This window comes from Pseudomonas sp. GL_091, assembly GCF_057837725.1.
Genome location: NZ_CM174451.1, coordinates 5,177,224 through 5,292,566, shown reverse-complemented (window position 1 = coordinate 5,292,566; position 115,343 = coordinate 5,177,224). Strand labels below are relative to the sequence as shown.

Sequence of the window (115,343 nt, the reverse complement as noted above, 5' to 3'; positions counted from 1 at the left end):
TCGGTATCGATGGCGCCGTCGACGACGACATGGGCAACGTGAATATTCATCGGGCCGAGCTCTCGGGCCATGCTTTGCGCCAGTGCACGAATGCCGTGCTTGGCACCGGCAAATGCGGCAAAGCCGGCGGCACCGCGCAGGCCGGCGGTAGCACCGGTGAACAGGATCGTGCCGCGTTGGCGCTTGGCCATGCGTTTGGCCACTTCCCGGGCGTTGAGAAACCCCGAGAAACAGGCCATTTCCCAGATCTTGAAATACTTGCGGGCGGTTTCTTCGAGAATGCTGCACGGCACGTTGGCACCGATGTTGAACACGAACGCCTCGATGGGGCCGATCTCGCTTTCGATCTGCTCGACCAGTGCCACCACATCGTCTTCCTTGCGAGCGTCGCAGGCAAAACCGTGGGCCTCGCCACCATCGGCCTTGATGGCATCCACCAGTGGCTGGAGCTTGTCCGCACTGCGGCGGGTGACGCAGGCGACAAAACCCTCCCGGGCAAAACGCTTGGCAATGGCGCCGCCCGTGGCATCACCTGCACCGACGACCAGTACGACCTTCTTGTTATTCATGGGTAGATCCTTTTTGGTAAACGATCGTTAACTAAACGAACGTTATGCTATGATTCGACAGACGTCAAGGCGAGCAATCCAGGGGGAAGGACAATGCGTTATTCGGCCAGTCACAAGCTGGAAACCAGGCAACGGCTGCTGGAAAGCAGTGCGGTATCGGCCAAGAAGTCCGGATTTTCAACGGTGGGCGTGGACGGCCTGATGAAAGCGATTGGCTTGAGTGGCGGCGCCTTCTATAGCCACTTCTCATCGAAAGACGAGTTGTTCGCAAGCATTGTCGAGCGTGAGTTGGGGCAAAGTCTGACGCGACTGGGGGAAGGGCAGGACCGTGACAAGCTTGAGCGCTGCTTGAAACAGTACCTGAGTATGTCTCACGTCGAGAATCCGGAGACCGGTTGTGCATTGCCGGCATTAGGGGCGGAAATTGCCCGTTCCGACGTGACTGTCCGCCAACAGGCAGAGCACTGGATTTGTCGGCTTCAGGAACGTTGGGCGTGTGTTCTGCAAAGCGACAGCCTGGCGTGGGCGATTCTGTCGCAATGTATTGGCGCGCTGGTCGTGGCGCGCATGCTGGCTAGCCCGGATATCCAGCGCACTGTGCTGAAGTCCAGCTACGAGGAAATCGGCCGTCAGATCGCAAGTCCGAGAATCTGACGCGACGGCCCTGCCTATTTGCAGATGACAATCATGCTGCGGCTAGTATAACCCGCAGGATTGAGGCCAAACGGATAATCGCCGGGCTCTTCCACGGCATCTCCCGATTTGGCGATGACTTTGTATCCCTTGGGTGCGCAGGAGTTGGCAGCGCTGGCGTAGCACTTGTCCCAGGACGAAGACAGTCCGGAACAGTTGATGTGTAGCCCTTTCTTGCCGTGCTTGATCTGTGTGTCTGATGTCGCCGCGCAGCCCGCAATTGCAAGTACGGCGATCAAAATCAAAATTCGTTTCATTACTGTCCTTATAGCGTCCCCGGATCTTGTGCCCGGGTCTGGCTGCATTCGCTAGACGCGTACCGATATCCCTACCTGAAATTATCCGTGGTATGACTCTGGGTTGCGGGGCTAAACATGGCCTAATTGAGCGGCAAATACCAGACCCGTGTCATCTCCGTTCTCAATCTGCCGTTACTGCTGGTCTGGCGGCAGAGCTCATGGTCATGGTTGCGCCGACGGATGCCAGAATGATGCACATGATTGCCATCCATTGTGACAGCGAGAGGTATTCATGAAGGAATAGCAAGCCAGATAGCGCGCCGAAGGCAGGCTCGATGCTCATCAGTGTGCCGAAGGTTCTGGCCGGCATGCGGGTCAGCGCGACCATCTCCAGGGTGTAGGGGAGGGCAGTGGACAAGATGGCGACGCCGAGGGCCACAGGGATCAATGACGGGGTCAGTAGAGCGGAACCGGCATGGACAATGCCGATGGGGGCTACGAATAGCGCAGCGATCATCACCCCCAGCGCGGCGGTTTGCACGCCATTGTCGGCCCCCGCTTTTTGGCCGAACAAAATGTACAGTGCCCAGCAGACCCCGGCACCCAAGGCATAACCGGTGCCTACCAGATCGATGCCTGCGCTCGCTTCTCCTGTCGGTATCAGTAGCAGTAAGCCGACGGCAGCCAGGGCGATCCACAAAAAGTCGATCGCGCGACGCGAGGCATAGATCGCCACGGCCAGTGGGCCGGTGAACTCAAGAGCCACCGCGATGCCCAGCGGGACGGTTTGCAACGACATATAGAAGAGGAAGTTCATGCCGCCCAGCGCCATCCCGTAGACGATGACGGTGCGCAGGGACCTTGCGGTGAGTTTCGCCCGCCATGGACGCAGTATCAGCATCATGATTACGCTGGCAAAAATCAGTCGTAATGTTGTCGTCCCCTGAGGGCCAACAACCGAGAACATGCTTTTGGCCAGAGAGGCTCCGGACTGGATCGACGCCATGGCTATGAGCAGCAGCCCAACCGAGAACAAGGTAGAGGCTAGGCTGCGAGGCTGGTCATTCATTACGTGGCATCGTCCGAAATATAGGAATCAAGGGTATTTCTATTTGTGTTGGGCAATATACTGCGCATTCCCTGCAGGCGCGTCTATATATAAGCAGTGTTTTTGCACATTTCGGTAGAAACCCAAATCAACGCTTGACGGCAGATTCTGGAAGCCTATAATTCGCCCCACTTCCGGCGCAGTCGAAACGGAAAACTCCTTGGTAAACAAAGAGTTACGCGGTTTTCGGCAGCGGGTTGCTTCAGGTCATCGAAGCCAAAAGGAAGTTGAAAAAGAGGTGTTGACAGCAGCGTGTAACGCTGTAGAATTCTCCTCCCGCTGACGAGAGATCTGAAGCGCAAGTGGTTGAAGTTGAAAAGGAAACTTGGAAAACTTCTGAAAAATACCACTTGACAGCAAATGAGGCTGCTGTAGAATGCGCGCCTCGGTTGAGACGAAAGATCTTAACCAACCGCTCTTTAACAACTGAATCAAGCAATTCGTGTGGGTGCTTGTGGAGTCAGACTGCTAGTCAACAGATTATCAGCATCACAAGTTACTCCGCGAGAAATCAAAGATGTAACCAACGATTGCTGAGCCAAGTTTAGGGTTTTCTCAAAACCCAAAGATGTTTGAACTGAAGAGTTTGATCATGGCTCAGATTGAACGCTGGCGGCAGGCCTAACACATGCAAGTCGAGCGGATGACAGGAGCTTGCTCCTGAATTCAGCGGCGGACGGGTGAGTAATGCCTAGGAATCTGCCTGGTAGTGGGGGACAACGTTTCGAAAGGAACGCTAATACCGCATACGTCCTACGGGAGAAAGCAGGGGACCTTCGGGCCTTGCGCTATCAGATGAGCCTAGGTCGGATTAGCTAGTTGGTGAGGTAATGGCTCACCAAGGCGACGATCCGTAACTGGTCTGAGAGGATGATCAGTCACACTGGAACTGAGACACGGTCCAGACTCCTACGGGAGGCAGCAGTGGGGAATATTGGACAATGGGCGAAAGCCTGATCCAGCCATGCCGCGTGTGTGAAGAAGGTCTTCGGATTGTAAAGCACTTTAAGTTGGGAGGAAGGGCATTAACCTAATACGTTAGTGTTTTGACGTTACCGACAGAATAAGCACCGGCTAACTCTGTGCCAGCAGCCGCGGTAATACAGAGGGTGCAAGCGTTAATCGGAATTACTGGGCGTAAAGCGCGCGTAGGTGGTTCGTTAAGTTGGATGTGAAAGCCCCGGGCTCAACCTGGGAACTGCATTCAAAACTGACAAGCTAGAGTATGGTAGAGGGTGGTGGAATTTCCTGTGTAGCGGTGAAATGCGTAGATATAGGAAGGAACACCAGTGGCGAAGGCGACCACCTGGACTGATACTGACACTGAGGTGCGAAAGCGTGGGGAGCAAACAGGATTAGATACCCTGGTAGTCCACGCCGTAAACGATGTCAACTAGCCGTTGGGAGCCTTGAGCTCTTAGTGGCGCAGCTAACGCATTAAGTTGACCGCCTGGGGAGTACGGCCGCAAGGTTAAAACTCAAATGAATTGACGGGGGCCCGCACAAGCGGTGGAGCATGTGGTTTAATTCGAAGCAACGCGAAGAACCTTACCAGGCCTTGACATCCAATGAACTTTCCAGAGATGGATTGGTGCCTTCGGGAACATTGAGACAGGTGCTGCATGGCTGTCGTCAGCTCGTGTCGTGAGATGTTGGGTTAAGTCCCGTAACGAGCGCAACCCTTGTCCTTAGTTACCAGCACGTCATGGTGGGCACTCTAAGGAGACTGCCGGTGACAAACCGGAGGAAGGTGGGGATGACGTCAAGTCATCATGGCCCTTACGGCCTGGGCTACACACGTGCTACAATGGTCGGTACAGAGGGTTGCCAAGCCGCGAGGTGGAGCTAATCCCACAAAACCGATCGTAGTCCGGATCGCAGTCTGCAACTCGACTGCGTGAAGTCGGAATCGCTAGTAATCGCGAATCAGAATGTCGCGGTGAATACGTTCCCGGGCCTTGTACACACCGCCCGTCACACCATGGGAGTGGGTTGCACCAGAAGTAGCTAGTCTAACCTTCGGGAGGACGGTTACCACGGTGTGATTCATGACTGGGGTGAAGTCGTAACAAGGTAGCCGTAGGGGAACCTGCGGCTGGATCACCTCCTTAATCGACGACTCAGCTGCTCCATAAGTTCCCACACGAATTGCTTGATTCATTGAAGAAGACGATAAGAAGCAGCCTTGGGGTTGTCGCTTAGTTGGTTAGAGCGCACCCCATGCTCTGTGGTTAAGAGCAGGGTGAGGTCGGCCTTAGCAGCTCGAAATTGGGTCTGTAGCTCAGTTGGTTAGAGCGCACCCCTGATAAGGGTGAGGTCGGCAGTTCGAATCTGCCCAGACCCACCAATTTTGTGTGGGAAACGCCTGTAGAAATACGGGGCCATAGCTCAGCTGGGAGAGCGCCTGCCTTGCACGCAGGAGGTCAACGGTTCGATCCCGTTTGGCTCCACCACTACTGCTTCTGATTGTGTAAAGCTTAGAAATGAGCATTCCATCGAGACGATGGTGAATGTTGATTTCTAGTCTTTGACTAGTTCGTTCTTTAAAAATTTGGGTATGTGATAGAAGGATAGACTGAACGTTACTTTCACTGGTAACGGATCAGGCTAAGGTAAAATTTGTGAGTTGCTCTTTATGAGCAAGAATCGAATTTTCGGCGAATGTCGTCTTCATAGTATAACCAGATTGCTTGGGGTTATATGGTCAAGTGAAGAAGCGCATACGGTGGATGCCTTGGCAGTCAGAGGCGATGAAAGACGTGGTAGCCTGCGAAAAGCTTCGGGGAGTCGGCAAACAGACTTTGATCCGGAGATGTCTGAATGGGGGAACCCAGCCATCATAAGATGGTTATCTTGTACTGAATACATAGGTGCAAGAGGCGAACCAGGGGAACTGAAACATCTAAGTACCCTGAGGAAAAGAAATCAACCGAGATTCCCTTAGTAGTGGCGAGCGAACGGGGACTAGCCCTTAAGTGGCTTTGAGATTAGCGGAACGCTCTGGAAAGTGCGGCCATAGTGGGTGATAGCCCTGTACGCGAAAATCTCTTGGTCATGAAATCGAGTAGGACGGAGCACGAGAAACTTTGTCTGAATATGGGGGGACCATCCTCCAAGGCTAAATACTACTGACTGACCGATAGTGAACTAGTACCGTGAGGGAAAGGCGAAAAGAACCCCGGAGAGGGGAGTGAAATAGATCCTGAAACCGTATGCGTACAAGCAGTGGGAGCCCACTTTGTTGGGTGACTGCGTACCTTTTGTATAATGGGTCAGCGACTTATTTTCAGTGGCGAGCTTAACCGAATAGGGGAGGCGTAGCGAAAGCGAGTCTTAATAGGGCGTCTAGTCGCTGGGAATAGACCCGAAACCGGGCGATCTATCCATGGGCAGGTTGAAGGTTGGGTAACACTAACTGGAGGACCGAACCGACTACCGTTGAAAAGTTAGCGGATGACCTGTGGATCGGAGTGAAAGGCTAATCAAGCTCGGAGATAGCTGGTTCTCCTCGAAAGCTATTTAGGTAGCGCCTCATGTATCACTGTAGGGGGTAGAGCACTGTTTCGGCTAGGGGGTCATCCCGACTTACCAAACCGATGCAAACTCCGAATACCTACAAGTGCCGAGCATGGGAGACACACGGCGGGTGCTAACGTCCGTCGTGAAAAGGGAAACAACCCAGACCGTCAGCTAAGGTCCCAAAGTTATGGTTAAGTGGGAAACGATGTGGGAAGGCTTAGACAGCTAGGAGGTTGGCTTAGAAGCAGCCACCCTTTAAAGAAAGCGTAATAGCTCACTAGTCGAGTCGGCCTGCGCGGAAGATGTAACGGGGCTCAAACCATACACCGAAGCTACGGGTATCACCTTCGGGTGATGCGGTAGAGGAGCGTTCTGTAAGCCTGTGAAGGTGAGTTGAGAAGCTTGCTGGAGGTATCAGAAGTGCGAATGCTGACATGAGTAACGACAATGGGTGTGAAAAACACCCACGCCGAAAGACCAAGGTTTCCTGCGCAACGTTAATCGACGCAGGGTTAGTCGGTCCCTAAGGCGAGGCTGAAAAGCGTAGTCGATGGAAAACAGGTTAATATTCCTGTACTTCTGGTTATTGCGATGGAGGGACGGAGAAGGCTAGGCCAGCTTGGCGTTGGTTGTCCAAGTTTAAGGTGGTAGGCTGGAATCTTAGGTAAATCCGGGATTCCAAGGCCGAGAGCTGATGACGAGTGTTCCTTTGGAACACGAAGTGGTTGATGCCATGCTTCCAAGAAAAGCTTCTAAGCTTCAGGTAACCAGGAACCGTACCCCAAACCGACACAGGTGGTTGGGTAGAGAATACCAAGGCGCTTGAGAGAACTCGGGTGAAGGAACTAGGCAAAATGGCACCGTAACTTCGGGAGAAGGTGCGCCGGTGAGGGTGAAGGACTTGCTCCGTAAGCCCACGCCGGTCGAAGATACCAGGCCGCTGCGACTGTTTATTAAAAACACAGCACTCTGCAAACACGAAAGTGGACGTATAGGGTGTGACGCCTGCCCGGTGCCGGAAGGTTAATTGATGGGGTTAGCTAACGCGAAGCTCTTGATCGAAGCCCCGGTAAACGGCGGCCGTAACTATAACGGTCCTAAGGTAGCGAAATTCCTTGTCGGGTAAGTTCCGACCTGCACGAATGGCGTAACGATGGCGGCGCTGTCTCCACCCGAGACTCAGTGAAATTGAAATCGCTGTGAAGATGCAGTGTATCCGCGGCTAGACGGAAAGACCCCGTGAACCTTTACTATAGCTTTGCACTGGACTTTGAATTTGCTTGTGTAGGATAGGTGGGAGGCTTTGAAGCGTGGACGCCAGTTCGCGTGGAGCCAACCTTGAAATACCACCCTGGCAACTTTGAGGTTCTAACTCAGGTCCGTTATCCGGATCGAGGACAGTGTATGGTGGGTAGTTTGACTGGGGCGGTCTCCTCCTAAAGAGTAACGGAGGAGTACGAAGGTGCGCTCAGACCGGTCGGAAATCGGTCGTAGAGTATAAAGGCAAAAGCGCGCTTGACTGCGAGACAGACACGTCGAGCAGGTACGAAAGTAGGTCTTAGTGATCCGGTGGTTCTGTATGGAAGGGCCATCGCTCAACGGATAAAAGGTACTCCGGGGATAACAGGCTGATACCGCCCAAGAGTTCATATCGACGGCGGTGTTTGGCACCTCGATGTCGGCTCATCACATCCTGGGGCTGAAGCCGGTCCCAAGGGTATGGCTGTTCGCCATTTAAAGTGGTACGCGAGCTGGGTTTAGAACGTCGTGAGACAGTTCGGTCCCTATCTGCCGTGGACGTTTGAGATTTGAGAGGGGCTGCTCCTAGTACGAGAGGACCGGAGTGGACGAACCTCTGGTGTTCCGGTTGTCACGCCAGTGGCATTGCCGGGTAGCTATGTTCGGAAAAGATAACCGCTGAAAGCATCTAAGCGGGAAACTTGCCTCAAGATGAGATCTCACTGGGACCTTGAGTCCCCTGAAGGGCCGTCGAAGACTACGACGTTGATAGGTTGGGTGTGTAAGCGCTGTGAGGCGTTGAGCTAACCAATACTAATTGCCCGTGAGGCTTGACCATATAACACCCAAGCAATTTGCTTACTTCGAAAGAGGCATCAGATTGCGGTGTGTGAAGACGAAACGAACCGAAAGTTCGAGATACTCACAAAACACCGAAAGCTGTCACATACCCAATTTGCTGAAGCGAGGCCAACCGGTCACGACTCAGTACCCGAATTTCTTGACGACCATAGAGCGTTGGAACCACCTGATCCCATCCCGAACTCAGCAGTGAAACGATGCATCGCCGATGGTAGTGTGGGGTTTCCCCATGTGAGAGTAGGTCATCGTCAAGATTAAATTCCGAAACCCCTATCTGCGTATGCAGGTAGGGGTTTTGTTTTTGTCCGCCTTGTAGGAGCGAGCTCGCTCCTACAAGGTCAATTGTAAAAAAAATCACACGAACATGACCCAACGGTTTTGCTAAGGTGCAGCTCATTTTTAATGGACTGAGTTTGCGCCCACGGATCGGCATTCTTTTCAAAGAGTTGCTGCACAAGTGCCCGAACCGATACCCATCAAGGACCACGAGAAAGAGACACGCCTGGTCAATAAAAGGCTGATGGCCTGCGGCTTGTTCGTTGCCGCTGTCACCTGTGCGCTGGTAGTGCGCATGTATGTCCTGCAAGTAGTCGAGTTCGACTATCACTCGACCATCTCCGAAAACAACCGCGTCCACGTCCTGCCGATTACGCCTACCCGCGGGTTGATCTATGACCGCAACGGCGTACTTCTCGCAGACAACCGTCCCAGCTACAACCTGACCATCACTCGCGAACGTGCTTCCGATATAAACGAAGAGTTGGACGAGGTAGTCAATCTCCTGCACTTGCCTGCTGAAGACCGTTCGCAGTTCGACAAGGCGATGAAGCAGGCACGTCATCCGTTCGTCCCCGTGACGTTGTTCTATGAGCTGAGCGAAGAGCAAATTGCCGTACTCGCCGTCAACGAGTTCCGCCTGCCGGGCCTTGATGTAGAGCCGCAGTTCGTTCGACACTATCCGTTGGGCGAGCACTTCGCTCATTCGGTCGGCTACGTCGGACGAATCAACGAGAAAGAGTCAAAGGCTCTGGATAACGTCGAGTACCGAGGTACCCAATCCATCGGCAAGACCGGGATCGAAAAATTCTACGAGACGCAACTGCACGGCCATGTCGGTTATGAGGAAGTCGAAACCAATGCCCAGGGCCGCGTGCTGCGAGTGCTCAAGCACACTGACCCGGTGCCCGGCGAAAACATTGTCCTGAGCCTCGACGTCAAGCTTCAGGAGGCCGCCGAACAAGCCCTGGGTGATCGCCGTGGTTCGGTGGTCGCGCTGGATCCGTCGACCGGTGAAGTGCTGGCCATGGTCAGCAACCCGAGTTTCGATCCGAATCTGTTCGTCACCGGTATCAGCTCCAAGGAGTACTCGACGCTACGGGACTCCATCGACCGACCGCTGTTCAACCGTGTGCTGCGCGGTCTCTATGCGCCGGGTTCGACCATCAAGCCGGAAGTGGCAATCGCCGGCCTCGATGCCGGTGTCGTCACGCCACAGACCCGTGTGTTCGACCCCGGTTATTACCAACTGCCGGATTTCGATCACAAGTACCGCAACTGGAACCACAGCGGCGACGGCTGGGTGGATATGGATGCGGCGATCATGCGTTCCAACGACACCTACTTCTATGACCTGGCACACAAGCTTGGTATCGATCGCCTGCACGACTACATGGCCATGTTCGGACTGGGTGAGAAAGTCTCCCTGGACATGAATGAAGAATCCCCCGGCCTGATGCCATCCCAAGCCTGGAAGCGTGCCACCCGTCGCCAGGCCTGGTTCCCGGGCGAGACGGTGATTCTCGGCATCGGCCAGGGCTACATGCAGGTCACGCCGCTGCAGTTGGCCCAGGCCACGGCGCTGATTGCCAACAAAGGCGTGTGGAATCGCCCGCACCTGGCCAAAACCGTGGACGGTGTCGCGCCGGTGGATGAACATCCGATGCCGAACATTCTGCTCAAGGACCCTCGCGACTGGGAGCAGGTCAACCATGGCATGCAGATGGTGATGCACGATGCCCGCGGGATTGCCCGGGCCGCTGCGGCGGGGGCGCAGTACCGTATTGCCGGCAAGAGTGGTACTGCGCAAGTGGTGGCGATCAAGCAGGGCGAACGTTACAACCGGGAGAAAACCCGCGAGCGTAACCGCGACAATGCCTTGTTCGTCGGTTTCGCCCCGGCCGAGCACCCGAAGATTGTGATTTCGGTGATGATCGAAAACGGCGAGGCCGGTGGGCGCGTTGCCGGACCGGTCGTGCGGGAGATCATGGACGCCTGGCTACTCGATCAGGACGGCCACCTCAAGCCGCAGTACGCAGCGCCGAGCAAGGCACCGGGCGATCCTCACGTCTGAACCCGCATGGCTTCACAGCACAGGCTCACGGATGCTGAGCATGTGCTGGAAGCTCTCGAGGAACACCGTTTCGGCCTGGCTCATCTTCTGTTCGCGATTCCACAACAGCTGGATATCGAAATCCACCACCCCGTCTTCCGGCGGCAAGCGCCAGAGCAGACCTTGCTCGACATCCCGGCGCACCAGATGGGTGGGCAAGGCGCCGATGCCATAACCCGCGCAGATCAAGCGGTAAATCTCTTCGAAACTGGTGGAAGAGGCGACGATTTTGCCGGTGAAACCTTGCTGGTCGCGGAACAGCGTCAGGGGTGAAAGATTGCCGCCCAATTGATCGCTGGTGAAGCTGACAAAATTTTCCGCCGCCAGTTGGTCCAGGGCCAGGTTCTCTTGCCCGAACAGCCGGTGACGCTGGCCACAAAAGTAAGCATACGTCTCTCGAAACAATACCCGTTGTTCCAGCCGCGGCTGTGGCAAGCGGCACAGGCCAACGCCGATGGTCGCAGTCTTTTGCAACAGCGAACTGATGATGTTCGAACTGCCCATCACCTCGACTTCCAGCTCGATTTTCGGATGGGTTTCATGGAAATCCGCGAGGAAATCATCGTAATGCCGTGCCTGCACACCGCTGACGGTGAGGATGCGGATCTTGCCCACCACGTCGTCGTGACGGCTCTCCACCACCGTCCCCAGGCGTGAAATGTCCCCATAGATATCCGCCGCTATGCGTAGGACTTCTTCCCCGGTTTCCGTCAGGTCAAATCGTCGCCCGCTGCGGGCAATCAACACGCATTCCAGTTGTTCTTCCAGTCGTTTCAACGCCTGGCTGACGGCCGACTGGGTGATATGCAGTCGCGCTGCGGCGCGGCTCATGCTGCCTTCCTGGCCGATGACCAGATAGGTGCGCAGCAGGTTCCAGTCGAGGCGGTCATTGAGAAAGCGCCGGCCGACCCACGGGTTGGAAATGGAAGGCATAAAACCTCATGCAGTAGCAGTGCTAATAGTAAAGATAAGGATTTGAAAATTGACTAATCCTGGCATGGAAGCGATAAAGCCCACAAGCGCCATAGAGTGCACCGTCATCAGCCTTAACACCTGCCCAAAAACTATAAGTACACAGGGTCCTTGCATGCACACTACTCCCCAACCGCGCCGAGCCGCGGCCGCTGCCTTCATTGGCACGACCATCGAGTTCTACGACTTCTACATCTACGCCACCGCGGCGGCGCTGGTCCTTGGGCAAGTGTTCTTCCCCAGCAGCGACCCGGTCATGAGTACCCTCGCGGCGTTCGGCAGTTTCGCTGTCGGGTTTATTGCGCGGCCGATGGCCGGGATGGTGTTCGGTCATCTGGGCGATCGTCTCGGGCGCAAGAGGATGCTGTTGGTGACCATGGCCTTGATGGGCATCGCCACCGCGGGCATTGGCCTGCTGCCGAGCTATGCCAGCGCCGGCATCTGGGCCCCCGTCGGGCTGATCACGCTGCGTTTGATCCAGGGCATTTCGGTCGGTGGCGAGTGGGGTGGGGCGGTGTTGATGGCCAGCGAACATGCGCCGGCCAAGCGCAAGACGTTCTATGCGTCGTTCGCCCAGCTCGGCAGTCCCGCCGGATTGTTGCTGGCACTGATCGCTTTCCGACTGGTGACGTCCCTTGAGCCTGAGGAGTTCCTCGCCTGGGGTTGGCGCCTGCCGTTCCTCGCCAGCGGCGTGTTGATGATGGTCGGCCTGTTGATCCGCTCCGGCGTTCACGAGTCGCCGGAATTCGCCAAGGCCAGGGACAACAACGAGACCGCCAAATACCCTGTGATGGAGGTGATCCGCACCTGCTGGCGGCAGATCCTGTTCGCCGCTGCTGCCGTGACCATCGGCTCGGCCGGGTTCTTCTTCACCAACACCTTCATGATCACCTATGTCACCCAATACCAGGGCATTGCCCGTTCGACGATTCTCGATTGCCTGTTTCTGGTGACCGTCATCCAGTTGCTCTCGCAACCGCTCTCGGCGCTGATCGCCGAACGTATCGGCGAAGGTCGTTTTCTCAAATGGGTCGCGCTACTGTGCATGGTCACGCCATATCCGATGTTCCTGCTGGTAGGCACGCAGGACATTGTGTTCATGACAGCCGGCATTGCCCTGGCGGTGGTGATTCTCTCGGCGCTGTACGCGGTGATCGCTGGCTACATGACCCAGGCCTTCCCGGTGCACCTGCGCTACTCGGGCATTTCCATCGCCTACCAATTGGCTTGCGCCGTGGCCGGCGGCACCACGCCGCTGATCGGCACCCTGCTGGCCAGCAAGTTTTCCGGACAATGGTTGCCGCTGGCGGTGTTCTTCACCCTGCTCTCGGCCCTGTCCCTGATCGGTGTTTGCGGCCTGGCCCGCCTGCGCGCCAACCCGGTCGTCACCCACGCTGCTAAAGAGGTGTATTCGTGAGTAAACCTGCACACATCGACCCGGTTGAATGGCAAGCCCGTTGCGAACTGGCTGCGCTGTATCGACTGGTCGCACACTTTCGCATGACCGACCTGATCGACACCCACATCACCCTGCGGATTCCGGGGCCTGAGCATCATTTTCTGATCAACCGCTACGGGGTGATCTTCGACCGCATGCGCGCCTCGGACCTGGTGCGCATCGACCAGGATGGGCGGGTGGTCGACCCGGAGTACACAGGCCATCGGGTCAACGCCGCCGGCTTCGTGATTCACTCGGCGATCCACATGGCGCGTCCGGACCTGAACTGTGTGATCCACACCCACACGGCGGCCGGCATGGCGGTCGCGGCGCAGAAGCAGGGCTTGCTGCCGATCACTCAGCACGCGCTGAAGTTCTACGGCAAGCTGGCCTATCACACCTACGAAGGCATCGCGCTGTCGCTGGATGAGCGCGAGCGGTTGATTGCCGACCTCGGCCCGCACCGGGCGATGATTCTGCGCAACCACGGATTGCTGGTGGGTGGTTCGGGCGTGGCCCAGGCGTTCCAGGAAATCCACTTTCTGGAACGCGCCTGCCAGGCCCAGGTGCAGGCGCTGGCCGGTGGTTCGGCATTGCATTACCCGTCGCCGGAAGTGTGCGCGCACACCGCCGAGCAGTTTGACCGTGATGAGCAGGACAACATCATCGACCTGGCCTGGGAGGCCGCCCTGACCCTGATCGAATCCCAGCGCGAGTCCTATCTGTCATGAACACTGTGGTTCTGTTGTCTCGCGACACCTTGCTGCTCAAGCAATTGCAGGCGGCGTTTGCCCGCAGTGCGCCGCAACTCACCACCGTGCTGGCCGATGATCCCCGGGCCGCCAATGCACAGATGGCCGCGTGCTGGTTTCCGTTGCCGGGCAGTCTCGGTGCATTGCCGAACCTGCAGGTGATTCACTCGGTAGCCGCCGGTATCGATCACCTCGATCACGATCCGTCATGCCCGGACCTGCCGATTTGTCGTGTGGTCGACCCAGGCCATCGCCAGGGCATGACCGAGTACGTGCGCTGGGCGGTGATTCACTATCACCGCGGTTTCGATCAGGTGTTGTCGCAACAGCGGGAGCAACGCTGGGAGCGGCCGCTGCAACGGGCGGCGGGGCAGTTCAAGGTCGGTGTGATGGGGCTCGGATCGCTGGGCAGTGCGATTGCTCTGGATCTGCTCGCAGCCGGTTACGACGTGCGCGGCTGGGCACGGCGCGGCAAGGACTTGCCGGGTGTGCGCACCTTCGCCGGGGCTGATGCGTTGCATCCGTTTCTCGACGGCGTCGAGTTACTGATCAACCTGTTGCCCCTCACCAGCGAAACCCGCGGGATTCTCGGACGAGCCACTTTCGAGCAGCTCGCCAACGGCGCGGCACTGGTCAACTGTGGCCGGGGCGGTCATTTGAACATCGATGACCTTGAACAGGCATTGGCGAGCGGGCAATTGCGCGGCGCCTTGCTGGATGTCTTCGAACAGGAACCGCTGCCGGTCGATAGCCGGCTCTGGACAATGCCCGGTGTCACCATCACCCCGCACATGGCTTCAGCGGCCTCCCATGACTGTATTGCCGTGCAGGTGGCGGAGAACTTCCGGCGCCTGGATAGCGGCGAACAGTTATTGAACTGTGCCGACCGATTGCTGGGTTATTAAACGTAACGTCAATCCACCTATAAGTTGTGCCTTGCAAACTCGCCCACCTGGTTGGGCGAGCCATAACAACGACCTTCGCCTCAACCGTTTTACTGCCAGTCAAAACAAGCGGGCCGTCGCGCTCCAACCGTCGAATCCAAAGCCGGCAACCACCATTCGTCAGCAACATGCGTTGATCCATCTTGACAGCTAAGTCGTCTGGGGAAATACTCGCCCCAAGATTCATATAGATGACTAGATAACAAGGTGAATAAAGTCGATGAACTCTCTTTCCAGTGATGCTCGCCTGCCGCTTTACCAACGCCTGCGTGACCACTTGGTTGAACAGATCGCTAACAATCGCTGGCGTCCGGGAGAGGCCATTCCTACGGAGGCCGCGCTTTCAGCGGAGTACCAACTGTCCACTGGCACCGTGCGTAAAGCGGTGGATTCATTGGTCAGTGAGGGCATTCTTGAGCGTCAACAAGGCCGGGGCACTTTCATTCGTCGACCGCAGTTTCAGTCATCGCTGTTTCGCTTCTTTCGTTTTCAAACCGCTGCCGGCGAGCGCCAGGTACCGGAGAGCCGCATTCTGTCCATCGAGCCGGTAGTCGCACCCTCGGCAGTAGCTCAGGCACTGGGGCTGCCCCTCGATTCGCCGGTTATCCGTATCGTTCGTTTGCGTTTGCTGGAGGTTCAGCCTGTGCTCGCAGAAGAAATCTGGTTGCCGCGTAACCGCTTTCAAGCGCTGCTGGAAATTGACCTCAGCCGCAAAGGGCCACTGCTTTATCCGATCTACGAAGAAATCTGCGGTCAGGTCGTCGCCTACGCCGAAGAGACACTCACCGCTGAATCGGTGAATGACGTGCATGCTCGATTGCTGCAGGTACCGGTCAACAGTCCGGTGGTAGTGATTGAGCGACTGGCTCGCGATTACGCCGGTGCACCACTGGAGTGGCGTCGCTCTCGCGGGCATGCGGAACACTTCCGCTACAGCGTGGATATTCGCTGACCCATACCTGTGTAGCGAATCGTTGAGCGGCGAGTAAGTCGCCGCTGGTTTCCTGTTTGATTGCCAAAACTGGCCCTGTAGCGGTGCGGTTCGCTCTCGGCTGCCTTACGTTCCACTTATAAGGATAAGAAACATGTTCAGCTGGTATCGCCAAGTCACTCCTCGGGAGCGCAAAACGTTTTGGGCCTGCTTCGGCGGATGGTCGCTCGACGCATTGGAAGTACAAATGTTCGGCTTGGCGATTCCGGCGTTGATCGCCGCATTCGCTTTGACCAAAGGGGATGCAGGGCTGATCAGTGGAGTCACGCTAGTCACCTCGGCCATCGGCGGCTGGGTAGGGGGGACATTGTCCGACCGCTATGGTCGGGTACGCACACTGCAATGGATGATTTTGTGGTTCTCGTTCTTCACCTTTCTGTCCGCGTTCGTCACTGGATTCCATCAGTTGTTGATTGTCAAAGCACTGCAAGGCTTCGGTATTGGTGGTGAATGGGCCGCCGGCGCGGTACTGATGGCCGAGACGATCAACCCTAAATTTCGTGGCAAGGTGATGGGCACGGTGCAAAGCGCCTGGGCCGTGGGTTGGGGCCTGGCGGTTGGGGTATTTGCGCTGATTTATTCGTTCGTGCCGCAAGACATGGCCTGGCGTGTGATGTTTATCGTTGGTTTGCTGCCGTCGTTCCTGATCATCTGGGTACGGCGCAATGTTGAGGAACCTGACAGTTTCCAGCGCCTGCAAAAAGACAACGCCATCCCGCAAAGTTTCTTCAAGTCCCTGGCCGGCATCTTCCGTCCTGAACTGATCCGCGTGACGCTGTTTGGTGGTCTGTTGGGCTTGGGCGCGCACGGTGGTTACCACGCGGTGATGACCTGGCTGCCGACGTTCCTCAAGACTGAACGTAACCTCTCGGTGCTGAACTCTGGCGGTTACCTCGCGGTGATCATCTTCGCCTTTTGGTGTGGATGCTTGGTCAGTGGATTTTTGATCGACCGCATTGGCCGTCGCAAAAACATCGTGCTGTTCGCGTTGTGCTGTGTCGTCACCGTGCAGTGTTATGTGTTCCTGCCGCTGACCAATACCCAGATGCTGTTCCTGGGCTTCCCGCTCGGCTTTTTCGCGGCAGGCATCCCGGCAAGCCTCGGGGCGCTGTTCAACGAGCTGTACCCAGCGGACGTGCGTGGCGCCGGTGTAGGTTTCTGCTACAACTTTGGCCGAGTGCTCTCTGCGGTCTTCCCGTTCCTGGTCGGTCACATGAGCGACTCCATGTCCTTGGGGTCTGCGATTGGTATCGACGCAGGGATTGCCTATGGCGTGGCCGTGATCGCGGCACTTTGCCTGCCGGAAACCCGTGGTCGTGCCCTCGAAGCCACGAGTGAATCGGTACAAGCCACGGTCAACGGCAACGAAAGCGCGCGGGCCTGATGACTCTTACCTTCGAATGATGAAAGCCATGCCTGATACCTGTTCAACGCCGATCACCGGCATCGATTCCCATGCTCACGTGTTTAGCCGTGAGCTTAACCTGGCCGCTGCTCGACGCTATACCCCGGGCTACGACGCCACGCTTGTGCAGTACCTGAAGCACTTGCAAACCCATGGCCTGAGTCATGGCGTATTGGTGCAGCCGAGCTTTCTCGGTACCGACAACAGCTACCTGCTGGCGGCGTTGCGACAGGCGCCGATGCAGTTACGAGGGGTCGTGGTGCTGGAGCAAGACATAAGCCCGGACGCGTTGAACGACATGGCTCTACTGGGTGTGGTGGGTGTTCGCTTGAACCTGATGGGTAAAGCCTTGCCTGATTTTCGTGACTCGGCCTGGCAAGACTTCTTCGGTCACATCGCTGAACTGGACTGGCATGTTGAGTTGCATCGACAAATGGAAGATTTGCCGGGACTGATTCGTCAATTGATTCCGTTCGGCATCAAGCTGGTCATCGATCACTTCGGCCGCCCGGATGCGCGTTTGGACATTGATCAGCCGGGTTTTTCCGAGTTGCTGGAACTGGGACTGAGCGGGCAGGTATGGATGAAGGTTTCCGGTATCTACCGGCTTGCAGGTACGCCGCAACAGAACTTGAAATTCGCTCGGGCGGCATTACCGCTACTGGTGCAGAGTTTTGGTCTTCGCCGTCTGGTGTGGGGCAGCGATTGGCCACACACCCAGCATGAAGACAGCATTAGTTTCGGTACGGTAGTAGAGCAGTTTCAAGCGTTGGAGTGTTCGACTCGGCTTATGCGGTCGTTGCTAGTGGAAGCGCCTGGAGAGTTATTCGGACTTCATTCTGACTGTGAGCTGTTGATTCCCGTCGATTAAGTAAAGGGCTGTCAAGTTCCACGCACTGGCGAAGTCGTCGAAACCAAAGGCGGCAATCACAAAACGCTGCAGGAATGGAAAGGACAACACGGCTCCCTGTTCGAAAACAACGTGTCACGTGCGTTGGAGTGGATGAAGCCTCATGCGTAGGTGAGGGCTTTTTCTTCCAGCAGTTCCTCATACAAGGACGCCCATTTGCGACCCATTTCGTCCGCGGTGAACAGATTTTGATAGCGGGCCTGCGCCTTCTCGCCCATTTTCGCCGCCAGCACCGGGTTTTCCCAAAGCGTACGCATCGCCTCACGAAACGCCGATGGATTGCTCGGCGGCACCACGAGTCCGGTCTTGTTATGGATGTTGATGTAACTGGTGCCGGTGCCAATCTCACTGGAGATCATCGGTTTGCCATACATCGCGCCTTCCAGCAGCGAAATGCCGAATGCTTCGGAGCGCAGGTGCGATGGGAACACGATGGCGTAGCTCAGTTGCAACAGCGCCACTTTGTCCTCGTCCCCCAGACGCCCGAGGAAGTGAACATTGCGTAAACCCAAGGCAGCCGCCTGGGCATGCAGTTCTACTTCCAGTGGGCCGGCACCGACAATCACCGTCGGGTAATCCAGGTCCTTCAGGGCGTCGAGCAGGATGTGCAAACCTTTGTAGTAGCGCATCACACCGACAAACAGAAAAAACTTGTCGCCGAGTTTTTGTCGCCAGTGGGCCGTTCGATCACTGTCAGGCTGTGGGTAACCTGCCTTGTTCAGTCCATAGGGAATCACTCGGGTCTTGTCCTGAAACTGTTGCAGCACATCACTGGTGTGCAGGTAATTGGGTGATGCTGCGACGATCCGGTCGGCGCTGTGCAGAAAGCGATTCATCAGCGGCCGGTAAAGTTTGAGCAGCTGTTTCTGGCGGATAATGTCCGAGTGGTACGTCACCACGCTGGGTTTGTTCAGGCCGCTGGTGAAATGTACCAGGTCCATGAACGGCCATGGAAAGTGGTAATTGACCACGTCGGCCTCGGCTGCCAGCTCGCGAAACTGTTTGAAGACGCTCCAGGAAAACCCGGTGGAGGCGAACTGAATGTCGAGCCTGGCTCGATGGACTTCATGTTGGGCGATCTGCATCACCGGCGGTGTCGGATCGGCACTGAGTGTCAGCACCTTGCCTTCAACGCCGTGCAGGGCACCGCTTTCGCACAACTGGAAAATCACTTGTTCGATCCCGCCGACCGAGTCAGGCAGGTACGTCTTGAAAAAATGAAGAACTCGCATTCAACCTCCCATTGCCTGGCGGTAAGCGCTGGCCGTGACTTGCGCGCAGCGTTCCCAGGTAAAAAGCCTTGCCTGTAGCAATCCGGCTTCTCGGCATGCCTGCCAATGCACTAGATCTTCGATCAGACGACTCATTGCATCGCGCAAGCCGTCGGTTTCATCCGGTTCAACATAGTTGCCCGCAGAGCCCGCCACTTCGGGCATGGCCGAACGTCTGGTCAGAATGACCGGCGTGCCGCAGGCCATGGCCTCCAGCACCGGCAGGCCAAAACCTTCGTAAAGCGACGGAAAAATCAATGCCCGGGCACCGGCCAACAGCTGCGCAACGTGCTCGTCAGGCAGATAGCCGAGCAAACAGACATGACCGCAGGCCAGGGCCTGGTGCAATTCTTCGCTGAATTGCTCGCGCTGCCAGCCGGCCATACCGACGATCAGCAATGGAAAACGCTGACGGACTGATTCCGGCAATCGGGCATGGGCGCGCAGGGCGAGGGACAGATTCTTGCGCGGTTCCAGGGTACCGACACAGAGGAAGTATTCCCGTGCTTCGACGCCATGGGTCTTGAGTACGGCGTCGATAGCCTCAGGGGACCGCGGGTGAAAACGCGCGGCTACACCCAGCGGTGCGACGACAAATCGCTCGGCCGGTAATCCGAAATGCGCCTGGGCTTCGTCAGCAATGTATTGCGAGACGGTAAGAATCAGGCTTGCCTGTCGCACGCCGTCGGCCACGCGCCGTTCAATTTCTCGCAAGCGCGCCGGTGGCTGCGTTTGCGGATAGTGCAGGTGAGTCAGGTCATGCAGGGTGATGACGGTCGGGCCGTCGAACGACAGCGGCCACAAACTTGGTTCGTGGTAAAGGTCGATGGCTTGCCCGCGGCCTTGATCGAAGCGTTTCTGCTCCAGCCACCGTCGGGCCTGATAGGCCCCCGGAATCTGCCGCAGCAATGGCGTCAGTCGGGAATAACCGGGCATGGCCGCTTCAGGCAGCACAGCACTCCAGCCCCAGCCATGAAACAGCGCCAGTTCAATATCCGGCTCACCTGCCAGGGCGTTCGCCAGTTCGGCAACGTAGTGGCCGATGCCGGTGCGCGGGGCCTGGAGGATGCGGGCGTTAAGGGCAATGCGCATGCTGACTCTCAGGCACCTTCGCATCGCTGTGCAGGTTGCGCTGGATGCGTCCGACCAGTTGCGCACTCGCCTCGCGCCAGCTCAGCCAACGCCAGTTATCCAGGTTGAGGGGGGCGGGAAATGCGCCGCCGCTTTCCATGTCGGTGACCAGGTCGGCCAGGTTCTGCGGGGCGGCGAGGTCGAAATACGCCATGTACTCGCCACCGATTTCGCGGAACACCGGGATGTCGCTGGCCATGGCCGGCAGGCCTCGCTGCATGGCTTCCACCAGCGGCAAACCGAACCCTTCGACGTAGGAGGGGAACACCAGCGATGTCGCGTGGGAATAGGCGTGTTCCAGGCTCTTGTCCGAGAGTGTGTTGAACATGAACAAGCGCTGGTTCAATTGTGGATGCTGGCGGATACGCTCGATCAGCGCCTCGCACTTCCAGCCAATCTTGCCGACGATGCACAACCGGGCTTTGGATCCGGCCGCCCAGGCGCGCTCGAACGCGTCCAGCAGATACGCATGGTTCTTGCGCGGCTCGATGGTGCTGACCATCAGAAACACAGGGTCCGGCGTCTTGAACATCTGCAGCAGCCCCGGGTCGACGGCGGACCGGGCATCGGTCAGGTCGAGTTCGGAGCCGAGGTGAAAGTAGTCGAACCAGCGTTGCTGCACCTGCGTGGAGCCGATCCTGCGGGTCATCTCCTGGCGAACCTGGTCGCGGATGGTGGTCGAGATCGCCACATAACCATCGGCGGTGCGGGCTATCCAGTCGAACCATTCGTTGAACACCTTCACCAATCCTGCGTCGCAGAACTGCGGGTGGGTCAGGGGAATCAGGTCGTAGATGACCGAAATGATGCCGACCCCGTCACGCTTGAGTTGCTCGGCCAGAGGGAAGAAGTTGGCGTGCCAGGACGAATCCAGCAGCACCAGTTGATCGCCGGCGCGATGCTGCAACGGCACGCAGCGCTCGGGAACCTTCTGGCCCTTGAGTGCCCGATCGAGCAGGCGCATCGGCAGGCTCAGGCAGGCGAACGCGGTGAGGCGACAACCGACATAAAGCACCCGGCGGGCGAACTTCGATGTGCTGAAAGGACGGCGCCGCTCCAGTGCGCGATGGCGCAGCCAGTACAGATTGGCGAACTGTTCCAGCTTCACCCGCAGGCTCACCAGGTCCACTTTGACGGTCGGCAAGGGCGCCAGGCTTTTCACCTCGAACAACGCGCCATTGAGCATCACCACCGGAATGCATTCACGCTGGGTGTCTGCGGCCGGCAATTGCTGAATAACATTACGAACGACCCGTTGAATGCCCGAGTTGGCATCCGGGTGTTCGAAGACGTAGGTACATTCCACCAACAGTCTGGTCATCGTGTTTCCCCAATGGATTCCACCCGACTCTCACTGGAACGGGTCACGCTTGTCTGTGCTTCGAGCCAGGAGCAGCCCACGAAGTCTTCCTGGCGATTGTTGATCACGTGGAAGACCAGCCCGTAGTCACGCCATTCGAAATTGCGATCCAGGTGCGAATCCAGCCGCGACAGGCTCAGGGCCACCGAATAATTGCCCTTGCCCAGGCGCATGTCGAAGGCAAAACGGTAGGTGATGCGTTCGCCGGCACTCAGGTCGGTGAGGGCTTTGTCGACCCGGTGGGTATTGATGCCGTACATGGGCTGCCCGAGGCGATCCTTGATCATGAAACCGAGAATCAGCCGTTCGATGTCTTGGCGTACCTCGACCTGCACTTCCAGGACCATCGCCTGACCGACTTCAGCCACCTCCACCGAACGGCCCTTGGGGTCAAGCAGGCGGACACTGAGAATGCCCGCTTCGCCTGTCCCGGAAATGGTTTGCACCTGCCCGTTGGCGAGCATTTCCTGGCGCACCGTCTGGCCCTCGCGCTGGGCGAGCATGGCGTTGTAGTAGTCCATCACTTCTTCGGGCTTGCCGCGCATGGCCATGCGCCCGTTTTCCAGGAGGATGGCGGTGTCGCAGATCGACTGGATCGCCGAGCGGTCATGGGACACGATCAGCAACGTGGTGCCGGCCTTGCGGAAGTTGCGGATGCGATCAAAGCTTTTGTGCTGGAAGTAGGCGTCACCTACGGACAGCGCTTCATCGACGATCAGGATGTCGGGCCGCCTCGCGGTGGCCACGCTGAACGCCAGGCGCATCTGCATGCCGCTGGAATAGGTGCGAACCGGATGGTCGATGGCCTCGCCGATTTCGGCGAAGCTCTCGATCTGCGGCATCAGTGCTTCGATTTCTTCTACCTGCATGCCGAGCAACTGCCCGGCCATGAAGGTGTTCTGCCGACCGGTGAAGTCCGGGTGGAAGCCCATGCCAAGCTCCAGCAGCGCTGCCACGCGACCTTGCAGCCGGATGTCGCCGCAGGTGGGCTGGGTGGTGCCGGTGATCATCTTCAACAGCGTGCTTTTGCCGGCTCCGTTGACCCCGACGATGCCCACGGCTTCGCCCGGCTGAATCTCGAAATCGACCCCTTGCAGCACCCAGTGCAGTTGATGTCGGGTGCGGGAAAACGGTACCAGCCATTCGAACAGCCGGCTCCAGCGATTCGGGTACTGCTTGTAGGCCTTGCCCAGGCCACTGACACGTATATGTCCCATCAGAGCTCGTCCACCATTTCACCGACACGCTGGCGGAACAGCCGCAGCGCCATCCCACAGAACAACAGGCCGATCACCAGCAACGGCACCAGCGAGTTCCAGTCTGGCCATTGGTTGTAGAGAAACAGGTTCTGGTAGCTGTTCATCAGCGCCGTCATCGGGTTCAGCTCGATAAAGCGCTGGATACCCGGCGGCAGGATCGACAACGGATAAACGATCGGCGTCAGCCAGAACCAGAACTGCAGGCAGATGCCGAAAAACTGCCCGACGTCGCGAAAGAACACATTGAGTACGCCCAGAATCATCCCCAGCCCCGCGGCGAAGATCACTTGCAGGACCAGCAACGGCAACAGCGCCAGCAACGCCAAGCCGGGCAGCCGCCCGCTGATCAGCAGGAAACCGAGGAACAACCCCAGGATGATCGCGAAGTTGATCCCGGCATTGAGCAGCACGATGACTGGCAGGCAGATGCGCGGGAAGCTGATTTTCTTCAGCAGGTTGGCGTTTTCCAGGAACATGCTCTGGCTGCGCGTCGTGATCTCGGCGAACAGGCCCCAGGTCAGCAGGCCGGCGCACAGGTAGACGCTGTAGGCCAGCCCGTCATCCACGCCCGGCAAGCGGGCGCGCATGATGGTGGAGAAGATCACTGTGTAGACCAGGATCATCGACAGCGGATTGAGTACGGTCCACAAGGCACCGAACAGCGAGTTGCGATAACGCGCCTGAAACTCCCGTTTGACACTGCCGAAGATGAAACCCCGGTAACTCCACAGCGATTGATAAAGATTGCGCAGCATTCAAACCGTCCTGCCGTATTGATCTTCGAAGCGGACGATGTCGTCCTCTCCCAGGTATTCGCCGCTTTGCACTTCGATGATCACAAGGTCTATCACGCCAGGATTCTCCAGGCGATGCTTGTGACCGGCGGCAATGAAGGTCGACTCGTTCTTGGCCACCAGATGAGTGCCGGTGCCATTGTTGGTGACCTTGGCCATGCCTTCGACCACCACCCAGTGTTCATTGCGATGGTGGTGCATCTGCAGCGACAACTTGGCGCCGGGCTTGACCACGATGCGTTTGATCTTGAAGCGTGGGCCTTCCTCCAGCACGGTGTAGGTGCCCCATGGCCGGCTGACCGTACGGTGCAGGCGATAGGCTTCGTGCTCTTTATCCTTGAGTTGCCTGGCCACCCGGCGCACATCCTGGGCGCGGTCGGCGTGGGCCACCAGCACCGCGTCGGCGGTGTCGACGATGATCAGGTTATCCACACCCACGGTCGCGACCAGACGGTTTTCGCTCTGGACGAAATTGTTGTGGCTGTCGATGAAAATCGACTCGCCAACGGCGCGGTTGTTTTGTGCATCCGCCGGTACCAGCGCGGCCACCGCCCCCCAGGAGCCGATGTCGCTCCAGTCGAAACGGGCCGGCACGACGACCACCTTGTCGGAGCGTTCCATCAACGCGTAGTCGATGGAAATATCCATGATTTCGCCAAACAGGGCCGGCGACAGTTCCTGTTGCAGGCTCCCCGCGTTTTCCACCGCAGCGCTAGCGGCCATGCAGGTCTGCGTCTGCTCCAGCAGGGCGGGAGCATGGATTTGCAGTTCGGCCAGCAGGCTGGCGACCGAGAAGCAGAACATCCCGGAGTTCCACAGGAAGTTGCCGCTTTCCAGGTAATGAGTCGCGGTTTGCAGGTCGGGTTTTTCGACGAAGCGCCGCACGCTCGCCGCGCCTTTATCGTCCAGCGATGTGCCGGCTTCAATGTAGCCAAAACCGGTTTCCGGAGCGGTCGGCACGACACCGAAGGTCACCAGGTGACCGCGCCTGGCCAATGTCACGGCATGCTCGACAGCGTCCTTCAGTGCGTCGACATTGACGATCAGGTGGTCGGCGGGCATGACCAGCATGATCGCGTCGTCACCATGCAGGGCCTGCAGGGAGAGGGCGGCGGCGGCAATGGCCGGTGCCGTATTGCGCCCCGTCGGCTCCAGCAGGAAGTGCCCGCGATGACGGCCCAGGTGCGCGTCCCGAAAGTGATCCTTGCTCTGGAAGTAGTACTCGCGGTTGGTCACCGTGACGATATCGCCCCAGCCGTCGAGCAGGTCCGCGGCACGCCGATAGGTCTTGCCCAGCAGCGACTGGCCGTCAGGCAAGGCCATGAACTGTTTGGGATGGCCTTCACGCGACACCGGCCACAACCTGGTCCCGGCACCGCCGGAAAGAATCACGGGAATCAGCATGGCCTACTCCTTGGCGACGCGTTTCATGTCCGCATCCATCATCATGCGGATCAAGGTATCCAGATCGGCTTTTGGTTTCCAGCCTAGCACACGCTGGGCCTTGGCCGGGTTGCCGAGCAGCACTTCGACTTCGGCCGGGCGGAAGAACGCCGGGTCGATCTTCACGTAATCGCGGTAGTTCAGGCCCACATGATCGAAGGCGATCCGGCACATCTCGCGCACGGTGGTGGTGACGCCGGTGGCCACCACGAAGTCGTCGGGTTTGTCCTGTTGCAGCATCAGCCACATGGCTTCGACGTAGTCCCCGGCAAAGCCCCAGTCGCGCTTGGCGTCGATGTTGCCCAGGCGCAACTCCTGCGGCTTGCCCTGCTTGATGCGGGCGGCGGCGTCGGTGACTTTGCGCGTCACGAACTCGATGCCGCGCAGCGGTGATTCATGGTTGAACAGAATGCCGCTGCTGGCGTGCAGGTTGAAGCTTTCGCGGTAGTTCACGGTGATCCAGTGGCCGTACAACTTGGCCACGCCATAAGGGCTGCGCGGATAGAAGGGTGTGTTCTCGTCCTGCTGCTCGGCCTGGATCAGGCCGAACATTTCGCTGGTGGACGCCTGGTAGAAACGCGTATGCGGGCTGAACTGACGGATCGCTTCGAGCAGGTGGGTAACGCCCAGGCCGTCGACGATGCCAGTGGTCACCGGTTGATCCCAGGAGGCCGCGACAAAACTTTGCGCGGCGAGGTTGTAGACCTCGTCTGGCGCCGACTTGATCACCGCGCGCTGCACTGAACAGGCATCGGCCATGTCGCCGTCCAGGTAGACGATGTCCGCCTCGATCCCCATCTCACGCAGACGCCAGCGTGAGTCACTGCTGCGACGCGCCACCAGGCCGTGGACTTTGTAGCCCTTGTCGAGCAACAGTTTGGCCAGATATGCGCCATCCTGGCCGGTGATACCTGTGATCAATGCACTTTTAGTCATTCTTGTCGTACTCGCTTCTCCCAGTCGGACAGGATCGCCCGCAGGGATTGTTGTATTGTGATTTCAGACTTCCATTCGGTGGTTTGGGTCAGCCTGGCAGGGCTGCCACACACACGATGCTGATCCGCGCGGCGAAGTCGCGCAGGGTCCTGGACCAGTTGCAGGTCGACCTGGGCAAGATCTACCAGTTGTTCGATCAAACTGCGAATGCTCTGCTCGCGTCCCGAGCAAATGTTGTAGACCTGCCCCGGCGTACCTTTCTCCAGCAATGCCAGGTAGGCCGAGACCACGTCCCCGACATCAAGGAAGTCGCGCGTGACGTCGATGTCCCCGACCTCCAGTTGTGGCCCTTGCAGGCCTTGCTTGATCCGGCAGATCTGACGTGCGGCGCTGGCGATGACGAAGCAGTCTTTCTGCCCGGTTCCGATGTGGTTGAACGGGCGGGCGACCAGTACGGGCCAGTCTTCGCTCAGGCCCCATTGCAGGCTCAGGAACTCTGCCGACAGTTTGCTCACGGCGTATGGGTTGCGCGGGCAGGGTGGCTGCAATTCAGTGATTGGCAAATCGGCTTCAGTGACCTGGCCATAGACATCGCCGGAGCTGACGTACAGAAACGTGCCGGTGAATCCGCGCGCCTTGAGGGCTTGCAGCAGGTTCAGGGTGCCCAGCAGATTGATGTTCAGGGTGCGCGCCGGATCACGAAAGGCCTCCGGAACGAACGTCTGGCCCGCCAGGTGAATCACTGCATCGGGCATTTCCGGCCACAAGCCTTCGAGGCTCTCCGGTACACCGAGATCGTATTGGCAAGGCACTGGCAGAAGCGCCCATTCCGAGGCATCAGCCTGCATGCGCGATTGGATGTGTTGTCCTACGAATCCAGTCAGACCCGTGACAAACAGACGCTTTTTCAAACAGCGACCCCTTGGTCATACATTTCATCCATTCCAACAGAATTAATGGAGGGGTCTCGCGAATCAACAGGATCGCTCGCAAAGACAGGTGAAATGTTTTGTTGTAGTTGTTTGGTAGCCAATTTGTGCCATTTGTTCGGCAATTTCAACAAGTCCAACCGTGACTGATCAGTTCTCGTCAGCGTGGCCCGATTTATTCTCGCCGGGCGGTTCACGAACCCTCGATGGATGTGTTTAGAATGCCCCTCGTCACGATGATCCACGGTTCGGCAGCGTCGCTTCGAAACTGCGAGAAACTGACCACTAAAACAAGAACGAAGACGGGCAGCAAGACAATGGACGAGCGCCAGTGAACACTGACTCGAACCCTGTCCTCCCCGTCATAGCGTGAGGCTGCCGGAATGGCGGCGTCACCGTGGAGTGCCATGAATTTTATTCTTTACTCCGACGTCAACGACAGCTCCATCAGCCAGAGCCTCGGTCGTCCCGAATACAGTTACTACTTCGTACTCAAGGCGTATCGACCGCTCTTTGAAAGCCTCGGGCCGGTGCATGTGGTGTCATCGGCCGCGGAGGTCGATCCGCTGTATCGGCAGTTGCAGCAGGCCGGTCAGGACTGCTTGTTCATTTCGTTCGCGCCACCGCACAAGACTCCCACCGACTTGCAATGCCCGATGGTGTGCGTGGTCGCCTGGGAATTCGACACCATTCCCGCCGAGCACTGGGATAACGATCCGGGTCAAGACTGGAGCCAGACACTGGCACGTCTGGGGCGGGTGATCACCTTGTCCACCCACACCGCCGAGGCCATCCGCCGGACCTTGGGCGAGGACTTCCCGGTGCTGGTGCTGCCGACGCCTTTGTGGGAACGTTTCGCCGACATTCGCCAGCAATATCCCGGTACACCGGTGAGCGCGGGTGCCACACTTCAGATCAAGGGTTGCATCCTGGACAGTCGCTCGATGGGGTTGTCCGCCGATGGCTTGATCGCACCGCTCATCGAGCAACCGCCGCAGGAAATCGTCGAACCCGAACCTGAACCTGAACCTGAACCTGAACCTTCGGTGCCGCCGTTGACCCTGCGTCGACGCCTCTTCATTACCAGACATTACCTGCTGTTGTGGTATCGCGAAGCCGTTCGTGATCTGGTGCCGGATGCCGTTCGCCCATGGCTGGCCAGATTTCGGACGCCTCAACCGTTGCCGGTTGAACCCGCAGTCAGTGAAGCGCCCGTGGCGGATGAACCTGCCATCAGCGAAGTCCCTGTGGCGGATGAACCTGTCGTCAGCGAAGCCTCCGCGCAGGACGAGCATCCACAAGCGGCTTTCCCCGACACCAGCCAAACGGTCGAAATCGAGGTCGATGGCGTCATCTACGTGAGCGTGTTCAACCCTGATGATGGTCGCAAGAACTGGCACCACCTGATCACGGCGTTCTGCTGGGCGCTGCGTGATGTGGAAGACGCCACGCTCGTGTTGAAGATGACCCAGAACGACCTGTCGACCTATTACGTCGAACTCATCACCTTGCTGTCCCAGCTCTCGCCCTTCGCCTGTCGCGTGGTGGTCATGCACGGTTATCTGCAGGACGAGCAGTTCGCCCGGCTCTATGGCGCGGCGAGTTACTACGTCAACGCTTCACGCTGCGAAGGCCTGTGCCTGCCACTGATGGAGTTCATGTCCTGTGCCCGGCCGGTCATCGCCCCGAATCACACGGCGATGCGCGACTACATCGACGAGCGTGTGGCCTTCGTCGTCAAGTCCAGCCAGGAGCCGACGATCTGGCCGGAAGACGCGCGCATCCTGTACCGCACCTTGCGCCACCGCCCGGACTGGGGTTCGTTGAAAATAGCTTATGAGAACAGCTACGCGATGGCAAAGAACCAGCCGGACGCCTGGCAGGTCATGGCGGACGCGGCCAGCGAACGCATGCACCAGTACTGCAGGTTCGCGCCAGTGCAGCAGCGACTGGCGCTGTTCTTCAAACAGGAACCTGTCCGTGACGTCGTGCCGGTGGTTGCCGAAACGGGGGCTGCATCGTGCTGATCATCATTCATTCGGAAACCAACAAGAGCAACATCCAGCAGAACCTCGGACGGCCCGAGTACAGCTATTACTTCGTCCTCAAGGAGTTCCGCCCGGTACTCGAACGGCTGGGGCAGGTGATCGAGGTCAGCAACCCGGACGAGTTGGTCGATCGGCTGTATTTCGATTGCCTGAGCCGGGGCGAAGACTGTGTGTTCCTGTCCTTTTCTCCGCCGCATCGCACGCCGGTCCACTACGCGTGCCCGACGATTCCGGTGTTCGCCTGGGAGTTCAGCACCATTCCCACCGAGAGCTGGCAGGGCGAACCACGGCATGACTGGCGGACGGTGTTGGGCTTCAGCGGGACGGCGATCACCCACTCCAGTTTTACCGTGAATGCCGTACACGATGTGATGGGCCCCGATTACCCGATCAGCGCGATTGCGGCGCCTGTCTGGGACCGTTTTGCCGCCCGTGGCGAGCTCCTGGACAAGCGTCCGGTCGTGGGCCCCACGCGTCTGAACCTGCGTGGGCTGTTGATCGACAGTCGCACCGCGGACTTGCGCCCCTACGGCCCCGAACGCTTGCGCGAGGGCACGCCGATCGCCTTCGACCAACCGCCGCGCGACTGCGAGCTGTTGCTCGAGGGCGTGGTCTACACCTCGGTGTTCAATCCCTACGACGGGCGCAAGAACTGGAAGGACATGATCAGTGCGTTCTGCACCGCCTTTCGCGACACGCCCGACGCGACCCTGGTGCTCAAGCTCACGCACCATGACATCGGCAACGCGCTGAACGACATGCTGCACCACGTCTACAAGAATCAGTCCTATCAGTGCCGCATCGTGCTGGTCTACGGCTATCTGTCCGACATCGACTATGAGCGCCTGGTCGAGGCCACCAGTTACGTCGTCAACTGCTCCTACGGCGAAGGGCAATGCCTGCCGTTGATGGAGTTCATGTCCTGCGGCAAGCCGGCGATTGCGCCGCTGAACACCGCCATGGCCGACTACATCGACCGTGACAACGCGTTTATCGTCGACAGTACCGACGAACTGACATCCTGGCCCCACGATCCTCGCGCAGCGTATCGTACCCTGCGTTACGTCACGGATTGGGACTCGCTGTGTACGGCTTTTTCCGCCAGCCATGACGTCGCCAGACAGGACGTCGAGCGCTATCAACGGATGTCGGCCCATGCCGTGGGCAGCCTGCAGGGATTCTGCAGCCAGGCCGTTGCCGAGCAGCGCCTGAAGGTGGTGTTCGAGCAGTTGCTGGAACGGCGTGAAGCAAACTGCGCACAAGCGTCGGGCACATGATTCGGCGCCTGCTTGCGAAGTTGCGGCCCGCACCGGTAGAGGTCGCCCAACCAGAAACGCGGGTATCGCCCAGGGATATCGGTTTGTACGACGCCCTGCTCGACGGCTGGTTTCTCGGCGACAGCGGCGAATTGCTCAAAGGGTTTGCCATTACCGCCGACGACACCTTGCTGGATGTTGGCTGCGGCGAAGGGGTCGCGACCTTGTTTGCGGTGCGTCAAGGCGCTTCGGTGATCTTCACCGACAGTGAGTACGACAAGGTCCGCGAGCTGGCGCGGCAAGTGCAAGCGCAGTCGGATAAAGCGAATCTCGGTCTGGTCAGCAACAGCCTGCCGCTGCCTCTGGCCGATGGTTGCGCGAGCAAAGTCGTGTGCATGGAAGTGCTCGAACACATCGATCAGCCAGAACCCTTCATGGCGGAACTCGTGCGCATGGGCCGCCCCGGCGCGCTGTACCTGCTGAGCGTGCCATCCCCGGTGGGCGAGCATTTGCAGAAAGGCATCGCCCCGGCCAGCTATTTTCAGTCGCCCAATCACGTGCAGATTTTCAGCTCCGAGCGATTCGCCGCGCTGGTGGAAGACGCTGGCCTGGTCATCGAGCATCGCCAGGCATCCGGGTTTTTCTGGGTCATGGGCATGATTTTTTTCTGGGCCAGTGAGCGGGCCGCCGGGCGCGATCTGGGCGGTGCAGTTCGCGACCGGATTCAGGCGCCGTATCCGCCGCTGATGGAGAGCTGGGCGAAAACCTGGCAGGACTTGTTGGCCCAGCCCAATGGGTTGGCGATCAAGCAGATGCTGGATCAGTTCATGCCCAAGAGCCAGGTGATCATTGCTCGCAAACCTCATGTCCAGGAGGGCGCATGAGCAACGAAAAACGGATCATGGACATCGAGTTGCTGCGCGGCATTGCGGTGCTTGGCGTGCTGTTTCATCACCTGCAGGACAGCTTGTTCGCGGCGGCTGTGCCATTGCTGCAGACCATCACGCTGTACAGCCAGCCGTGGTGGGGCGTGGATCTGTTTTTCGCGATCTCGGGCTTCGTCATTGCCCGCAGCCTGATCCCGGCCTTGCGCCGTTGCACAACGCGTCAGGAGTATTGGCAACAGACGCGCAATTTCTGGTTGCGCCGGGCCTTTCGTTTACTGCCGTCGGCCTGGTTATGGCTGGCGCTGATGTTGCTGGCATGCCTTTTTCTCAATCGCTCCGGCGCGTTCGGCACCCTGCACGCGAACATTCAGGCGACCCTGGCCGGCGTCGCCCAGTACGCCAATTTCCGCTTTGCCGACAGTTTTTATCGCTACGAGTACGGCACCAGTTTCGTGTACTGGAGCCTGTCGCTGGAGGAGCAGTTCTACCTGCTGTTTCCGCTGATGATCGTGTTGTTTCGCAAGCACCTGGTGTGGGCGTTGCTGGCGCTGGTTGCGCTGCAATTGTTCACCTTGCGCACGCCGATCCTGATGGTGGTACGCACCGACGCGCTGGCTCTTGGCGTGTTGTTGGCGATGTGGAGCGTACAGCCTTCGTACCGGCGCTGGGAGCCGACCTTCCTGCGTCGCCCCTGGGCCGGCCTGTCGGCACTGGTCGGAATTGCACTGGTGCTCGGTTTCATGGCGACGGACCGTTTCACCTTTACCCATTACCGAATCGGTGTGATTGCGCTGTTGTGTGCGCTGCTGGTGTGGATCGCGTCCTACAACCGCGATTACCTGATGCCCAAGGGAATGTTCAAGAACCTGATGACCTGGGTCGGCAGCCGCTCCTACGGGATCTACCTGATCCACATCCCGGCCTACCTGTTGGTCCGCGAATTCACCTTCCGCTTGCAGGAAGCCAACCTGCCGAACCCGGCGGGTCATCCAGTACCGACGTTGCTCATTGCATTCGGCTTGATCGTCCTGTTGAGCGAACTCAACTACCGCTTCATCGAAATGCCCATGCGCCAACGCGGTGCCTCGCTGGTACAACGCCTGACCCCGTCCCGTATTGCCGTCTCATCCTCTGGAGCCACCTCATGCTGAGCCTTTTGAAGAAACTCACGGCGGGCACGCCCGCGCCTGTGCAGCCAGAGACACCGCCCGCGGCGCCAGTGGCGGAGAAAGTCGACCCCTACATGCTCGGCCTGCACGATGCGATGCTCAGCGGCTGGTTCAATCAGCAAACCGGCGAACTGTTCACCGGATTCCCGGTGACCCCCGAGGACACACTGCTGGATGTCGGCTGTGGCGACGGCGGCAACGTGCATTTCTGCGGGATGCGCGGGGCGAAGATCATCATCGCCGATATCGACGCGGCCAAGGTCGAAGCGACCCGCCAGCGCCTGGGCGATACACCGGCCCGCGACGTCGAATGCCATGTCACCGACTGCAACCCGCTGCCGATAGCCGATGCGACCGCCACGCGGGTGGTGTCGACCGAAGTCATCGAACACGTGGACGATCCGGCGCAGTTCCTCGCTGAACTGGTGCGCGTCGGCAAACCGGGCGCGTTGTATCTGCTCAGCGTCCCGCATCCCAGCTCCGAAGACCTGCAGAAAGATATCGCGGCGGCCGAGTATTTCCAGAAGCCCAACCACATCCGCATCATCAGCGAGGAGCAGTTCAAGGCCATGGTCAGCGATGCCGGCCTGGAAGTGATCAGCCACAGCCAGTACGGATTCTACTGGTCGATGTGGATGCTGTTGTTCTGGGAAGCCAAGGTCGATTTCAGCAACCCGGACCATCCGTTGCTCAACCACTGGGCGGATACCTGGCAGGCGATCCTGGCTTCGCCACGGGGCACGCAGATCAAGCAGGCGCTGGATGCGGTGGTGGCGAAAAGTCAGGTGATCATTGCGCGCAAACCCTGATTAGTTAGCTGTGTGAGCGACGGTCTTCACCAGGCCGTCCGGCACCGCCATGGGGTGCCGATCCGGTTGGCGGCCCATTACTGGCTGGAGCGAACGGCCCCTCCATCAATCAACAGATTCTGCCCGGTCAGGTAGCCCGCATGGCTACTGCAAACGAAGGCACACAGCGCACCGAATTCCTCGGCTGAGCCGAAGCGTTTGGCGGGAATTTCGCTGCGGCATTGGTCAAGGAATACCTCGCTGTCCTGCCCCGACTCCTGAGCAGCAGCGACCAGGTTGTCACGCAGTCGATCGGTGTCGAATGAGCCCGGTTGCAGGTTGTTGATCGTTACATTGCGACTGGCAATGTTTTCTTGCCGGGCAAGCCCAGCGATGAAACCCGTCAGACCACTGCGCGCGCCGTTGGACAGGCCCAGGCTTTCGATAGGGGACTTCACGGCACTCGACGTGATGTTGATGATTCGACCAAATCCACGTGTCGCCATACCGTCTACCGTGGCCTTGATCAACTCGATAGGCGTCAGCATGTTGGCATCCAGCGCCTTGAGCCAGGCGTCGCGATTCCATTCGCGGAAATCCCCGGGGGGAGGGCCACCCGCGTTGTTGATCAAGATATCGAAATGCTCATGGGCCGTGAGCGCTGCCGCCCGACCCTCGGGCGTCGAAATGTCTCCGGCGACGGCGATGACCGTCACTTCAGGATTGATCGCCCTGAGCTGACGGGCTGTTTCATTGAGCGTGTGTTCGCCCCGTGCGGTGATCACCACGTTCACGCCTTCCTGGACGAGTGCCTGTGCGCAGGCTTTGCCCAGACCTTTGCTGGCGGCGCACACCAGCGCCCAGCGTCCTGCTATTCCCAGATTCATGTGCGTTTTCCTGAAAGAAGGAAGCTCAATGTAAGGGGTTGCCTATGGCAGCACCATGTTCATGCATGATCCAGCGTTGTAGACAGGCTCGGCGATCGAGTACTGATGCCCATGAAGCGCCGTACTCTTTCTCCTACGGCATCGCATCGTATGGTTTGCGGTGCGGCATCCAGTTGGATATTACCGTTCTCCATGAATACGACCCGGTCGGATATCGACATGGCAAAGTCCATTTCGTGGGTCACGATCAGCATGGTCATGCCTTCTTTGGCCAGGTCGCGGATCACGTTCAGCACGTCGTTGACCAGTTCCGGGTCGAGGGCCGAGGTCGGCTCGTCGAACAGCATGATCTGCGGCTCCATCGCCAGGGCCCGGGCGATCGCCACGCGCTGTTGCTGCCCGCCGGAGAGCTGGTGCGGGTACTTGTGGGCATGGGCCAGCAAGCCGACCTTGTCCAGTAGCGCATAGGCACGATGTTCACTCAGCTCACCCGGCTGGCCGTGGTAACGCGGTGCCAGGGTGACGTTGTCGAGAATGGTGCGGTGCGGGAACAAGTTGAAGTTCTGGAACACCATGCCGATGTGCCGCACGCCTTTGCGCAGGCGGGAGCTGTTGGGTTTGTCCGACGCTTCGATGAATTTTTCGCCGAACAACAGGATGTCGCCGGTATCGATGGTTTCCAGGCCGTTGACGGTGCGGATCAGCGAAGTCTTGCCGGAGCCGGATGGCCCGATGATCGAGACCACCTGGCCATATTCGACATTCAGGTCGATACCCATCAGCACCTTGTGGGTGCCATAGCTCTTCTGGATGTTCTTCAATTGCAGGATGGGCGTCGCGTTGGTGCCGGCGGCTTTGCGCGCAGTGTCGGGCAACGCTTCGGCGCTAGCCCTGAACCGGTCGATGGTGGCCGTGTCGAGTGTGTGCGGCTTGCGGAAGTTCAGGTCCAGGTAGCGCTCCAGGCGCTGCAGGAAATAGCCGAACACGGTGACGATCAACACGTAATAGACGCCTACCGCCGCCAGGGTTTCCATGACCAGGAAGTTGGTGGCATAGAGGCGTTGGCCGACCGTGAGGATTTCGGTCAGGGAGATGACCGAAACCAGCGATGTCAGCTTGACCACCGTGATGTATTCATTGATCAGCGTGGGCAGCGAAATACGGAAAGCCTGGGGGATCACGATCAGGCGTTGCATGCCGAACAGGCCGACACCCAGCGCGCGCCCGGCTTCCTTCTGACCCTTGGCCACGGAGATCAGGCCGCCACGATGGATTTCCGCCATGTACGCAGCTTCCGTAACCACCAGGGCCAGCAACCCTGCGTAGAAGGGGTTGGACAGAATCGGTCCGCTGCCGGGAAACAATTGCGGCAGGTTGTAGACGAAGACCACCAGCACCAGCAACGGGATGCTGCGGAAGAACCAGATGTAGACCGCTGCGGGAATGCGCAGCAAGGGCGATTGGGACAGCTTGGCCGAGGCCAGGACAAAACCCAGCAGCATGCCGATGAACCAGGCCAAGGCACTGAGCTGGACCACCGTGACGCAGGCCTTCCAGAAGTCCGGCAGGGAGAACAGGGATAAGAAATACGACCAATCGAATTGCATGGGGCACCTCGATCTGCCGCCCCTGTGCAGGGAGGCAGATGACCAGACTACAAGGACAGGTTCTTAGTTGGCAGTCGGTTCTTCCAAGCCATATTTCTGGAGAATTGCGGCGTATTCACCGCTCTTTTTGCTCTCTTCGAAGGCCTTTTGCACGACCTGGAAGGTTTCGTCGTTACCTTTCTTGACGAAGATGCCCAGGGTTTGCTGATAAATCGGATGCTCGGTGGTGATCACTACCCGGCCGTTGGTCTTTTCCGCGATCATTTTTGCCGCGCCAGCGATTTCGACCTGGGCCTGGATGTTTTTGGACAGCAAAGCCTGGGTCACTTCGGGTGCCGAGGGGTATTCGCTGACGGTGATCGCGCCTTTGTTGTTCGGCACGCAGTATTCATCGGACAGCTTGCGGAATTCCTTGACCCAGGTAGTGCCCTGTTCCAGGCCCAGTTTCAAGCCGCACAGGTCTTCAGGCTTCTTTGCATTGATCTCGCTGCCCTTGGGCACCATGACTGCGGCACCGGTGTTGGCATACGCGATGGTCTGGGCCTGGGTCTGGCGCTCCGGTGTGATGTACATGCCGGAAATGACCGCGTCGTACTTGCCGGAGTTCAGGCCCAGGATCAGGCTCGGGAACTTGGTGTCGACGAACTCCACCTTGGCGTTCATGTGTTTGGCCAGTGACGTTGCCAGCTCGGGGTCGGAACCCACCACGTTTTTGTCCTTGTCATAGGACTCGAAGGGCGGGTAGGTGATCTCCATGCCGACCTTGAACGTGTCTGCCGCGGCCATGCTCACCGAGGCACCGAACATACCGGCTGCCAATACAGCCAGGCTCAAAAGGTTTTTCTTGTTGTTTTTCATGATGTGCTGACTCCGGCGTAGGTAGGGGTTTAGTTGAAAACTTCAATCAGGACGGTTGAACCTGATTTTTCAAATGTCCGAAACTGGCGGGCTTGCGTGCCTTGCCTGGCAGTTGAACTTCCCCATTGGCCACCCTTTGGCGCAGATACTGATAGGTCTGCAGCGCCTGGCCATACATGTGTTCGCCGATGGTGATTTCTTCGTAGTCGTTGCCTGCCTGGGCGAACCCGGGCAGCGGTCTGATCTGGGTGTGATAGTCGCAGGCATAAAACAGCGGAAAGGAATAACGCTCCTCCTTCACGCTGCGCACCCGGTGCGCGGTGGCAACGAAAGTGCCTGCCGTCATCACTTCCAGCATGTCGCCGATGTTGACGACAAAGGCATCGGCAATCGGTGGTGCATCGATCCATTGGCCAAGATTGTTCATCACTTCAAGGCCCGGTTTGTCGGCCAAAAGGATGGTGAAGCACTCGTAATCAGTATGGGCGCCAAGACCCGGTGCGTCATGGGCGGCGCCGTCGAAGGGGTAGTGGATAAGGCGCAGCTTGGACGGCGGGCGGGTGACCAGGCTGTCGAAATAGTTTTCATCCAGGCCCAGGGTCAGGGCGAAGCCGCCGAACAGGCGCCGGCCCAAGGCGAAGATGGCTTCATAGTAGGCCTGCACCGACGCCTTGAAACCTTGCAGTTGCGGCCAGTCGTTGGGCCCCAGCAATGGGGTGTTGGCCAGTACCAGCGGGTCATCGGCCGGGACTTCGAAGCCGACGTCGAAGGCTTCCTTGTGGTCCGGCTTGCCCTTGGAATAGACCTCTTCGCCTTCGGGTACAAAGCCCTTGTGGGTTTGCGAGGTGCCGATGTAGTGGCGCATCTTGGCGTCCAGGGGCTGGTCGAAAAAGTCCTTGGCAGCCTTGCGCAGGTTGGCGATCAGTTGCGGGTCGATACCGTGATCGGTGATATAGAGGAACCCGACCTCGCTGGCGGCGCGCCCCAATTGTTCGGCTACGGCCAGGCGGTGTTCCGGTTCAAAGCTGAACAGACCGGCGATGTTGACCACCGGGATGCTATTGAAGTTGGCTTTGTGTGTGTCAGTGCTTGCGCTGTTGTTTTTGTTGTCAGGCATGACGCATCGGCTCCCTAAGGATTGCTTGAGTGGCTGAAACGGTCGAAGTGTTCGCGCTCGGTCTGGCCCATCCACACGTTCAATGACCACAGGTCGGCGACCGGGACATTGGTGAAGGGCAAATGATGCAGGTAGCCGTCGGCACCGAACTCCGGGGTCAGGGTGCTGACCCGGTAACCGCGGGCTTGCTGCGAGCGCCAGATGCTTTCCCAGTGTTGCTGATGGAAGGCCAGTTCCCTTGCATATTCGGGAGCCGCCGGGTGCGGAACCTGAGGCCCCTGGTCATAACCGACCCGGGCCTGGATATGGTGAACCCGCTCGATGAAAGCGCTCAGGTCATCGGCCGGATCATTCAACAGGCGCTCGCAAGTCACGACCCAATGGCTGATGTCACTGGTAAACAACAGCTCGGGCAGTTGCCGAATCAACTCCAGGGTCACCCAGGGGTTGAACAGCGAACGCGAACGGTGGGTTTCGAAACTGCAGACCTGGCCGTGCTTGCGCGCCAGATCCAGCGCCTGGCCGAAAAACTCCACTTGTTGTGGCAAGGACCAGCGATCATTGCCCGCCAGCACGTTGACGAAGCGTGGGCCGAGTTCGGCGGCCCAGGCGAGTTTCTGGTCGAGGTCATTGAGGTGGACGACAGGCGTTGCCGACTGGTCCGGCAGCACGTCGTACGCGGTGAAGACTGTGCTGATATAGCCCAGGCGATTGGCCTGCAGAAAGGCGCCGAACTCGGTCCGCTCACGGGCGTCCAGTGGCAGGCGTGCCTCCATGCCATCAAAGCCCGCTTGCAGCAACTCCTCGAGCGCCTGAGCCTTGCTGGCGGTGTAACCCCACAGCGTGCGGAAAATTTCCAGCTTCATCGGTGATCCTCAAAAATCCCAAGGCCTACTGCAAATGCACTTCGACGGCGCCAGGCTGCCAGGAGGCTGGTTCGCTGTGGAGTCGATGTTAGGCACAGGCCGCGCGCTGAAAGAATCTGAAAGTTCAAATGAATACTTCAGACTTTCATTAACAAATAGCTAGCTACTTATCCCGTTGGCCAGGAGGGGTTTTGAGGGCGAGTACGTGACTACGTTGGCTATTAGCGAGAGATGCCATTATTACGGCATCATTTTGAAGACTCCCAAGCGACTTCATGGAAGGTGAGGCTCGAACTTTCATCGCTTCACGCCACACACTCACCATAGATGACCTCATGTCATCCATCCCTTGAAAATCCATCCTTTGTCAGCTCCCTGTGTCGCACTCTCTAATGCCGAAAAGCTGAGTGACCCAGATCACTCATTTCAACAATAAAAGCTCTTCAGGAGATTGTATGCACAGTGGTCCCACTCTATTGCTGGTGTTGTTTTGCGCCATCATTCTGATCGTTTTTCTCATCGTCAAAGTTCGTGTCCACGCATTCCTGGCCTTGACCGCAGCGAGCTTTGTGGTCGGCATCGGTTCAGGCATGCCACTGGCGCAAATTGTCTCTTCATATGAAAAAGGTGTCGGTGGAACGCTCGGGTTCCTGGCAACGATCATTGGCCTTGGCGGCATACTCGGCAAGATGCTTGAAGAGTCCGGTGGCGCGGAGCGAATTGCCCAGACGCTATTGAGCGCCCTGGGTAAAGAGCGTGCCTCATGGGCCATGATGCTTGTAGGGTTTATCGCGGGTATACCTGTGTTCTTCGAGGTTGGATTCGTTCTGCTGATTCCCCTGATCTATGTGGTCGCCAAAGAGACCCGGATCAACCTTCTGTACCTGGGCGTGCCCTTGGCCGTGTCGCTGATGGCGGTTCATTGCATGTTGCCCCCGCACCCTGCCGCCATGGCCATCACCGGGCTGCTGGGAGCCGATGTCGGCAAGGTTATCGTGTATGGCCTCATTATCGCGCTGCCTACCGCCATCATTGCCGGGCCGCTGTGGATCAAGCTGGTCTGCAAGAGTGAAGCACCTGACGCTCAAGAAGCTTTTCTGGACGAACATTGCGTTGACAGCGCGACCCGGGACTTGCCAGGCCTTGGCTTGACGCTGCTGACCATCCTGTTGCCACTTCTGCTGATGGTCGGCAAAAGTTTGGCGGCCGGACTGCCCCATGACTCCGTGCTCTTCAGCATCGTTTCGTTCCTGGGGACACCGCTGATAGCACTGTCCATTGCTGTGGTGTTCGCTTACTGGGCACTGGGTTTGCGCCGCGGCTTATCAATGCCTGACTTGCTCAAGCACACTCAGAAGAGCTTTCCTGCGCTGGCCAGCATTCTGCTGATCATCGGTGCCGGTGGGGCGTTCAACGGCATCCTGGTCGACAGCGGCGTGGGTAACGCGCTGTCCGGTTCGTTGACGCAATTGAACATGAATCCCATCGTCCTGGCGTGGTTGGTGGCAGGCTTGATGCACTTCGCCGTCGGTTCAGCGACGGTGGCCATGATCAGCGCCGCCGGCATGGTGATGCCGATGCTGAGCGCTCATCCAACCGTGAGTAAGGAAATTATCTGCATTGCCATCGGTGCCGGCGCCATTGGCTGGACCCATGTGACGGACTCTGCCTTCTGGGTGGTCAAGGAGTACCTGGGTGTCTCGCTAGCCGATGCGTTGAAGAAGTTCACCTCGGCCACCGTACTGGCTTCATTGATTGCGCTGGGGCTGACCCTGCTGTTGTCGCAATTCGTTTGATTTCACCCGTATTTTCATCCTGATTATTTAAAGGGACCACGTCATGATTTTGGGAAGACCCCTTGAAAGCTGGTACGCCAGTTATCCTTTGATTCGCGATCTGGTCGCGCTGCAAGAAACCACTTGGTTCAACCCTGCCGTGGCGCCGGTCGCGGAATCGATTGGCGATGTGGGGTTGACGGCCGAAGACGTCGCCGATGCCAGCGCGCGACTGACGCGTTTTGCTTCTTACCTGCGGCGAGCGTTTCCGGAAACGCAATGCAGTGGCGGCATTATCGAATCGGACATTCTGCCCGTGCCTCAACTGCAGCAGTTGCTTGGCGAGCGCTACGGTCAGGCATTGGAAGGGGCGCTGTGGCTCAAGCGGGACAGCCATCTGCCGATTTCGGGCTCGATCAAGGCGCGCGGTGGTATCTATGAGGTGCTCAAGCATGCCGAAGACCTGGCGTTGGCCGCGAATCTGTTGTCGCTTGACGACGACTACGCGGTGCTGGACAGCGATAAGGCGCGGGCCTTTTTCGGCCAATACAAAATAGCCGTCGGCTCGACCGGCAACCTTGGCATGTCCATCGGCATCATGGGGGCGGCATTGGGTTTCCAGGTGACCGTGCATATGTCGGCGGATGCGCGGCAATGGAAGAAAGACAAATTACGCTCACACGGCGTTACCGTTATTGAGTACTCCTCCGATTACAGCGTGGCCGTTGCGCAAGGCCGCCAACAAGCGGAGTCCGATCCAGCCTGCCATTTTGTGGACGATGAGAACTCGGTCAACCTGTTCCTGGGCTACTCGGTGGCTGGTGAGCGCCTGAAAAAGCAATTGGCAGCGGCTGACATCACCGTGGATGCGCAACATCCATTGTTTGTTTACCTGCCCTGTGGAGTGGGTGGCGCGCCTGGCGGCGTGGCCTTCGGTCTGAAGCTGGCCTTCGGCGATGCTGTCCATTGCATCTTCGCCGAGCCCACACACTCGCCATGCATGATGCTGGGCGTCTATACCGGCCTGCACGACGAAGTGAGCGTGCAAGACTTCGGCATTGATAACGTGACGGCTGCTGACGGCCTCGCCGTCGGACGCGCTTCAGGTTTTGTCGGCAAGGCCATGCAGCGCTTGCTTGATGGTTTCTACACGGTCAGCGACGAGGAAATGTACAGTTTGCTGGCACTGATGGAGCGCAGCGAAGGTGTGCGCCTGGAGCCATCCGCGCTCGCCGGTGTGCCCGGCATTGCCAGAGTCCATGCCGACCGGCAGGGCTACCTGGCTCGCGCGCACCTGGACAGCCAGGCCATGACGCAAGCCACCCATCTGGTGTGGGCAACGGGCGGCAATATGGTGCCTTGCGACGAGATGGACGCTTATCTGGCCAAGGGTCGTGAATTGCTCGCCAATGGTTAATCGGGCCTGAATGGAGCGCAATGGCCAGGCCTTGACAGAGTTATCGCCGATTTAAGCGTAAACCGAATGTGGCAAGATGAACGTCTTGCCACATTCGGTACGTTTGACCGCTGCAAAGGCGTACAACGCAAAGCGGCTTTTTGGTTTGAGGGAAACTGTCGTGCTCAACCTTCCTCCTCGTATCAGCTCCAGGCTCAACAGCAGCCAGTTCGCGAACCTTCACACCTTTTTGGTTGCCGCTCGTCATCTGAGCTTCACCCGTGCGGCGCAGGAACTGTGTTTGACTGCAAGCGCCGTGAGCCACCGTATAAGTCGGCTGGAAGCCGCGTTATCGATGAAACTGTTCCAGCGCCTGACCCGGCAGGTCAGCCTGACCGACGAAGGCGAGCGTATCTTCGAAATACTCCAGAATGCGATGGGAGAATTGTCCGAGGCACTGGAGCAATCGTCACAGGCGGAAATTGCCGGCTCGATCGCGCTCTATGTAAGGCCTTCCATCGCCCAATGCTGGCTGGTTCCGAGGCTGGCTGACTTTATTGAGCGTTATCCTCTGGTGTCACTGGACCTGCGGACAGGCAATGACAATGTCGATTTTCGAACCCGTAAAATTGACCTGGCCCTGTACTATGCCAATGGCGAGTTTCCCGGGCTGACGAGCCATCGGTTGATGCGAGAGCGGCTGGCCCCCGTGTGCAGTCCTGACTATGCGCGACGCCATCGCCTGGAGGAGAACCCGGACAACCTGAGGTACTGCACAACCTTGCATGACTCCCTGGCCTGGGATCATGCGGCTTATGATGCCGAGTGGACGCTTTGGGCAGAGCAACACAACCTGCTCGCGGCACTGCCCAAGCGAAGCTTGACCTTCGATCGCTCTGATTTGAGTGTGACAGCGGCCATGAACCACGCCGGCATTGCGATTGGCCGTCAACAGCTTGTGCAGAAGCGAGTTGATCGCGGCGAGCTCGTTCTGCCGCTCGCTGAATTCAGCCGCTCAGGCCACTACGATTATTATCTGGTTCACCCACCGCTCGGTACTGTTCCCAAGCGATTGCTGGTTTTCATGAACTGGCTACGAGAATGCGCGCGTCAATCATCACCCCTGGATGAGAACGACAACCTGTTCTGATGCGGCATGCGTACATGTGGGTGGTCAGGCCAGCCTCCAGTCGGTGAAGCCGCCGCTATCGAGCGCCACGCCTGAGTCAAATATGCAGATAGGGACGTCACCGGGGGAGGAAGGTGCCCAATGACGCCGTTTGTCATCAAATGTGACGGCGCTGTCGTTTGATGAGACGCGTTCGGAAAGCCTGCAGCTTACATTCCAGTCAACGTAATCGCCGCAGTGCACCCAGAACGCTGATTGGAGAAAAAAAGCATGGCTCAAGTCGTACGATTTTATGAAACCGGTGGTCCCGAGGTTCTTCGTTTTGAAGAGGTCGAGGTTGGCGACCCTGGTCCTGGTGAGGTTCGACTTCGCCACGTAGCGGTCGGCCTCAACTATGCCGACACCTACTTTCGCAATGGCACTTACCCGATCCCGATGCCCAATGGCATCGGCGTTGAAGCCGCCGGTGTGGTGGAGTCGGTGGGCGAGGGCGTGAGCAATGTGGTGGTCGGGGATCGGGTCACCTATACCGGCTTTACCAACACCCTCGGCGCCTACAGCACCGAGCGCCTGATCCCGGCTGCGCCGTTGATCAAGCTGCCGGAAAACATCTCTTTCGAGACAGCGGCGGCCATGACCATGCGCGGGCTTACCTCGGCGTATCTGATGCGTCGCATCTATGACTTCAAGGCCGGTGACAGCATCCTGCTGCACGCTGCCGCCGGTGGTGTCGGCCTGATCGTCTCGCAGTGGGCCAAGCTGCAAGGCCTGAAGGTGATCGGCACCGTGTCCAGCGAGGCCAAGGCTGAACTCGCCCGTGCTCATGGTTGCGACCATGTGATCAATTACAGTCACGAGGATGTGGCCAGGCGCGTGCGTGAGTTGACCGACGGCGTGGGTGTCAACGTGGTGTTCGATAGCGTTGGCAAGAGCACGTTCGAGGGCTCGCTGGACTCTCTCAAGCGTCGTGGCCTGATGGTCTGCGTCGGTACTGCATCCGGTCCGATTCCTCCCTTCAGTCCAGCGCAGCTGGCGATGAAAGGCTCACTGTTCATGACGCGTCCGGCACTGGCAGATTACATCGCCGACCCGGCAGAAAAGGCTGACCTGGCCGGTGAGCTGTTCGGCCTGGTCGGGAGCGGCAAGATCAAGATCGGGATCAACCAGCATTACTGCTTGCAGGATGCTGTGCAGGCTCATCGTGATCTGGAGTCGCGCAAGACCACTGGCTCATCGATTTTCGTCATCTGAGGAGGTCTGCCGCCATGCAAGTCGAACAACTCACCTGCAGCATTGGCGCAGAGCTGACGGGCGTCAACCTTGCCGATGCCGTCCATGACGACGGCCTGTTCGCCGAGATCCGCGTCCAGTTGCTCAAGCATCGCGTGCTGTTTTTGCGCGACCAGGACATCAGTCGCGCCGAGCATGTGGCCTTTGCCCAACGCTTCGGCGAACTGGAGGATCACCCGGTCATCGGCAGCCACCCGGATTATCCTGGCCTGGTACAGGTCTACAAGAATCCGGACAGCCCGATCGACCGTTACGAGAACTCCTGGCACACCGACGCCACCTGGCGCGAGGCGCCGCCGATGGGCAGCGTGCTGCGTTGCCTGGAGTGCCCGCCAGTCGGTGGTGACACCATGTGGGCCAACATGGTGGAGGCTTACAAGCATCTGCCAGACGAGATTAAAGCGAAGATCGAAGGCCTTCGTGCCCGTCATAGCATCGAGGCGACCTTCGGTGCGGCGATGCCGATCGAACGGCGCCTGGCGCTCAAGGCCCAGTACCCGGACGCTGAGCACCCCGTGGTGCGCACTCATCCAGAGACTGGCGAGAAGGTGCTGTTCGTCAATTCCTTCACGACTCACTTCACCAACTTCCACACGGCTGAACGTGTGCGTGTCGGTCAGGATTTTACCCAGGGCTCCTCCGAGCTACTGCGTCACCTGACCAGCCAGGCCCACATTCCGGAGTATCAGGTGCGCTGGCGCTGGAAGCCTAACAGCATCGCCATCTGGGACAACCGCAGCACTCAGCACTACGCCGTGATGGATTACCCACCCTGCCATCGCAAGATGGAGCGTGCCGGGATCATTGGCGAAAAGACCTACTGAGCAACCTCACCGACACCCGTTCCAGCGCTCGCTCCGTACAGTCCGTCGGGCGGGCCACAATAAAAACAGGAGATAAGCATGCAGTTTTTCGACGATTCCCTGCACCCGGAAAACATGGAAAAAGTGGTGATTACTGTCGCCCCTTACGCCCCACAGTGGATGCCGGGAGACTTCCCTGAAGACATTCCGATGACCATGGACGAGCACGTGCAGGCGGCTGTCGACTGCTATGAAGCAGGCGCCACTGTGCTGCACTTGCATGTGCGCGAACTGGACGGTAAAGGCTCCAAGCGCCTGTCCAAGTTCAACGAGTTGATCGCCGGTGTGCGTGAAGCCGTGCCGGACATGATCATCCAGGTCGGCGGCTCGATTTCCTTTGCCCCTGAAGGCGAAGGCGCGGAAGCCCTGTGGCTCTCCGATGATACCCGGCACATGCTGGCGGAGCTGACGCCGAAGCCGGATCAGGTCACCATCGCCATCAACACCATTCAGATGAATATCGCGGAGCTGCTGTTCCCGCAAGGCATTGAAGGCACCTCCCTGCTTGATCCGGTGACCAATGCCGCGTATAGCGAAATGACCGTACCGGCAGGTCCTGCCTGGGTCGCCGAACACCTCAAGCGCCTGCAAGCCAGCAATATCCAGCCGCACTTCCAGCTGACCGGCATTCATGCCTACGAAACCCTCGAGCGCCTGGTGCGCAAGGGCGTCTACAAGGGCCCTTTGAACCTGACCTGGATCGGCATTGGCGGTGGTTTCGACGGCCCGAACCCGATGAACCTGATGAACTTCATCAATCGCGTACCGGATCGTTGTACCTTGACTGCCGAGTCGCTGCTCAAGAACGTCCTGCCACTTAATACCATTGCCCTGGCCATGGGCTTGCACCCACGGCTCGGTAATGAAGACACCATTATCGATCAACACGGCAAGCGCTTCTCTTCCGTAGCGCAGGTCAAGCAGACGGTGCGTATCGCTCACGAGCTGGGGCGTGAAATCGCCACCGGTAAAGAGGCGCGCGACATCTACCGTATCGGTGTGCAATACAAGACTGTTGAAGAAACCCTGTTGGCCAACGGCATGGCACCGAACCGCAAGCCGAGTCAGAAGGGCGTACCACAGCGCGGGTAATCCAGATGGCGGGGCAGGAAGCCAGTGGCGTTCTGCCCCTGCCCACCTGAACGCGTGAGCAAGACCAAAAACAATAACAAAACGGGTGCTAGACACCGAGGAGGCAGCATGGCGTTTCATCACAGTACTGTGGCCGATGAAATGGATACTTCGATTGGCATTCCGCGACGGTACGCCTGGATTGTGTTTGTGCTGACCTTTGGCTTGTTGATTTCCGATTACATGTCACGGCAGGTACTCAATGCCGTGTTCCCGATTCTCAAGAACGAGTGGACGCTGAGCGACGGCCAACTCGGTCTGCTGAGCGGCATTGTCGCGCTGATGGTGGGCCTACTGACCATTCCCCTGTCGCTGCTGGCCGACCGCTTTGGCCGGGTCAAGAGCCTGGCGCTGATGGCCATGCTGTGGAGCCTGGCCACCCTGGGCTGTGCCCTGGCACAGAACTACCCGGAAATGTTGTTTGCGCGCTTCATGGTGGGCGTCGGCGAGGCGGCCTACGGTAGCGTCGGCATCGCCGTGGTGGTGTCGGTGTTTCCCAAAAGCATGCGTGCGACCCTCGCCAGTGCCTTCATGGCGGGTGCCATGTTCGGCTCGGTGTTGGGTATCTCCATCGGCGGGGCGATTGCGGTCAAGCTGGGCTGGCGTTGGTCGTTCGCCAGCATGGCGCTGTTTGGCCTGCTGCTGGCGGCGCTTTACCCGATCATCGTCAAGGAGGCGCGTATTGCCCCGCAGCGCCTCGCCACGGTCGGGAGCAATGCCAAAACGGCGGTCAAGCGTCCGCTGCGCACCTTGTACGGCACGCGTTCGGTGATCGCCGCTTATGTCGCCAGCGGCCTGCAGACGTTCGTTGCCGGTAGCATGATTGTGTGGATGCCGAGCTTTTTCAACCGCTATTACGGGATGGGCGAGGGCAAGGCCGGGGTTGTGGCAGGCGTCATGGTGCTGTGCTGCGGCGCCGGGGCGATTCTCTGCGGCATGCTCAGTGATCGCCTGTGCCGTCAATCGCCGTTGCGCAAGATCGAGATGTCCATGGTGTTCTGCCTGGGCAGTTGCCTGCTGATGTCGCTGGCGTTGGTTCAGTCGACCGGTCCTGTGCAGTTGGGGCTGATCGGCCTGGCCATGCTATTGGTGACTGGCGTCAACGGCCCGACCATTGCCACGATCGCGAACCTGACCCACTACAAAGTGCATGGCACTGCTTTTGCCACCCTGACCCTGGTCAATAATTTGCTCGGCCTGGCCCCAGGGCCTTTCGTCACCGGCAGAGTGTCCGATCTTATCGGCCTGCACGGGGCCTTCCAGCTGGTGCCGCTGATGAGCATTGCGGCAGCAGCGGTGTTCTTCTATATCCGCTGTCACTATCTCGATGACATGTCCCGTGTGCAGGGTGAGGCGGTCGATCAAGCGCCCGCTAAAGCGGTGATGGAGGTGTCGTCGTGACGAGGGTATTGCGTGTTGATGCGTTCTTCGACTTCATTTGCCCCTGGTGCCTGATTGGCAAGCGTCAGCTCAATCGCGCACTCACGAAGTTGCGCGCCAGCCACCCGGAGATCGAGTTGGAGCTGGTCTGGCATGGCGTGCAGTTGCTGCCGCACCTGCCGGCGCAAGGTGTGCCTTTTGTCGAGTTCTACCAAAAGCGCCTGGGCAGCGCCGAGGCCGTGCAAGCACGCCAGGCGCAAGTCCGGCAGGCCGCAGCCGCCGTAGGCCTGAGCATCGACTTCAGCAGCATCAAGACGATGCCCAATACCGCCGATGCCCATCGCCTGTTGGAGTGCGCCGCTGAACTGGGGAGCGTGGCGCAGCGCGACGCTTTGCTGGAGCAGCTGTTCGGCGCCTATTTTCATCGCGGCAAGGATCTCGCAGACAGTGCCACCCTGTTGGCGATCGCCGAGTCCTGTGGCTATCCACGCGCGGCCCTGGCCGACTGTCTGCTGGGTGCTCACTGCCCCTTCGATGATGACGGGATGGGCGCCCGGGGGGTGCCTTATTTCATCTTCAACCGGCGCCAGGTGGTGTCCGGTGCGCAGCCGGCCGAGGTGCTGTTGCAGGCCATGCACCAAGCCCTTGCGCAAGACGTGACCGGGAGTCAATCGGTATGAGTCGGCGCATTGCGGTGCCGCCCGAGAAAGTCCCGGCACTTGGCATGCGCACGCTGTTCGAGCCGGCGGGCAGCAGCATGGCTTTGTTCAATGTCGCCGGCCAGCTCTACGCCATCGACGACAGCTGTCCGCATCAGGGGGCCTCACTGTGCGGTGGCCGACTTGAGGGGCGGGTGATCCAGTGCTGTGCCCATGGCCTGCGCTTCGACCTGGCGAGCGGCTACCTGCTCAATTCAAACAGCGTGAAGGTTGCCAACTACCCGGTCGAGGTGGTCGACGGCCAAGTGTTCATTGTCATCGCTTCCAGGGAGACTGCATTATGAGTGCCATTGCTCTGGCCTATGTCCACGGCCGCGTACAAGAACGGCTCCCCGGTTTTATCGTCAGCCTGATAGTTGCCGCAGCGGCGAGTTTTCTTTCCGAGCACTATGGTGCGCCGGTCATGCTGTTCGCGCTGCTGCTCGGTATGGCACTGAATTTCCTCGCCAGCGACGGCAAGTGCAAGGCCGGTATCGAGTTCACCTCACGTACCGTGCTACGCATCGGCGTAGCGTTGCTGGGCATGCGTATCACCCTCGAACAGATCGCCGCGCTGGGCTGGAAACCGGCGGCCCTGGTGGTGATCTCGGTCGTGGTGACCATCCTCGTCTCGATGGTGGCGGCCAAGGCCATGGGGTTCCAGCGTCTGTTCGGCATGCTCACCGGTGGCGCTACGGCCATTTGCGGTGCCTCCGCGGCGTTGGCGCTGGCGGCGTCTTTTCCCAACCATCCGCAGAAAGAGCGCGCCACGCTGTTCACCGTGATTGGCGTGTCGGCACTGTCGACCCTGGCCATGATCGTCTACCCGATGATCGCCAACTGGCTCGAGCTGAATCCCCAGTTGGCCGGGGTGTTCCTCGGTGCCACCATTCACGACGTTGCCCAGGTGGTGGGTGCCGGCTACAGCATGTCTACCGAGACTGGCGATACCGCCACTGTGGTCAAGTTGATGCGAGTGGCCATGCTCCTGCCGGTGATCGTTTGCGCAGCGATGATTTCCCGCACGCAGGGCGTCGACCCGACGGGTAAACGACCGCCGTTGCTACCCTGGTTCGCCGTGGGCTTCCTGTTTCTCGCGTGCGTCAACAGTACGGGCTGGGTCGTCCCGGCAGTGCAGGGATTGACCAACGAACTGTCGCGCTGGTGCCTGGTCATCGCCATCAGCGCCCTGGGCATGAAGACCCAGCTCAAGGAGCTTGCCGCGGTGGGTATCAAGCCCATCCTGCTGATGGTGGGGGAGACGGTCTTCCTGATTGCTCTGGTGCTGTTACTGATGCGCTGGGGTTTGTAAACCTACGCGCTATCGAGGATTGCGCGACTCACTGGACAGCGCGAACGTGAGTCAAGTGTCGTACCCCGCAAGTGCTCCATTCACGGTCGTCTGTTCCAGCAGATGACCGTTTTTTTTGCTGCGGGGCGCATCAGCTGTCTTTGCGCGGCACGATCTTGCGCTCACTGCGCCAGGCGGCTGGAGGCATGTTGAACTGGGAAATGAACCAGCGCGTGAATGAATTGGGCATGGAGTAGCCGAGCATGTCGGCGATCCGTCCCAACGAGTACCCGGGGTTCTCCAGGTAGCGAACCACCAGGTCGCGACGCACGCTACTGATCAACTCACTGAAGCTGGCCCCTTCTTCGTCCAGGCGGCGCTGCAGGGTGCGTACGTTCATACCCAGGCTCTGGGCGATCTGCGCAATGGTCGCGCGACCCATGGGGAGCAACATGTAAATGGATTTGCGCACGTCGAATGCCACGGAGTGGTCGTTTTTGCCCAGCAGCGAATCCATGTAGCGCTGCGCGTGACGGGCCATGGCCGCATTGGCCAGCGGGTTGGCGGTGTCGAGGTTGGCGGCATGACAAACGATGCCGTTGAACTCGCAGCCGAAGTCCACCTTGCAGCCGAAGATCCGTCGATGCACGGACAGGTCTGTCGGAGCTTCATGGGAGAAACAGACATTGATCGGGTGCCAGTGCGCGCCGAGCAGGGCTGCGCAAAAGCGGTGCATCACGGCGATGGCCAATTCGATGGATTGGCGGTTGTTGGTGCCCATGTCGGTAACCAGTTCTTCGCGAATGATCACCGTACTACCGGTTTCCTCAATGTAGATCGCCAGTGACTCATTGATCTGCTGACGATAGTGCACGATCACATTCAGCGCATCGCGAAGCGTGTTCTGGTGACTGAGCAGCAGACTCACTTCACCAAAGTCCGCGAGTTGACGCAGCTCGGCCATGCGCAGGCCGAGGGTTTCACAACCACTCAGGCGCGCCGACTTCTCCAGCAGGATGATGCTGGCGGTGGCCGGGATGCGTTGACTCGGATCACTCAGAAGCGCAGGGCTCAAGCCCACTTCGGCTAACAGGGTGATCGCGTTCAGCCGTAGATGGCGAGCCACATCCAGGTAATTGGTCAGTACGGCGGTTCGTGCTTGTACGGGCATGGCGTGCATACATTCCATGTTGTGACAAATGAGATCTCGCTGTCGCAGTTGCCTGCCAGTTATAGAGGCTTGGCCGTGAAATGAAAAGCGCTTGGCGTCGTAAAGCTGTCGGGTCGATTCTGAGGCGCTGTCATCAAAAGGGAAGTGGCTGACGCTAAATGTAACCCGCTCCGACAAGGCGAATCCTACTGTGCTGCTGGCAGGGTTCGAAATATTGGCGGACCCGCTCGATGGATTGTTCAAGGGTGAATAGCGCGATGAATGACACCACGATTTTGATAGTTCCGGGCTTGCGCGATCATGTGCCGGCACATTGGCAAACGCTGCTGGCAACCAGGTTGGACAAGGTTCGCTCAGTACCGCCACTGGAAGACAACAAGCTCAGTCTGGCGGCACGAGTGGACGCGATCCAGCACGAGCTGGAGAAGATTTCCGGCCCGGTGATCCTGGTGGCTCACAGTGCCGGTGTGCTGATGGTGGTGCACTGGGCCGCCCGTCATGACCGCCCGATCAAGGGCGCCTTGTTGGCCGCACCGCCTGACCTTGAGGCCAAATGGCCAATAGGTTATCCGACCTCCGAGAGCCTGCGGGCCAATGGCTGGGATCCGCTGCCAAAAGGGCCTCTGCCATTCCCTGCGATCGTCGCGGCCAGTACCAACGACCACCTTGCGAGCCTGGAGTCGGTGACCCAAATGGCCCGTCACTGGGGCAGCGAACTGGTCAACCTCGGTGCCGTAGGCCATCTCAATCCAGCAGCCGGATACGGCGAGTGGCCGCAGGCCGAAGACTTTATCCGCACGCTGGATCGCTAGACGCAAGCACCTGAATAAAACCACCTGAAGAAGCTCGCATCACCGCCAGGACCTGATGTGGGCCGTTGTTAGAGCCAAAAAACAAAAACAACAAAAAACGGAGACAACGTAATGCACACCACGACAGGGCAGAGCCCTCTGCGTCGCAGTCTGCTGGCTACCGCCACGCTGCTCGCTTCCATGCCGGCTGCCTATGCCTTTGAACTGAACAATGGCAGTGAAGATTGGGCCGTGCGCTTCGATAACACCCTCAAGGCCAGTTACGGTCAACGGGTGCAAGGTCAGAATTCGAAGATTGCCAACGCCGCCAACTATAACGACGGCGACAAAAACTTCAGCGTCGGCAGTGCTGTGACCCAGCGGGTCGATCTGCTGACCGAGCTCGATGTGGTCTACCAACGGAAGATGGGTTTTCGTGTCAGCGCCGCGAGCTGGTATGACCATGCCTATGACGATGTCGGTTCCAACTCCAACCCTTTTCCAGGGCAGGCGGGCAATGCGGGTAACCTGGTTGCGGCTCGTCAGTCTGGCTCTATTCAGCCAGGCGACTCGCTGAACGGCCACGTTGCACGCAAGCATGGGCTGAGCAACTACAGCGACCGTTATTACAACGGCCCCTCCGGTGAGATCCTTGATGCCTTTGTGTTCTACAGCAGCGAGGTCGGCGAGGAGTCGATGTTCAGCAGCAAGCTCGGCAGGCACAACATGTTCTGGGGCGAGACCCTGTTCAACGCGGCCAACGGCATCAACTACGGTCAGTCGGCCCTGGACCTGGCCAAGTTGTACAACGTGCCGGGCACCGAAACCAAGGAGCTGTTCCTCCCGCGCAACCAGCTTTCCATGTCGTTCACCGTCAATCCAGAACTGACCCTGGGCGCGCAGTACTTCCTGGAGTTCCGCAACACCCGTCTGCCTGAGGGTGGAACCTATATGGGCGGCTACGACATGTTCGGCGAAGGCGGGGATGTGTTCTGGCTGCCGGTACCGACGGCGCTGAACGGGGCCGGTGCTTTTTTCGGTACGCCGCGCGGGCATGACGTCAAGCCAAACAACTCCGGCGACTTCGGGCTGATGGCCAAGTGGAGTCCGGAGTGGCTGGACGGCACCTTGGGCTTCTACTACCGCAACACCTCGGACCCGATGCCAGTGGTGCTGGTCAATGCGCCCAACCTGCAACAGCCAGGTCTGCCGGGGCTCGCGGGTGCCGAATACCTGGCCGCTTATGCCGATGACATCGACATCTACGGCATCAGCCTGTCGAAAAATGTGGGTCCGGTCAGCGTCGGGCTTGATGTGAACTATCGCGAGAACATGCCGCTGCTGAGCAATTTCACCACCATCAACCCGACCTTGAGTGCACAGGCTGCGCAGGGTCTGGTCAACGGCGACAACCTTATCGGAGCCGTACCGGGCAGAGGTGACACCGGAACGGCCCGTGGCAAGACTTTCCACGTGGTACTCAATGGCCTGGTGAGTTTCGGCAATACCCCGTTGTGGGACTCGTCCTCGCTGGCTGTAGAAGGTTCCATGACTCATCTGGTCAGCGTCGACAAGGGCGAGCAGTCCTTCAAGGGCAATTCCAGCTACCAGGGCATCGACAAAGTCGACACCAATGCCTACTCCATCGCGACCAACTTCACCCCGACCTGGTTCCAGGTATTCCCGGGGGTCGATATGTCCATGCCCGTCTCCTACAACGTCGGCCTCAAGGGCAACTCGGCTGTCCAGTTGGGTGGCAGCGAGAACGCCGGCAGCTACTCCGTAGGCATCGCCGCGGACGTCTATCAAAAGTACAAATTCGACCTGAAGTACGTGGATTCTTTTGGTCCTTTCAATACCTGTGAAACCGGGCTCGATAACAACACCCCCGGCAGTAGTGGGCAGTACCGCTGCATTCCCGGCCAGATCACTTCGCAGGCAGGCCTGGCGCCGCTGCTGAAGGATCGCGGGATGCTCACGGCCTCGTTCAAAACCACCTTCTGATTGACGCTCAGATCACAAAAACAAGTGGAGAGAATTCAGATGAAATTGCTAAATAGCGTGTTGGCAGCTTCCCTGGCGGCTGTCATTGCCGGTCAGGCCCAAGCGGCTGTATCGGCTCAGGAGGCAGCCAGGTTGGGCACCAGCCTGACCAATGTGGGCGCCGAGATGGCAGCTAATGCCGATGGTTCGATTCCAGCCTACAAAGGCGGCCTGACCACCCCGCCAGCCGGCTTCAAGGCGGGCGACGGCATGCGTCCGGACCCGTTTGCCGACGAGAAGCCGCTGTTGGTCATCGATGGCAAGAACGTTGACCAGTACAAGAGTCAGTTGACCGCCACCACGGCAGAGCTTGCCAGGCGCTATCCCACTTACCACATCAATGTGTATCCGACCCATCGCACTGTCGCCCTGCCTCAGGCGGTGCTGGACAACAGCGTGAAAAATGCCACCGGTACCCAGTCCATCAATGGCGGTCTGTCCATCGATAACTTGCTGCCCGGCGTGCCGTTCCCGATCCCGACCTCGGGCAGTGAAGCCATGTGGAACCACCTGCTGCGCGTAGGGGGCAATCGCAATGTCAAATATGACTCCTGGAACGTTGACTCGGCGGGTGTACCGACACTGTCCACCACGGCGCTGTCGTTCTCGAACTATCCGATCTACGACGACATGTCGAAGCCGTTCAAGAGCACTGACGTGTTCTTTCAGATGAAGCTGTATTACACCGGTCCTGCGCGCCGTGCGGGAGAGGCAATCATGCTCAAGGACACGGCCAACCCATTGGAGCAGCCACGCCGCAGCTGGCAGTACCTGCCTGGCCAGCGTCGAGTGAAGCTGGCGCCGGACCTGGCCTATGACACGCCTAACCCTGGTACGGGCGGTGCCGGTACTTACGACGACGTGTTCGTGTTCAACGGTGCGTTGGACCGCTTCGACTGGAAGCTGGTGGGCAAGCAGGAAATGGTCGTGCCCTACAACACCTACAAGCTGACTTACGCTGTGGACGCCAAGCAACTGACGACCCCCAACCACATCGCATCTGACTTTGTGCGCTGGGAGAAACACCGCGTCTGGGTGGTGGAAGGCACGCTCAAGTCCGGCGCGCGGCACATCTACCAGAAGCGCCGCATGTACCTGGATGAAGACAGCTGGATCGCTTTGGCTTCTGACCAGTATGACTCCAGCGGCAAGCTCTACCGTGGCTCCTTCGCCTTCCTCAGCCAGAGTTACGACAAAAACATCCCCGATGTCTCGCCTTTCATGATCTACGACCTGGTGGGCGGTTCCTACAACATCAACGGCATCACGGGCGCGTACGGCGGCATCAAGTACATCGAGTCTCTGTCGAAGGCGCAGTGGGCTCCGGATGCGCTGGCAGCGTCCGGCATCCGCTAAGCGTCAGGCGATAACAGTCCGGGGCGATCGGTAGAGATCCCCCGGCAGAGTGACTGGAAGATGGACGGCCTGAGCGTCGTTCGTCCTGGGTTGCCGACTCCGACGCCGGGCTGTACCTCGTGTGCTTTCCGGTGCCGTTTTCCTAGAAGGTGCGGTATGGGTTCCTTGAAAAATTTCGTGCTGGCGCTGATGTGCTCGATGCTGGCGTTATCGCAGGGTGTCGCTCAGGCGGCCGGTTATGCCGATGTGCTGGATCTGCCCGCCAAGCCGAGTCCTTTGGCCGTGCGTAGCCCCTTGATCGGCATCGCTCGTGCAGGTGAGCGCCTGGTCACTGTTGGCCAGCGTGGCCATATTCTTTACTCCGATGACGCTGGCAAGCAGTGGCTGCAGGCCAGCGTCCCGCTGAGCAGCGATCTGACAGCGGTGTTTTTTCCTTCCGCCAAACAGGGCTGGGCGGTCGGTAACGACGGTGTCGTGCTGCACAGCGGCGATGCCGGTACCACCTGGCACAAGCAGCTCGATGGTCGTCAGATCGGCGCCTTGCTGGTCAAGCATTATGAAGCGCTGGCCAGTGCCCAGCCGGCCAACGAGCAGTGGCCGCTGCTGGTCGCCGAGGGTCAGCGCCTGGTCGAGCAGGGCGCCGACAAGCCGTTCCTCGATGTGTGGTTCGCCAACGACAAAACCGGCTATGTGGTCGGGGTGTTCAACCTGATCCTGCGCACCGAAGACGGTGGCCAGAGCTGGACGCCGTTTCAGGATCGCACCGACAACCCCCAGGGTTTCCACCTCAACGCCATCGCCTCCACCGGCGACGGTTTGTACATCGCCGGCGAGCAAGGCCTGTTGCTCAAATGGGACGACAGCGCCCAACGCTTCGCCGCCGTGCCAACGCCTTATCAGGGCAGCTTCTTCGGCGTGCTCGGCAAGCCTGGCGAAGTGCTGGTCTACGGCTTGCGCGGCAATGTGCTGCGCAGCACCGATGGCGGCCAGAACTGGACCGCGCTGGACACCGGCCTGCACGTCAGCATCACCGCTGGCCTGATTGATGCCCGTGGTCATTACCGCCTGTTCACCCAGGGTGGGCAGATGCTGGTCAGCCAGGGCACTGGCGCGCAACTGCATCTGGTGCAGCAACCGGCACCGACGCCGACGCCGATAGCCGGCGCCACCCAGTCCGCCGCTGGTGCCTTGGTGCTGGCCGGCAGCCGTGGTGCGCGGACGTTGTCCGTCGACCCAGCCCTCGAACCTTAAGAGCGAGAACCCAGACATGGGCAATATCAAACAAGACGCCATGCCGGTGATCCGCGAGCTGCGTGACTTCGATCGGTGCTCTGGCAACCGGCTGGAGCGGCTGGTGTTCAACTTCCGCCCGCTGTTCATGCTGCTGATGGCGCTGGCCACCGTGGTGCTGGGCTACATGGCGCTGACCCGTCTGGAACTGCGGCCCAGCTTCGAGAAGATGATTCCGCAGAGCCAGCCGTACATCCAGAATTTCCTGGAGAACCGCCAGTCGCTGCGCGGCCTGGGCAACTCGGTGCGGGTGGTGGTCGAAAACACCCAGGGCGATATTTTCGACCCCGGTTACCTGGACGTACTCAAGCAGGTCAACGACCAGTTGTTCCTCACTGAAGGCGTCGACCGCTCCTGGATGAAGTCGCTATGGAGCCCAGGGGTGCGCTGGACCGAAGTCACTCAGGAAGGCTTCCAGGGTGGGCCGGTGATGCCCGACGCCTACCAGGGCAAGCCTGAGCAAATCGAACAGTTGCGCCAGAACATTTCTCGCGCCGGCATCGTCGGCAGCCTGGTGGCCAGCGACTACAAGTCGAGCATGCTGATCGTGCCATTGCTGGACAAGGCCTCGGCCACTGGCCAGAGCATCAACTACCACCAGTTCTCGCGGTTGCTCGAAGAACAGCTGCGCGACAAGATCGAGTTCGCTGGCGACAGCGCCGCGCGCAAGGCCGGAGCAGAGGGCACGGGCCAATACAAGGTGCGGGTGATCGGCTTCGCAAAACTCATGGGCGACCTGATCGACGGCCTGATCCAGGTGATGATGTTCTTCGGTCTTGCGGTCGTCACGTCGCTGGTGATTATCTATGCCTACACCCGTTGCGTGCGCAGCACCCTGCTGGTGGTCGGTTGCTCGCTGATCGCGGTGGTCTGGCAATTGGGCATCGTCGCCTGGCTGGGTTATGCCATCGATCCGTACTCGGTGCTGGTGCCGTTCCTGATCTTCGCCATCGGCGTGTCCCACGCCGCACAGAAGATGAACGGCATCATGCAGGACATCGCCCGTGGCACCCATAAACTGATTGCCGCGCGCTACACCTTTCGCCGCCTGTTCATTGCCGGCGTCACCGCGCTGCTGGCCGACGCCGTGGGTTTCGCCGTGCTGATGCTGATCGATATCCCGGTGATCCAGGATCTGGCGATCACCGCCAGCATTGGCGTCGCGGTGCTGATTTTTACCTCCTTGCTGCTGATGCCGGTGGCGCTGTCTTACATCGGTGTCGGCGCCAAGGCCGCCGAGCGTGCGCTGAAAATCGACACTCGTGCAGAAAAGCATAAAGGCTTCGGCAAACTGTGGGACGCGCTCGATCGCTTCACCACGCGCAAGTGGGCCACGGGGGCGGTATTGGTGGCCACGCTGATGGGCATCGGCGGCTTCATGATCAGCCTGCAACTGAAAATCGGCGACCTCGACAGCGGGGCGCCGGAGTTGCGTGCCGATTCGCGCTATAACCGCGACAACGCCTACATCACCAGCCACTATGCACTGTCCAGTGATATGTTCGCGGTGATGATCAAGACGGCGCCGGAAGGCTGCCTGAACTACCAGACCCTGGTCCTCGCCGACCGTCTGGCCTGGGAGCTGCAACAGTATCCGGGCGTGCAGGCGACGTCTTCGCTGGTCAACGCGGTGCGCCAGATTACGGCCGGCACCTATGAAGGCAATCCCAAGCTCAACAGCATCCAGCGCAATCAGGACGTGCTGAACTATGCCGCGCAACAAGCCTCGGTCAACTCGCCTGAGTTGTTCAACAACGACTGCTCGCTGATGCCGGTGATTGCCTTTCTCACTGACCACAAGGCTGAGACGCTAGACGCGGTGGTGGCGATTGCCGACAAGTTCGCCAAGGAAAACAGCACCAAGGATCGCCAGTTCCTGCTCGCCGCCGGTAGTGCCGGCATCGAGGCCGCGACCAACATCGTGGTGCGCGAAGCTAACCGCACCATGCTGTTTTACGTGTATGCCGCGGTGACGCTGTTCTGCCTGATCACCTTCCGCAGCTGGCGCGCCACGCTGGTGGCCCTGTTGCCGCTGGTGCTGACCTCGATCCTCTGCGAAGCCTTGATGGTGGTGATGGGCATCGGGGTGAAGGTCGCGACCCTGCCGGTGATCGCCCTCGGCGTCGGGATCGGTGTGGATTACGCGCTGTATTTGCTCAGCGTTCAGCTGTACCACCAGCGCCAGGGTCTGTCGCTGGCGGATGCCTACCGAAAAGCGGTGTCGTTCACCGGTCGGGTGGTCGGGCTGGTGGGCATCACCCTGGCTGCCGGGGTGGTGTGCTGGGTCTGGTCGCCGATCAAGTTCCAGGCCGACATGGGCATCCTGCTGACCTTCATGTTCCTGTGGAACATGCTCGGCGCGCTGATCCTCATTCCCGCTCTGTCGTACTTCCTGTTGCGCGGGCCCTCGCTGAACCGTCGTACGGCCTCGGATGAGCCAGTGGTGCATGAGTCGCTGCTGCCCGTCAGTGAGACCGGCCATCCCCAAAAAACAGGCATGCCTCATGCCCTCACATTGACCGAGCAAGCCCACCATGTCTGATTACAAAGCCCCTTTGCGCGACATGCGCTTCGTACTCAATGAAGTCTTCGAGGTGTCCAGGCTTTGGGCACAACTGCCCGGTCTGGCCGAGGCAGTCGACGAAGCAACGGCTGCCGCCATCCTCGAAGAGGCCGGCAAGATCAGCGCTGGCAGCATCGCACCGCTGCGCCGCAGTGGCGACGAGCAAGGTTGCTCCTGGAACAATGGCACAGTGAAAGTCCCGGAGGGTTTTGCCGAGGCCTATCAAGCCTTCGCCGACGGCGGTTGGGTCGGTGTCGGTGGCAACCCGCAGTTCGGTGGCATGGGCATGCCCAAGGTGATCTGCGCCCAGGTCGAGGAAATGGTCACCTCGGCCAACCTGTCGTTCGGCCAGTACCCGATGCTGACCGCCGGTGCCTGCCTGTCGCTCGATGCGCATGCCAGCGAAGGCCTGAAAAGGAAGTATCTGCCCAATATGTATGCCGGGGTCTGGAGCGGCTCCATGTGCCTGACCGAGGCCCATGCCGGCACTGACCTGGGGCTGATTCGCACCCGGGCCGAGCCCCAGCCCGACGGTAGCTACAAGGTCAGCGGGAGCAAGATTTTCATTACCGGTGGCGAACACGATCTGACCGAGAACATCATCCACCTGGTGCTGGCCCGACTGCCGGATGCACCCGCGGGGCCCAAAGGCATTTCGCTGTTCCTGGTGCCCAAGGTGATGGTCAATGACGACGGTTCGCTGGGCGAGTGTAATTCGCTGTCCTGCGGCTCCATCGAACACAAGATGGGCATCAAGGCGTCCGCCACCTGCGTGATGAACTTTGACGGGGCGACGGGCTGGATCGTCGACGCGCCGAACAAGGGCCTGGCGGCGATGTTCACGATGATGAACTACGAACGCCTGGGCGTGGGAATCCAGGGCCTGGCGCAGGGCGAACGCTCGTACCAGAGCGCCGTCGAGTATGCCCGTGATCGTCTGCAGAGCCGTGCGCCAACCGGTGCGCAGCACCAGGACCAGGCCGCCGACCCGATCATCGTGCATCCGGACGTGCGGCGCATGCTGTTGACCATGAAAGCGTTGAACGAGGGTGGGCGGGCGTTTTCCAGCTACGTGGCCCTGCAACTGGACACCGCCAAGTACAGCGAAGACCCGACGGCGCGTACCCGCGCCCAAGAGTTGGTGGCCTTGCTGACCCCGATCGCCAAGGCGTTTCTTACCGACATGGGCCTGGAAACTACCCTGCACGGGCAGATGATTTTCGGCGGCCATGGCTACATCCGCGAGTGGGGCCAGGAGCAGTTGGTGCGCGATGTGCGCATTACCCAGATTTACGAAGGCACCAATGGTATCCAGTCCCTGGACCTGGCCGGGCGCAAGATCGTCGGCAGCGGCGGGGCGCTCTACCGTTTGTTTGCCGCTGAAGTTCGCCACTTCACCGCCAACGCCAGCGCAGAGCTTGGAGAGTTCACCCAGCCGTTGAACGCCGCCATGGACACCCTCGACGAACTGACGGCGTGGCTGCTCGACCGGGCCCAGGGCAACCCGAATGAAATCGGCGCGGCCTCGGTCGAGTACCTGCAGGTATTTGGCTACACCACCTATGCCTACATGTGGGCCCTGATGGCCAAAGCGGCCCTGGGCAAACAGACCGACGATGACTTTTACGCCAGCAAACTGGGCACCGCACGCTTCTACTTCGCCCGCCTGCTACCGCGCATCCACTCACTGAGCACTTCGGTCAAAGCCGGTAGCGACAGCCTCTACTCGCTGGATGCGGCGCAGTTCTGAATCAGGAAGGTATAACCATGCTGAAGACAAAAATAATTCCACCGGCACAAGGCGCATACACCTACCCGCTGTTGATCAAGAGCTTGTTGCTGTCAGGGGTGCGATACGAACCTGCCAATGAAATCGTCTACGCCGACAAGCTCCGATATAGCTACAGGACCCTCATCGAACGAATCCATCGGCTGGCCAATGCGCTGACGGCGGCCGGGGTCAAGGCCGGGGACACGGTGGCCATGCTCGACTGGGACAGCCATCGCTACCTGGAATGTTTCTTCGCCGTGCCAATGATCGGCGCGGTGCTGCACACGGTGAATATTCGCCTGTCGCCGGAGCAGGTGCTCTACACCATGAACCACGCTGAGGATGACCTGGTGCTGGTGCATGATGATTTCGTGCCCATGATCGAGCAGATTCAGGGGCAACTCACCACCGTCAAAGGCTTCCTCCAGCTCACTGACGACACCGCAGCCAGCACGTCGCTGGCAGTGCTGGGCGAATACGAGCAACTGCTGGCCCAGGCATCGGACCATTACGACTTCCCCGACTTTGATGAAAACTCGGTGGCGACCCTGTTTTACACCACGGGGACCACCGGCACGCCGAAAGGGGTGTATTTCACTCACCGTCAGTTGGTGCTGCATACCCTGAATGCCGTGGGCACCCTGGGCGTTTACCAAAGCCTGCCATTGCTGCGTTCGAATGATGTGTACATGCCGATCACGCCGATGTTCCACGTGCATGCCTGGGGCGTGCCGTATGTCGCGACCCTGATGGGCATCAAGCAGGTGTACCCCGGCCGTTACGAGCCCAATAGCCTGGTCCGGCTTTTTCGTGAAGAGAAGGTCACCTTTTCTCATTGCGTACCGACCGTCCTGCAAATGGTCCTGAACTGTGAGGAAGGCAAGGCGACCCGGTTCGACGGCTGGAAAATGCTCTTGGGCGGCAGCGCGTTGACGTTGGGCATCGCCAGTCAGGCAAGTGCCAAAGGCATTCAGGTCCACAGTGGCTACGGCATGTCCGAGACCTGTCCGATGCTTTGCCTGAGCTTCCTGCGGGGCGAGGAACTTGAACAGTCCATGCCGGCGCAGTTACCCACTCGCATCAAGACGGGTATGCCGATACCCATGGTCGACCTGAACATCATTGATGCCAACGGCCATGCGGTCGCCCATGACGGCGAGTCCCTGGGCGAAATCGTCGTCCGTGCGCCATGGCTGACCCAAGGCTATCTGAAGGCCCCGGAAAAGGGTGCAGAACTGTGGAACGGCGGCTGGCTGCACACCGGCGACCTGGCTTCCATCGATTCGCAAGGCAGGGTGGAAATCAAGGACCGCATCAAGGACGTGATCAAGACGGGCGGCGAGTGGATCAGTTCGCTGGAGCTGGAGAACCTGATCAGCGAGCACGCGTCGGTCACCTCTGTTGCCGTGGTGGGCATTGCCGATGAGCAATGGGGCGAACGGCCCATGGCTCTGGTGGTGTGTGAACCGGGGCAGTTCGTCGACAAACAGATGCTCGAAGCCCACCTGCAACAGTTCGTGGCCTGTGGCCGCATCAACAAATGGGCAATCCCCAAGCAGTTCAAGTTCGTCGCGGAAATTCCCAAGACCAGCGTCGGCAAGATCAACAAGAAACTGATTCGGGAAAGCGAGTTGAGCTGAGGGAATCGAGCTATTCCACGGCACCCACTCCTTTTCCCGAACGAGAAAACATCCATGAATGACTTGATCCATTATCAAAACGAAGGTCCTCTGGCCCTGATCGGCCTCGCCCGTGCCCCCGTCAACGCCCTGGGCCAGGCTTTGCGCGAACAATTGCTGGAGGCCTGTGACCGCGCCGCCGCCGATGCCAGCGTGAAAGCGATTGTGCTCTACGGCGAGGGTTTGCCGTTTAGCGCGGGCGCGGATATTTCCGAGTTCGGCAGCCCGGCGTCGTTCGACAGGCCAGACCTGCCAGGCCTGCTGATCCGTTTGACCGAGCTGGACAAACCACTGATCGCCGCCATCGGTGGTCTGGCGTTCGGCGGTGGCCTGGAGCTAGCCCTGGCCTGCGGCTACCGCGTGGCTGAAGCCGGCGCGCGCCTGGGCTTGCCGGAAATCAAGCTTGGTTTACTGCCCGGCGCTGGTGGCACTCAGCGCCTGCCGCGCCTGATCGGTGCCGAGGCGGCGCTGGAGATGATTGCCTCCGGTCAGCCGATCAATGCTAATCGGGCACTGGCGCTGGGACTGCTTGATCGCGTGGCACAAAGCGCTGACAGCTTGCTCGACACGGCCAAGGCGTTGGCCGCAGAACTGATTGCCGGGCAGGCGCCGGCTCGCCCGACCTGGCCGCACGCGAACCCGGGCGCAGCCCTGCCGGCGAATTATTTCGCCGACTATCGCGCCGCTAATCAGTCTCGCTGGAAAGGCCAGAGCGCGCCGCAGCGAGTGGTGACGGCGATCGAAGCAGCCTGCAACCTGCCGTTGGCCGAGGGCCTGGCCAGGGAGGGCGAGCTGTTCAAAGAGGCCGAGGCTTCCAGCGAGTCCGAGGCCCTGCGCCATGTGTTTTTCGCCGAGCGTGAAGTCGGCAAATTGCCGGGTCTGGATGCTACTACGCCGATCCGTCCGATTATCCAGGTCGCGGTGATCGGCGCCGGCACCATGGGCGGCGGGATTGCCATGAATTTCGCCAATGCGGGCATGGCGGTAACGTTGCTGGAGCTCAAGGCCGATGCCCTGGCACGTGGCCTTGAGCTGATCCGCAAAAACTACGAAACCAGTGTCCAGCGCGGCAAGCTCTCGGCCGGGCAGATGGACGAGCGCCTGGCGCTGATCCACGGCACCCTGGACTACGCCGATATCGCCGACTCGGACCTGGTGATCGAAGCCGTTTTCGAGAACCTGTCGATCAAGCAGCAGGTGTTTCGTACCCTGGACGAGGTGTGCAAGGCAGGCGCGATTCTCGCCAGCAATACCTCCACCCTGGATGTCGACGCCATTGCCGCCGTCACGCGCCGGCCGCAGGACGTCGTCGGCCTACACTTCTTCAGCCCGGCCAACGTCATGCGCCTGCTCGAAGTGGTACGCGGAACGGCCACGGCCGCCGATGTCCTGGCCACCACGCTGAAGGTTGCCAAGCGCATCGGCAAGATCCCGGTGGTGTCCGGGGTGTGCTTCGGCTTCATCGGCAACCGTATGCTCGAACCCTATTCCCGCGAGGCCCATCGTTTGCTGCTGGAAGGCGCCACGCCTGCGCAGATTGACAAGGTGCTCACCGGTCTTGGTTTGGCGATGGGGGTCATGGCCATGCACGATCTGGCGGGCATCGATGTCAGTTTCCTGGTGCGCGAATCGCGCCGTGACGTCATCGCCCACGATCCCGGCTACTGCAAACTTGCCGATGCGCTTTACGCACTGGGCCGTTTTGGCCAGAAGAGCAGTCGCGGCTATTACCGCTACGAAGGCCGCGAGCGCAAGGATGACCCTGAAGTGCTCGCACTGGCCGGGCAGATCGCTGGCGAATTGGGCATCCAGCGCCGCGTCATCAGCGATCAGGAAATTCACGACCGTTGCCTGTTGATGCTGATCAACGAAGGCATCCAGTTGCTCGACGAAGGCATTGCCCGGCGCAGCAGCGATATCGACCTGGTCTGGATCAACGGCTACGGCTTCCCGGCCTGGCGCGGTGGCCCGCTGCACTACGCCGAAGGGCTAGGGCTAGCACAGGTGCTGGAACGTATCGGCCATTACTGCCAGACACTCGGCGCATACGGAGCGATGTGGTTCCAGCCGGCAGCACTGCTTGAGCGCCTGGTGACCAGCGGCAAGACTCGCATCGAACGCATCTGACTTTTCGGCGGCCACTGCACATTGGCCGCCCCGACCCGTCACGCAAGGAATTGCAACATGAAAGAAGCCGTCATTCTCTCCACCGCCCGTACCCCCATCGCCAAGGCTTTCCGCGGCGCGTTCAACACCATCAAGTCACCGACCATGGCCAGCCACGCGATCCGTGCGGCGGTCGAACGTGCCGGTATCGAAGCCGGGGAGATCGAAGACCTGGTCATGGGCACCGGACTGACCAGCGGCACTGCCGGTTTGAACCTCGCACGCATGGCGGCACTGGCCTCGGGCCTGCCGTTGTCGGTCAGCGGGCAGACCCTGGATCGCCAGTGCGCCTCGGGCCTGATGGCCATCGCCACGGCCGCCAAGCAGATTATCGTCGACGGCATGCCGGCCACGATCGGTGCTGGTCAGGAAAACATCAGCGCGGTGCAGAACCGCAACATGGAATGGGCCTACGCCGAGCGCGACCTGCAGGTGGAGCGCAACGCCATCCACGCCTACATGCCCATGCTGCAAACCGCCGAGCTGGTTGCTCAACGCTATGGCATCAGTCGCGAGGCGCAGGACGCCTACGCCCTGCAATCGCAGCAACGCACCGCAGCGGCGCAGCAGGCCGGGCTGTTCGACGGCGAAATCGTTCCGGTCAGCAGCATGCGCCAGGTGACCGATAAAGCCACTGGCGAGACGCGTCTGGAGCAAGTCACCCTGCGTCAGGATGAAGGCAACCGTCCACAGACCCGGCTGGAAGACCTGATCAACCTCAAGCCGGTGATCGAGGGCGGCTGCATCACTGCCGGTAACGCCAGTCAACTGTCGGACGGCGCCAGCGCCTGCGTGCTGATGGATGCGCGTCTGGCCGAGCAGCGCAACCTCAAGCCGCTGGGCCTGTACCGCGGCATCGCGGTCGCCGGCCTGGCTCCGGAAGAAATGGGTATCGGCCCGGTGCTGGCGGTTCCCAAGCTGCTCAAGCAACACGGCCTGAAGGTCGACGATATCGGCCTGTGGGAGCTCAACGAGGCGTTCGCCTGCCAGGTGCTTTATTGCCGCGACACCTTGGGCATCGACGATGCCCGATTGAACGTCAATGGCGGCTCCATCGCCATCGGCCACCCTTATGGCATGAGTGGCGCACGTATGGTCGGGCACGCTTTGCTGGAAGGCCGTCGACGCGGCGTGAAGTATGTGGTGGTGACCATGTGCGTTGGCGGCGGCATGGGCGCGGCGGGACTCTTCGAGGTGTTCCAGTAAGCACCTGGGTGCCAGGCCCGCGGCAACGCCGACGGTAAATCCAGTCACTGCGCACACGGCTCACACCCTGCGCGCAGTGTCTTTATTGCAGGCGCCGCCACAGCGTGGAGCGACTGATACCCAGTTCAATAGCCGTTTGCGCCAGATTGCCGTTACAGGCCAGAAGCGTTTCGCGTATGTATTGCTTTTCCTTTTCCTTGGCGATGTTTTTCAAGTCACTGACTGCCGGTGTTGCCTGACCTGGTGCCTGGGGCAAGGCTTGGCTTTTCAGCAGTTCGGGGATCACCAGGGCGAGGCCCGGCTCATCGATCGCGGCGCCTTGCAGCAGGTCCTGTGCCGAAAGCGCCGCACGTTCAATGATGTTTTCCAGTTCACGGATGTTACCTGGCCAGGCATACGCCATGAGCTTGGGCAGCAATGCATCCAGCAGTCGTTCCTGCAATCGCGGCGGGCGTTTGTCTGCATTCAGACGCAGCAGAATGGCGCGGGCGATGTCTGCGATGTCTTCACCGCGCTCCCGCAAGGGCACCGTCTGCAGACGCAGGATGTTCAGGCGATAGTAAAGGTCGCTGCGAAATTCTCCGGCCTCGATGGATCGGGAGAGGTCCTGATGGGTGGCGGCGATGATTCGGATGTCGATGCTGATCGGTTCTGTTGCGCCCAGGCGCAGGACTTCACGCTCTTGCAAGACGCGCAACAGGCGGGTCTGCAGTGACACCGGCATGTCGCCGATTTCGTCGAGGAACAACGTGCCGCGATGGGCGGCTTCGATCAGCCCGGGTTTGCCGCCTTTGCGTGAGCCGCTGAAGGCACCTTCCTGATAGCCGAACAGTTCGCTCTCCAGCAGCGATTCGGGAAACGCCGCGCAGTTGATCGCGACGAACGGACCACGCTGGCGGTTGCTGACATTGTGCATGCCTTGCGCCAGCAACTCCTTGCCGGTACCGCTTTCGCCGGTGATCAGCACGGTAGACGAAGTGGCTGCATAGCGTTCGGCCAGTTTCAGCAACTGTCGGGTCGCCAGGCTTTTGCCGTTGATTTGCTCCAGGCGATATTTGGCCGAGAACCCGCCAGGACGGTGCGTCGAGCGGATGCGCTGGTCGGCGCGCTGTACCGCGGACGTATCCTGGCAAGTCAACACCAGCCCGGTGCGTTGGCCGTCTTCCAGAATCGGCAGGATATTGCTGACGACCAGGTTCTGGCCCAGGCGGATGACGGTGTTCTCTTCGCCGACTCCACTGCACAGCACTTCGTCCAGCGCCAGTTCCGGACAGAGCTCCTGCAGGGGACGGCCCAGCATGAGGTTTGCCGGCATGCCCAACAGGGCTTCCAGTGCAGGGTTTGCCGATTGCACGATTCCCCGGTTGTCCACGGCTGCAACGCCTGTCGGAATGTGCTGCAACACACCGTTCAGATGCCGGCGTTTGGCAATTTCGAGGCGCTGGCTGTGCAAGATGCCCAGCGCTTCTTCCAGCGCTTTGCGCACGGTGTCCTGGCTCAATGAAAGCACGCCGTGCAAGCCGACACGTTCCGCCAGTTCAACCACGGTCGATGAGCCAATGACCGTCTGGTAACCCAGGCTGCGGGCGTGCTCCACCGCCTGTCGAGCCTCTTCGAGCGTGAGGTAGCACGCCTGGTGGATCTGCACCGTGAACAGCGCTGCCATCGACTCGAGGTCGGCGTTGATTCGCGCATAACTGATGACGGCGATGTGCGGCGAACGCAGGCGTGCTTGTTCCAGGGCGCGCAGCAGATCGGCGCCCCCCACGCGCATCGACAGCACCGGGCGGGTCAGGTGCCTGCGCAGGTAGGCAGCGGTAGCGCCTGCGCAAATAAAGACTTCGACTTCGTTGTTCTGCTCCAGCTCGCGGGCCAGTTGCAATGACTCGGCGACGGTGGTGTCCAGCACGCGAATGCTGGTTTCGGCCGAATAGTCAGCCATCACGCTGTTCACCACACGCGCCAGGCGGCTTTGTTGCAGCGGGCATTCCAGGTGGCTGATGAGAACGATGATCCGGGGTTGGCGGGGCTGCATGGCGAGCGAGCTCTGATGAGTGTTTCAAGAAGGTTTCATAGTTGAATGCAGGTGTTGCAGAAATGCAACGTTTGTCGGCGCTATAAAGCCTCACCGCCACCCGGTGAAATGGCTGCAGCGCCTGCGTTGCCTGGCGTCCAGCAGACGATCAGGACGTGCTGCAAAAGCTGGCCCGGCAATTGCTCCGTCGATGATTGAAGTGAAGCCATCCTCTTCAACAACAATTCCAACAGGTCAGGTGCGGCGTCTAATGAGTGATTCGAACGTAGCAGCGGTGACAGTGCCGCAGCCCGAAGCACAACTGAAAAAAACCAGGCTGGAAACCTTCCTGTGCGCCCAGGCCGGCGCGCAACGGGTGACCGTCGACAATCAGCAGCGCCTGTCTGGTGGCGCCATCCAGGAAAACTGGTTGCTTGACGTGAATGTGGAGGGCGGCGCGTATGCCGGCCGCCAGCGCTGGGTCCTGCGCAGCGACGCTCAATCGGCCGTGCAGGAGAGCCTGAGCCGCGCCCAGGAATTCGCGGTGTTGAGTACAGTTCACCGTGTCGGGGTAAAGGTGCCCCGACCACTCTGGTTGTGCGAAGACACCGCGGTGCACGGGCGGGCCTTTTTCATCATGGAGTGGGTGTCCGGTATCACGGCCGGCCATCGGCTCACCAGTCAGCTGGGAGCGCAAGGCGATATGCAGTTGGTGTCCGACCTGGGCGCCAACCTGGCACGTATCCATTGCATCGCGCCTGGCGAGGCCGGCCTGGATTTCCTTGGTGATCCGCAGCGGGTCTCGGTGCAAGCGTCGATTGATGCCCTGCGTGCCGTATTGGACCGCCTCGGCGTGGTTCAACCTGTGCTGGAGTGGGGCCTGCGCTGGTGTGAGTCCAACGCGCCAAAAAGCACCGCCCGGTGTTTGCTCCATGGTGACTTCCGCACCGGCAATTACCTGGCCGAGTCCGGCAGGTTGCAGGCGGTACTGGATTGGGAATTCACCGGCTGGGGCGATCCGCGCCAGGACATCGGCTGGTTCACCGCCCGCTGCTGGCGGTTCGCCCGGCCTGACCTGGAGGCCGGCGGTATCGGCACGCTGGAACACTTCATGCGCGGTTACACCGAGGTGTCTCCCCTCAACATCGAGCCTGAAGAATTGATCTTCTGGCAGGTCATGGCCACGTTGCGTTGGGCGATCATCGCCCAGCAGCAGGCCCAGCGGCATTTGTCCGGTGAGGAACCTTCGCTGGAACTGGCCCTGACGGGAACGCGGGTCCCCGAACTGGAACTGGACATATTGCGGTTGACCGGAGGGCTGCGCCGATGAACATCCGTCCCGACGCGCATGAACTGTTGGCGATTGCTCGCCAGACCCTGCTCGACGAGTTATTGCCGCAGCTACCAGGCAGGCTGCGCTACCAGGCGCTGATGGTCGCCAATGCCATGGCCATTGCCGGGCGCGAATACCTTGAAGGCGAGACCGCGCAGGCCATCGAGGCTCGACTGCTCGCGGGACTGCTGGACGATGACCTGGCGTCACTGACGGATGCCCGTCAGGCGCTGTGCCGGGCTATTCGCCTGGGCCGTTTCGATGAGCCCGGGAGTGAACAGGATCACCTGTTATCGGTGCTCTCGGCGATCACCCATGCACGGCTTTCCATCAGCAATCCGAAGGCGCTTGGCCAATGAGTGCTCCAGCGGTTTTGCGACGTCGTTGCTACCTGGTACGCCATGGCCATGTGGATTATTTCTCCCCCGAAGGCCAGCCGCTGGACCCGCGCAGCGTGCCGCTCTCCGACCTGGGAGAAGATCAGGTGCGGCAACTGGCTCAGGTGATGAAGTCGATCAGTTTCGACCGTGCGCTGTGTTCCGATTACCCACGTGCGCGGCAGACCGCTGAAGGGCTGCTGGGCGATCGCCAGATCGAACTGCAGGCGTGCGCGCAGCTACGGGAAGTGCGTGCCGGCCGTCTGCGCGAGATTGCCCCCGAGCAACTGCAACAGCAGGTCAGCTACGCCTACGACAGCTTTGCCGATCCTGAGGGCAGCTTCATGGGCGGGGAGCGCTGGAGCGATTTCGACCGCCGCATCATGGCCCGCTTCGAAGAGGTCCTGGCCGAACCCGACTGGCAGAGCTTGCTGCTGGTCAGTCATGACGCCGTCAATCGCCTGTTGCTGGGTTGGGCTCTGGGTGGCGCGAGCGGTTGCGCCGCGGCCCTGGAACAGGACAACGCCTGCCTGAACATCATCGATATCGACATGCAGGCCGGTCGCGTCCTGCGCTGCTACGTGCGTGTCGTGAACCTGACGCCTTACGACCTCCCCAAGACCCGCCAGCGACAAACCGTGATGGAACGCATCTACGCGCAGCTCGCGCCTCTTGCCGAACAACGACCCTAGTCGAACAGAAACCAGGACCACCATGAACTTCACCATCCCCCAAGAGTTGCTGGACCTGCGCGAAAAGACTCGCGCCTTTATTGCCGAACAGGTGATCCCCATGGAGACCGATCCGCGCCTCACCGCGCACGGTCCCAGCGAAACGTTGCGCCAGGAGCTGCTGGACATGGCCCGTCGCGCCGGTCTGTTGTGCCCGCACGCCAGTCGTGAAATGGGCGGTGCAGGCTTGAGCCACTTCGCCAAGGCAATCGTCTTCGAAGAAGCCGGTTATTCGCCGCTAGGTCCGATTGCGTTGAACATCCATGCACCGGACGAAGGCAACATTCATCTGATGGACGAGGTGGCCACCGCGGCGCAGAAAGACCGCTGGTTGCGTCCCTTGGTCATTGGCCGGATCCGCTCCTGTTTTGCCATGACCGAGCCAGCGCCGGGTGCAGGTTCCGATCCGTCGATGATGCAGACTGTCGCCGTGCGCGACGGCGACCACTACGTCATCAACGGTCGTAAATGGCTGATTACCGGGGCCGACGGGGCCGGGTTCGCGATCATCATGGCGCGCATGGAGGATGGCTCGGCAACCATGTTCCTGGCGGACATGAACACGCACGGAATTATCCATGAACGGCAACTCAAGACCCTGGACAGCTGCTTCGCAGGCGGCCATTCAATACTGCGTTTCGAAAATGTGCGGATTCCGGCCACCGATGTGCTGGGCGAAATCGGCAAGGGTTTTCGTTATGCGCAAGTGCGCCTCGCGCCTGCGCGGCTGACCCACTGCATGCGTTGGCTGGGCGCTGCCCGCCGTGCCCACGATATCGCCTGCGACTACGCGAGGACCCGCGATTCGTTCGGTAAAACCCTGGGAGAGCACCAGGGTGTCGGTTTCATGCTGGCGGACAACCAGATGGCGCTGCACAGCACCCGCCTGGCCATCTGGCATTGCGCCTGGGTCCTGGATGAAGGCGGTCGGGGCAATGTCGAGTCGAGCATGACCAAGGTGCTGAGTGCTGAAGCCTTGTGGCACGTGGTCGATCGCTGCGTACAGATTCTGGGGGGACGCGGTGTGACCGGGGAAACCGTGGTTGAGCGCATCTTCCGCGACATCCGCCCGTTCCGTATCTACGACGGCCCAAGCGAGGTGCACCGCATGAGCCTGGCGAAAAAAATCCTCGAAGGACACAAGGAGTTTTCCTGATGAAACCTGCAATCACTCAGCTTTTCGATCTGACTGGCCGTCGAGCCTTGGTCACTGGCGCCTCTAGCGGGCTTGGCCGGCATTTCGCCCGGACGCTGGCGGCGGCGGGCGCCGAGGTGGCGGTTGCGGCGCGTCGGGTCGAGCAGTTGCAAACCCTGGTCGAAGAAATCGAAGGAGAGGGCGGGTGCGCCCGTGCGTTCACCCTGGACGTGACCGACCGGACCTCGGTCAACAGCTGCCTGGCGCGGATTGCCGAGGAACTGGGTCCGTTGGACATTCTGGTGAATAACGCCGGCGTCAGCGACAGCCTCCACGTGCTGGAGTACACCGATGATGATTGGGACCGGGTGGTCGGCACCAACCTCAAGGGAGCCTGGATCGTCGCCCAGGAAGTGGCACGGCGCATGGTCGAGGCGCAGCGCGGCGGCAGTCTGATCAACGTGACGTCGATCCTGGCCAGCCGCGTTGCCGGCAGCCTGAGCCCCTATGTCGCGGCGAAGGCCGGCTTGAGCCATTTGACCCGTTCCCTGGCCCTGGAACTGGCGCGTCACGAGATCCGGGTCAATGCCATCGCCCCCGGCTATGTGATGACTGAACTCAACAGCGATTTCCTGCGCAGTGAGGCAGGCGAAAAGTTGCGCGCCCGTATTCCCACCCGGCGTTTTTGCACGCCGGCCGATCTGGACGGTGCCTTGCTACTGCTTGCCTCCGATGCCAGCCGTGGCATGACGGGCAGTGAAATTGTCGTGGATGCAGGGCATTTGTGCAGCACGTTATAGCGGGATTTTTAACTAATGCCGCACGCCTTGAACTGATAGGACTGGAAAACCAACATGAACCCACTGCACGAAAAAGTCGCGGTGATCACCGGGGCCGCCAGCGGCTTCGGTCGCGAACTGGCGATAGCCTGCGCCAACGAAGGCATGCGCCTGGCGTTGACCGATATCGATGAGAAGAACCTGCAAGGCACGGTTGAGCTACTGCCGGCGGGCACGCAGGTGCTGACGATGACCTGTGATGTCGCCCAGGCCGAGCAAGTCGAACAATTGGCGGTTGCCACCTACGCGCACTTCGGCGCCGCGCACCTGCTGTTCAACAACGCCGGCGTACTGGTCGGCGGCCCGCTGTGGACCACGACCGAACAGGATTGGGCGTGGATGTTCGGCATCAACGTGATGGGCGTCGCCCATGGCATCCGCAGTTTTGTGCCGCGGATGCTGGCGCAAAAGGATCGATGCCACATCGTCAATACCGCCTCGGTCGCCGGCTTGCTGTCGGTGCCGGGCAACGGCATCTACTGTGCGACCAAGCATGCGGTGGTGACGATGTCTGAATGCCTGCAGCTTGAATTGCAGGAGGAAAACGCATCGATCGGTGTGTCGGTGCTGTGCCCGGCCTTCGTAGCGACGGGCATCGCCGATGCCGGACGCAATAGGCCGGCCGAATTGGCTGTCGCCAACCCGCTGAAAGAGAAGTACGAAGAGCAGACGCGCAAGGCAACCCAGGCCGGCAAGCTCAGCGCGACCGATATCGCGCGCATCACCCTTGATGCGGTGAAGGAAAACCGCTTCTACATTTTGCCGCATCAAAAGATCAAGAGCCTGATCGAGGTGCGCATGGGCGACATCCTCGAAGAACGCAGCCCGCGCAAAACCTCGCGCTGAAGTATCTGCCTGCCAGCGGCGCATCTGTAGGAGCGAGCCCTGCTCGCGATGGACTCAAGAGCGCCGCGTTTTACCAGTAAACACGCGTTATCGTTGAAGACCATCGCGAGCAAGCTCGCTCCTACAGGGTTAATAGTGCAGGCAGATCTTGCCAAAATGCCCGGCAGCCTGCTGATGGGCAAAGGCCTCGGCAATCTGTTCCAGCGGATAGCGGCTGTCGATGACCGGGCGCCAGCTGAAGTTCTCCAGCGCACGCACCATGTCCTGCTGCTGCTCACGGCTGCCGACGATCAGACCGCGCAGGGTTTGCTGTTTGCGCATCAACTCCAGGGTCGGCACGTTGCCGGCAAACCCGGTGAGCACGCCGATCAGCGCAATGTGGCCACCCGCTGCGCAGGCGCGGATGGACTGCGGCAGCGTGCCCGGGCCACCCACTTCCACCACGATGTCGGCACCGCGGCCATCGGTGGCGGCCAGAACCGCATCGCCCCATTTGGGCTGATCCTTGTAGTTGATGACATGGTCGGCCCCCAATGCCAGCAGGCGCTCTTTCTTGGACTCGGACGACGTCGTGGCAATCACCCGTGCGCCCATCGCCTTGGCCATTTGCAAGGCAAGGATCGACACGCCGCCGGTGCCCAGCACCAATACGGTATCGCCGGCCTGGATGTGACCGTCGACCACCAATGCTCGCCAGGCAGTCAGGCCGGCGGTGGTCAGCGTGGCGGCTTCTTCATGGGTGTAGCCCTTGGGTGCCAGGGTGAAGGCCTCGGTGGGCAGGTTGATCCGTTCGCGGGCAAAACCGTCCACGCCATCGCCCGGTACGGTCTGGAAGGTGGTGGGCACGGCGCGGCCGGATTGCCAGTGGGGGAAGAAGCACGACACGACGCTATCGCCCACGGCAAATTCCGTCACGCCTTCGCCCACGGCAGTGACGACGCCGGCACCATCGGCCATGGGAATGCGACCATCCGCTACCTGGGCGTGGCCGGTGACCACACCGAGGTCGTGGTAGTTGAGCGAGCTGGCATGGATGCGTACCTGGATCTCGCCGGCTGCGGGTGCGCCGGGGGCGGCCATGTCGACCAGACGCAGGTTATCCAGGCCAGCGGGGTGTTGGAGTTGGATGGCTTTCATGAATGTCCTTGAGTCAGTCCGTGCGACGGGAGGATTGGAGTTTGTTCGTCTGCGACAACCGTACCCACCTGCAGCACCTTGCCTCAAGGGGAGGCTGCGGTGATGCGCACCGCAGCCTGAGCTTGATTAGCGCATAACGTCACGCATGCTGTTCATGTCGATCACGAAGCGATACTTCACGTCGTTGCGCTGCAGGCGGTCAAAGGCCGTGTTGATGTCTTTGATATCAATCATTTCGCAGCTGGGCAATACCTGATGTTCGGCGCAGAAATCCAGCAGTTCCTGGATCGCCTGGATGCCACCGATGAGCGAGCCGGCGATGCTGCGGTTGTTGCGAATCAGCAAGCCACCATGGATGGGCTCCAGCGGTTCGATGGCGCCGACCAGCACCAGTACACCTTCGCGACCCAGCAGCATAAGGTAGGGGTTGACGTTGTGCCGGCTGGGAATGGTGTCGATGATGAATTCGAAGGCATTGGCCGCCGCCGTCATGGCCGGCGAATCGTTGGACAGCAGTACGTGTTTGGCACCCAGGGCGCGGGCATCGTCGGCCTTGCCCGGTGAGGTGGTAATCACGGTCACCTCGGCACCAAGCGCCACGGCAAGCTTCACCGCCATGTGCCCGAGCCCGCCGAGGCCGACCACCGCGACTTTCGAGTCCTTGCCCACGCCGTAGCGGCGCATCGGGTTCCACACGGTTATGCCGGCGCATAGCAGCGGTGCGGCGAAACGCGGATCGAGGCTTTCGGGCATGCGCAGTACGAACTGTTCACGCACGACAATATGCTCGGAGTAACCGCCATAGGTGATCTCGCCGGTGTGACGATCCTTGCCGTTATAGGTGGGCGTCGGACCATGGGCACAGAGTTGTTCCTGATGCTCGTGGCAAGGTGCGCACTGCAGGCAGCTATCGACCTGGCAACCGACGGCGACCCGGTCGCCGACTTTGAAGCGACTGACGTTACTGCCGACGGCAGTGACATGCCCGACGATCTCGTGGCCTGGCACGATGGGGTAGACCGTGTTGTTCCAGTCGTTGTGCACCTGATGGGCGTCGGAGTGGCAGACGCCGCAATAGGCGATATCGATAGCGACGTCATCGGCACGCAAGTCGCGACGCTCGAAACGAAACGGCGTGAGGGCGGAGTGGGGCTCGAAGGCGGCAAATCCCAGGCAAGTGGTCATGGGTAAGTCCTGTAAGAATCAACGCGTACCCCCGGCATTGGCCAGGGGTACAGGAGGGGTTAGATCGACGGGCGCAACCATGGCGCCGGGGTCGTTTCCGGCGAGGCGATCTGGTTGACGATCCACTTGCCCATGCGCCGCAGTGGCTCGATGGAATCTTGCGGACCCGCCCATTTCAGCCCCGCCGCGTAGCCCAGCGAGACGATTCGCTGAGCGCCATACAGAGGCAGAATGTCCTTGAGATCTTCCTTGATGCTTTCCGGATAGACGCCGACGGTCTGGGTATAGGCATCCACGGCATCCATCATCTCGGTCAGGTCATCGACCGGCACCAGGTTGGCGGTGCGGTCGTCGAGCCGGGTGGCAAACGACACCGACTCCGGAATCTGTGAGCAGATGACCGCGCCTTCACCGTCCTGGCCGCCAATCACCTGGTACCACTCATCATCCAGGCGCAGCGCGTCGACTTCGGCCTTGAGGCCCTGGTCGTAGCGTTTGGGCACTGTGCTGAGGGTGTTGGGCAGGGTCTGCATGGCGTCGTAGACATAACGGCCGAAGGTGTTCAGATTCGCCAGGCCGGCCTCATCGGTGCCGCTCTGCACATAGACCACCCGGGCGCACACACAGGCCTTCTGGTTCAGTGCGCCAATGTCGCTGGCCAGGCGCAGGGCGGCCTCGCGCATGGTCGCTTCACTGTCGAAGGCACCCTTGCCGATGATGCTGGCGCTGCGTTTCGGGTCGAGGGAGATCAGCTCCAGACCCGGCTGGATGTAGCGGGTGACATGCTTCATCGAATTGAAACCGCCCCAGGCAACGATCTTCTCCAGGTTCTGCGGCTGGTACAGGCGTTCTTCGAAGGCCTGGTCGCCACCTTTCCAATAGGCGACGCTGAGGTGTTTGGTCAGCGGATGGTCCGGCGCCATCTCAACCATGGTGCGGGCGATGGCCAGGGCCGTGAACGGGTCGTTGGACGGTGCCTTGATGATCGCGTCGCTGCGCAGCACCATGTTGCGCAGGATGGTCAGCAGGGACAACCCGGTCGCGTTGCCGGCGACGATATGCAGGGTGCGGGCGCCGAAGCAGCGCACGTCCAGTTCGGTGCCGTCGATCAAGCGTTGCTTGACCCAGCCTTCCAGGTACTTGACGCCCACTGAGTTCTCCACCTGTTCGGTGACCGACTCACGGGTGAGCATGTGGCGCAGCCCCATGTAGCTGCCCTTGACCATGCTCGGAGTGACCGGCGCAGTCAGGTACGACAGCTCGCAGGCTTCCTGCAAGTAGGGGTTTTTGTCGAATTCAAGACGTTCACCGAGGGCTTCGGCGTAGTCAAGGATGTCGTTGAAACTGAGGGTATACAGGTCGGCCAGCCTGGCCGGGTTACCCAGCGGCAACTGGTCTATGTACTTGTGCGCATCCGGGGTCTGGAACACCAGGTCACCGCCGCGGCCACCCACGTCAATCAGGTTGTCGGTGATGACTTTGCCGCGGATGATCATTGGCGCAATAGGTTTGCTCATGGGGTTAGCCCTCTAATGTGTTCAGGAAATCCATCGCCTGGCGATGGGAGTCTTCTGTTGCTGCACAAGTGATCTTGTCGTCGCCACCATTGAGTTCGCTGTAGCGCTGGATCGGCCCGATGACGTAGCAACTCGGCCGGCCGCACGCGCAAGGCTTGTCCCATTCGACGGTGATTTCATCGCCGGTGATAAAACCGCCCCAACGGATCTCGGCGCCGAGGTCGAAGAAGGCTGCACGACCGGTCACGCGGCCTTTGCGCGGCAGTGGCTTGCTGGTCTCTGGATCGAGCAGGTAGGGGATGACGGTGGGGGCGAAGTGGAAGTGGCCCGCTTCGCAGCGCGCGTGGGCGCCGCCGACGATTTCGGACATGGCGTAGGATTCGTTGAGCGTCCTGGCACCGGTGAAGCGCAGCACGTCTTCGCGCCAGCCCTCGGGTTGTACGACACCCTTGCCGCCACCGGCGGTGTGCACGAACGAGTCAGGGTGGAAGACACCTTCCAGGCCACGCGCAAGACCGGCCTTGGCCATACTGTGCAGCAGGTTCCAGGTCGCGCCGATGTACACGCGCTGGCCCTTGAGCTTGGTGGACATATGATCGAAGAAGGTCGCCAGGTGCTGTGGCATGTCGGCCTGCAACTGGTCGAAAGCCTTCTTCTTTTCCAGCAGTTCCGGGCTGATCACCAGGCGGTCGAGGGTGCCTTTGGACTGTGCCGCGCGCAGCTTGGCCCCCAGGTGCAGCACGTCGGTGCTGAGGGTGGTCGGGTAAGCGGCATGGAAATGCGATTCGTCCGGCAACAGTGCTGGAATCATGGCGGCATGGACGCGCACATGGCTCAGGTAACCCTTGCGGTAGTAAGGGTAGATCGTGTGCAAGTTGGGCTCCGGGGTGTCCGGACCCTCCATGTTCCACACCATCATCTTGCGCAGTTGAGCGAATTTTTCCCACTCATGCACGCCCTGGGGCAGGAACGACAGGGTGCCGGAAGTGCCCGAGGTGTGACTGATGCGCAACTGTGGCACGCCTTCGTCCATGGTCTCGAACCAGTCATCCAGGCCTTGGCAATCGCTGACGTTGACCGCAGCGATGGCTTCGGCAACCTCTGGCGTCACCAGTTTGCCCAGCCATTTGTTGATCTGGCCGAAGCTGCGCTTCTCCAACAACGATGGCGGGTAGGACTTGTAAACGGTGTGTTCGAACAGCAGCGGCACTACGTCGTCGAGTTGCTCGATCTTTTCCACGCCTTGGGCGTCGGCGAGTTTCTTCAGTACCGGTATGCGCTCGCGGAGTTCTTCGAAGCGTTGCTTCAGGGCGTTGAGTTGTAGCGCGTCGATTTCGGCGCGGGGCAAATGGTTCCAGGCTTGCTGGGAATAGTTGACCAATTCTGCCGGGTTGTTCAGCAGCTGCTGGGTTTTTTGTTCTATCGACAGTTGTGCAGTGGGCATTTTCTGGCTCGCTACTCGACTAGTGGGAACCGGCGAGGCCGGGGAAGGGTGCCGCTCAAGTATGGGGATGCCGCCTCGGAATTTGTTCCGGATTCATGTGTCGGTCGATGTCGCTCAAGTGGCTGAAAAACAAGGAAAAAATTAGGCGTATCGAGATGCCCGTGCAGGCCGTTCCGGATTCGGGGTGGGTGACCGGATTTCAGGCGGGATGAGGAAGTGGGCTGGCATACACTCTGTCTCGCTCACTCCTGTCAATGAGGGGAGCGCTGCCACTCAGACGGCTATTCGTGAGGGGTTTCCGGTTGGCGTATGGGCTTTGCAATCGCCATGAAAACTCAGCGCAACACACACCTATTCGTGAGGCTTCCATGTTGAAAATGGTATTTCAAACCACTCCATCAATGATCATCGAAAGCGGTGCGTCGACCCGGCTCGCCGATCATGTTCGCGCCAAGGGCTGCAAATCGGTTTTGCTGGTGACCGATGCGGGGGTTATTGCGGCTCGGCTACTGGATGCGGTGCTCGCCGGTTTCGAGGGCCAGGACATAGCCGTCAGCGTGTTTTCCCAGGTACAGGCCGACCCGCCGGAGTCGGTGATCCTGGCCGCGGTGGATGCCGCGAAAAGCTGTGGCGCCGATTGCGTGGTGGGGTTGGGCGGCGGCAGTTCGCTGGATGCCGCCAAGCTGGCCGCGCTGTTGGCGAGCAGTGGCGAGTCGTTGAGTCAAGTCTATGGCATCAACCAGGCCAAGGGCCCGCGCCTGCCGCTGATTCTGGTGCCTACCACGGCAGGGACCGGTTCGGAGGTGACTTCGGTCTCGGTCGTGACCACCGGTGCCGGTGAGAAGAACGTGGTTTATTCGCCAATGCTGTTGCCCGACCTGGCGGTGCTGGATGCGGAGCTGACCCTTGGCCTGCCGCCCCACGTCACTGCAGCGACCGGTATCGATGCCATGGTCCATGCCATCGAGGCCTATACCACCAGGAACCTGAAGAATCCGATTTCCGATTGCCTGGCACGAGAGGCGCTGCGTCTGTTGTCCGGCAGTCTGTTCCAGGCCTGCCTGGATGGCAGCAACCTGCAAGCGCGGGAGAACATGTTGCTGGGTGCCTGCCTGGCGGGCATGGCGTTCGCCAACGCGCCGGTGGCGGCGGTGCATGCCCTGGCGTATCCCCTCGGCGCACGTTTCCATATACCACACGGCCTGTCCAATGCACTGGTGCTGGGGCCGGTGATGCGCTTCAATCTCGAGGCGGTGGCGCCGCTGTATGCGCAACTGGCCGATATCGTCCTGCCTGGCAACCTGGGTACCGATACGGAAAAAGCCGCTACGCTGGCCAACTACCTTGGCACCCTGGCCGGTGAACTGGGCCTGTCGACCCGCTTGCGTGACCTGGGCATCGTCGAGTCCGACATCGAGGCGCTGGCTAACGATGCGATGAAGCAGCAGCGCCTGCTCGGCAACAATCCGCGGCAGCTGTGCCTGGAAGATGTGCGCTCGATCTACAGGGAAATCCTATGAGCAACAAACTCAAACGGCCGTGCCGGGACGAGTTTCGGCATTTCACCAAAGTGCCGACGCGCTTTGGTGACAATGACTCCTTTGGGCATGTGAACAACGTGGTCTACTACTCGTACTGTGAGTCGGCGATCACGGCGTTCCTGGTCGAACAGGGCACCCTGGACATTGCCAACAGCCCGGTGATCGGGTTGATCGTCAATTCCGGTTGCACCTACTTTGCGTCCATCGGCTTCCCCGACCAGGTCAATGTCGCAATGAAAATATCCCACCTGGGTAACAGCAGCGCACGCTACGAGCTGGCACTGTTTCGCAACGATGAGCATGAAGCGGCCGCAGCGGCCCATATCGTCTATGTGTACGTCGACCGCGCCAGCAACACCTCGGTGCCCATCCCGGAAACGGTGCGTTGTGTACTCGCGAGACTCGCTGACTAAGCGAGTCGGCTCGGTCATACTCCAGTTTGCTGCTTGTCGGTTTTGCCACGGTGGCAATGAGCGGCATTCTGGAGAGGACACCATGATCAAACCAACCCCTGACAAGCCGGGCGTGCAGGTCGAAATTCCTGCCCAGCCGCGCAAGGAACCGCGGCAGGCACGCTCGATCGCGCTGGTCACGGCCGTGAAACAGGCCGGCCGGCAGATTCTCGAAAGCGAGGGACGGGAAGCCTTGAACGCCATGCGCCTGGCCGAAGACTCAGGGGTGGCGATCAGTTCGATCTACGAGTACTTCCCGACGATGGAGTCGTTGATCGCTGCAGTGTTTGATGATTACCGGACTGAAGCCCGCATCGGACTGTACGCCGACATTATGGCGCTGCCGTCTGGCACCACTCTGTTAGACGGGATTTTGCTGGCCTTGCGGGCCGTACTGGCCGCCCATCACAAGAAAACCCTCTACGATCCTGGGTTCAGCGTGCGCTCCACTCATTATGACGAGCTGGTGCGACTGGATGTGGTCAAGGCCAAGCAGCTTTGGACCGCCACCGCGAGTTCGGCCTTGATGAAACGCTTTGCCAGCGAAATCCGGGTCAAGGACCGGGAAAAGGCCGAGTTTCTGGTTTACCAGACCTGGTCGGTGCTACCTCGGGCCATGCTGTTGGAAAGACCGGGCTACCTCACTGACGAGGACACGCCCAAGTTGATGGCGCGCATGCTGCACGCAATGTTGACTGACCCGAGCCCTTGAACCGCGTACAAAGCGACGCCCCGCAAGCGGGGCGTCTGGTATTACGCAGCGCAGGCGGCGTGGAGGCTCAGATACCGATGCACAGGTATTTGATTTCCAGGTAGTCCTCGATGCCGTACTTGGAGCCTTCGCGGCCCAGACCCGAGGCCTTGATGCCGCCGAACGGCGCCACTTCGTTGGAGATGATCCCGGTGTTGACGCCAACGATGCCGTATTCCAGCGCTTCGCCCACACGGAACACACGGCTCAAGTCGCGAGCATAGAAGTACGAGGCCAGGCCGAATTCGGTGTCATTGGCCATGGCGATCACCTCAGCTTCATCCTTGAAGCGGAACAGCGGTGCCAGCGGGCCGAAGGTTTCTTCCTTGGCGACGGCGGCATTGCGCGGCACATCGACCAGCACGGTCGGCTCGAAGAAGGTCCCGCCCAGGGCGTGCGGCTTGCCGCCGGCGACCACACGAGCCCCTTTGCTCACGGCATCGTCAATGTGCTCCTGGACCTTGGCCATGGCCTTGGCGTCGATCAGGGGACCTGTGGTGATGCCGTTTTCCAGGCCGTTGCCGATGTTCAACCTGGCCACGGCGGCGGTGAGTTTTTCGACGAAGGCATCGTAGACGCCGTCCTGGATGTACAGGCGGTTGGCGCAGACGCAGGTCTGGCCGTTGTTGCGATACTTGGAAATCAGCGCGCCCTCGACGGCGGCGTCCAGGTCGGCATCATCGAACACGATGAAGGGTGCATTGCCGCCCAGTTCCAGCGAGACCTTCTTGATGTCCTTGGCGCACTCGACCATCAGCTGGCGGCCGATTTCGGTGGAGCCGGTGAAGGTCAGCTTGCGCACGATCGGGTTACCAGTCAGCTCGGCACCGACTTCGCCGGCACTGCCGGTGACCACGCTGAACACGCCTTTTGGAATACCGGCGCGCTCGGCCAACTCCGCCAGGGCCAGGGCCGAGTAGGGCGTTTGCGAGGCCGGCTTGAGGACCATGGTGCAACCGGCGGCCAGGGCCGGACCGGCCTTGCGGGTAATCATCGCCGAAGGGAAGTTCCACGGAGTGATGGCGGCGGTGACACCGATCGGCTGCTTGAGCACCATCAGGCGCTTGTCGACCTGGTGACCGGGGATCATGTCGCCATAGACGCGCTTGGCTTCTTCGCCGAACCACTCCAGGAAGGAGGCGGCGTAAGCGATTTCGCCACGGGACTCGGTCAGCGGCTTGCCTTGTTCGAGGGTCATCAAGCGGGCCAGGTCTTCCTGGTTGGCCATCATCAGATCGAACCACTTGCGCAGTTTGTTGGCGCGTTCCTTGGCGGTCAGGGCGCGCCAGGCCGGTAATGCCTTGTCGGCGGCCTCGATGGCGCGCCGGGTCTCGGTAGCGCCCATCTTCGGCACGCTGCCGATGATTTCACCGGTGGCCGGGTTGTTGACCTTGAGGGTCTGGCCGTTGTCGGCATCTACCCATACACCGTCGATATAGGCTTGCTGGCGGAACAGTTTCGGATCGTTGAGTTGCACGCGTGATTCCTCGCTGCTTGGTTATCGTTAATGGGGGGCTGCGATGGATGCCGCCACAGGGGCGGGTTTGACAAAACTGACGCCAGAACTTGTGAGCTGTTCGCGGACCTTGTCGACGATGTACGCACCGATCGGGATGGCGGAGGTCGCGGCAGGTGACGGAGCGTTGCAGACGCTGACGCTGCGAGCGGTGTTGACGAACAGGAAGTCGTCGATCAGCTTGCCGTCCAGCGAGACAGCCTGGGCGCGGACACCGGCCGGGTAGGCGGTGAGATCGCTCTTGGTGAGGCTCGGGCAGTACTTCTGCACTTGCTTGAGGTAGCCACCCTTGAACAACGAGTTTTTCATCTCGATCAGTCCGGGGCGCAGGTTCTTCTTCAGCACCTTGAGAATGCCCGGGGTGGTCAGGGTTTCGAACATATCGGACAGCGAGACATCGGTCTTGCGATAGCCTTCGCGCTTCATCGCCAGCACCGCGTTGGGGCCGACGGTGACGGTGCCGTCGATCATGCGGGTCAGGTGCACGCCGAGGAATGGCATGGACGGGTCCGGGATCGGGTAGATCAGGTGGTTGACGATCTGGTTGTGCTGCTTGGGCAGCAGGTAGTACTCGCCCCGGAACGGGCAGATGATGAAGTTCGGCTTCATCCCGAGCATGCGCACAACGCGGTCGGCCATCAGGCCCGAGCAGGTGATCAGGAAGCGCCCGTGGTGCTCCTGGTCGCTGCAGCGCACCACCACTTCCTCGGGACGCTCATCGATGGCGACTACTTCGCTGTTGTAGCGGATCTCGCCACCGGCGGCTTCGAATTCGCCGCCCATGGCCGCAGTGACCTGGGCGTAGTTCACGATGCCGCTTGAAGGCACGAAGATACCGCCCAGGCCGACGATGTTTGGCTCGCGCTCGCGCAGTTCGGCGGCCGTCAACCAGTCACGCTTGATGCCATTGGCTGCAGTGCGTTCCCACAGCGCGCGCATGCGCTCCATTTCCAGCTCGTTGGTGGCCACCAGCAGCTTGCCGCACTCGTCATAAGGGATGCTGTGCTTGGTGCAGAAGGCCTTGGTGGCCTTATTGCCTTCCAGACAGAAACGCGCCTTCAGGCTGCCCGGGGTGTAGTAGACACCGGCGTGGATCACGCCACTGTTGTGGCCGGTCTGGTGCCTGGCCGGGCCGGACTCTTTCTCCAGCAGGAGGATTTTGGCGTCCGGGTAAACCTGGGCCAGTTGCATGGCCGTGGACATGCCCACGATGCCGGCACCGATGATGATGAAGTCGTACACAGCCATTAGCCTGCACCCACCTGAATTACGTTCTTGTTGGAAACACCACCACGCGTGGCGGCCCTCGTCGGTTCAACCCTTGGCAAACCTTATTGGCCGCGCTGGTACAGGGTTTTCTGGTAACTGATGTAGCCACGCTGGCGCATCAGTTCACGACGCAAGCCCTGGTGGGCGATAAAGCGGTCACGGCCGTGCAGCCAGAACATGTTGTTGACCAGCACGAAGCTGCCGACCGGCACCGGTACCGACAGTTTCTGCGGGCTGCCTTCCAGCGATTCGCTCAGGGCGTTCAGCCAGACTCCTTCCTCGAAGTCTTTGGGCTGCACGAACTGGTCGATGTAACGCATGGTCGGGCGACCTTCGGCGTCGTTGTCGAACACTGCGTGGAACACGTCTTCGCGCACGTTCTTGCTGGGTGGTGCGGTGAAGCGCATTTCACGGCGAGCCAGTGGGTGAGTGTAGTAGTGGTGCAGATCTTCCCAGTCATCCAGGTGCAGCAACAGGGAGTTGCCGCCTTCCATGTTCTGCTCGTCGATCTTCATCATCATCACGTAGTCGGTGCGCTCCTGGACGAAAGTGCCGTCGTTGTGCAGTTCCATGACCCGGTGTGGCTGACGCAGGTAGCTGTCGGAGTTGTCGGTGTTGAGCACCACAAAGCGAGCGTAGAACTGGCCGCTCATGGCATCGAAGTTGGAGCGACCGATCAGGTGGGCGACTGCAGAGGAGAACTTGACCATGTCATCGGCCTGGGACACGTCGTTCAAACCTTCAGGCGTGATCAGCATGCCACCGGTGGCGCGGTCCAGGATGGTGTTGACCAACACCGGGCGCAGGGTGCCTTCGCACAGCTCGTCAAGGATCTGGGCGATGCGGAAACGCAGGAACGACTTGTACTCCAGTGCCTGGACCGGCCACTCGGCCACCGCCTTGACGAACGCGTCGACGGTTTCCTTGGCGAATTTCAGCTCAAGCAGGCGCGGCGACTGGCTGGAAGGGGTAAGGGTGAAGCCCTTGCTCTGCGATGGCAGAGGCATCACAAGGTCCTGAATTTGAGTAAAGGCGTTCATGGCAACTCCCGGGCGAAGGTAGTGATTGGCGCCTTCCAGCAGTGGTCTGGATCTGGCAGAAGAAAAGTATCGCCATAAAACAATAATGTCTACATTTTTATAGTTAGGCGACAAAATGTGAATTTGTCGAATGTTTTTCGTCTGATAGATGTTTGGGTATGATTGGGGTTTGGCAAGTTCTGGAGCAGCACCTTGGATAGCGTCACCCCCAGGCTCAATTCTGCATTCAGCGGGTATGAGCGGCTCAAGCTGGACATCATCCGTGGCACATTCAAGCCCGGTGAAAAACTCCTCATGAGCGGGCTCAAGGAGCGCTATGACCTGGGTGTCGGCCCGCTGCGCGAAGCACTTTCGCAGTTGGTGGCAGAACACCTGGTGGTGGTCATCAGTCAGAAAGGCTACCGCGTAGCCCCCATGTCGCTGTCAGAGATGCAGGACATCTATGATGCTCGCGCCAATCTTGAAGCCATGATCGTGGGCCTGGCCATCGAGCGGGGTGATGACGCCTGGGAAGCCCAGATCCTGGCGCAGTCTCATACCTTGTCAAAGGTCATGGACGTGACAACCCGCGAAAAGGTGCTCGACGTTTGGGATGAGCGGCACAAGGCCTTCCACAGCGCCATCGCGGCGGGTTGCGGTTCCAGGCAATTACTTCAGGCGCGTACTTACCTGTTCGACCAGGCCGAGCGCTATCGTCACTTGTGGTTGACGCAAACGGTGTTCTCCGAAGAGGCCCTGGCGTTGAAGCGCAAGGAACATGCCGCGCTGGTCGAAGCCATTCTGGCTCGCGACACCGTTCGAGCGACAACCCTGATGCGCACCCACCTGATGACGCCGGTACCCATCATTGTCGAGGTGATGCAGCGCGACGAGTGGGCGAAGCTTTCCTGATAACGGGCAAACCAATACAACGAGAAAGGCTTCCCGATTGCTCGGGAAGCCGCGCTGATGACCGCTGCGCAAATGACGGGTTACCCGGTGCGGCAGGGTAGTGCCCTGCCGGGACAGTTCAGCGATTGACGACCCTGGCCGGCAACGCCAGCACCAGCAGCGAGCTGGCAAGCAGGCAGGCGGCGAAGAACCATAGGGCAACCTGTGGGCTGTGGAAGTGGTCCATCACCGCTCCCATCAGCGAGTTGCTGACCAGTCCGGCGATGTTCGCAACCGAGCAGGCCAGGGCGAAGCCGGTGGCAGCCGCGGTGCCTTTGAGGAAGGTGGCCGGCAAGCTGAAGAATACCGGCACCGCGCCAATGATGGTCAGCGACGCCAGGGAGAACAGCAGGACGGTGATCGCGACATTCTGGGTGTAGAACGTCGCCATGAACATCGAGGCCGCACCGATGATAAACGGTACGATGATGTGCCAGCGGCGTTCGCGATGCTTGTCGGAACTGGCGCCGATGGCCAGCATGCCGATCAGCCCGGCCAGGCTCGGAATGGCCACCAGCAAGCCAATGTCGCCGGGGTTGGAGACGCCCGCGTTCTTGATGAACGTCGGTAACCAGAAACCCATGGCATAAGCGCTGAGCAGAATCGAGAAATCGATACCGCCGAGCATCCACACCTTGAGGTTGAAGAAGCCGTCCCGGAACGAATGTCCGCCGGTGTTCTCGCTTTCGTCCTTGGCCAATACGGCTTCCAGCTCGCTTTTTTCGCTGTCGCTCAGCCATTTGGCCTGGCGGATTCCATTGGGCAGTACGGCAAAGCACAAAAGACCCAGGACCACGGTCGGGATGGCTTCGAGCAGGAACAGCCACTGCCAGCTGTGCAGGCCGCCGACGCCATTGAAGTTGCCCATGATCCAGCCGGAAATCGGGCTGCCGAGCATGCTCGAAAGCGGCAGGCCGATCATGAACAGGGCGATGATGCGGCTGCGGCGGTACGAGGGAAACCATTGGCTCAGGTAGTACAGCACGCCTGGCAGAAAACCGGCTTCGGCGGCGCCAAGCAAAAAGCGCAGGGTGTAGAACTGCCACTCGGTGGTGACGAACATGGTAAGGCCCGACAGCAGGCCCCAGCTGATCATGATGCGTGCGATCCAGAGCCGCGCTCCGACTTTTTCCAGCACCAGATTACTCGGCACTTCAAACAGGATATAGCCGACGAAAAACAGCCCGGCACCCAGGCCATAGGCGGTTTCGCTCATGTGTAGCGTGTCGAGCATCTGCAGCTTGGCGAAGCCGACATTGATTCGGTCCAGGTAGGACGCCAGGTAGCAAAAGCACAAAAACGGAATCAGTCGCCAGACGATCTTGCGATAGGTGTCGGTGGTGGTGGCCTGGGCCAGGCTCACGGTGGGGGCGTCGCTGAATGACATGATGGATCTCCTGGATCTGCCGCGAAAACACAGCGGCGCAAAGCGATTCATAGGGGGCAGTTCAGGAAAATAGGCTTCTGGACGGCCTTTTTTATTGTGTGTCCACCTCAAGAGGCGGTTTGCTCTTCATCGTCCGTGTGATGGCAGTGCACGAGCGAGGCGCAGCCATGCAGCGCCCGCGTCGTTGTTACCATCGGTGCGTCAGAGGCGGCTCAGGTAATCCAGTGCCTCCTGCTTGTTGATGACGTCGCCGTACTTGTTGTCGATATCGAACAGGTTTGCCTCGTGGGGCGCCTCGTGCCGATCCCCGACGCACTGGCGCACGACGATGGTTCGAAAACCATGTTGCACGCCATCGACGGCCGTCGCCCGGATGCAGCCACTGGTAGAGCAGCCGGCAAGGATCAGTGTGTCGATTCCGCTGGCCAGCAACATCGGTGCCAGGGAGGTGCCGAAGAATGCGCTGGCGTATTGCTTGCTCAGCACTACTTCTTCAGCCAGGGGCAGTACTTCGGGGCAGAACGCGGCCAAAGGGTTCCCCTCGACCATGTCCTTCATCACCGGGGCCTTTTTCACCCACATGCCGCCATCGGCGAAATGGCCGGGATGATAGCGAATGTTGGTGTGAATCACCGGGATGCCTGCCTGACGAGCCTTGGCCAGCAACGCAACGCTTTCGGCCACGGCGTCGACAACGCCGGGTGCATAAAGGGGCGCGCCCCGGGTAGTGTACCCCTGCATGAAGTCGATCATCAGCAGCGCGGGGCGGTCGCCGAAACCGATGCGATTGCCCCATACGCCTTGGTAGTTGTCCTGTGCACTGGCCATGTCAAGATCCTCAGTAAGCGCCCGACAGCAGGGCGCCCGCGCCGGGTACGATCGGCTCCAGATCCAGCGCCTTGAGCATTGCGTAAGTGGTGGCGATGGCAGCGGTCAGCACCGGTTTGCCGGTTTGGGCTTCGACCTTGGCCACGGCGCTCAGGGAAGGCATCTGCACGCAGGCGGAAAGCACGATTACATCCACACCCTCCAGGTCGAGGTCGGCCACTATCCCTGGCAGGTTGGCCGGGTCATGGCGTGCCACGGCCAGGTTGTCCGGGATTTCCAGGGCGTGCCAGACCTTGACTTCGATGCCTTCATGCTCGATGTAGTCGACCACGAGTTCAGTCAGCGGCTTCATGTACGGAGCGACCAGGGCGATGCGCTTGGCGCCCAGAACCTTCAACCCGTCTACCAGCGCGCCGGCACTGGTGATGACTGATGCGTCAGATTCGTTGTCGCGTACCACTTGCCCCAGGCGCTGTTGTGATTCGCGATGATAGCCGCGCCCCATGGCCATGATCGCCACCAGGCAGGCGTAACCGAGCACGTCGACTCGAGCGTCGGAGAGCTCGAGCGCGCAACGGTCAGACTGGGCATCCATGGCCGCCAGCTCTTCTTTTTTCACGTGCTTCATGCGCATGCGGGAAGAGTGAAAGGTGAAGCGCTCCGGGCGGATCAACTGACGGGCCGTCAGCATGGCCGGGATTTCGGTCTCCATCGTGGTGTTGGAGCTTGGGACAATCTGGCCGATGCGATAATGCTTGTTCATGAGTGTCTCCGTATCAGTTGAATGAAGGGTCGAGGAAGTCGCCGAGAGCATCGAAAAATCCGCTGAAATCGTCCCACGGGATCATGTGCCCGGCGTCCCTCACGTGGCTGACCTGCAGGGCCGGTTGCAAGGCGCGAATCTCGGCTTCGTCTTCGGGCAGAATCACCCCGCCCTTGCCAGCGACCATCAACAGGGCAGGGCGTGTCAGCAAGGGGAAATCCTGATGGATGTCGACCGTATGGAAGTCCTCGTAGGCCTTCACGATGGCGGGCTCATGGCAGGTGTGCAGCCATTCGGCGCGCAGGGCTCGCTGCTCTTCGGTCCAGGTCGGGCAGAACGTGCGCATGTCCTCGCTGTTCATGCCGTTGAGTGACTGGCGAATCGAATCGACGTACCACGGCAGCTTGCCGGGGTATTCGCGACGGCCGGGCCCTGACACAGGTGGGTCGACCAGTACCAGGCGGCTGATCGGGGCCTGAGGGTGGCGAGTTGCGGCACGCAGAATAAAACGCGCGCCCATGGAGTGGCCAAGCAGGTGGTAGTCGGTCAGTCCGAGCGCTTGGGCAAATGCCGGGATGTCGTCAGCGCAGGTGTCGGTGTCATAAGCCAGTTGCTCCCCGGTGGACGATAGCCCGCGGCCTCGTGCGTCGAGCACGTAGGTATCGAAGTGCTCGGCAAGGCGTTCAGCCACAAACCCCCAGGTGATGGCCGGGCTGGTAATGCCCGGAATCAACAGCAGTGGCTGGCCTTTGCCGCCGTAGCGCAGATAGTGCTGGCGAATGCCGTTGGCCTGAACGTTGCCGCCATGGAGGAAGTTGCTCATGCCGCCGATTCCGATTTGAGGGGGTGGGAATACAGGTCGTAGTCGAAGACCCAGGCTGGATCTTCCTGGGTGCGCAACCAAGTGTTGGCATTGGAAATCGTCTGCACGCGTGAGGCGCGTTCCTTGCGGTTGGCCTCATACAGCCGGAAGCCGGTGCTGTAGTCGTTCAGGCCGGTTTCCTGCAGGCAACGTGCGAGCATCGCGCCGTCTTCGATGGCCATGGCTGCGCCCTGGGCCATGTGCGGCTTCATCGGGTGGCAGGCATCGCCCAGCAGCACCAGCCGGCCTTTGCTCCAGACGGGCAGGGGCTGGCGGTTGAGCAGCGGCCATTTGGTGATGGACTCGGCGTTTTCGATCAGCGCCTGTACCGAAGGGTGGTAGCCCTTGAAGGTGTTGAACATTTCTTCCTTGGAGCTGCCGATGAAGCTGGCGTTGCCACCTTCCCATTCAGCCTGGGGCACCCCGCTGACGAAGTAGTACTCGTCGCGTTTACCGGTCGTGTAATAGACCATCAGATGACGGTCCCCCGACCACCACTTCACGCAATCTTCGAATTTGAAGTCGTACTTCGCCAGTTTGCTGCCCGGGATCAGGGCGCGATGTCCGACCCAGCCGCTGTAGGTCGGAGCCTCGACGCCCAGCAGATGTTCACGGACTTTGGAATTGATGCCGTCGGCACCAATCACGATGTCGGCCTGGGCGTGTGTGCCGTCGGCGAATTGCAGGCGCACTTCACTGCCGGTGTCTTCGATACTGGCCAGGTGTTTGCCGAAATGCACGCTTCCCGGTTTCAAGGTCGACATTTGCAGTGCGTGCAGATCGCCGCGGTGCACGGTGATGTAGGCCGCGTCGTATTCCTTGCGGGCGAACTCGCCCAGGGGAATGCGGGACAGGTATTCGCCATCGGCACTTCGGCTGAACCAGAAGTCGGGATGCGAGCCCATGTTTTCCAGCTGCTTTTCAATGCCCATGCGCCGAAAGATCTTCATCACGTTCGGGCCCATATGGATGCCGGCACCCAACCGGGAGAACGCTGGGGCCTGTTCGTAGACATTCACTTCAAAACCGGCCTGTTGCAGCGAAGTAGCGGCGGCCGCGCCACCGAGGCCGGCGCCAATGATGGCAATTCGTTGTGTTGTGCGCATAACGCTCATCTCTTCCAAAGCCGATCACCCGGGAGCGGGATCGGATCGCAATTACAGTGTATGCACTCTTTTATTTTTTTTGGAAGTGGATGTTTAAAAATTCTATGGTCAGCCTTTTTTTGCGCTCGTGTTTCATTTTGACCATGTATAGCTGGGTTGTGTTACCGATGTTCCCATTGTCATGAATGGCTTGTGTCACAGATAAAATCGATTAATATTTGCCAATAACCAATGTGTACATTATATATTTGCACCAGTTCAGCGCCGGTCGCGCGGATTTGGTGCGTTTAATCAGTGAGAGGAGAAGCGAAATGGCTGTCAGTGATGGTGAGTTGGTTCAGATGTTCGAGCACGTGCTCAAGCTTTCGCGAGTCGACTCGAGTCAAAGCGTTGCCGTGCTTAAAAGCCACTACTCCAACCAGCGTACCGTGCGGGCCGCCACCGAGGCCGCGCAACGGCTGGGCGCCAAGGTGTATGCCGTGGAGTTGCCGGCTTTCAATGCGCCGGTGGCGATGGGCAATGACATGACCGCGTATTGCGGGGATACCGCATTGACCGGCAACCTGGCGGCCCAGCGGGCGCTGGAGGCAGCGGACCTGATTATCGACACCATGATGCTGCTGCATTCCCCCGAGCAGGAGCAGATTCTCAAGACCGGCACGCGGATTCTGCTGGCGGTGGAACCCCCGGAAGTGCTGGCGCGGATGTTGCCCAGCGAAGCGGATAAGGTGCGGGTACTGGCGGCCGAAGAGATGCTCAAGGCCGCGCGCTCGATCACTGTGCGCTCTGGTGCCGGCAGCGATTTTCGCGCGGCGCTGGGTCAGTATCCGGCGGTGACCGAGTACGGCTTTGCCGACGAGCCGGGGCGTTGGGATCACTGGCCCAGTGGTTTTCTGTTCTCCTGGCCCAACGAGGAAACCGCCGAAGGCGTGCTGGTGCTGGACATTGGCGACATCGTATTGCCGTTCAAGAACTACTGTCGCGAGCGCATCACCCTGGAAATCGAAAAGGGATTTATCACCAGTATTCACGGCGGCTTTGAGGCCCAGTACCTGCGTGAGTACATGGCCTACTTCAAGGACCCCGAGGTGTACGGCATCTCGCACATCGGTTGGGGCCTGCAGCCGCGCGCCCAATGGACTGCGATGGGCCTGCACGACAAGAACGACGGGATGTGCATGGACGCCCGCGCGTTCTACGGCAACTTCCTGTTCTCCACTGGCCCCAACACCGAGGTAGGCGGCAAGCGAAAAACCCCTTGCCATCTGGACATCCCGCTGCGCAATTGCGATATCTATCTTGATGATCAGGCCGTGGTGCTGCAGGGCGATGTGGTTGCGCCCGAAGCTTCCAGGGCTCGTTGAACCAGGCTCGAACCCGGCTTCGATACGGCTCGCGGGGCTGTCTGAACGCGCATCGAGGCTTGGGTTGAGCTATCGTAGGTCCCCTTCCTGTTTCCTCGGACATCTCCCCACAATGCGTTCTACCGATTACTCCTACACCGATCAGGTCGGTCACTGGATGCGCAAGGCCTACCAGCGTCATATGGCGATCTTCCAGCAAAACGTCGGCGAGTCGCAGTTGACGGCGGTTCAGTTCATTACGTTGTGTGCCATCCGCGATAACGGTCCCAGCTCCCTGAGCGAGCTGGTGAAGATGACGGCGGTCGACCAGGCGACCATACGTGGCATCATCGAGCGCTTGAAGGCCCGGGACCTGGTGGTGCTGGGGCACGATGAGCAGGATAAGCGCAAGGTGATTGTCAGCCTGTCCAAGGCAGGCCTTGCGGCCGTGGAGCAGACGGTTCCCTGTGCTCAGGAGATCAGCGAGCTGACCATGAGCAACCTCAACCCGGGTGAGCGCGTGGCCCTGATGTTTCTGTTGCGCAAAATGATTGACGATCCGCAAGAGCAAGACAGCCAGGCATAAGCACCCTCGTAAATTTTTTCCTATTCAGGTCTTGGCACCGATTTTGCCTTTTCATGTAGTAAGCACTTCATGAGTTGGTTGGTAACATGATGAATAAGGAAGTTTCTGCGACAACACCGGTCAGTATTGCGTGCACGGTCAACGGGCAAGCCGTGAGCTGCACAGCCATGGCGGACACGCCGCTATTGTTGATTCTTCGCAATGACCTGCTGCTGAACGGCCCCAAGTACGGTTGTGGGCTGGGTGAATGCGGCGCCTGCACCGTCATTGTCGATGGCAAGGCCGGGCGCTCCTGTGTGTTGCCGTGGGCCGGCATGTCCGGTCGCAACATCACCACGCTCGAAGGGCTGGGTTCCCGAACGCTGTTGCATCCGGTTCAGCAGGCGTTCATCGAGGAGCAGGCGGCCCAATGCGGCTATTGCCTCAATGGCATGATCATGACCACCAAGGCCCTGCTTGATCGTAACCCCACTCCCAGTGATGAAGAGATACGGCGGGCGCTGGCGGCCAACCTGTGCCGCTGCGGCACTCACCTCGAAATTCTCAAGGCGGTGCAGCGCGCCGTTCAGCTTTGCCGGGAGTGCCCTCACTGTGACTGATGCAATTTCTACTGTTCCTACCCAGGCGCAACTGCGCGCACGCGATGGCGTTTTACTGGTGGTCAATCAGATTCAGCCGCCCTCAGGGCCTGTGCCCAAGGGCCAACAGCCGGTGCTCAAACCCATGGAGCTTGGGTTGTTTATTGCCCTGTGCGACAACGGCGAGTTCTATGCCTTCAACGGTCACGTAGACCTGGGCACCGGTATACAGACTTCATTGGCGCAAATCGTGGCAGAAGAACTTGACCTGCGCATGGACCAATTGCGCATGGTGCTCGGCGATACTTCGCGGGCGCCTAACCAGGGTGCAACCATTGCCAGCGCCACCCTGCAGATCTCGGCGATTCCATTGCGCAATGCGGCGGCGGAGGCGCGCCGCTGGCTGCTGGAAGCGGCGGCGCAGCGCTGGGGGGTGGAAGTCGCCAGTTTGCGCATCGAGGCAGGCTGCATTCTGGGGCCGCAGGCCCGGCAGATTCCGTTCGAGGCGTTGATCAAGGGACTGCACGTTGAGCTGAGCATTTCGGGTAATGCGCCACTCAAGGCGGTCGAAGACTATCGACTGGTCGGGCAGAGCTCTTCCCGGATCGACATCCCAGCCAAGGCCACCGGTGAGCGCACGTTTGTCCATGACATGCGCGTGCCCGGAATGCTGCATGGGCGCATGGTTCGGCCGCCCTATGATGGCTACGACACCGGCCCTTTTGTCGGCACCAGTTTGCTCGGCGTCGATGAGTCTTCGATCGCGCACCTGCCCGGCATTGTGGCGGTGGTGGTTATCGGCGATTTTGTCGGTGTGGTCGCCGAGCGCGAGGAGCAGGCGATCAAGGCGGCGAATGAGCTCAAGGTCAGTTGGAAACCCTGGCAGCATCACCTGCCGGATCTGCAGAATGTCGAACAGGCGATTCGTGACAATCCGCACATCGAAAGGGTCGTGCACGACACCGGCAATGTCGATGCTGCGCTCGCCTCGGTCAACCGTCGATTGACTCGCAACTATCTGTGGCCCTACCAACTGCACGCCTCCATCGGGCCGTCCTGCGCGGTAGCCGATTACCATTCCGAGGGCACGCGCCTGTGGTCCGGCACGCAGAACCCGCACCTGTTACGGGCGGATCTGGCCTGGCTGCTGGAGTGTGACGAGCAACTGATCGAAATCATCCGGATGGAAGCCTCTGGCTGTTATGGGCGCAACTGCGCGGATGACGTGTGTGCCGATGCGTTGTTGCTTTCGCGGGCGGTCGGCAAGCCGGTGCGCGTGCAATTGACGCGTGCGCAAGAGCACGTCTGGGAGCCCAAGGGCACGGCCCAGTTGATGGAGGTGGACGGCGGCATCGATGCTGCCGGCGATCTGGCGGTCTATGACTTTCGCACCAGCTATCCCTCCAATGGCGCGCCGAACCTCGCATTGCTGCTGACGGGCCGAATAGAACCTGTACCCGTTATTTATGAAATGGGCGACCGCACCTCCATTCCGCACTATGAGTACCCCGAGCTGCGCGTGCGCATCAATGATATGGCGCCTATCGTCCGGGCGTCCTGGTTGCGCGGGGTCTCGGCGCTGCCGAACGTGTTTGCCCATGAGTCGTATATCGACGAGTTGGCCTTCGAGGCCGGGGTTGACCCGGTAGAGTACCGCCTGCGTTACCTGCCGGACGAGCGCGCTGCCGAGCTGGTGCGCTCCACTGCCCAGCGGGCGGCCTGGACCCCGCGCACCGAGCCCTGCCAGACGCCGGCCGAAGATGGCGTGCTGCGTGGGCGCGGGTTTGCCTATGCGCGTTACATCCACAGCAAGTTCCCGGGCTTTGGTGCTGCATGGGCTGCGTGGGTGGCGGATGTGGCAATCGACAAGGCCACCGGCGAGGTGGCGGTGACCCGGGTGGTGGTGGGGCATGATGCCGGAATGATGATCAACCCGGCCGGTGTGCAGCATCAGATCCACGGTAATGTCATGCAATCCACCAGCCGGGTGCTCAAGGAGCAGGTGACATTCGAGGAATCGCGGGTGTCGAGCAAGGAGTGGGGCGGTTACCCGATTCTGACCTTTCCCGAGTTGCCGGCTGTCGATGTGATGATGATGCCACGTCAGAGTGAGCCACCCCTCGGGGCCGGTGAGTCTGCGTCGGTACCCAGCGCAGCCGCTATCGCCAACGCGATTTTCGATGCCACGGGCATTCGTTTTCGCGAGCTGCCGATTACGCCCGAGCGAGTGCTGGCAGCGCTCAAGCTCAAAGAGCCTGCCGATCCTCAAGACCCGATTGGTTTGCCTTACGCTGCCCCGGTCAAATCGAAGCGGCGTAAATGGCTATTCGGCGGGGTCGCGGGCCTGTTCGGCGCAGCCATGGGCATTGGCCTGACGGCGATGCCGTGGCGCCTGGAAATTCCCAGGGTTGCAGCGCCCACTGCGGGAACCTGGAGCGCCGCCACTCTGGAGCGTGGCCGGCTGCTGGCTGAAACGGGTGATTGTGCGGTCTGCCACACCGGCCCCAACGGCACGGTCAATGCCGGTGGGCTGGCCATGGACACACCGTTCGGCAAGCTCTACAGCAGCAATATCACTCCGGATCCGGCGACGGGTATTGGCAACTGGTCATTCAGTGCTTTTGATCGAGCCATGCGCCAAGGGGTCAGCCGTGATGGAAAACACCTGTATCCGGCCTTTCCCTACACGGCCTTTCGCAACATGAAAGAGGCTGACATGCAGGCGCTCTACGCCTACCTGATGTCCCAACCGGCGGTATCGAGCACGCCGCCGGCCAATAGCATGATCTTTCCGTTCAATGTTCGCCCGTTGATGGCTGGCTGGAACAGCTTGTTTCTCGAACGGGGTGAGTATCAGGACGTTCCCGGGCAAAGCGAGCAGTGGAACCGTGGCAACTACCTGGTCAATGGACTGGGGCACTGCGCGGCCTGCCATTCGCCGCGCAACCTGATGGGGGCAGAGAAGGGGGGGCGTGCGTTTCTGGCGGGCGCGGTTGTCGACGGTTGGGAAGCGCCACCGCTGGCGGGCATGGCTACAGCTTCGGTGCCCTGGAGCGAAGAGCAGTTGGTCGAGTACATGCGCACGGGTTTCTCCAATGAGCATGGCGTGGCAGCCGGTCCCATGGGACCGGTGGTGTCCGGGTTGGCGACGCTGCCTGAAGCGGATGTTCGGGCGATTGCCAATTACCTGATATCGCTGCCGGGTGAAAAACTTGCCGCGCAGCGCACGCCGGCCAAGGTCAATGTGAGCCTGCGGGTGGCCGATCTGGCGGCAGGACGGAGAATTTTCGAAGGCGCGTGCCTGGGCTGTCACAGTGCCGCGCAAGGCGGCCCGGTTCTGTTCGGTATCAGCCCGTCCATGGCGGCCAACACCGGCGTGCACAGTGAGCGGCCCAACAACCTGATACAGGTGATTTTGCAGGGAATTGAAAGCCCGGCGAACGGTGACCTGGGGTACATGCCGGCGTTCAAGGCGAGTTTTTCCGACACTCAGGTAGCGGATCTGGTGGCGTACCTGCGGGCAGAGTTCGCCCCGCAGAAGTCTGCCTGGCCAGAACTGACCAAACAGGTTGCGTGGCTGCGTGCCAATCCGGGCAGCCATTGAAACAGACGCCTAGTGATCAATTTCCGGTGTTTTACGAAGGCCCCGCAACACCTGGTCGCACGCATAGCTCAACCATTGGTCCCTGGCATCCGGGCGGGTCAGGTCGGTGTCCAGGAACGCGCCCAGGGTGTGGAGGTTGGAATTATAGAAATAACAAAGCGAGGAAATGAGCAGGTAGACATGATTGATTGTGACGTCTCGACGAAACAGGCCCTGTGACTGGCCAGATTCGATGATCGGCGCAAGATTACCCAGCGCTTCTCCGGAAAGGGCCTTGAGCACGGGTGACTTTCTGGAGTGGCTCGCCTTGTGCAGGTTCTCGGTGTTGAGGATGCTGATGAACTCCGGGTGTTGAATGTAGTAATTCCACACGAAACCAATCAATTGCTGCAGTGCGCCAACCGGGTCACTGAGATCGAAACGCTGGCGACCCTGCGCTTCGTTGAAGCTGCAGTAGATACTTTCCAGTACGCGGATGAACAATTGCTCCTTGCTTTTGAAGTAGTAGTAGATCATCCGGTCATTGGATTTTGCCAGTCTCGAGATTTTCTCGATGCGCCCTCCCGAGAAACCGTCCTGGCTGAAAACACGTATGGCGGCCTTCAGAATACGCGCACGGGTCAAATCCGCTTGCTGGGCGCGGACTCCTGTATTTGATGTGGGCATTGGCTCTCCTGGGCGTACGGATGATCCATGATACGACATGATGCAAAAAAGGCTGGCGCGTCAACTCGCTAAAAATGTCCGATCAACCCGCTCTCAGGGCAAACAGACCCTACCAAAAGCGGTCGGTGAAACAGGACCGCTACTGTCTCCATAATTGGGGCATTTCACCCACCCAACCGGGCGTTTATCACCTGATTTGAGGAATATTCCCCTCCTCACCCTTTCTCTCGACTGAAACACTCAGAAATAGCTGGTTAATTCATTTGATTTTTTTTCGCGCTATTGAAATGGCTCATTAGTTGCACCCCCCCCTGGTACCCATAACCGCTGTCGTCCCGGACATCCTGGAGATGGCTGGGTTTGCCGATTCGGCATGACGCGAGGGGTGAAAATTGAAACGCGGACACCGCCATGCAACTCCATCGCCTCTTATGAGGAGCTTCCTATGAGTTCCATGATCAAGATTGGCATCGTTGATGATCACCCGCTGTTAAGGGATGGGGTCACAATGGCGCTGAAGAAAATAGCTGACTTTCAGGTGGTCGGGCAGGGCGAGTCTGCCGATGATGCCCTGGAAATTGCCGCTCGTTTTGCACCGGATGTTTTGCTGATGGATCTAAACATGCCGGGCGATAGCTTTGCTGCCGTGCGAGCGATCTCAGCTTCTTCACCAGCAGTCAAAATTTTGATGCTGACGGTATCTGAGTCCATCGAGGACGCCTATACCGCCCTCGAAGCGGGCGCGCAAGGATATGTGTTGAAAGGCATAAGCGGTCATGAGCTTGTACAAGCCATCAGAAATGTTGCCGGTGGTGAAACCTTCATTACACCCAAGCTTGCCAGCAAGCTGTTAAGCAATTTCAGAAAGCACGCCGGTGATAAGCAAAAGGTCGAGCTGACCCATCGCGAAGAACAAGTTATCCGGGAGGTATCGAAGGGCCTGACTAACCGCGAGGTCGCTATCAAGCTTGAGCTCTGCGAGAAGACAATCAAACACTACATGACGAATGTCATGTACAAACTACGGGTTCGTAACCGCACGCAGGCAGTCGCAGCAGTGAGACGGCATTGGGAGAGTGACCATATACCTGGCTTATGTGGTGTTCTTCAACGCCGCGACTTGAATGACAACGGTAAGACAAGTAACGGGCGATAAGCGCTTGCGGTTACTTGGGTGCAACGATCATTTTGGCACGGTGATCAGATCTTGAACTGCGCCCTGGCTTTGGTACCGGCATGGGGCGCCGATTCAATGATGAATATTCCGCCGAGGGATTCGACGCGATAGCGCATGCCGACAAGGCCCAGATGAGTTCTACCTCGACCTGGCGCACTCGGTTTTTCGGATGAAATACCCACTCCCGCATCCTCGACTTGCACTTCCAATAGCCCTTCGCAGTAAGAGGCGCTGAGCTTTTGGCCTTTTCCTCCGGCGTGAATATAGGCATTGTTCAATGCTTCCTGGGCGAAGCGGTAAATACAAATTTTATGCGCTATCGGTACATCCTCTGGAAGAGTATCAAGCTCCAGTTCGACTCGCGTCTCGGTTCGCTCTTCGTGCCGCTCGGCAAGCAATACCAGCGCATCGTGCAGGGTCAGATCATTGACTTCCGGAAGTGCCAGGCCGAGTGATATTGCCCGCACTTCATTTAAAGCATCCTTGCCGGCACGTCTGATCATGTCGAGGACTTCCCCATCTGAGGCGCCTTGCGAATCTTCGAGCTCTTCAAGGCGAAGGAGAATAAGAGACAACAGCTGAGCAGGACCATCATGAAGATCTGCGCCGATCCGACGAAGAGTGAGCTCATTGATTCTGGAGAATTCGCGATTGGCTGTAGTGACTTTGCGCTGAAGGAAGGCATTATTTGAGTGCAACTTTGCTTGCTCATGCATTCGCCATTCAAGTGCCGCTTCATGCTGCTTTATTATCTTGTCGTCACGCCGAACGATAAAAAATAACAATAAAAGCATGGCTATCGTTGCTGTACCAACAATCACCCATACTTTCTTGCGAACGTTATTGATTTCGCGCTGTAACGCTTCCGCGGTTTCGTAGAACTCCCCCACCGCAACAATCTTTTCAGTACCCGCTTCGCGCAGTGGAGCAAAAATTTCATAGAGCGGAATATTCAGGCTTCGCTCAAAAGCATCCTCAGTAGCATCCGCAGTATTATCCTCAAGATCATTGTCCAGCTCTGTATAGATCTTGCCTGTCAGCGCCTTTGAGATCTCCTCTGTCGGAAAATGTTTTTGAACCGCGGATTTGTCGGTGCTGTAGACAATCGTGCCGTCTGGAAGCCAGATCTTCACCGAGACAACATGTGTACTGAACGAGGTGCTGGACAGCAGGTGATCAATGGTCTGAATAGTGCCATAGGGGAGTTCTTTGGCAGTGGTTAATCCCTGGACGAAAGGTTCGAGGAAGTTCTGCATATAACGCGCCCCCGTCTCTGCCGCCGTTTGAACCGTTGCTTCTTCGATACTCTGGCTTACGAGGTTTCCAACGAACGTCATGGTCAAACCCAGAATTATTGTGGCGCAGATCACGAACTGGGTTGAGCGGCTTAAATGGCGCAATTTCGCACGGGTGCCCTGGCTCCCGGGCACGCCATCACTGGACGTTTGGCCAGTATCTGATTCGACCAAGGTCTGATCCGAATCATTGACCAAGGTCTCAGAATTTGATTGGGCTTTCGTCTCTGTACACATCCGGGTAGCCCTTCAATACTCATTTTTAATGGAGTGTATAGCTAGCGTTTGAGGTTGAAGGCGGGAGGCGCGATGAATAGTTCAAAAAGATTCTCGATCGATCTGGATCATCGCTATTTCCGGCAACAACGGCCGGGGGTTATTACCAATAGTGTGGTCGGCCATTCGTGCCCTGTACTGTCACCTTACGGCCATACAGGCCAGGATGGAAACGTCTGCACGCTTGGTGTTCAAGTCAAACTCGGTTCACTTGAAATCTCTGTTGAGAAAACGTTCCAGTGCAATTTTCAGTACGACCGCGTGGGTGTTCCACTTAATCAGAACCATACCCATGGTTCCAATGATTTCCTGACTCCGCCACCAGGCGTGTGGAACCCGTCTCCAATACATACTAGTCAATTCGTGGTCGATGCCCGTTTGCTCATGGATAAAAGGCTTGTTGACGAAGCCGCATGGAGGCAGAACCGTGCCATCACCCCTCAGGAAGTCCCGGACTATGGCGATCTTCGCGAGCATATTCCGGCCAATGACTCTGATCGCTGGATGTGTGGCATCTGTGACAAGCCCCCTATGCCTGAGAGAGCTACATGGACAAATGCATAGAGCCCCGATACGTGACGGGGCCTTTAGTAAGTTGCACCTTCTATTCAACCTGCATTCATGGGCCGTCGCCTCCTTGAGGCGCAACACCAGCCTGTAAATACGGTTGCCATGGGGCATTGATCCTCAGTTGAGCACTGCTGATCGCACGCGATTCAGCAAGGGCTCGGTGCGGCCGTGAAATCAGGTTCCGTCGTTCAATTTTCGATTTCCATTTATGGGGTTCAACACTAAACCACGCGTTTGCAGCCGTGTTTTATGCGTGTGGTTTCCTGATTAGTCAAGCATCGAGGAAACAGCCATGGCCAGCTTTATCAAGTCCGATCTCGAGTTCATTCTCGAACAAATTTTCATCGCTGAACGGAATGCGGCAGGCGCGAGTCTGGCTGACATGCTGCCGAACGTAGAGGTACCCTTCGGCCTGCGCACCGTCTCCGGCATCGACAACAACCTGGCCAATCCCCAGTTCGGTGCCGCCGACAATTTCTTTCCGCGTATGACGACGCCGGTGTTCAATACCGCGCAGGTCCAGCCGGTTGGCTTCTTTGGCCCCGCCGATCCTGGCGGAACCACGCCCACCTCTTACCTGCAGACCAGCGGTGCCGTCTTCGACTCGCAGCCGCGCACCATCAGCAACCTGATCGTGGACCAGACCGCCAACAATCCGTCGGCGGTCGCGGCCGCAGCGGCCAATCCGGATTCACAGGTGGTCACCAGCCCTGGTCTGGATGGCCTGTTCGGCACCGCCGACGACGTTTCCGTCTTCCAGATCCCTAATATCACGCCGGACGCGGGCCTGACCGCGCCGTTCAACCAGTGGATGACGTTCTTTGGCCAGTTCTTCGACCATGGTCTGGACCTGGTCACCAAGGGCGGCAGCGGCACGGTGTTCATTCCGCTGCAGCCCGACGATCCGCTCTTCGTGCCGGGCAGCCCGACCAACTTCATGGTGTTGACGCGGGCCACCAATCTGCCCGGTCCCGACGGTATCCTCGGCACCGCCGATGACATCCACGAGCAGAGCAATACCACCTCGCCGTTTGTCGACCAGAACCAGACCTACAGCTCGCATCCTTCGCACCAGGTGTTCCTGCGTGCCTATGAGCTCAACGCAGCGGGCGATCCGGTGGCCACCGGCAAGTTGATCGAAAATCGTGATCTGGGCGCCGATGGCGTGTTCGGTACGGCCGACGACGTCGGGATCGGTGGCATGGCCACCTGGAAGGTGGTCAAGGCGCAAGCCCATGATTTGCTCGGCATCAACTTGACCGATGCGGACGTGTTCAACGTACCGCTGCTGGCGACCGATGAATACGGCAACTTCATCAAGGGACCTAACGGGCTCCCCCAAGTCGTGATGATGGGCGCGGATGGCATTGCCGGCACGGCCGATGACGTGCTCGTCGAGGGTAATCGGGCCGCGCCAATCAGCCTGACGAACGCCGTGCGCACCGGCCACCAGTTCCTCATCGACATTGCGCACAGCGCCGATCCAACCGGCGGCCTGACGCCTGATGCGGACAACGTCATTGGCGGCCTGAGTTTGCCCGGCACCTACGACAACGAGTTGCTGGATGCGCACTACATCGCCGGCGATGGCCGGGTCAACGAGAACATCGGCCTGACCACAGTGCATTCCATCTTCCACAGCGAGCACAACCGGCTGATCGACCAGACCAAGGAGACGGTGCTGGCCTCCGCCGACCTCGACTTCCTGAACAAATGGCTGATGCCCGACGCCCAACTGGCGGCGTTGCCGGTGACGGCGGCCGACATCGCGGCCCTGCACTGGAACGGTGAGCGGTTGTTTCAGGCCGCCAAGTTCGGCACCGAGATGCAGTACCAGCACCTGGTGTTCGAGGAGTTCGCGCGCACCATCCAGCCGCAAGTGGATGTCTTCCTGGCACCTATGGGTAACGACACCACGATCGACGCGTCGATCGTCGCCGAGTTCGCGCATACGGTCTTTCGCTTCGGCCACTCGATGCTGCTGGAGACGGTCGATCGTTTCGACCCCAGCTTCAACGTCGTCGGCGACGGCAATCCGACTGACCCGGGCAATCAACAGACCGGCCTGATCGCGGCCTTCCTCAACCCTCTCGCGTTTGCCGGGAGCGGCCCTACTCCGGAGCAGGCGGCTGGCGCCATCGTGCGCGGCATCACGCGGCAGGTCGGCAACGAGATCGACGAGTTCGTCACTGACGCTCTGCGCAACAATCTGGTCGGCCTGCCGCTGGACCTGCCCGCGCTCAACCTGGCGCGCGGCCGCGACGCCGGCATCCCGTCGCTGAACGCGGCGCGGCGCGAGTTCTACCACATGACCGGCGACAGCCAGTTGACCCCCTACACAAGCTGGGCCGATTTCGTGCAGCACATGAAACACCCGGAATCGCTGGTCAACTTCATCGCCGCCTACGGTACGCATTCGAGTATCACCGCTGCCACCACGCTGGCGGACAAGCGCGCTGCGGCTGCTGACCTGGTGTTCGGCAGCGCCACGGCGCCGGCTGATCGCCTGGACTTCCTGAACAGTACCGGCGTCTGGAGCAGCAATGCCGGTGCGGACGGTATTCTGCACACCGCAGACGACGTGACCATCACCGGCCTGGACAACGTCGACTTCTGGATCGGTGGCCTGGCCGAGGAAAAAATGCCCTTTGGCGGTCAGCTGGGTTCGAGCTTCAACTTTGTCTTCGAAACCCAGTTGGAAAACCTGCAGAATGGTGACCGCTTCTACTATCTGGCCCGCACCGCGGGACTCAACTTCGGCACCGAGCTTGAGAACAATTCGTTCGCCAATCTGGTGATGCTCAACAGCGACGCAACACACCTGCCGGCCAACATATTCCAGACACCGGCCTTCATCCTGGAGACCGACCCGACGCACCAGTTCAATCAGAGTGTGATTGCCGGGCCGGATGGCATACTGGTCGACAATCCATTGACGCTAGTCAATGAGGCCGCCGACAACCTGCCAGCCAACGCCGACCCCTTTGGCCCATCGGACCACCCGATTGGCTCACCACGGATTGACCATTTCACGCCGCTGGTGATTCGCGACAACCCCGCCACACCGGGCCTGGATACCAACTACCTGCACTACACCGGCGGCGATACGGTCGTGTTGGGCGGCACGCCCGGCGACGACATCCTCATTGCCGGCGACTCGGACGACGACACCGTCTATGGCGACGCCGGCAACGACCGCCTCGACGGCGGCTACGGCAACGACAACGTCTTTGGCGGTGCCGGCGACGACATCATCACCGACATCGGCGGCAGCGACACCCTGCGCGGCGAGGACGGCAACGACGTCATCCAGGCCGGCAACTCGACCCTCGGCCTCAACAACCTGGTCTTCGGCGGCGCTGGCAAAGACTTCATCATCACCACTGAAGACATCACCATGACCTTCGCCGGCGCGGGCGACGATTTCATCCTCGGCGCCAAGGTCAACCTCGCGCCGACCGGCAACGAAGGCGACGACTGGATCGAGGGCGGCACCCAGGACGGTGCTCCCGGCGATAACATGAGCCCAACGCTGACCGACGATGTGCCCGGCAACGACATCTTCATCGGCACCGGCGGATTCGATGAAATGATCGGTGAAGGCGGCGACGACACCTTCGTCGCCAGCGACGCCCAGGACAAGATGGACGGCATGTCCGGGTTCGACTGGACCACCTACAAGAATGACAAGTACGGTGTGACCGTCGACATGGTCGTTCCCTTCTTCAGTCCCTATCACGCGGTGCCCGATGCGGCGGGCAATATCGTGGGCGCAGTGGCGCAATCGCCCGATGCGGTCTATGACCGGTTCGCGGAAGTGGAGGGCCTGTCGGGGTCAGCCTTCGCCGACTTCCTGCGCGGCGATGAACAAAACGCGGCCATCATCGCCAACATCACGGCCAGGGGTAGCATCCTCACCAACTTCGATCTCGTCAGCGGCCTGCGGGCCTTCGTCGGCAGCGCCGGATTCGGTGCCGACGGTATCGGGGGGACGGCCGACGATCAGTTCGGCGCGGGCAACATCATCCTCGGCGGTGATGGCAGCGATATCATCGAGGGTCGTGGCGGCAGCGACCTCATCGACGGCGACAAGTGGCTCAACGTGCGCATCAGCGTGCGTCAGAACATCGATGGCACCGGGCCGGAAATCGCCACCTTCGACAGCATGACGCCGATGATCCCGCTCATGCTGAACGGCACCTACAATCCCGGCCAGCTCGTCGCCGTGCGTGAAATCCTGCCGGGCGGGGGGGGCTTCGACACCGTCAACTTCCTGGGCCCGATGGCGAACTACACAATCACCGTCAACGATAACGGCACCCCGGCCAACTTTGCCGATGACATCGTCACCGTGACCGACAATGTCGGCAAGGAAGAAACCGACCGTCTCACCAACATCGAACGGCTGCAGTTCTCCGATCAGTCCATGGTCCTCGTGCCCGGGCTCAACGCTGAGCCGGTGGGCGCGCTGACGGTGGATAACACCGCACCGACCGTTGGCCAGATACTGACCGTGTCGGCGGCAGGCCTCACCGATGGCGACAACGCGGGCGGGGCAATCCACAATTCCATCAGTTACGTATGGCAGTTTGAAGCGGCACCGGGCTCGGGCGTCTTCGAGGACATCATCCTCGGCCCAGGCCGCATCGGTATCGGATTTACAAGAGCGGACGCGCCCACTCTCACGGTGACGTCGGATCTTGCCGGCCTGGCAGTGCGCGTCAAAGGCATCTATGCGGACGATCATGGCGTGACCGAGCAGGTATTCTCGGCACCGACTACGGCAGTAGTGGCCGCGGCGCCAGCCCCCGCAGTGGCGCCTTCGCTGATTGATCCGCAGACCACTGCCCCCAGCAATGGTGTGCGTTACACGCAATCCGACCTGGCGTTCATCCTTGACCAGATCAAGATAGCGGAACACAACGCGGCTGGTGAGAACATGGTTTCTCTGCTCCCGAATATACGGGTGCCGTACGGTTTGCGCACGGTCGAAGGGACGGAAAACAACCTGCTCCATCCCGAGTTCGGTGCCGCCGATAACGTATTCCCGCGCCTGACCACGCCGGACTTCCGCACGGCCGACGCCGGTACGAGTTACACCCAGACCAGTGGCCTGGTGATCGACTCGCAGCCGCGCACCATCAGCAACCTGATCGTCGACCAGACCGCCAACAACCCGGCGGCGGTCGCGGCTACCTTCGATCCGGGGCTGGATGGCATCCTTGGCACGGCTGACGATGTCTTGAAGGTCGGTGCACAGGTGGTTACCGGAACCCGCACCGACGGTACGACGTTCCAGACCTTCTTCGACCCGAACGTGAGCCCCGACGCGGGCCTGACCGCGCCCTTCAACCAATGGATGACCTTCTTCGGTCAGTTCTTCGACCACGGCCTGGACCTCGTCACCAAGGGCGGCTCGGGCACCGTGTTCGTTCCGCTGCAGCCGGATGACCCGCTGTTCGTGCCCGGTAGCCCGACCAACTTCATGGTGCTGACACGCGCCACCAATCAGCCCGGCCCCGACGGCATCCTCGGCACGGCCGACGACATCCACGAGAACACCAACACCACCTCGCCGTTTGTCGACCAGAACCAGACCTACAGTTCGCATCCTTCGCACCAGGTGTTCCTGCGTGCCTATGAGCTCAACGCAGCGGGCGATCCGGTGGCCACCGGCAAGTTGATCGAAAATCGTGATCTGGGCGCCGATGGCGTGTTCGGTACGGCCGATGACGTCGGGATCGGCGGCATGGCCACCTGGAAGGTGGTAAAGGCGCAAGCCCATGATCTGCTCGGCATCAATCTCACCGATGCCGATTTCAACAACGTGCCATTGCTGGCGACTGACGCCTACGGCAATTTCATCAAGGGTCCGAATGGTTTCCCACAGGTGGTGATGTTGGGCCCGGACGGCATTGCCGGCACGGCCGACGATGTGCTCGTTGAAGGCAATCCGGCGGCGCCCATCAGCCTGGTCAACGCCGCGCGCACCGGCCATGCCTTCCTCAACGACATCGCGCACACCGCCGTTCCGATCGACGACGTGACCGGCGCAGCACTCCTGCCCGATGTGGACACTGTTGTTGGCGGTACGCCTGCGCCGGGCTTCTACGACAACGAACTGTTGGACGCGCATTACATTGCCGGCGACGGCCGGGTCAACGAGAACATCGGCCTGACCACCGTCCATTCCATCTTTCACCATGAGCACAACCGCCTGGTCGATCACACCATGGCGGTGGTCCTGGCGACAGCGGCAAGCGGCGACGTGTCGTTCCTGAACGAGTGGCTGCTGACGCCTGTCACTGCCGTTCCCGTCGACACCACGACCCTCGACTGGAACGGCGAGCGCCTGTTCCAGACCGCGAAGTTCGGCACCGAAATGCAGTACCAGCACCTGGTATTCGAGGAGTTCGCGCGTACGATCCAGCCGATGGTCGATCCCTTCTTCGCCCCGGGCCAGGTGTACGACACCGCGATCGATCCAAGCATCGTTGCCGAGTTCGCACACACCGTCTATCGCTTCGGGCACTCGATGCTGCTGGAGCAGGTCGACCGGCTGGATCCGAACTTCGCCTCGAGCGATATCGGGCTGATTCAGGCCTTCCTCAACCCGATCGCGTTCGCGGGCAGCGGCCCCACTCCGGAACAGGCGGCCGGTGCCATCGTGCGCGGCGTGACCCGCCAGGTGGGCAACGAGATCGACGAGTTCGTCACTGAAGCCCTGCGCAACAACCTGCTGGGCCTGCCGCTCGATCTGCCCGCCATCAACCTGGCGCGCGGCCGCGATACCGGCATTCCGTCCCTGAACGCGGCGCGGCGGGAGTTCTATGGGCCCACCGGCGACGCAGAGCTCAAGCCCTACACCAGTTGGGCCGATTTCGTGCAGCACATAAAGCATCCGGAATCGCTGATCAACTTCATCGCCGCCTACGGCACGCACTCGACCATCACCAGCGCCATCACGCTGGCGGACAAGCGCGCCGCGGCTGCGGACCTGGTGTTGGGCGGCGCGACCGCACCGGCCGACCGTGTCGACTTCCTGAACAGCACGGGTGCCTGGGCCAGTACCGCCGGTGCGGACGGTATTCTGAACACCGCAGACGACGTGACCATCACCGGCCTGGACAATGTCGACTTCTGGGTTGGCGGGCTGGCCGAGGAGAAGATGCCCTTTGGCGGCATGCTCGGCTCGACCTTCAACTTCGTCTTCGAGAACCAGATGGAGAAACTCCAGGACGGCGACCGCTTCTACTATCTGGAACGCACCGCCTCGATGGACTTTGGCGCGGAGCTTGAGAACAACACGTTCTCCACGCTGGTCATGGCCAATACCGATGCAACACACCTCTCGGCCAGGGTTTTCCTGACGCCTGCCTACACTCTGGAGGTCAACCAGGCGAACCAGTACAACCCGAGTGTGATTGCCGGTCCCGACGGTATTGTCGGCACCCTCGATGATCTGCCGGCCAATGCCGATCCGTTTGGTCCGTCGGTCCACCCGATTGGCTCACCGCGCACTGACTTCCTCACGCCGCTGGTGATCCGCGACAACCCCAACACAACGGGCCCGGATACCAACTACCTGCACTATACCGGCGCCGAAACGGTCGTGCTGGGCGGTACGCCCGGCAACGACATCCTCATTGCCGGCGACTCGGACGACGACACGGTGTATGGCGATGCCGGTAACGACCGGATCGATGGCGGCTACGGTAACGACCAACTCTTTGGCGGTACCGGTGACGACATCATCACCGACATCGGCGGCGACGACGTCATCCACGGCGAGGACGGCAACGACGTCATCCAGGGCGGCAACGGCCTCAACCTGATCCTCGGCCAGGCCGGTCAGGACTTCATCGTCACCGGCGAAGACGCGGCCGACACCAGCGGCGGCCTGGGCAACGACTTCATCCTCGGCAGCAAGGCGAACGAATTCGCGCGCGGTGGCGAAGGCGACGACTGGATCCAGGGCGGATCCGCCGATGGTGTTGCCGGCGACAACTTCGACCCATTCGGCAACGATCCGATCAATGGCAACGACGTGTTCATGGGCGATGGCGGACCGGACAACTTCGACGGGGAGGGCGGTGATGACATCATGATCGGCAGCCCAAGCGAGGCGGACCGTTTCATCGGCTTCTCCGGTTACGACTGGGCGACCTTCAAGGACGATCCGGCCGGCGTGACCATCGGCCTCAACTCCAGGCTGCGCTTCTTCGATCAACCGGCGGTGCCTGGCTCCAACGCGTCGATCCTTGCCCGGTTGGACCTGGTGGAAGGGCTGTCGGGATCGTCCCACGCCGATTTCCTCAGCGGCGATGACTCCACTGCCGACTTGCTCGCCATCGCTGGCGCCAAGGGCAGCGTGCTCACCAACTTCGACCTCATCAGCGGTCTACGTGACTTGGTCGGCACCGCCGGCAACGGCGCGGATGGCATCGCCGGCACAGCCGACGATAAGTTCGACGGGGGCAACATCGTCCTGGGTGGCGCCGGCAGCGACGTCATCGAAGGCCGTGGCGGCGATGACATCATCGACGGCGACAAGTGGCTCAACGTGCGCATCAGTGTGCGGCAGAACATCGATGGCACCGGGCCGGAAATCGCCAGCTTCGACAACATGACGCCGTTGGTCCCGCTCATGTTGAACGGCACCTATAACCCCGGCCAGCTCCAGATCGTCCGTGAAATCCTGACGGCGACCGGTCCCGACTTCGACACGGCGCTGTTCTCCGGCAATTTTGCGGATTACACCGTGATCGAAAACGTCAACGGCACCTTTACGGTCATCGACAGTGTCGCTGGCAGGGACGGGACCGACACCCTCAGCAATATCGAGCGGTTGCAGTTCTCCGATCAGGCGCTCGTGCTCGGCGGTTTGAACTCGGCGCCAGTCGGTTCGCTGACGATCGACGATCCTACGCCCGTCGTCGGCCAGACGCTGACGGTATCGGCGGCAGGCATTTCTGATGCCGACAATACCGCGACTGGTGGCGCGATCACTAGCCCCATCAGTTTCTTCTGGCAGTTCGAAGCGCGCCCGGGCTCGGGTGTCTTCGAAGACATCACCTTCTTTGCCGCCGGAGAGGTCGCGCGCGCAGAGGGTACGACCGTCACGGTGGGCTCGGAACTCAGGGTCCCACCACCGGCGACCCTCATTGGTGCCGTGCCGGCTATCCCGCAACTCGTCGTGGCAGCCGGACTGGCGCTGCGCGTCAGGGCAGTCTACAAGGACGCCAATGGCGTACTGGAGGAGGTGTTCTCGGCGCCGACCGCAGCGATCACGGCGGCCGGTACCGGCACCGTCAATGTCCTGCCGGTCGGCACGGTGCTGATCAGCGATACGACCCCGACGGAAGGCTCAGCCTTGACCGCCACGGATGCGTTCACCGACGCCAACGGGACCACGACCTCGGTGATTACCCATCAGTGGCAGGCGGGGAGCGGTGCGATCTTTACCGACATCGCCGGCGCGACGGGCACGACCTTCACGCCCGGCCAGGCGCAGGTCGGTCAGCAACTGCGTGTCGTCGCGAGTTACACCGATGACCTCGGCACACTTGAGCAAGTCACCTCTGGCGCAACGACAGTGGTCGGTGATCTGTTTGTCGGTACCGCCGGTGTCGACATATGGACCGGCACGGCAGGCGACGACGTGGCCAGCGGAGGTGCTGGCGACGACATCCTGAACGCCTTGGGCGGCAACGACATCCTCAATGGTGACGCGGGCAACGACTTCCTCAATGGCGGTGCGGGTGATGACCAGATGGTGGGTGGCACCGGCAACGATACCTACCGCGTCGATTCAGTCGGGGACGTGGTGGTCGAGTTGCCAGGTGAGGGTCAGGATTCCGTACAGACCACGCTGGCCAGTTACACACTGAGCGCCAATCTCGAGCATCTGCTCTACCTCGGAACCGGCGACTTCGTCGGCAACGGCAACGCGTCGAATAACGTCATGACCGGTGGGGTGGGTAATGACACCCTCAACGGCGGCGCCGGCAACGACACCTTGATCGGTGGCGCCGGCAACGACGTCCTCACTGGCGGTGCGGGTAATGACCGGATGGTCGGCGGAGCCGGCAACGATACCTACCGCGTCGATTCCGCCGCGGACGGGGTGGTCGAGTTGGCGGGTGGCGGTGCGGATTCGGTACAGACGTCGCTGGCCAGATACACACTGGGCGCCAATGTCGAACATCTGCTCTACACCGGCGTCGGCAACTTCGTCGGTACCGGTAACGCGTTGGACAACGTCATGACCGGTGGGGTGGGTAATGACACCCTCAGCGGCGGTGACGGCAACGACACATTGATGGGGGGCGCCGGCAATGACGTCCTCACGGGTGGTGCGGGTAATGACGCGATGGTCGGTGGAGCCGGCAACGATACCTACCGCGTCGATTCAGCCGGGGACCTGGTGGTCGAGTTGACGGGTGAGGGTGCGGATTCGGTACAGACCACGCTGGCCAGTTACACACTGGGTGCAAATGTCGAGCATCTGCTCTACACCGGCGTCGGCGACTTCGTCGGCACCGGCAACGCGTCGAACAACGTCATGACCGGTGGGGTGGGTAATGACAGCCTCAACGGCGGTGACGGCAACGACACATTGATGGGTGGCGCCGGCAACGACGTCCTCACGGGTGGTGCGGGTGCTGACCGGATGGTCGGCGGAGCCGGCAACGATACCTACCGCGTCGATTCTGCCGCGGACGGAGTGATCGAGGTGGGGAATAACGGTGAGGACTCCGTACAGACGTCGCTGGCCAGTTACTTACTGGGCGCTAATGTCGAGCATCTGCTCTACACCGGAGTCGGCGACTTCGTCGGCACCGGCAACGCGTCGAACAACGTCATCACCGGTGGGGTGGGTAATGACAACCTCAACGGCGACGCGGGTAACGACACATTGCTGGGTGGCGCAGGCAACGACATCATCGATGGCGGTGCCGGCAACGATAGTGTTGCTGGTGGTGCTGGCAACGATACGATGAATGCCGGCAGTGGCGAGGATGTCTTCGTGTTCGCCGCGGGCTTCGGCAACGACCGGATCACCAGCTTCGATACCAACGCGGCGGGCGGCCAGGATCTGCTCGATTTCACCGCGCTCAACATCACGGCTGCGACCTTTGGCAGCAGCGTCTCCATTACCGATGTCGGTGCGGATACGTTGGTCACCTTCGGCGCTGGCTCTATCACCCTGGTAGGTGTGGCCGACGCAACAACCGTCACGGCCACAGACTTCATTCTGGCCACTTGAGGTCCCGGTCAGTACTGACGCAGGGAGCGTGTACATCAGAGGGGAGGGCAATGGATGCCCTCCCTTTTTCATTCCATTCAATTGCCCATCAGGAATCGAAGACGCCTATGGCCTGCGTGTCGCACGTCACGTTCGGCTGCTATTTATTATTATAATCTGGACTAATACTTCGAATAATAAATAGAAAATTGACTAATCATGGTCCTGGAACGAAAAATCATCCCCAGCCCGGCGACGCCGTTCGACGCGGACTGTGTGGCGGCGGTGCGGCGATCCCACAGTGGGATGCGGTTGGTTTCAAGACTTACGTTCGCTGACAGGAATTCATCCCATGCGCAGTTTTTTCCACCCAGAACAATTGCTCCACCATCCACGCAGTTACTACTCCCGTGGCCAGATGCGCACGCCGCAGGAAGTGCCGGAGCGTGCGCAGCGCCTGGTGCAGGCGTCTCATGCATTGGGTTTCAATGTCGAGCAACCGGCCGATGCCGGGCTCGATCCGCTGCTGGCGGTGCACGGTGCGCCGTACCTGAGGTTCTTGCAGGAAGCCCATCAGCGCTGGAAAGAGATTCCCGAGGATTGGGGCGACGAGGTGATGTCGAACATCTTTGTCCGCGAGCCCAATGCCCTGCGCGGGATTCTCGCGCAAGCTGCGTGCTATCTGGCCGATGGCAGTTGCCCGGTGGGCGAGCAAACCTGGCGTTCGGCTTACTGGTCGGCGCAAAGCGCCATCGCCGGGGCCCGGGCGTTGCTCGATGGCGAGCCGGCAGCGTATGCCCTGTGCCGTCCGCCGGGTCACCACGCCCGGGCCGAAGCGGCGGGTGGTTTCTGTTATGTGAACAACGCGGCAGTGGCGGCGCAGGTGTTGCGCGCTGGTTTTTCGCGGGTAGCGGTGCTGGATACCGACATGCACCACGGCCAGGGGATCCAGGAGATTTTCTACGACCGCGATGATGTGCTCTACGTCTCGGTGCATGGCGATCCGACCAACTTCTATCCGGGCGTCGCAGGCTTTGCCGAAGAGCGTGGTGTCGAGGCGGGCGAGGGTTTCAACCTCAACCTGCCGATGGCCCATGGCGCCAGTGAGGCCGACTTCCTCGAGCAACTGGATATGGCGCTGAAAGCTGTGACGGACTTTGGCGCCGAGGTGCTGGTGCTGTCCCTGGGCTTCGATATTTTTGAATTGGACCCGCAAAGCAAGGTGGCGGTGACTCGCGAAGGGTTCGCCGTGCTCGGCGAGCGGATTCGCAGCCTGGGATTGCCGTGCCTGATCGTGCAGGAGGGTGGGTATCACCTGGAGAGTCTGGAGGATAATGCGCGGGCGTTTTTTGTAAATGCCGAGGTGTGGCAGCTCTGATTTATCGGCGTCTGTGACGACACCTTCGCGAGCAGGCTCGCTCCTACAGTAGACCGGGTCGAACCATGGATTTGTGGTCAATGCGCAACCTGTAGGAGTGAGCCTGCTCGCGATGAACGGTAACGCGGTCCAGCTGACGGAACACAAGCGCCCTACGGCACTTGCCATAGCCCTTACGTTAACGTAAAGATTGCGCCAGGGCGCCGACGTATGAAGGCGCAGGGCGGATGACCCGGAGCGCTTGATGACGCTAATAAAAACAAACTCCCCCAAACTGCATCGCGAAGCCCGGCTGGCCCGGGAAAAGCTGCACCTGGAAGGCGAAGTGCCGGATGGCGTCCTGCGTGCGGAAATCGATGCCTCGTGGCGACGCAGCCTGAGCCATGGCGTGCATTTCAATGCCAAGCACGAGCTGGCGCTGGAGTCGAGTGCCAGCCTCGACGTGTTGCTGGCCAGCAACCGCTTGCTGATCGACGCCGCGTTGCCGGCCATCGATTACCTGGCCGAGCGTCAGGGCAAGGAAGGGCTGATCATCCTCGCCAATTCCGATGCCACCATCCTCGCCGTCGAAGGCCGCGCCGACCGTCTCAAGGGCAGTGGCCTGCAGGACATCACCCTCGGCGCCTGCTGGAGCGAAGCGGTGCGCGGCACCAACGCCCTCGGCACGGCACTGGTGGAAGCCCGGCCGACCCTGATCGATTGCGGCGAACATTATCTGGATCGCCTCAGTGATTTTTCCTGCACCTCAGTGCCGATCCATTGCCCCCAGGGCGACATTCTTGGCGTCCTCGACCTGACCCGCGAAGGCCCCCTCGGCCGCGCCCACGACAGCACTGCGCTGCTGGCCATGGCGGTCAGCCAGATCGAAAGCCGGGTGTTCAACGCCAGTTATCCTGACGAAATCGTCCTGGCCTTCCACAGCCGTCGCCAATACCTCGAATCCCCGTGGCAAGGCCTGCTGGCCGTGAGCCTCGGCGGGCAGATCCTGGCAGTCAGCGCCCAGGCCTGCCAGTTGCTCCACGCCGAGCGCTCGGCCCTGGTCGGTCGGCGCTGCGAGGAGTTTCTCGGAGTCGACGGCCTGCAGTTGTTGGCGCGTCTGCATCAGGGTGGGGCCGGCAGCCTGCAAACCGCCAAGGGCGAGTTCTTCTACAAAACCCTGCGCGCGCCGCAACGCTCGATCAACCTCAGCAGCCCACCACGCACTGCGGCGAAACCGGCCAAGACGCAACCGGATCTGGAAGCGCTCGCCGGCAGCAATACCCGCTACGCCCGTGCCTTGCGCATGGCCCGTCAAGGCCTGGCCAATGAACTGCCGGTCTTGTTGCTGGGCGAAACCGGCACCGGTAAAGAGGTCATCGCCCGCGCCTTGCACATGGCCGGAGCGCGCTGCGACAAACCCTTCGTGGCGGTAAACTGTGCGGCCATTCCCGAAGGCCTGATCGAGTCCGAACTGTTCGGCTACCGCGAAGGCGCGTTCACCGGCTCACGCCGGGGCGGCATGGTCGGGCGCTTGCAGCAGGCCCATGGCGGCACCTTGTTCCTCGATGAAATCGGCGACATGCCATTGGCCTTGCAGGCCCGACTGTTGCGGGTGTTGCAGGATCGCAAGGTCGCGCCCCTGGGCGCAGGCGAAGAGCAGGACATCGACGTCGCATTGATCTGCGCCACCCACCGCGACCTCAAGCGTCTGGTGGAAGAAAAACACTTTCGCGAGGACCTGTTCTACCGTGTCAACGGCATCAGCGTGATGCTCCCGGCCCTGCGCGAACGCGAGGATTTCGGCGCGCTGGTCACTCGCATGCTGACGACACTGGGTGCACCCACCGTGGTCCTGCACGATGATCTCAACCGCTTGCTCAGCGGCTATCACTGGCCGGGCAACATCCGCCAACTGGAAATGGTCCTGCGCACCGCGCTGGCCATGCGCGAGCCGGGTGAAACCGCGCTGACCCTCGACCACTTGCCCGACAGCATGCTCGACGAGTTGACCGCCAG

General features: G+C 60.0%; 84 protein-coding genes, 2 tRNA genes, 3 rRNA genes and 1 pseudogene (2 of these 90 only partly in view). 57 read left to right on the top strand and 33 right to left on the bottom strand.

The window, feature by feature from the left end:
• Nucleotides 1-569: the 5' portion of an SDR family oxidoreductase gene (locus AC3ITY_RS23955; RefSeq protein WP_489305369.1), read on the bottom strand. The gene continues 160 nt to the left of window position 1, outside the view; only the first 569 of its 729 coding nucleotides appear in the window; its start codon is at nt 567-569; its stop codon lies off the left edge, out of view.
• Nucleotides 570-662: 93 nt separating this feature from the next.
• Between AC3ITY_RS23955 and AC3ITY_RS23950 the strand changes: the two genes are divergently transcribed.
• Nucleotides 663-1,223 (top strand): TetR/AcrR family transcriptional regulator, encoded by a 561-nt coding sequence (locus AC3ITY_RS23950; RefSeq protein ID WP_489305367.1) that lies wholly within the window; start codon nt 663-665, stop codon nt 1,221-1,223.
• Nucleotides 1,224-1,237: 14 nt separating this feature from the next.
• On the opposite strand, the gene AC3ITY_RS23945 is transcribed toward AC3ITY_RS23950, so the two are convergent.
• Both AC3ITY_RS23945 and rhtA read right to left on the bottom strand, forming a co-directional pair.
• Nucleotides 1,238-1,519 carry a hypothetical protein gene (locus tag AC3ITY_RS23945; protein WP_150726366.1) on the bottom strand — a complete coding sequence of 94 codons (282 nt, stop codon included), beginning with the start codon at nt 1,517-1,519 and terminating at the stop codon, nt 1,238-1,240.
• A 163-nt stretch (nt 1,520-1,682) separates the two neighbouring features.
• Nucleotides 1,683-2,570 (bottom strand): threonine/homoserine exporter RhtA, encoded by an 888-nt coding sequence (rhtA, locus tag AC3ITY_RS23940; RefSeq protein WP_489305365.1) that lies wholly within the window; start codon nt 2,568-2,570, stop codon nt 1,683-1,685.
• A 613-nt stretch (nt 2,571-3,183) separates the two neighbouring features.
• Between rhtA and AC3ITY_RS23935 the strand changes: the two genes are divergently transcribed.
• The 6 genes from AC3ITY_RS23935 (at nt 3,184) to mrdA (ending at nt 10,578) form a co-directional block, all read left to right on the top strand.
• Nucleotides 3,184-4,720, top strand: a 16S ribosomal RNA gene (locus AC3ITY_RS23935).
• A gap of 159 nt (nt 4,721-4,879) precedes the next feature.
• A tRNA-Ile gene (locus AC3ITY_RS23930) sits at nt 4,880-4,956 on the top strand.
• Between the two features lie 30 nt (nt 4,957-4,986).
• A tRNA-Ala gene (locus AC3ITY_RS23925) sits at nt 4,987-5,062 on the top strand.
• 249 nt (nt 5,063-5,311) lie between these two features.
• A 23S ribosomal RNA gene (locus AC3ITY_RS23920) occupies nt 5,312-8,205 on the top strand.
• Between the two features lie 161 nt (nt 8,206-8,366).
• Nucleotides 8,367-8,482: ribosomal RNA gene (gene rrf / locus AC3ITY_RS23915) — 5S ribosomal RNA — on the top strand.
• The 16S, 23S and 5S rRNA genes sit together here with 2 tRNA genes alongside, the layout of an rRNA operon.
• A gap of 203 nt (nt 8,483-8,685) precedes the next feature.
• Nucleotides 8,686-10,578 carry a penicillin-binding protein 2 gene (gene mrdA, locus AC3ITY_RS23910; protein ID WP_489305363.1) on the top strand — a complete coding sequence of 631 codons (1,893 nt, stop codon included), beginning with the start codon at nt 8,686-8,688 and terminating at the stop codon, nt 10,576-10,578.
• 12 nt (nt 10,579-10,590) lie between these two features.
• On the opposite strand, the gene AC3ITY_RS23905 is transcribed toward mrdA, so the two are convergent.
• Complete coding sequence (locus AC3ITY_RS23905) at nt 10,591-11,550, bottom strand: LysR family transcriptional regulator (RefSeq protein WP_489305361.1); 960 nt, start codon at nt 11,548-11,550, stop codon at nt 10,591-10,593.
• A gap of 154 nt (nt 11,551-11,704) precedes the next feature.
• Here AC3ITY_RS23905 and AC3ITY_RS23900 point away from each other — a divergent pair, with 154 nt between their 5' ends.
• The 7 genes and pseudogenes from AC3ITY_RS23900 to AC3ITY_RS23870 all read left to right on the top strand — a co-directional run.
• Nucleotides 11,705-13,006 (top strand): MFS transporter, encoded by a 1,302-nt coding sequence (locus AC3ITY_RS23900; RefSeq protein ID WP_489305359.1) that lies wholly within the window; start codon nt 11,705-11,707, stop codon nt 13,004-13,006.
• A complete protein-coding gene (locus AC3ITY_RS23895; RefSeq protein ID WP_489305357.1) occupies nt 13,003-13,758 on the top strand; it encodes a class II aldolase/adducin family protein in 756 nt (251 codons plus the stop codon). The genes AC3ITY_RS23900 and AC3ITY_RS23895 overlap by 4 nt, the downstream gene beginning before the upstream one ends.
• Nucleotides 13,755-14,684: a 2-hydroxyacid dehydrogenase gene (locus AC3ITY_RS23890; RefSeq protein ID WP_489305355.1), complete on the top strand. Its 930-nt coding sequence runs from the start codon at nt 13,755-13,757 to the stop codon at nt 14,682-14,684. Before AC3ITY_RS23895 ends, AC3ITY_RS23890 begins: the two co-directional genes overlap by 4 nt.
• A gap of 259 nt (nt 14,685-14,943) precedes the next feature.
• Nucleotides 14,944-15,675: a GntR family transcriptional regulator gene (locus AC3ITY_RS23885; RefSeq protein ID WP_489305353.1), complete on the top strand. Its 732-nt coding sequence runs from the start codon at nt 14,944-14,946 to the stop codon at nt 15,673-15,675.
• A gap of 133 nt (nt 15,676-15,808) precedes the next feature.
• A complete protein-coding gene (locus tag AC3ITY_RS23880; RefSeq protein ID WP_489305352.1) occupies nt 15,809-17,098 on the top strand; it encodes an MFS transporter in 1,290 nt (429 codons plus the stop codon).
• A gap of 28 nt (nt 17,099-17,126) precedes the next feature.
• Entirely contained in the window at nt 17,127-17,990 is an 864-nt protein-coding gene (locus AC3ITY_RS23875) for an amidohydrolase family protein (RefSeq protein WP_489305351.1), read from the top strand.
• Between the two features lie 18 nt (nt 17,991-18,008).
• A pseudogene (locus AC3ITY_RS23870) lies at nt 18,009-18,140 on the top strand (hypothetical protein); the annotation flags it as partial.
• On the opposite strand, the gene AC3ITY_RS23865 reads toward AC3ITY_RS23870, so the two are convergent.
• Genes AC3ITY_RS23865 through AC3ITY_RS23830 form a run of 8 tightly spaced genes read right to left on the bottom strand, consistent with a single transcriptional unit; the run spans nt 18,131 to nt 27,134 of the window.
• Nucleotides 18,131-19,261 carry a glycosyltransferase family 4 protein gene (locus tag AC3ITY_RS23865; RefSeq protein ID WP_489305350.1) on the bottom strand — a complete coding sequence of 377 codons (1,131 nt, stop codon included), beginning with the start codon at nt 19,259-19,261 and terminating at the stop codon, nt 18,131-18,133. The pseudogene AC3ITY_RS23870 and the gene AC3ITY_RS23865 overlap by 10 nt on opposite strands.
• Nucleotides 19,262-20,392, bottom strand: a complete 1,131-nt coding sequence (locus tag AC3ITY_RS23860) for a glycosyltransferase family 4 protein (protein WP_489305348.1) — start codon at nt 20,390-20,392, stop codon at nt 19,262-19,264.
• A complete protein-coding gene (locus AC3ITY_RS23855) occupies nt 20,376-21,752 on the bottom strand; it encodes a glycosyltransferase family 4 protein (protein WP_489305347.1) in 1,377 nt (458 codons plus the stop codon). Before AC3ITY_RS23855 ends, AC3ITY_RS23860 begins: the two co-directional genes overlap by 17 nt.
• A complete protein-coding gene (locus AC3ITY_RS23850) occupies nt 21,749-23,008 on the bottom strand; it encodes an ABC transporter ATP-binding protein (RefSeq protein ID WP_489305346.1) in 1,260 nt (419 codons plus the stop codon). Before AC3ITY_RS23850 ends, AC3ITY_RS23855 begins: the two co-directional genes overlap by 4 nt.
• The gene (locus AC3ITY_RS23845; RefSeq protein WP_223454639.1) at nt 23,008-23,805 is read right to left on the bottom strand and encodes an ABC transporter permease; all 798 of its coding nucleotides are present in this window, start codon (nt 23,803-23,805) and stop codon (nt 23,008-23,010) included. The genes AC3ITY_RS23850 and AC3ITY_RS23845 overlap by 1 nt, the downstream gene beginning before the upstream one ends.
• Nucleotides 23,806-25,248, bottom strand: a complete 1,443-nt coding sequence (locus AC3ITY_RS23840; RefSeq protein WP_489305345.1) for a mannose-1-phosphate guanylyltransferase/mannose-6-phosphate isomerase — start codon at nt 25,246-25,248, stop codon at nt 23,806-23,808.
• 3 nt (nt 25,249-25,251) lie between these two features.
• A complete protein-coding gene (gene gmd / locus AC3ITY_RS23835; protein ID WP_489305343.1) occupies nt 25,252-26,223 on the bottom strand; it encodes a GDP-mannose 4,6-dehydratase in 972 nt (323 codons plus the stop codon).
• The gene (locus tag AC3ITY_RS23830) at nt 26,220-27,134 is read right to left on the bottom strand and encodes a GDP-mannose 4,6-dehydratase (RefSeq protein ID WP_489305342.1); all 915 of its coding nucleotides are present in this window, start codon (nt 27,132-27,134) and stop codon (nt 26,220-26,222) included. Before AC3ITY_RS23830 ends, gmd begins: the two co-directional genes overlap by 4 nt.
• A 425-nt stretch (nt 27,135-27,559) precedes the next feature.
• Here AC3ITY_RS23830 and AC3ITY_RS23825 point away from each other — a divergent pair, with 425 nt between their 5' ends.
• The 5 genes from AC3ITY_RS23825 to AC3ITY_RS23805 are packed head-to-tail and all read left to right on the top strand — an operon-like array spanning nt 27,560 to nt 33,321.
• A complete protein-coding gene (locus tag AC3ITY_RS23825; RefSeq protein WP_489305341.1) occupies nt 27,560-29,179 on the top strand; it encodes a glycosyltransferase in 1,620 nt (539 codons plus the stop codon).
• On the top strand, nt 29,173-30,477 hold the full coding sequence (locus AC3ITY_RS23820; RefSeq protein ID WP_489305340.1) for a glycosyltransferase: 1,305 nt from the start codon (nt 29,173-29,175) through the stop codon (nt 30,475-30,477). The genes AC3ITY_RS23825 and AC3ITY_RS23820 overlap by 7 nt, the downstream gene beginning before the upstream one ends.
• Entirely contained in the window at nt 30,474-31,340 is an 867-nt protein-coding gene (locus AC3ITY_RS23815; protein WP_489305338.1) for a class I SAM-dependent methyltransferase, read from the top strand. Before AC3ITY_RS23820 ends, AC3ITY_RS23815 begins: the two co-directional genes overlap by 4 nt.
• Complete coding sequence (locus tag AC3ITY_RS23810) at nt 31,337-32,494, top strand: acyltransferase family protein (protein WP_489305337.1); 1,158 nt, start codon at nt 31,337-31,339, stop codon at nt 32,492-32,494. The genes AC3ITY_RS23815 and AC3ITY_RS23810 overlap by 4 nt, the downstream gene beginning before the upstream one ends.
• Complete coding sequence (locus AC3ITY_RS23805) at nt 32,488-33,321, top strand: class I SAM-dependent methyltransferase (protein WP_223454623.1); 834 nt, start codon at nt 32,488-32,490, stop codon at nt 33,319-33,321. Before AC3ITY_RS23810 ends, AC3ITY_RS23805 begins: the two co-directional genes overlap by 7 nt.
• A gap of 77 nt (nt 33,322-33,398) precedes the next feature.
• On the opposite strand, the gene AC3ITY_RS23800 is transcribed toward AC3ITY_RS23805, so the two are convergent.
• From AC3ITY_RS23800 to AC3ITY_RS23780, 5 genes are all read right to left on the bottom strand, one after another.
• Nucleotides 33,399-34,187, bottom strand: coding sequence for an SDR family oxidoreductase (locus tag AC3ITY_RS23800; protein ID WP_489305334.1), 789 nt, complete (start codon nt 34,185-34,187; stop codon nt 33,399-33,401).
• A 59-nt stretch (nt 34,188-34,246) separates the two neighbouring features.
• The gene (locus tag AC3ITY_RS23795; protein WP_489305333.1) at nt 34,247-35,794 is read right to left on the bottom strand and encodes an amino acid ABC transporter permease/ATP-binding protein; all 1,548 of its coding nucleotides are present in this window, start codon (nt 35,792-35,794) and stop codon (nt 34,247-34,249) included.
• Nucleotides 35,795-35,857: 63 nt separating this feature from the next.
• Nucleotides 35,858-36,652, bottom strand: coding sequence for an ABC transporter substrate-binding protein (locus AC3ITY_RS23790; protein ID WP_489305332.1), 795 nt, complete (start codon nt 36,650-36,652; stop codon nt 35,858-35,860).
• Between the two features lie 46 nt (nt 36,653-36,698).
• Nucleotides 36,699-37,769 carry an isopenicillin N synthase family dioxygenase gene (locus tag AC3ITY_RS23785; RefSeq protein ID WP_489305330.1) on the bottom strand — a complete coding sequence of 357 codons (1,071 nt, stop codon included), beginning with the start codon at nt 37,767-37,769 and terminating at the stop codon, nt 36,699-36,701.
• 14 nt (nt 37,770-37,783) lie between these two features.
• The gene (locus AC3ITY_RS23780) at nt 37,784-38,635 is read right to left on the bottom strand and encodes a sugar phosphate isomerase/epimerase family protein (protein ID WP_489305329.1); all 852 of its coding nucleotides are present in this window, start codon (nt 38,633-38,635) and stop codon (nt 37,784-37,786) included.
• 455 nt (nt 38,636-39,090) lie between these two features.
• On the opposite strand from AC3ITY_RS23780, the gene AC3ITY_RS23775 reads away from it, so the two are divergent.
• From AC3ITY_RS23775 to AC3ITY_RS23730, 10 genes are all read left to right on the top strand, one after another.
• Complete coding sequence (locus AC3ITY_RS23775; RefSeq protein WP_489305328.1) at nt 39,091-40,431, top strand: GntT/GntP/DsdX family permease; 1,341 nt, start codon at nt 39,091-39,093, stop codon at nt 40,429-40,431.
• A gap of 43 nt (nt 40,432-40,474) precedes the next feature.
• Nucleotides 40,475-41,827 (top strand): D-serine ammonia-lyase, encoded by a 1,353-nt coding sequence (gene dsdA, locus AC3ITY_RS23770; RefSeq protein WP_489305327.1) that lies wholly within the window; start codon nt 40,475-40,477, stop codon nt 41,825-41,827.
• Nucleotides 41,828-41,987: 160 nt separating this feature from the next.
• Entirely contained in the window at nt 41,988-42,956 is a 969-nt protein-coding gene (gene dsdC / locus AC3ITY_RS23765; protein WP_489310984.1) for a DNA-binding transcriptional regulator DsdC, read from the top strand.
• Nucleotides 42,957-43,205: 249 nt separating this feature from the next.
• Nucleotides 43,206-44,186: a quinone oxidoreductase family protein gene (locus AC3ITY_RS23760; protein ID WP_489305326.1), complete on the top strand. Its 981-nt coding sequence runs from the start codon at nt 43,206-43,208 to the stop codon at nt 44,184-44,186.
• A 14-nt stretch (nt 44,187-44,200) separates the two neighbouring features.
• Nucleotides 44,201-45,049, top strand: coding sequence for a TauD/TfdA dioxygenase family protein (locus AC3ITY_RS23755; protein WP_489305325.1), 849 nt, complete (start codon nt 44,201-44,203; stop codon nt 45,047-45,049).
• Nucleotides 45,050-45,127: 78 nt separating this feature from the next.
• Nucleotides 45,128-46,180 (top strand): beta-keto acid cleavage family enzyme, encoded by a 1,053-nt coding sequence (locus tag AC3ITY_RS23750; RefSeq protein WP_489305324.1) that lies wholly within the window; start codon nt 45,128-45,130, stop codon nt 46,178-46,180.
• Between the two features lie 108 nt (nt 46,181-46,288).
• A complete protein-coding gene (locus AC3ITY_RS23745) occupies nt 46,289-47,620 on the top strand; it encodes an MFS transporter (RefSeq protein ID WP_489305322.1) in 1,332 nt (443 codons plus the stop codon).
• Nucleotides 47,617-48,279 (top strand): DsbA family oxidoreductase, encoded by a 663-nt coding sequence (locus tag AC3ITY_RS23740; RefSeq protein ID WP_489305320.1) that lies wholly within the window; start codon nt 47,617-47,619, stop codon nt 48,277-48,279. Before AC3ITY_RS23745 ends, AC3ITY_RS23740 begins: the two co-directional genes overlap by 4 nt.
• Nucleotides 48,276-48,602, top strand: coding sequence for a Rieske (2Fe-2S) protein (locus tag AC3ITY_RS23735; RefSeq protein ID WP_489305319.1), 327 nt, complete (start codon nt 48,276-48,278; stop codon nt 48,600-48,602). The genes AC3ITY_RS23740 and AC3ITY_RS23735 overlap by 4 nt, the downstream gene beginning before the upstream one ends.
• Nucleotides 48,599-49,609 carry a YeiH family protein gene (locus AC3ITY_RS23730; RefSeq protein ID WP_489305318.1) on the top strand — a complete coding sequence of 337 codons (1,011 nt, stop codon included), beginning with the start codon at nt 48,599-48,601 and terminating at the stop codon, nt 49,607-49,609. Before AC3ITY_RS23735 ends, AC3ITY_RS23730 begins: the two co-directional genes overlap by 4 nt.
• A 130-nt stretch (nt 49,610-49,739) precedes the next feature.
• Here the strand turns inward: AC3ITY_RS23730 and AC3ITY_RS23725 are convergent, their stop codons facing one another.
• The gene (locus tag AC3ITY_RS23725) at nt 49,740-50,759 is read right to left on the bottom strand and encodes an AraC family transcriptional regulator (RefSeq protein ID WP_489305317.1); all 1,020 of its coding nucleotides are present in this window, start codon (nt 50,757-50,759) and stop codon (nt 49,740-49,742) included.
• A 257-nt stretch (nt 50,760-51,016) separates the two neighbouring features.
• On the opposite strand from AC3ITY_RS23725, the gene AC3ITY_RS23720 reads away from it, so the two are divergent.
• The 9 genes from AC3ITY_RS23720 (at nt 51,017) to AC3ITY_RS23680 (ending at nt 65,624) form a co-directional block, all read left to right on the top strand.
• On the top strand, nt 51,017-51,571 hold the full coding sequence (locus AC3ITY_RS23720; RefSeq protein ID WP_223454600.1) for an RBBP9/YdeN family alpha/beta hydrolase: 555 nt from the start codon (nt 51,017-51,019) through the stop codon (nt 51,569-51,571).
• Nucleotides 51,572-51,682: 111 nt separating this feature from the next.
• The gene (locus tag AC3ITY_RS23715; protein WP_489305316.1) at nt 51,683-53,554 is read left to right on the top strand and encodes a DUF1302 domain-containing protein; all 1,872 of its coding nucleotides are present in this window, start codon (nt 51,683-51,685) and stop codon (nt 53,552-53,554) included.
• Nucleotides 53,555-53,593: 39 nt separating this feature from the next.
• The gene (locus AC3ITY_RS23710) at nt 53,594-54,949 is read left to right on the top strand and encodes a DUF1329 domain-containing protein (protein WP_223454596.1); all 1,356 of its coding nucleotides are present in this window, start codon (nt 53,594-53,596) and stop codon (nt 54,947-54,949) included.
• Nucleotides 54,950-55,105: 156 nt separating this feature from the next.
• Nucleotides 55,106-56,200, top strand: a complete 1,095-nt coding sequence (locus tag AC3ITY_RS23705; RefSeq protein WP_489305315.1) for a WD40/YVTN/BNR-like repeat-containing protein — start codon at nt 55,106-55,108, stop codon at nt 56,198-56,200.
• A gap of 16 nt (nt 56,201-56,216) precedes the next feature.
• Nucleotides 56,217-58,781, top strand: coding sequence for an efflux RND transporter permease subunit (locus AC3ITY_RS23700; protein WP_489305314.1), 2,565 nt, complete (start codon nt 56,217-56,219; stop codon nt 58,779-58,781).
• Complete coding sequence (locus AC3ITY_RS23695; protein ID WP_489305312.1) at nt 58,774-60,552, top strand: acyl-CoA dehydrogenase C-terminal domain-containing protein; 1,779 nt, start codon at nt 58,774-58,776, stop codon at nt 60,550-60,552. Before AC3ITY_RS23700 ends, AC3ITY_RS23695 begins: the two co-directional genes overlap by 8 nt.
• Nucleotides 60,553-60,569: 17 nt before the next feature.
• Nucleotides 60,570-62,213, top strand: coding sequence for a fatty acid--CoA ligase (locus AC3ITY_RS23690; RefSeq protein WP_489305310.1), 1,644 nt, complete (start codon nt 60,570-60,572; stop codon nt 62,211-62,213).
• Between the two features lie 54 nt (nt 62,214-62,267).
• Nucleotides 62,268-64,379, top strand: coding sequence for a 3-hydroxyacyl-CoA dehydrogenase NAD-binding domain-containing protein (locus AC3ITY_RS23685; RefSeq protein WP_489305309.1), 2,112 nt, complete (start codon nt 62,268-62,270; stop codon nt 64,377-64,379).
• A gap of 57 nt (nt 64,380-64,436) precedes the next feature.
• Complete coding sequence (locus AC3ITY_RS23680; RefSeq protein WP_489305308.1) at nt 64,437-65,624, top strand: acetyl-CoA C-acyltransferase; 1,188 nt, start codon at nt 64,437-64,439, stop codon at nt 65,622-65,624.
• 82 nt (nt 65,625-65,706) lie between these two features.
• On the opposite strand, the gene prpR is transcribed toward AC3ITY_RS23680, so the two are convergent.
• Complete coding sequence (gene prpR / locus AC3ITY_RS23675) at nt 65,707-67,659, bottom strand: propionate catabolism operon regulatory protein PrpR (RefSeq protein WP_489305306.1); 1,953 nt, start codon at nt 67,657-67,659, stop codon at nt 65,707-65,709.
• A 250-nt stretch (nt 67,660-67,909) separates the two neighbouring features.
• Here prpR and AC3ITY_RS23670 point away from each other — a divergent pair, with 250 nt between their 5' ends.
• The 6 genes from AC3ITY_RS23670 to AC3ITY_RS23645 are packed head-to-tail and all read left to right on the top strand — an operon-like array spanning nt 67,910 to nt 72,899.
• Complete coding sequence (locus AC3ITY_RS23670) at nt 67,910-68,968, top strand: phosphotransferase family protein (RefSeq protein WP_489305305.1); 1,059 nt, start codon at nt 67,910-67,912, stop codon at nt 68,966-68,968.
• Nucleotides 68,965-69,330, top strand: coding sequence for a DUF6285 domain-containing protein (locus AC3ITY_RS23665; protein WP_489305303.1), 366 nt, complete (start codon nt 68,965-68,967; stop codon nt 69,328-69,330). Before AC3ITY_RS23670 ends, AC3ITY_RS23665 begins: the two co-directional genes overlap by 4 nt.
• A complete protein-coding gene (locus AC3ITY_RS23660) occupies nt 69,327-70,040 on the top strand; it encodes a histidine phosphatase family protein (RefSeq protein ID WP_489305301.1) in 714 nt (237 codons plus the stop codon). The genes AC3ITY_RS23665 and AC3ITY_RS23660 overlap by 4 nt, the downstream gene beginning before the upstream one ends.
• A 22-nt stretch (nt 70,041-70,062) precedes the next feature.
• Nucleotides 70,063-71,235 (top strand): acyl-CoA dehydrogenase family protein, encoded by a 1,173-nt coding sequence (locus AC3ITY_RS23655; protein ID WP_489305299.1) that lies wholly within the window; start codon nt 70,063-70,065, stop codon nt 71,233-71,235.
• Nucleotides 71,235-72,014 carry an SDR family NAD(P)-dependent oxidoreductase gene (locus AC3ITY_RS23650; RefSeq protein WP_223454573.1) on the top strand — a complete coding sequence of 260 codons (780 nt, stop codon included), beginning with the start codon at nt 71,235-71,237 and terminating at the stop codon, nt 72,012-72,014. The genes AC3ITY_RS23655 and AC3ITY_RS23650 overlap by 1 nt, the downstream gene beginning before the upstream one ends.
• A 54-nt stretch (nt 72,015-72,068) precedes the next feature.
• Nucleotides 72,069-72,899, top strand: coding sequence for an SDR family NAD(P)-dependent oxidoreductase (locus tag AC3ITY_RS23645; RefSeq protein WP_489305297.1), 831 nt, complete (start codon nt 72,069-72,071; stop codon nt 72,897-72,899).
• A gap of 129 nt (nt 72,900-73,028) precedes the next feature.
• Here AC3ITY_RS23645 and AC3ITY_RS23640 read toward each other — a convergent pair whose 3' ends face one another.
• From AC3ITY_RS23640 to AC3ITY_RS23625, 4 genes are all read right to left on the bottom strand, one after another.
• A complete protein-coding gene (locus AC3ITY_RS23640) occupies nt 73,029-74,036 on the bottom strand; it encodes a zinc-dependent alcohol dehydrogenase family protein (RefSeq protein ID WP_489305296.1) in 1,008 nt (335 codons plus the stop codon).
• Nucleotides 74,037-74,162: 126 nt separating this feature from the next.
• Nucleotides 74,163-75,221 (bottom strand): NAD(P)-dependent alcohol dehydrogenase, encoded by a 1,059-nt coding sequence (locus AC3ITY_RS23635; protein WP_489305295.1) that lies wholly within the window; start codon nt 75,219-75,221, stop codon nt 74,163-74,165.
• A 59-nt stretch (nt 75,222-75,280) separates the two neighbouring features.
• A complete protein-coding gene (locus tag AC3ITY_RS23630; protein ID WP_046038015.1) occupies nt 75,281-76,738 on the bottom strand; it encodes an acyl-CoA reductase in 1,458 nt (485 codons plus the stop codon).
• Nucleotides 76,739-76,742: 4 nt separating this feature from the next.
• Nucleotides 76,743-78,182 (bottom strand): phenylacetate--CoA ligase family protein, encoded by a 1,440-nt coding sequence (locus tag AC3ITY_RS23625; protein WP_489305294.1) that lies wholly within the window; start codon nt 78,180-78,182, stop codon nt 76,743-76,745.
• Nucleotides 78,183-78,550: 368 nt separating this feature from the next.
• On the opposite strand from AC3ITY_RS23625, the gene AC3ITY_RS23620 reads away from it, so the two are divergent.
• The 3 genes from AC3ITY_RS23620 to AC3ITY_RS23610 all read left to right on the top strand — a co-directional run bounded on the left by AC3ITY_RS23620 (nt 78,551) and on the right by AC3ITY_RS23610 (nt 80,887).
• The gene (locus AC3ITY_RS23620; RefSeq protein ID WP_489305293.1) at nt 78,551-79,702 is read left to right on the top strand and encodes an iron-containing alcohol dehydrogenase; all 1,152 of its coding nucleotides are present in this window, start codon (nt 78,551-78,553) and stop codon (nt 79,700-79,702) included.
• Nucleotides 79,699-80,136, top strand: a complete 438-nt coding sequence (locus tag AC3ITY_RS23615; RefSeq protein WP_223531916.1) for an acyl-CoA thioesterase — start codon at nt 79,699-79,701, stop codon at nt 80,134-80,136. Before AC3ITY_RS23620 ends, AC3ITY_RS23615 begins: the two co-directional genes overlap by 4 nt.
• Nucleotides 80,137-80,218: 82 nt before the next feature.
• Complete coding sequence (locus tag AC3ITY_RS23610; RefSeq protein ID WP_489305291.1) at nt 80,219-80,887, top strand: TetR/AcrR family transcriptional regulator; 669 nt, start codon at nt 80,219-80,221, stop codon at nt 80,885-80,887.
• Between the two features lie 67 nt (nt 80,888-80,954).
• Here the strand turns inward: AC3ITY_RS23610 and gabD are convergent, their stop codons facing one another.
• From gabD to glaH, 3 genes are all read right to left on the bottom strand, one after another.
• A complete protein-coding gene (gabD, locus tag AC3ITY_RS23605) occupies nt 80,955-82,403 on the bottom strand; it encodes an NADP-dependent succinate-semialdehyde dehydrogenase (protein WP_046038009.1) in 1,449 nt (482 codons plus the stop codon).
• 27 nt (nt 82,404-82,430) lie between these two features.
• Complete coding sequence (gene lhgO, locus AC3ITY_RS23600) at nt 82,431-83,684, bottom strand: L-2-hydroxyglutarate oxidase (RefSeq protein ID WP_489310982.1); 1,254 nt, start codon at nt 83,682-83,684, stop codon at nt 82,431-82,433.
• 89 nt (nt 83,685-83,773) lie between these two features.
• On the bottom strand, nt 83,774-84,751 hold the full coding sequence (gene glaH, locus AC3ITY_RS23595; protein WP_489305290.1) for a glutarate dioxygenase GlaH: 978 nt from the start codon (nt 84,749-84,751) through the stop codon (nt 83,774-83,776).
• 192 nt (nt 84,752-84,943) lie between these two features.
• On the opposite strand from glaH, the gene csiR reads away from it, so the two are divergent.
• The gene (gene csiR, locus AC3ITY_RS23590) at nt 84,944-85,642 is read left to right on the top strand and encodes a DNA-binding transcriptional regulator CsiR (protein WP_223443327.1); all 699 of its coding nucleotides are present in this window, start codon (nt 84,944-84,946) and stop codon (nt 85,640-85,642) included.
• Between the two features lie 118 nt (nt 85,643-85,760).
• Here csiR and AC3ITY_RS23585 read toward each other — a convergent pair whose 3' ends face one another.
• The 5 genes from AC3ITY_RS23585 to AC3ITY_RS23565 form a co-directional block, all read right to left on the bottom strand.
• Nucleotides 85,761-87,068, bottom strand: a complete 1,308-nt coding sequence (locus tag AC3ITY_RS23585; protein WP_489305288.1) for an MFS transporter — start codon at nt 87,066-87,068, stop codon at nt 85,761-85,763.
• A 201-nt stretch (nt 87,069-87,269) separates the two neighbouring features.
• On the bottom strand, nt 87,270-87,896 hold the full coding sequence (locus tag AC3ITY_RS23580; RefSeq protein WP_223531908.1) for an N-carbamoylsarcosine amidohydrolase: 627 nt from the start codon (nt 87,894-87,896) through the stop codon (nt 87,270-87,272).
• A gap of 10 nt (nt 87,897-87,906) precedes the next feature.
• Nucleotides 87,907-88,659 (bottom strand): maleate cis-trans isomerase family protein, encoded by a 753-nt coding sequence (locus AC3ITY_RS23575; RefSeq protein WP_223454553.1) that lies wholly within the window; start codon nt 88,657-88,659, stop codon nt 87,907-87,909.
• A 13-nt stretch (nt 88,660-88,672) separates the two neighbouring features.
• Nucleotides 88,673-89,482 (bottom strand): alpha/beta fold hydrolase, encoded by an 810-nt coding sequence (locus AC3ITY_RS23570; protein WP_489305287.1) that lies wholly within the window; start codon nt 89,480-89,482, stop codon nt 88,673-88,675.
• Nucleotides 89,479-90,627 carry an FAD-dependent monooxygenase gene (locus tag AC3ITY_RS23565; protein ID WP_489305286.1) on the bottom strand — a complete coding sequence of 383 codons (1,149 nt, stop codon included), beginning with the start codon at nt 90,625-90,627 and terminating at the stop codon, nt 89,479-89,481. Before AC3ITY_RS23565 ends, AC3ITY_RS23570 begins: the two co-directional genes overlap by 4 nt.
• 311 nt (nt 90,628-90,938) lie before the next feature.
• Between AC3ITY_RS23565 and AC3ITY_RS23560 the strand changes: the two genes are divergently transcribed.
• The 4 genes from AC3ITY_RS23560 to AC3ITY_RS23545 all read left to right on the top strand — a co-directional run bounded on the left by AC3ITY_RS23560 (nt 90,939) and on the right by AC3ITY_RS23545 (nt 96,738).
• Nucleotides 90,939-91,991 carry a 2,5-dihydroxypyridine 5,6-dioxygenase gene (locus AC3ITY_RS23560; protein WP_489305284.1) on the top strand — a complete coding sequence of 351 codons (1,053 nt, stop codon included), beginning with the start codon at nt 90,939-90,941 and terminating at the stop codon, nt 91,989-91,991.
• Between the two features lie 112 nt (nt 91,992-92,103).
• On the top strand, nt 92,104-92,556 hold the full coding sequence (locus tag AC3ITY_RS23555) for a MarR family winged helix-turn-helix transcriptional regulator (protein WP_489305283.1): 453 nt from the start codon (nt 92,104-92,106) through the stop codon (nt 92,554-92,556).
• An 89-nt stretch (nt 92,557-92,645) separates the two neighbouring features.
• Nucleotides 92,646-93,155 carry a (2Fe-2S)-binding protein gene (locus AC3ITY_RS23550; RefSeq protein WP_489310980.1) on the top strand — a complete coding sequence of 170 codons (510 nt, stop codon included), beginning with the start codon at nt 92,646-92,648 and terminating at the stop codon, nt 93,153-93,155.
• Nucleotides 93,148-96,738 (top strand): molybdopterin cofactor-binding domain-containing protein, encoded by a 3,591-nt coding sequence (locus AC3ITY_RS23545; protein ID WP_489305282.1) that lies wholly within the window; start codon nt 93,148-93,150, stop codon nt 96,736-96,738. The genes AC3ITY_RS23550 and AC3ITY_RS23545 overlap by 8 nt, the downstream gene beginning before the upstream one ends.
• Nucleotides 96,739-96,747: 9 nt before the next feature.
• Here AC3ITY_RS23545 and AC3ITY_RS23540 read toward each other — a convergent pair whose 3' ends face one another.
• Complete coding sequence (locus AC3ITY_RS23540; protein ID WP_489305281.1) at nt 96,748-97,404, bottom strand: TetR/AcrR family transcriptional regulator; 657 nt, start codon at nt 97,402-97,404, stop codon at nt 96,748-96,750.
• A 445-nt stretch (nt 97,405-97,849) separates the two neighbouring features.
• On the opposite strand from AC3ITY_RS23540, the gene AC3ITY_RS23535 reads away from it, so the two are divergent.
• On the top strand, nt 97,850-98,560 hold the full coding sequence (locus AC3ITY_RS23535) for a response regulator (RefSeq protein WP_489305280.1): 711 nt from the start codon (nt 97,850-97,852) through the stop codon (nt 98,558-98,560).
• A 44-nt stretch (nt 98,561-98,604) separates the two neighbouring features.
• Here the strand turns inward: AC3ITY_RS23535 and AC3ITY_RS23530 are convergent, their stop codons facing one another.
• A complete protein-coding gene (locus AC3ITY_RS23530; protein ID WP_489305278.1) occupies nt 98,605-100,113 on the bottom strand; it encodes a sensor histidine kinase in 1,509 nt (502 codons plus the stop codon).
• Between the two features lie 72 nt (nt 100,114-100,185).
• On the opposite strand from AC3ITY_RS23530, the gene AC3ITY_RS23525 reads away from it, so the two are divergent.
• The 4 genes from AC3ITY_RS23525 to AC3ITY_RS23510 form a co-directional block, all read left to right on the top strand.
• On the top strand, nt 100,186-100,716 hold the full coding sequence (locus AC3ITY_RS23525) for a hypothetical protein (protein WP_489305276.1): 531 nt from the start codon (nt 100,186-100,188) through the stop codon (nt 100,714-100,716).
• 298 nt (nt 100,717-101,014) lie between these two features.
• Entirely contained in the window at nt 101,015-111,991 is a 10,977-nt protein-coding gene (locus AC3ITY_RS23520) for a peroxidase family protein (protein WP_489305274.1), read from the top strand.
• A gap of 331 nt (nt 111,992-112,322) precedes the next feature.
• Nucleotides 112,323-113,348, top strand: a complete 1,026-nt coding sequence (locus tag AC3ITY_RS23515) for a histone deacetylase family protein (protein WP_489305273.1) — start codon at nt 112,323-112,325, stop codon at nt 113,346-113,348.
• A 244-nt stretch (nt 113,349-113,592) separates the two neighbouring features.
• Nucleotides 113,593-115,343 carry the 5' portion of a sigma-54-dependent Fis family transcriptional regulator gene (locus AC3ITY_RS23510; protein ID WP_489305271.1) on the top strand. The gene runs 154 nt beyond the window's last position, so 1,751 of the gene's 1,905 nt are visible here — the first part of the coding sequence; it begins with the start codon at nt 113,593-113,595; its stop codon lies off the right edge, out of view.

What these genes read in the sequence shown, in the direction of transcription:
- AC3ITY_RS23885 (WP_489305353.1), top strand. Translation starts at nt 14,944, where the DNA reads ATGAACTCTCTTTCCAGTGATGCTCGCCTGCCGCTTTACCAACGCCTG.
- AC3ITY_RS23565 (WP_489305286.1), bottom strand. Translation starts at nt 90,627, where the DNA reads ATGCGCACAACACAACGAATTGCCATCATTGGCGCCGGCCTCGGTGGC.
- AC3ITY_RS23775 (WP_489305328.1), top strand. Translation starts at nt 39,091, where the DNA reads ATGCACAGTGGTCCCACTCTATTGCTGGTGTTGTTTTGCGCCATCATT.
- AC3ITY_RS23825 (WP_489305341.1), top strand. Translation starts at nt 27,560, where the DNA reads ATGAATTTTATTCTTTACTCCGACGTCAACGACAGCTCCATCAGCCAG.
- AC3ITY_RS23720 (WP_223454600.1), top strand. Translation starts at nt 51,017, where the DNA reads ATGAATGACACCACGATTTTGATAGTTCCGGGCTTGCGCGATCATGTG.
- AC3ITY_RS23705 (WP_489305315.1), top strand. Translation starts at nt 55,106, where the DNA reads ATGGGTTCCTTGAAAAATTTCGTGCTGGCGCTGATGTGCTCGATGCTG.
- AC3ITY_RS23875 (WP_489305351.1), top strand. Translation starts at nt 17,127, where the DNA reads ATGCCTGATACCTGTTCAACGCCGATCACCGGCATCGATTCCCATGCT.
- glaH (WP_489305290.1), bottom strand. Translation starts at nt 84,751, where the DNA reads ATGAACGCCTTTACTCAAATTCAGGACCTTGTGATGCCTCTGCCATCG.
- AC3ITY_RS23945 (WP_150726366.1), bottom strand. Translation starts at nt 1,519, where the DNA reads ATGAAACGAATTTTGATTTTGATCGCCGTACTTGCAATTGCGGGCTGC.
- AC3ITY_RS23900 (WP_489305359.1), top strand. Translation starts at nt 11,705, where the DNA reads ATGCACACTACTCCCCAACCGCGCCGAGCCGCGGCCGCTGCCTTCATT.
- AC3ITY_RS23575 (WP_223454553.1), bottom strand. Translation starts at nt 88,659, where the DNA reads ATGAACAAGCATTATCGCATCGGCCAGATTGTCCCAAGCTCCAACACC.
- prpR (WP_489305306.1), bottom strand. Translation starts at nt 67,659, where the DNA reads ATGCAGCCCCGCCAACCCCGGATCATCGTTCTCATCAGCCACCTGGAA.
- AC3ITY_RS23750 (WP_489305324.1), top strand. Translation starts at nt 45,128, where the DNA reads ATGCAGTTTTTCGACGATTCCCTGCACCCGGAAAACATGGAAAAAGTG.
- AC3ITY_RS23745 (WP_489305322.1), top strand. Translation starts at nt 46,289, where the DNA reads ATGGCGTTTCATCACAGTACTGTGGCCGATGAAATGGATACTTCGATT.
- AC3ITY_RS23905 (WP_489305361.1), bottom strand. Translation starts at nt 11,550, where the DNA reads ATGCCTTCCATTTCCAACCCGTGGGTCGGCCGGCGCTTTCTCAATGAC.
- AC3ITY_RS23735 (WP_489305319.1), top strand. Translation starts at nt 48,276, where the DNA reads ATGAGTCGGCGCATTGCGGTGCCGCCCGAGAAAGTCCCGGCACTTGGC.
- AC3ITY_RS23805 (WP_223454623.1), top strand. Translation starts at nt 32,488, where the DNA reads ATGCTGAGCCTTTTGAAGAAACTCACGGCGGGCACGCCCGCGCCTGTG.
- AC3ITY_RS23610 (WP_489305291.1), top strand. Translation starts at nt 80,219, where the DNA reads ATGATCAAACCAACCCCTGACAAGCCGGGCGTGCAGGTCGAAATTCCT.
- AC3ITY_RS23555 (WP_489305283.1), top strand. Translation starts at nt 92,104, where the DNA reads ATGCGTTCTACCGATTACTCCTACACCGATCAGGTCGGTCACTGGATG.
- AC3ITY_RS23540 (WP_489305281.1), bottom strand. Translation starts at nt 97,404, where the DNA reads ATGCCCACATCAAATACAGGAGTCCGCGCCCAGCAAGCGGATTTGACC.
- AC3ITY_RS23710 (WP_223454596.1), top strand. Translation starts at nt 53,594, where the DNA reads ATGAAATTGCTAAATAGCGTGTTGGCAGCTTCCCTGGCGGCTGTCATT.
- AC3ITY_RS23850 (WP_489305346.1), bottom strand. Translation starts at nt 23,008, where the DNA reads ATGGGACATATACGTGTCAGTGGCCTGGGCAAGGCCTACAAGCAGTAC.
- AC3ITY_RS23625 (WP_489305294.1), bottom strand. Translation starts at nt 78,182, where the DNA reads ATGCCCACTGCACAACTGTCGATAGAACAAAAAACCCAGCAGCTGCTG.
- gmd (WP_489305343.1), bottom strand. Translation starts at nt 26,223, where the DNA reads ATGACTAAAAGTGCATTGATCACAGGTATCACCGGCCAGGATGGCGCA.
- AC3ITY_RS23700 (WP_489305314.1), top strand. Translation starts at nt 56,217, where the DNA reads ATGGGCAATATCAAACAAGACGCCATGCCGGTGATCCGCGAGCTGCGT.
- AC3ITY_RS23715 (WP_489305316.1), top strand. Translation starts at nt 51,683, where the DNA reads ATGCACACCACGACAGGGCAGAGCCCTCTGCGTCGCAGTCTGCTGGCT.
- AC3ITY_RS23535 (WP_489305280.1), top strand. Translation starts at nt 97,850, where the DNA reads ATGAGTTCCATGATCAAGATTGGCATCGTTGATGATCACCCGCTGTTA.
- AC3ITY_RS23655 (WP_489305299.1), top strand. Translation starts at nt 70,063, where the DNA reads ATGAACTTCACCATCCCCCAAGAGTTGCTGGACCTGCGCGAAAAGACT.
- AC3ITY_RS23790 (WP_489305332.1), bottom strand. Translation starts at nt 36,652, where the DNA reads ATGAAAAACAACAAGAAAAACCTTTTGAGCCTGGCTGTATTGGCAGCC.
- AC3ITY_RS23615 (WP_223531916.1), top strand. Translation starts at nt 79,699, where the DNA reads ATGAGCAACAAACTCAAACGGCCGTGCCGGGACGAGTTTCGGCATTTC.
- AC3ITY_RS23690 (WP_489305310.1), top strand. Translation starts at nt 60,570, where the DNA reads ATGCTGAAGACAAAAATAATTCCACCGGCACAAGGCGCATACACCTAC.
- AC3ITY_RS23890 (WP_489305355.1), top strand. Translation starts at nt 13,755, where the DNA reads ATGAACACTGTGGTTCTGTTGTCTCGCGACACCTTGCTGCTCAAGCAA.
- AC3ITY_RS23730 (WP_489305318.1), top strand. Translation starts at nt 48,599, where the DNA reads ATGAGTGCCATTGCTCTGGCCTATGTCCACGGCCGCGTACAAGAACGG.
- AC3ITY_RS23580 (WP_223531908.1), bottom strand. Translation starts at nt 87,896, where the DNA reads ATGGCCAGTGCACAGGACAACTACCAAGGCGTATGGGGCAATCGCATC.
- AC3ITY_RS23550 (WP_489310980.1), top strand. Translation starts at nt 92,646, where the DNA reads ATGAATAAGGAAGTTTCTGCGACAACACCGGTCAGTATTGCGTGCACG.
- AC3ITY_RS23525 (WP_489305276.1), top strand. Translation starts at nt 100,186, where the DNA reads ATGAATAGTTCAAAAAGATTCTCGATCGATCTGGATCATCGCTATTTC.
- AC3ITY_RS23660 (WP_489305301.1), top strand. Translation starts at nt 69,327, where the DNA reads ATGAGTGCTCCAGCGGTTTTGCGACGTCGTTGCTACCTGGTACGCCAT.
- rhtA (WP_489305365.1), bottom strand. Translation starts at nt 2,570, where the DNA reads ATGAATGACCAGCCTCGCAGCCTAGCCTCTACCTTGTTCTCGGTTGGG.
- AC3ITY_RS23880 (WP_489305352.1), top strand. Translation starts at nt 15,809, where the DNA reads ATGTTCAGCTGGTATCGCCAAGTCACTCCTCGGGAGCGCAAAACGTTT.
- AC3ITY_RS23800 (WP_489305334.1), bottom strand. Translation starts at nt 34,187, where the DNA reads ATGAATCTGGGAATAGCAGGACGCTGGGCGCTGGTGTGCGCCGCCAGC.
- AC3ITY_RS23755 (WP_489305325.1), top strand. Translation starts at nt 44,201, where the DNA reads ATGCAAGTCGAACAACTCACCTGCAGCATTGGCGCAGAGCTGACGGGC.
- AC3ITY_RS23685 (WP_489305309.1), top strand. Translation starts at nt 62,268, where the DNA reads ATGAATGACTTGATCCATTATCAAAACGAAGGTCCTCTGGCCCTGATC.
- AC3ITY_RS23635 (WP_489305295.1), bottom strand. Translation starts at nt 75,221, where the DNA reads ATGACCACTTGCCTGGGATTTGCCGCCTTCGAGCCCCACTCCGCCCTC.
- AC3ITY_RS23780 (WP_489305329.1), bottom strand. Translation starts at nt 38,635, where the DNA reads ATGAAGCTGGAAATTTTCCGCACGCTGTGGGGTTACACCGCCAGCAAG.
- AC3ITY_RS23650 (WP_223454573.1), top strand. Translation starts at nt 71,235, where the DNA reads ATGAAACCTGCAATCACTCAGCTTTTCGATCTGACTGGCCGTCGAGCC.
- AC3ITY_RS23640 (WP_489305296.1), bottom strand. Translation starts at nt 74,036, where the DNA reads ATGAAAGCCATCCAACTCCAACACCCCGCTGGCCTGGATAACCTGCGT.
- AC3ITY_RS23860 (WP_489305348.1), bottom strand. Translation starts at nt 20,392, where the DNA reads ATGCGCATTGCCCTTAACGCCCGCATCCTCCAGGCCCCGCGCACCGGC.
- AC3ITY_RS23865 (WP_489305350.1), bottom strand. Translation starts at nt 19,261, where the DNA reads ATGCGAGTTCTTCATTTTTTCAAGACGTACCTGCCTGACTCGGTCGGC.
- AC3ITY_RS23725 (WP_489305317.1), bottom strand. Translation starts at nt 50,759, where the DNA reads ATGCCCGTACAAGCACGAACCGCCGTACTGACCAATTACCTGGATGTG.
- AC3ITY_RS23680 (WP_489305308.1), top strand. Translation starts at nt 64,437, where the DNA reads ATGAAAGAAGCCGTCATTCTCTCCACCGCCCGTACCCCCATCGCCAAG.
- AC3ITY_RS23645 (WP_489305297.1), top strand. Translation starts at nt 72,069, where the DNA reads ATGAACCCACTGCACGAAAAAGTCGCGGTGATCACCGGGGCCGCCAGC.
- AC3ITY_RS23810 (WP_489305337.1), top strand. Translation starts at nt 31,337, where the DNA reads ATGAGCAACGAAAAACGGATCATGGACATCGAGTTGCTGCGCGGCATT.
- AC3ITY_RS23950 (WP_489305367.1), top strand. Translation starts at nt 663, where the DNA reads ATGCGTTATTCGGCCAGTCACAAGCTGGAAACCAGGCAACGGCTGCTG.
- AC3ITY_RS23585 (WP_489305288.1), bottom strand. Translation starts at nt 87,068, where the DNA reads ATGTCATTCAGCGACGCCCCCACCGTGAGCCTGGCCCAGGCCACCACC.
- AC3ITY_RS23695 (WP_489305312.1), top strand. Translation starts at nt 58,774, where the DNA reads ATGTCTGATTACAAAGCCCCTTTGCGCGACATGCGCTTCGTACTCAAT.
- AC3ITY_RS23620 (WP_489305293.1), top strand. Translation starts at nt 78,551, where the DNA reads ATGTTGAAAATGGTATTTCAAACCACTCCATCAATGATCATCGAAAGC.
- AC3ITY_RS23840 (WP_489305345.1), bottom strand. Translation starts at nt 25,248, where the DNA reads ATGCTGATTCCCGTGATTCTTTCCGGCGGTGCCGGGACCAGGTTGTGG.
- AC3ITY_RS23785 (WP_489305330.1), bottom strand. Translation starts at nt 37,769, where the DNA reads ATGCCTGACAACAAAAACAACAGCGCAAGCACTGACACACACAAAGCC.
- AC3ITY_RS23630 (WP_046038015.1), bottom strand. Translation starts at nt 76,738, where the DNA reads ATGAGCAAACCTATTGCGCCAATGATCATCCGCGGCAAAGTCATCACC.
- AC3ITY_RS23670 (WP_489305305.1), top strand. Translation starts at nt 67,910, where the DNA reads ATGAGTGATTCGAACGTAGCAGCGGTGACAGTGCCGCAGCCCGAAGCA.
- AC3ITY_RS23570 (WP_489305287.1), bottom strand. Translation starts at nt 89,482, where the DNA reads ATGAGCAACTTCCTCCATGGCGGCAACGTTCAGGCCAACGGCATTCGC.
- AC3ITY_RS23855 (WP_489305347.1), bottom strand. Translation starts at nt 21,752, where the DNA reads ATGACCAGACTGTTGGTGGAATGTACCTACGTCTTCGAACACCCGGAT.
- AC3ITY_RS23815 (WP_489305338.1), top strand. Translation starts at nt 30,474, where the DNA reads ATGATTCGGCGCCTGCTTGCGAAGTTGCGGCCCGCACCGGTAGAGGTC.
- dsdA (WP_489305327.1), top strand. Translation starts at nt 40,475, where the DNA reads ATGATTTTGGGAAGACCCCTTGAAAGCTGGTACGCCAGTTATCCTTTG.
- AC3ITY_RS23515 (WP_489305273.1), top strand. Translation starts at nt 112,323, where the DNA reads ATGCGCAGTTTTTTCCACCCAGAACAATTGCTCCACCATCCACGCAGT.
- AC3ITY_RS23560 (WP_489305284.1), top strand. Translation starts at nt 90,939, where the DNA reads ATGGCTGTCAGTGATGGTGAGTTGGTTCAGATGTTCGAGCACGTGCTC.
- AC3ITY_RS23520 (WP_489305274.1), top strand. Translation starts at nt 101,015, where the DNA reads ATGGCCAGCTTTATCAAGTCCGATCTCGAGTTCATTCTCGAACAAATT.
- AC3ITY_RS23760 (WP_489305326.1), top strand. Translation starts at nt 43,206, where the DNA reads ATGGCTCAAGTCGTACGATTTTATGAAACCGGTGGTCCCGAGGTTCTT.
- AC3ITY_RS23845 (WP_223454639.1), bottom strand. Translation starts at nt 23,805, where the DNA reads ATGCTGCGCAATCTTTATCAATCGCTGTGGAGTTACCGGGGTTTCATC.
- AC3ITY_RS23795 (WP_489305333.1), bottom strand. Translation starts at nt 35,794, where the DNA reads ATGCAATTCGATTGGTCGTATTTCTTATCCCTGTTCTCCCTGCCGGAC.
- AC3ITY_RS23530 (WP_489305278.1), bottom strand. Translation starts at nt 100,113, where the DNA reads ATGTGTACAGAGACGAAAGCCCAATCAAATTCTGAGACCTTGGTCAAT.
- AC3ITY_RS23665 (WP_489305303.1), top strand. Translation starts at nt 68,965, where the DNA reads ATGAACATCCGTCCCGACGCGCATGAACTGTTGGCGATTGCTCGCCAG.